Here is a 115,343-nt window from a genome sequence, read left to right as displayed (position 1 = left end):
AATTAGAAATTTAACAACAAACATCTAGCTGAAATGATCTATATGCTTTTTACAAATTCAAGATTTCTTCTAAAATTGTCCAGGGTGCTTTCTCAATGATACTCTTTTGGTAGTTCTGAATACTGTCCTGATACCGTTCAACATGGGTGTTATTCGTATAAAATTTATTTAATTGCTCTTCTAAGGATCGGCGTTCACCTCTCCACCCGTGGAGTGAAATGATTAACCCTGATTTTTCAAGTTTTTCCACATTAATCTCTTCTTGCCCAGGTAATGAATGATAAATGAAAATGGGCTTCCGCTTAAATAGACATTCACTAATTGTAATTCCGCCCGGTTTTGTCACAATCCCGTCCATACGGTCATAAAGTTCATTCATTTTTTCTCTAGATTCTATATAACCCAGTGGAGTAATGTTATTCTTTTTAAGATTTGTAATCCGTTGATATACTTTTTGATTTTTACCGCATAGCACATAAAAGTGAAAATGGGGGTTATCCTCTATTTTCGTAACAATATCATGGATTGCACCTACACCTAGGTTCCCTCCAGTAATCAATATAGATAATGGGGAATTCAGGGTGAAACCTGTTGGGCGTTTGGTCTGTTTTGTGATTTTGTGATGAATCGGAATCCCAGTTAAAAAAATACGATCCTCGTTCAATCCTTTTTCCATTAAAAATTGTTTCATATCAGTTGTCGGAACGAAGTGATAATCTATCTTATGGATCCCCCAGATATTATGAATAAAATAATCAGTATAGACATTGATCACAGGCACGGTTATCTCTCTTTTTTCCTTCAAGTAATTAACCAAATAGGAGGGCAGGCCATGGGTACATACAATGGCAGCTGGTTTCATCTCTGAAAGTAATTTTCTCATGTACGGTAAAAAAAGGAGTTCATACACCTTAAACCGTTTATCCTCATGCGCGTTTTTATAAACACTGCTTCGGTATACATGACTGTACAGACCGGGAAAGGCATGGATCCATTTAAGATATGCATTTGATACCAGTCCCTCTATCTTTCCAAAGCTATAGGAAAGAATATCTACCTTTTCACAATTAACTTTTGGTTGAATGTTTTGTATGCCATCTATCAACGCTTTAGCAACCTGATGGTGCCCGGATGGAATCTGTAGGAAAGGTAAAAAAAGTAGGGTTTTACTTTTTGAATATTGCATCAGTCAGCCACCTCGACAAGAATGGGTTCTTATAATCCTTTTACTAGTTTCTTTATTATGCATGTCCTTATTCTTTTTTCAACTGAGTAAAAAGACCTGTGCCATTAGCGCCAGTAATTACCGTCAGATTTAAGGCTTTTTTCATGTATAATGCTTAGTGGAGGTGAAAGAAATGAAAATCGTATTATTTGCAGTATTACTTTTGCTTTTACTCTATTTAATAAATCGCGCATATAAGAATACTAAGGACATTGTCCTTAACAAAATTAAGATCAATTCCGCTGATGACCAAGGAAACGGTCCAGTTTTAAATATACTGCAGCTATCAGATTTGCATTTGGAAAATATCTCTATTTCCCCGGCTGAGCTTTATGAAAAGTTGAAAAACGAAAAGATCGACTTTATTGCACTTACTGGTGATTTCCTTGACCGTAAACGTACCATTCCGAAGCTTATTCCTTATTTAAAGGTATTAAATGAATTGAATGCTGAACACGGAATGTATGCGGTGCTCGGGAATCACGACTATGTATTGCGCGGTGAAAATCTGACAAAGTTGAAAACGGTGCTAGAGCAGAACGGTGTTACCGTCCTACAGAATGAAAACACAGTGATCGATGTTCATGGACAACCTGTGAATATTATCGGGATCGATGATTTTTCCACCGGACGAAGCAACCTTGCTGCATCATATAAAGACATGCAAAGCGGTACGAATTTAGTGTTAACACACGACCCGAATATTGTCCTTCATATGGACCAATTCCATTTTGACTATTTGTTGGCTGGCCATTTCCATGGCGGGCAGATTTGCTACCCGAAGGCATATCATCTTGTGAAAATGGGTAAGCTTGTTCGGATGAATATGATAAAAGGGCTTCACATGCAAAATGGAAAACCTTTCTATATTAATGAGGGACTCGGCCAAACAGGAGTGAATATCCGAATCGGCAGCCGTCCTGAAATTACGCTGCATCAATTATCAGTATCGACCCTTCAAACACAATCGCTATCTGCAATGTAAGGACTGTTAACAGTGAGGGTTAACAGTCCTTTTTTTATTTATCGTTTATAAAGTCGTGCCAACTTGTCCTTGGACATAAATAAGTAGCCGGGCGGGGAGGGCTTTAATATTGCTCCCAATGAAGGTTTGGAGGTTGAAAGGAACATAATCGGTATGAAGGTTGTCCATTTGAGCCACTTATATACCGGGTGGGAGATTGAAACAACTTCAAAACCGAGACGTTCACAGCATTTGGTTAAAGACGTAATGCCGATAATGCCTTTAATGTCATTGTAATTATGATGATTACTAATGTATGATTGAATCCCGGGCAAAGATCTTTGAACGTTATCGTATATGATTTTCCCCCGTTTTAGTTCACTTTTCACCTGCTTTATTTCATTTAATAGTTTTACGTTGTGTAAATGAATCTTTACCAACGTGTCATTTTTCTTAATATGGGTTCCGTCTGAAAGCGTAACATCCCGGCCTTTATAGCATGTGAGACGCACCCGGAAATAATTGTTCTGTTCACGGTTATCTTGAAGGTAAGTAAGCCGGGTGAATTTGTAATATAGAGGATCAAATAAGCTCCAAATTGATAAAATAATCGCTCTCATTTTTCTCCTTCCTTTTTTAGCGAGTTAAGGTAATGCTATTCGATTTTTAATGTTGCCATCATTGGCAAATGGTCTGACGCCGATTTATCTAAAGTAATCACTTCGGAATGGATAGGTATAATTTCTTTCGTGCTAAAAATATAGTCAAGCCTTCTAAAGGGACGTTTGGAAGGAAACGTATATCCTCTTTGACTTGGATTGTTTTCCGTCCATACATCAGCCAGATGTTGGGTAACCTGTCTCCAGGCTTTAGAAACAGGACTCATATTCCAATCGCCCATGACAAACGCTGGCCCGGTCTTTTTTTTCATCACATCAAGGATAAATGCCGATTGCTTTTTATGCAGAAATGGCGCGAGGCTGAGATGGGTCACAAAAGCCCATACTTTATGCTCTCCAACCTTTAGTTTCACTTCCAGCAATGCCCGGTCTTCCGTTATCCTTGGTAAAAAATCAAATGGATGATTACAGGATTGCAAGATTGGAAAGCGTGTAAGCAATGCGTTTCCAAACTGGCGGTGGGGTTTCGCCCCTGGTGTTTCGATTGTAACTGCAGGACCGTATACATATTCCATCTTAAGCTGATCGGCCAAGAACAGTGCTTGATCCGTAAAATCGCTTCGTTCCGAGAAATATCGATCTACCTCATTAAGACCAATGATATCGGCTTTAGCTTGTCTAATAACATTGCTAATTCGCTTTAAATCAAGTTTTCGATCGATCCCTCTTCCCTGGTGAATGTTAAACGTCATAACCTTTACATGCATGTTGGCACACCCCTATGAATGACCGGCAACAAAATGCCAAAGTACAAATTCTTTTCTATCTTTTCCTGTCGGGAAAACTTTATATGGACTTTGATTGGTTTTTTTAATCCAATTGTTCCCGCGGCTTCCGTGAATTAAAAACAGTTTTACCTTTATGGAAATAAATTAGAAAAAGGATCTTTAGATTGTGTTTTTTAAGAAAATATTATGGATACAACCACAGAATAGAGAAGGGTGATCCGATCTTGGCAAATACAATTAGACAAAATAGGCCACAGGGAAAACCTGTGATCATGCTTGTTATCGATACTCTAATGGATTCACCATTGCAAGAGGCAGTCAAAACCGGTAAGGCGAAGGCATTGAAATTCTTAATGGAACATGGGCAATACTACCACAAATTCGTCGCTCCCTTTCCGACTATGTCCGTAAATGTCGATACGACTCTTCTGACCGGTACTTATTGCAATCAGCACGGAATTCCCGGATTGGTCTGGTTCAGCAAGGAAGAAAAGCGGCTGATTAATTATGGTACGCATTACCGAGAACTATTTAAGCTTGGGATGGGGCAGGCGATAGAGGATTTTCTTTTTAATTTGAATGAAAAGCATATAAGCCATAAAGTGGTAACCATCCATGAGGAGCTGGAGAATAGGGGGAGGGATTCTGCTTCAATAAACGCCCTTGTTTATCGCGGCAATACAGCTCATCCATTAAACTTGCCCAAAATTTTAACGACGTTTACGAACATTGATAAAAACCGATCGGCAAAGGCTTCTAAATTGTTTTCCTTTGGACGGTTTTCGAAATTGCACCCGTCGAACCGTTATCAGTATTTCTGGAAAAAGCTTGGGGTCAATGATGCTTCATCCGTCTTACAACTATCACATCTCATTAACAACAATGCCCTTCCTTGTTTTTCTATTGTATACCTACCTGAACTTGATCAAAGAATCCATAAAAATGGACGGATGGATTTAAAGGGAATAGAAAAGGCCGACAAACAGCTGCAAAAGATTTTTAATTTGTACGACACATGGGAAAAAGCGCTGGAAGAAAATATATGGATCGTCTTAGGAGACAATGGGCAGGCTTGGGTAGGTCCCGAAAGAGGGGAAGCCATTATTGATTTGCGCAATTTACTCGGAAGATATCGAATCATGCAAATTGCCAAGGGGATACAGCCAACAGACGAATTGGTGCTCGCAGTAAATGACAGGATGGCCTATATATATACAATGGATCGAGAAAATCTACCTTTACAAGAAATTGCAAAGATTCTACAGAAAGACGACCGTATTGATGTAATTGCCTGGAAAACAGGCCGGAATATAGAGGTGAGGTCAGGAGGGTTGCGAGGTGAGTTCATGTTCGGGCCAGAAGGCGAGTACCATGATCAATATGGGCAATCTTGGTTTCTTCAAGGAGATCAAAATTTACTTAACCTTTCTGTTTCTGGAAAGGAAATTAAGTATGGTGAATATCCGGATGCACTGGCCAGATTATATAGCTGTTTATTATCCCATAAGGGTGACTTTTTAGTAGTAAGCGCTAGACCAGGACATGAAATAATTGGAGAAGGTTCTCCCGTACATATTGGGGGGGCAGGTCATGGGGGTCTACATGAACAAGATAGCGTTGTGCCAATTATTATTACCGGGACGGACTCAAGTCCTCCATATTTACGAATGGTCGATTTAAAAAAATGGATTTTGTCACTAATCGATTGAAAAATCTTTCTTAGGCATAAGGGCCGCCAATGGCTGAAATCCGGAATAGGTTGCGAAAAATACCGACCCCATCTATTAAAACAGAAATGGCGATTTCTATTATGGGAAACTCCCCATGTAAACGATGAGGTGGAAAAATGAATTTGTCTTCATATTAATCTTGTTTCGCCTCGGCTGCCAGAAGTAGAAAGACATGAAATTTCTAGTGCAAACAAGCTGTACCAAGTACTCTGAGCTTACTAAATAACTCATGGTTATGAAAAAGAAAAAAAGGGGAAAATCGACAAAATTCTCGTTTTTAGGCTGTCAAATAAGTTAATAAAATCCCGGAATGCCGGGATTTTTCTTATTTTTTTAACCCGTTATGTAAACAAAAGTCGATATTTGCGAATATCTTAAATGGTAAATCTAAGGTAATATAATAAGTATCCATGAAAGATAGAAAAACATATAACGCGGTAAAAGACGAATCGGCAAAACTGAGTAAAACAAGCGGGGGGATTTTAAGTGAGTGTAAGCTTGTTCATAGAATTGTCACAAAACAGCGCAATCCAAGAGGATGAGGAATTGGTGGAATTGGTCCGTATGGGAGATCATGAAGCAGCGAATATATTGATTACCAAGTATCGAAATTTTGTCAAGTCAAAAGCCAGCAGATATTTTTTGATCGGTGGAGATAAGGAAGATATTGTCCAAGAAGGGATGATAGGACTCTATAAAGCGATAAGGGATTTTAGAGAGGATAAACTTACCTCTTTTAAGGCATTTGCCGAACTGTGCATAACAAGACAGATTATAACAGCGATCAAAACCGCAACGCGTCAAAAGCATACTCCGCTAAACTCCTATATTTCCTTGGACAAGCCCATATTCGAGGATGATTCTGACCATACGCTTATGGACGTTATATCCTGCACAAAAGTTACGGATCCTATATCTTTGCTTATAAACCAGGAGAATTCCGACTACGTGCAGCTAAAAATGACAGAAATGTTAAGCGATTTAGAAAGAAAAGTCTTGTCTCTCTACATGGATGGCCAGTCCTATGTTGAAATCTCAGAAAAACTCGACAAGCATGTTAAATCGATAGACAATGCCCTTCAACGGGTGAAAAGAAAATTGGAGCGTTACCTCGAAATGCGGGAGATTGTTTACTAGGCAAAAATGTAAAAATTATTCAGATATAGACAAAGTCCAGTTGGCTAGCTGGGCTTTTATTTTTTAAATAAAATCTGTTAATACAATTAGGGAAGCTCGCTGTCCCGTTCTCGTTTAGGAAATTATAAAACCTTTTATCTGCTTAAAATAAGTACCGGGTCACTGTTCATAGGAAGGGATTTAATGTTTTTATATCATTTTAACGGGTAAAGCAGAAGTACAAATTCTTAATCAAGCGTTATAAGATAGGAGGAGTTTCGATGGCTGAAAATAAGCAGAACAATCGTGACAACGAAAACAGTGAACGCGACCAGTATTTCAAAGATCGAGCTGGTACAGACGATGCAAGATTCCATGTTGTACCGCATGATGAGGAAGGATGGGCTGTTAAAATCGAGGGTGAAGACGATCCCGACTATACAACGGATTCAAAGTCTGAAGCGGTAAAAGAAGCAAAACGAATGGCAGAGGAAGCTGGCACAATGGCAATTATCCATGATGAAGATGGGAAGATAGAGGAACAAATTAATTATCAGGAGAATTAAACAAAACCCGGAGGGAATAAGATTCCTTCCGGGTTTCTATGTAAGTATGTACTCTTCGCAAGGAAAATAGGTAGTTACTTATATGGTTACCGCCACTACCAGCATGTCCCTTCCTTCGTAGAATGTAATAATTCCAATGAAGGGGGTAGATTTCATGTGTTGGAAATGTATTGAAAAAGATTACGGCTCTTTCAGAAAGGAATTTCATGACTTCAAGAAGGAGTTCCATGGTTTGAAAGAGGATTTTCACGGGTTCAAAAAGGATTTTGATAACTGTCGCGAAAAGCATAATGATTGCCACATGGAAGATGAAATACATGGCTCTCATGACCATTTCAATAAAGAACATGATGAAAAATGTTGCTGTAAGGAGAGTATGTACTGGCATAAATCAGAAAAAAATATGGTCAAAATAACGAAGAAAGGTTCAGGTTTAACAATGATGGCCATTTAAGACGGCGAGCTATGGTCGAAGATGAACTATTTGAAGACAACCTGTTCGGAGACGACGACCGCTTTAGAAGGAATAACCTTTTGAGAAGAATAAATAATGAGCGTATGCAACATGAGGAAGACCGCCTTAGATTCAGGCGTGAGGTATGCAAAATGTGCAGACGTTTTTGCTGATGAATAGCAAAACAATAGCTAAATAGTACTCGTTCAATAAAGGATACTGCAAAGATGAAGTATCCTTTTTAAGTGCTTAAATTTTCGTTGTCATTTACAAAACGTTTTCAAAAAAAATTACATAATGGCAGATATAAAGTAATACAACTGTTCTATGTTTTTAATGAGGATTGCTTTCCTCTTAAGACTAGATCGTTAATAGGAGGACGGTTTAAGGGATTTATCCATTTTTGATGTACGTAAATTCTGCTAAAAAGGATAGGTGCAGCTAGAATGAAGAATGCTACAAAGGGTGTTTTATTCGATTTAGCATCAGTACTTTTCATCAGTCTGTTGGTATTAGCAAGTATCGTCCATTTATCCCGTTCGACTACCCATTCCATTGATCGGGACATTAAAGTACAGCTATTGGGGGTAAATGACTTTCATGGGCAAATCGATACATCCAAGAAAATGGAAAACCGGCTGACAGGCGGGGCTGATTATGTAGCTGCCTACTTAAAACAATGGGAAAAAAAGAATCCCAATACCATCCTGGTCCATTCAGGTGATGCGGTAGGAGGAAGCTCACCAACATCCGCTTTGCTGCAGGATGAGCCAACGATTACGATGATGAATCAATTAGGATTTGATGTTGGAGCTCTCGGGAATCACGAGTTTGATGATGGCGTGAAAGAAATGAAGCGCCTTATCCATGGAGGCAGGCATCCTAAAACAGAAAAAGAGTACGGGACGTTTCAAGGTGCGAATTTTCCCTATGTTGCTGCAAATGTAGTTGATTCACGTACGAAAAAGCCAATCCTTGAACCTTACGTTATTAAGAGCATAAAAGGATATAAGATTGGGTTTATTGGTGTCACAATTTCGGATACTCCCAGTCTTTTAGATTCAAGCAGGGTAAAGAGCGTGGAGTTTACGGATGAAGTGGCAGCCATTAACAAATATACAAAACAGTTAAAAGGCCAGGGTGTGAAAGCGATTGTCGTGCTTGCACATAGTCCTGGGAAATCCCGTCTAGATGGTTCTAAGCCAACTGGGGATGTTGCCCGGTTTGCAAGTCTTGTAGATGATGAAGTCGATATCATTTTTGGCGGCCATAACCACGCTTATATGAACTCGATCGTTGATGGAAAATTATTGGTCCAGGCATACTCCGCGGGGACTGCCTTTTCAGCTGTAAACGTTGTTATTGATGCTTCCACACAGGATATTATCCAGAAAAAAGCTGAGATTGTCATGACATATCACGATTCAATCAAACCGGATAAAGAGATGACAGAGATGGTCACCGCATACCTAGATGATGTCAGGGATACGATTAATAGGGATATCGGAAATACCGGTATGGAGTTAACAAGAGAATTTAATGAAGCTGGCCAATCTGCTTTAGGTTCTCTAGTTGCTGACAGCATGAGAGAACAAATGGGGACGGACTTTGCTTTTATTGAAGCGGCCGGGATCCGGGCAGATATTAACTCAGGGTTAATCACGTGGGGAGAGCTGTTTACTGCCCTGCCATTCGGAAACCGGCTTGTGAGTATAACCATGACTGGTGACCAAGTGCGCGAAGTGTTGAATCAACAATGGTTACCGGAGAAGAGAATGCTGCAAATTTCCGGGTTGAAATACAACTGGTCCAACGATTTGCCTTCTGGACAGAAAGTAATCGACATTTATATGCCAAGTGGAGAAAAAATCGATCCTAATTTGGTGTATTCCGTGACAGTCAATAGTTTCCTGGCAGATGGAAAAAACTACTTCACTGCTTTTACCAAAGGCAAGAATCTCGGACAGGGACCAAAGGATTTAGAAGCACTCATCAGTTATGTGAAAGAACAATCTAACCCTTTAGTGGCTTCAACTGAACGCCGAATTACCAAAGTATATATTGAAAAGAACGACCATCCGAAGGTTGATCAAATAGGAGCGGAAGTTGTTACTAATTAGAAATAGAAGGGTAACGCTGAAAGGCTTGATTAAAATACTCAAGTATAGAAACCGGCATCGGGATGAACCCCGATGCTTTATTTTGCTTTTTTTGAATTTAGATGCATTTGAAACACTAGAATCATCTTTTTACTTCTGTTTATCTCACATCTTGGGAAAAAATCAGTTCACAATGATTTGTACATTTTTAGATTATGGTTCATCTTTGTAAGGTTTGGGCAGTGCTATAGGCGTCTTGTCAACTAACGAAACAAACCTGGACCATGAAATATTGCGTCCAGTAACTACTATCGCCACTTTACGGCCACTTAGTTCGTCACTGGACTGCTTTAATGACGCAAGCCCTGCAGCTCCAGAAGGTTCGACGATCCTTCCAGAAATGACCATTCATACCTTGGATAAAAGTGTTAAAGCGGTACCATTAATGAGTAACGATTTTAATAGAAGGATCTCTTTATTATGCTACTCTCAACGATTACGTGAACTATTAAAAGAATACGTGTAATAGTATAAGCTGGTAATCTTACATTCACATCATATGCCCTTTCACATGGCAGTCAGTTCATGAGTTGGAAGGGAGAGACATAAAGGTATATAGGACATATAGGCGATCCTTATACATGTTTCACCAATTTAGATCATCCTGTAAGAAAACACCTTTTAAAGCAATGGGTGAAGCGATTGAAGATGGTGTGGAACTAATGGGTTATTCAAGCTGGGGATGCATTGATATGATAAGCATGTCAACAAGAGAATTCTCCAAACGGTATGGCTTCATTTATGTTGATATGCACGATGATGGCAGCGGTACATTAGAACGGAAAAAGAAAAAGTCCTTTTTCTGGTATAAAGACGTAATCGCCACAAATGGGGAAAAATTATAATGGAGTGAAACTTTTTCTAGGGCTACTACGGTAGCTCTTTTTTTAATTGGCAAGCCAGGGTTGATCAAAAACCAGCCCTACTTAATACAACATCTTGATTTTTTAGCTGAAATTTTTATCCCACATGCTACTTTTGCTCCATTCCCTGGTATTTAAAAGGTGAAGGCTGGAACATTCGAAGCTGGTATTCCGGTTACCACATTCGGATGTTGGGCTAATAAATTTTAGGAGGAGCTTATCTATGAGTCAATTAGTAATAAACGACACACCACTTTTAATCAACTCGTCATTAGCAATGAAAATTGGTCTGAACGAAGCAATCATGCTGCAGCTAGTACATTTCTGGCTTTCCAAGAGCCACCAGTGGGTTCGAGGGAGGAAATGGGTCTGTTATACATACCAGGATTGGAACAGGCAATTGCCGTTTTGGTCGGTCAGTACAATTAAGAGGTCAATCAAGGAACTCGAGCGAAAGGGTTACTTAATTTCGGACAGATTCAATCACATACAGATGGACCAGACAAAATGGTATTCGATAAACTATCAAAAACTCGCCGTCTTGGAAGGAGAGCTGGGAGAGGTCCAAATTGGCCCATCTGAGGGTCAGTAACAATTCATGTTTGTTTCGGGGAGAACCTTACAAGAGGTCACTATGGCCAAAGCAATACCATAGATTACTACATAGAATACTACAAAAAAATAATATATTGCCGATTAACGAGCATAATCGGCTATCTAAACCGAACTCAATCTAAATTGTAGGTTTGCTGAAGGATTTCAAAGCGAGATAAAATAGCGTATGATAAACTGTCCAAAAGCAATGAGAGTTTGTGCAGAACACCTGATAATTTGTCAAAAATATATGGGAATTTGTCCGAAACGCCACATAATTTGTCCAATACCCTTTTTGGAAGCAGGTAGCATAATACAATTGTTCGGAAAGATAATTATTCAGAATTTAGGCACTACCTGCTAAAAAAGGGTTACCCTTAGCCCAGTTGCGAATTGCACTATACTCTTTATTCATATTGGTGTTACCACACTTATAGCGTTCCAACCGAAAATCTTTCAATTTCCAGAATTCCGGTTAATTAGCGCTGTTTCAATATCTAATGATGGAAACCGCAATGAAACAAGGAAAGTATTCTGCAAAAAAGCGGAAAACTCTTTTTTAGTGTACGTCCAGAAATTCCAGAAATCATAGAGGAAAGAGAAACTTTCTAGTAAATATAATTTGGAATTTGTGTGTGAATAACTTCTTAATTGTAGTAAGATATGTAGATTAGAATAATTATTAAAGTGTTGTGAAAAACAGGGTTTAAAGGATGCATCTATGAAAAAGATGATTCATTTAACACAATTAAAACCACAGATCTAATTAAACTATTATCAAATCTAATAGACAATGCAATAGAGGCGACAATAGCACTTCCTGAACAAGAACGAAAAATGAACATTGTATGTAAAGTGGTTTCTCAACTAAAAAGGTACGACAGGGAAAAATAAGGGGCCAAGGCCTATTTATCGTTAAAGAAGTAGTAAGTAGGTACGGTGGGAAAATATTAATTGATTCTAATATAAACCAGACGATTGTACATGTGGAAATTCCAATAAATAAGGGGAATATACCACCTTCCAATTAATAAAAGCAACACGAGAGAACCTAGTACGGAATTTAGGGGAGAAGCAATTTGAATAGTTTTATTGTTATGCAAGGGCACACTTACCTGGAAGATAAACAGCTCGGGATCATTTGGTCTCTTCAACAAGATAAAGGTGGCAATGTTCCACATTCATGGCAGCGAATGACAGAAGTAAAAAAAGGAGACATAGTATTTCATTATGTCAAAGGGAATATCGTCGCTATTAGCATTGCCAGCGAAGACTGTAAAGAATCTAGTAAACCAACTATCATGCAAAATCATAATAGACGGAGTAATGAAGGGTATTTAGTCAAATTAACATATCATGAATTAGATATACCAGTTAATGTACGTGATAGGTTTAATGAAATAGTGTCATTATTACCTATTAAGTATTCACCATTCCAGCAAGATGGGAATGGGAATCAGGGCTATTTATATCCATGTAATGAAGAGTTAGCGATGAAATTACTTGAACTAATTAGCGAATTAAATATATATCAAGTAACGGAAGAGCAATTGGAATTATCCATTGACAATGTAAGAAGAACTGAAAATAAAACATTAATTCCTGTTCTCACTGAGACAGAATCAGAAGTAAAAACCAAGATCCGATTAGGCCAGCAAAAGTTCAGAAAGGAACTGTTTCCACTTTGGGATGGTAAGTGCGCATTGTGTGGTATTGCTTTATCAGAGTTACTTAGACCAAGTCATTCGAAGCCTTGGAAAGATAGCACCCATTTAGAACGTTTAGATCCATACAACGGGGTACTGCTTTGTTGTAATCATGATGCCCTTTATGAAAAAGGGTTAATTGCGTTCGATGGACAAGCGCGTCTGCATGTTTCTTCACAAATCCGTAATGAAGATTATCAGTTATATGGTTTAAAACCAATGGCTAAGATAAAAATACATTCCAAAAATAAGATATATTTTAAGTGGCATAAGAAGAAGATTTTTAAAAAGTAATTACTGATAACATATTCCACTCTTCGCATAAAATATTAAATAGTTGGGAATTTGTGTGAAATCTATCAATTGCAAGTAAAAGACAAATAAACCTTCTATTTACCCATTTTAAAAAACATAGGGATGTAACCATAAAACCCTTCTCCAGTGAGAAGGGCTTAATTGTTTAAAGAAAATCGATATTACTGTCTTTATTACTTATCAAAAGGAACCAAGGATGTATTATATCTTGAACTTGGAAATTTCATTTTGCAGTTCTTCAGCAAGGTTATTTAAAGACTCAGCTGAAGTGCCAATTTCCTCCATGGATGCTAACTGTTCTTCTGTGGCTGCAGAGACATTTTGTGTCCCAAACGCAGCTTCCTTTGCAATTTCTGAAATAACCCCCATGGAGGATACCATCTGATCCGTCCCTGCAGCCATTTGCTGCACAGCTGCCGATACTTGTTCAATTTGTTCTGCCGCTTCATTTACAGACTGTTGGATCTCCATAAAGGAAGTTCCCGCTGTTTGTACAACGCTCATTCCTTCTGTTACTTCTTTAGTAACGGATCCCATGGATTGCACCGCTCTCTCCGTTTCGTCTTGGATAGCGGCAATCAATTGCCCAATTTGCTGGGTCGAATTTGCCGATTGTTCCGCTAGCTTTCTTACTTCATCTGCGACAACGGCAAATCCTTTTCCTAATTCACCGGCTCTCGCGGCTTCAATTGCCGCATTTAGGGCTAATAAATTTGTCTGGGCCGCAATGCCCGTGATCACGTCTAAAATATTACTGATCTCTTTTGACCGTTCTCCTAAGTTCTTTACTACCTGTGCTGCTCCGTTTACGGAATCATTAATTGAGTTCATTTGTTTTGCAGCCAATTGAATCGACTGTTCACCGGAAGAAGCCTTCGAAGATGCTTGGTTAGCGGTAACTGAAACTGTTTGTGCGTTCGCAGATATCTGTTGGATACCAGCGGATAGTTCATTAACGATCGTAAAGCTTTCATCTACGCTCTTTGCTTGTTTTTCCGCACCTGATGCAACCTCTTGAATCGTAATTGAAATTTGTTCAGAAGCGCTGCTTGTTTGTTCGGCACTTGCCGTCAGCTCTGCACTAGAAGAAGCTACATGAACTGCGTTGGCGTTAATTTGATTTACAAGCTGCCGGATATTTTGGATCATTTTGTTAAAAGAAATTTCTACTTGTTTCATTTCATCCTTTGTATTTAAAGAGATTTGTGTAGTCAAGTCTCCGCCAGCAACTTCCGCTGAAACAGTTCTAAGCTTCTGTACCATCGTAATAACAGAAAGATAGAACCCAACAAAGCAGTAAATGGTAAGCAGGAATACCAAAGCTATAAGAGAAATAGCGACCATTCGATCCTGTTTTATGTCCTCATATTGTTTGGCCATAATATTTGTTAATTGTGAAGAGTCTTCTTCATATAACTTAAAGTTCATATCGATGGTAGCCGTCGCTAACTTATAGTACTCATCTGACGCAATGTCTATCTTTTCGTTTTGAAGTAATTCGGCCTGCGCAAATTCCAGGAATTTTTTGGTGTCTGCTATAGCTGAATAAGTGATGTCTCCCAAACTCTTTTCTAATGATGGTTCACTCGTAAATGTGACCGTCTTTCCATGTTCAAGCCTCTGTAAAGAAAATTGAACAGAAGAAGATAGAGAGACCAGTTGAGTCCGTTGCGCTTCTGTAACTGCCTTGTTTGCAACGGCATTCATACCGATTGCCCGCATTTGGCCCAGTTCTTCTGTCAGATTTGGCAAACTACGACTGATGGCATCAATCAAATAAAATGCATGTGGTGTTTTAGCAAGAAAAAGGTGGGACTTATCCCCGATATCCACCATAAAGCCAGTGATTCCCTGAATGTATTCAACATGAAGGCGGGTCGCTTCCTGCGGTGTCACATTTTTAATGTTTGACTCTAACGCCTTCCATTTTTCCTTCATTTTTTGCAATGCATCGGATGTGTCGAATGACTGTCCCTGTTCTTGTTCAAATCGTTCAATTGCGGTAAAATCCTTTGTTATTTCTGCCTGTTTTTTAGTCAATTCAGATTCAATAGAAGCCTCGCCGCTTAAAAAACTAACTGATAAGGCACGATGTTGTTGGACATCCTGTAGCAAATGTTTCAATAAATCATTATACTCCGTCCCGTTTATTCGTGTTTCTAAAACCTCAATTTCCTTATTCATATTGTTTACCAAAACAAAGGCCATGATCAAAATTGGGATCCCTAATATTCCGCCAATCAGTCCAAACTTTTGTATGTATTTCAGACGGTCCATAAGCCCAACGGTCGGTTTAAAAAGCTTCAATGTTTTTCCCCCTTCTGTCTTTTCCAGTGTAATATTTCACTGCCTCTATCCCGAACCTGCGTTTAGAGTGATTCGAGTCAATGGGAGCGCACTCACTCTCCATTCCATATTTCGGAGTTTAATAGAACAGATCTATGGAAATTCTCTATTTTTTACACATAAAAAAACTGCAAACCCCTTAAGGAAATGTCCAGCTTACATTTAAAGGCTCACAGTCATTGTTCTGTACTAAGAGAGTTACTTTCACTGAAATGGAAAAATTAATCTTTATGAGCAATAAGAACCATATTATAGCACATAAGTACTAGTCAAAGTAGCGGGATGTAAGTGTTTCCATCATATTTATTTAAAAAGGTAATCTTACGAGCTGCATTTACACCCATTTGGATTCTAGTAAAAAGAGAAACTAGAATGTTTAATTTTCTGTTATAGTTACTTAATTTTGAATTACCTAGGGGACTTCTTTTAATCTTATGGGAGAAAGAAAAAATGGTGATGTTACGAACCGCAGAGGTTTTATCCTAACTATCAGCGTTAAAATTTAACAATCAATACTAGGAAGGGGAAGGTAACATCGTAAAATTGCACATCGACGAACTAGGGATTCTTTATGAAGATGATTTTCTATTTGGATAAGAGTTTATAATCATTACCTTAGGTTGATGCAGGACTAAGATTGTTTTTACCATTTCCTATAATAGTTCAAAAAGTATTTCTGCACTCTAGGTTACTTTTTTCAAAACTATGCACTTGATAATGTTACTTAGTGAAAAGGCAAAGAAGTTGAAACAACTTATAAAACGTTCTAATAATCCAAAAGATCGGTTAGAAACTTTAACTTAAGTATAAGATTTTCAATTCGGGGAGCAAAACCTGTGCTATTCAATAACAAAACATACTAGACTTTTCAAGAGCCATAAACACTAAAAATCCTTTAGTATGATAATATACTAAAACATTTTATTGACATTCTTTTTTGTAGTGTGGTAATTTTATATTAAAATAATTTTAACGCTCTAACATTTTAGCGAATTAAAGCGACGTAGAGTAAAAATAGTAAAAGGTGGATTCTAACAAATGAAACGTATAGCTACTATCATTCTGGCAATAACAGCGGTCATTTCACTGCTTGCAGCTTGCTCTAACCAGCCAGAGGAAAAAGAAGACTCGCTCGTGATTGGTATTGATGACAAATTTGCACCAATGGGGTTCAGGGATGAAAATAATGAAATCGTTGGTTTTGACATTGACTATGCCAAAGCAGCGGCCGAAAAAATGGGAACAACGGTTAAATTCCAACCTATCGACTGGAAAACTAAAGAGTCCGAACTAAGCAGTGGGCGGATCGATTTAATCTGGAACGGTTACACCATAACGGATGAGCGTAAAGAAAAGGTTCTTTTTACAAAGCCTTATTTGAAAAATGCGCAGGTAGTTGTGACTCTTGCTGATTCCAACCTAACCAAGCTTGATGATTTATCAGGTAAAGTAGTGGGGCTTCAATCACTTTCTTCCGCAGCCGATGCTTTGAATGCTCACCCTGTTAAATCAAAAATCAAAACGGTGACAGAGTTTTCTGACAATGTATTAGCTCTTAGCGACCTAAAGGCAGGCCGTCTGGATGCAGTGGTAATCGATGAGGTTGTCATTAAGTATTACATGTCAAAAGAAAAAAATACTTTCAAACTGCTTGATGAATCTCTTGCGCCTGAGGAATACGGTGTGGGTGTAAAGAAAGGTAATGAAGAATTACTAGAGAAGCTTCAAAAGGCGCTTGATGAAATGAATCAAGACGGCATAGCAGCTAAAATTTCAGAAAAATGGTTTGGCGAAGATAAAGTACTAAAGTAAACAAAACGATCAAATATATATTAAAACAGGATTCCCTTGGAAACCTGTTTTATTTTTTGGGGGATGATTTTATGTCTTTAGATTATTTCAACTCGATACTCAAACCCATGCTGGAAGGGGCACAGATGACGGTCCTATTGTTTTTAATCGCCATTGTGGTGTCAATTCCGCTAGGGTTTCTCTTAACGCTAATGGTAAGAAGCAATATAAAGCCGATTGCCTGGTTTGCCCATACTTACATTTATTTAATGCGGGGTACACCGCTTTTGCTCCAGCTCCTGTTTATATGTTTTGGGTTGCCGATGCTGCCAGTAATAGGTGACTACTTGGTTCTGGATCGCTTTGTCGCTGCCTGTTTGGGCTTTATTTTGAACTATGCTGCCTATTTTGCTGAGATCTTCCGCGGAGGTCTTTTATCTATTGATAAAGGCCAATATGAGGCAGCCCAAGTTCTCGGTTTGAATAAATGGAAGACGATGACAAAAGTTATCCTTCCTCAAATGTTCCGTGTTGCACTTCCTGCGGTGGCCAACGAATCCGTGACACTGGTAAAGGATACCGCGCTGCTATACGCTGTTGCCGTACCGGAATTGTTACACTTTGCGCAGACTGCTGTGAACCGTGACTTTACAATCGTGCCATTCGTCTATGCAGGTATCATTTATCTACTCATTACACTCTTATTAACATTATTTTTCAAATGGCTCGAAAAGCGATTTAAATTTGAATAAAAAGGATTGATAACAGTGGCAATCATTGAAGTATCCAATCTAAAAAAATCATATGGCAATTTAGAAGTGCTAAAAAATATTAATTTTAATGTGAATAAAAACGAAGTCGTGGCAGTAATTGGTCCCTCCGGCTCTGGTAAAAGCACGATGCTACGTAGTCTGGTCCATCTAGAAGATATAGAAGGTGGCAGCATTAAAGTAGCTGGCGATAATCTGGTGAAGGAAGGGATTTACGCAAAACCGCAGGAGATAAAACGGATCACATCCAAAATGGGAATGGTTTTCCAACATTTTAATCTTTTTCCGAATCTCACCGTTAAAGAAAATTTGGAACTTGCTCCTAAAATGGTAAAGAAAGAGCAACCTAGTGTCGTTGAAAAACGAAGTGCTGATTTGCTGGAGAAAATCGGTCTCCTAGATAAGGCATCGGCCTATCCGGTAAAGCTATCAGGCGGCCAAAAACAAAGGGTGGCAATTGCGAGGGCGCTCATGATGAACCCTGAAATCTTGCTCTTTGATGAACCTACATCGGCGTTGGATCCAGAACTGACCGGTGAGGTACTACAGGTAATGAAGAAGCTGGCCGAAGAACACATGACTATGATTGTTGTGACACATGAGATGGGCTTCGCTAAGGAGGTTGCAAACCGGGTCATATTCATGGACAACGGTGAAATAATCGAAACCGGTGAACCAGCCGAATTATTTACTAGCCCGCAGTTCGAGCGTACAAAAGCGTTCTTACAGCGAAATTTAAAATAACAAGCTAAGTCAAGGGTTTTAAGATAGCTTCATAAGTATTTAAAGGCGTTTCATTCAATTGAAACGCCTTTAAATTTTTCAAATGAATAACTGAGCTTTAGTTGCTTTTTACACCTCATTACAAATTTTCTCTTACTCTGGTAAACCAATAAGCATGCGAATGTCATTCAGTATTTCTTTTATACAAAGTATGATGGCATTTACAGATTGCATTCCTAATATTGGCTAACATTAGCTAGCTCGTTTTAATTTCCTGATTCTATTGGAAATATGTATGAACGGATTTTCTTGACTTCTCGGCTTGGCGTGAATAAGCCTTATAATCCTCATGAAAAGTAATGGCAATGATCGTTGTTCATAAACCAAATAACGTGACTCCCATTCTGGCTGAAACTTGTTCTTATACTCATAAAGCCCTTTAAAATTATAAAAGAAATTTCCTTTATGAAAAATGAACTTTCCGATCGTCGTTTGAAACCAGTCATTACGATCTGTTTCCCCTGTGTTTGCTAATGGGGATGTTCCCATGCTGCACCAATGATAGTCTTGTTCTTTGCACCAATGGAATATGGAAAGGAAAAGAAAATCCATTGTCGCATGCGGACTATCAGGAATGTATCGCATTAAATCGATTGTAATAGTACGTTCATTTTCTTGATAATTAGAGGCTAATGTAGCAAAGGCGATGATTTTGCCGTGAGGGTTTTTTACAATGCCCACGGGGAAATGGGAAATATAATCTTTACAAAAGAAGCCAACGGAGAAACCCTTTTCTTTTCTTTTCCCTAACCATGAATTCGAGATAGCACTTAGTTCTTCCACAAATTGTTCTGAATAAGGCGGATATAAAACCGCAAATTGATAACCTTCCCGTTCGAATTTATTTTTGCGAGTCCTAAGCTTAGCCCGGTTTTTGCCTGCCATCGAAAAATCGGGCAGATATACTCTGCCTTCTTCACCTAACTTAGTAATCCGATAGCCCTCGTTTTGGAAATAGTTTAAATAACGTGGAGATACATGGTAAAACGCAGCCTTAATTCCTAAATCGCTGCAATGCTGCACAAAATTCATAATGGCCTCTGAAACCAGGTTTTCTTTTCCGAGAGGGTCACCTAACACAACACAGGTGTTTCCAGACAACTGATACGTTATCAAAATCTGTTTATTATTAGTCCAATAGAATCGTTTATCGTTTAACAGGTTCAAATGGGATGTATGGGAGCCGCCATTCCTTTCTATGAAGGAGCAAACATCATTTATATTTTGATCATGTTGAAAAGGCATGTGAAAAAAGTCCCTCCAAATAGTGATGGAAAATTTAATATTTTTGTAAACAGAAATTTATCTACTACTACTGAATCCTAATCCAAAATTCCTATATTGTCTATTACGTATTTAACCGAAAATCAGTGATTTGTACCGTTGTGTTGCAGATAATTCTTCCCGCTTATTTCTTAGCCTACCGTTGTTGCTAAGTAGGATCTATAAATTTCTTGATAAAAACCTCGGTTTTGATGTGCAAGTATGACTAGTAAAAATAGTAATACAAATATAGTTGGATATCTAAATGGAACTAGAGCAATCGTTTTATCCAGTTATACTTTGGTATTTACGGTTGGCTATAATGGTTAGATGGTACGGGGCTTATTTAAAGTAATCATGGAATGGTATAACGAATGATAATCAGTGATTCCATCCTTATATGCTCGAACTTATGATTATTTTTCCCTCCGATTTTCCAGCCATCTGAATGTACTTTCTTGTACGAATGGATGGCGATGAAAAAGCTTTTTGTTTATATTGATCATTTCTTCAAGCTCATTAAGCAGGAATTCAACATCTTCCTTGGAAAAAGAACAGGTATCATGTTTCTGCAGTTTTAGTTTAATTTTTGCCAACCTGCGGGCAGTTGCCTTATTTCTCTCCGGTATCCCCATTGCTACTCTCACGTCCTTTTCATTTCCAAGTAAATGTATTTCTATAAGGTGCGTTTTCTCATTACATACCCTTATATATATTGTAGCAGTCAGAATCCTTTCCTGTATATTTTTAAGGTTACTCTCGTTGTTTTTCATTAAATAAATAGGCCGAATGATGTTTTTATGATACGATATTATTATCGAATTCTTAGAGAATTCTTTAAATTTCGTCTGATTAAAAGGAGTATGAATTTATGGCAGACAAACCAATCACAGTACATGCAATCATTAATGGTGAACAGGTTTCAACGGAAAAACAATACCCTCGTGAAAATCCTGCGAAACCTGAAGAAATAGTTGGCTATGCTCCTATAAACACAAAGGAAGATGCGATTAGTGCAATAGATGCAGCATATACCGCCTTTAAAGGCTGGTCACAAGTAGCAATAGAAGAACGTGTTGAGCGAATGAATCGTGCAATCCAAAAATTGAAAGATGCGGCACCGGAGCTTTCTCGGCTTTTATCACGTGAGCATGGCAAACCGCTTTATGACGCTGAAGGAGAATTTGCCGTGTCCTTCATGTGGATGGAATATGCCTGCAGCATCGTTAAAGATGTGATCAAGGACCAGGTAAAGGAACACGAGAATGGAAAAACCATCATTACATATGATCCTATTGGAGTGGTTTCAGCTATTACACCTTGGAATTATCCAATTTCATTATCAACCATTAAGATTGCCCCGGCTTTATTAACTGGGAATACGATGGTCATAAAGCCAAGTCCGTTTGCTCCACTTGCAGTTAGCAAAGCCATTGACATTATTGCATCAGAATTCCCGCCAGGAGTCCTGAATCTTGTTCACGGTGAATCAGATGTGGGAATAGAACTTACTTCTAACCCAAAAGTAGCCAAAATTGCTTTTACTGGTGGGACAAAAACTGCAAAAAATATTATGAAATCTGCTGCTGATACGTTAAAGAACATGACATTGGAATTAGGCGGCAATGATGCGGCTATTGTTCTTCCTAGTTTTGATGTTAATGACAGCCGGGCAATGCGCCGTATGGTCATATCAAATTTCCTGACAGCAGGACAGATTTGTATGATTGCGAAGCGGGTTTATGTTCATCGCTCCATCTATGATTCGTTTGTAGAAAAATTCACGGAAGCGGCAAATAAATGGATTCGAGTAGGCGACCCTTTCAATCCGGATGTAACGATCGGGGCAGTTAACAATAAGAATCAAGTACAATATGTACAGGGTCTTATTGACGATGCACAAAGCAAAGGGGCGGAAGTGATTAAATTAGGGAAAATCCTTGATCCTGAGATTTTTGAAAAAGGATACTTCTTGCAGCCTACTGTAGTTTTAGGTGCCGACAGCCATGACCCTATCGTCGTTGAAGAACAGTTTGGCCCAACTGTGCCAATCATTCCATTTGATCATGAGGACGAAGTGATTAACTTACACAATGAAAGCATTTATGGTCTAACCAGCTCTGTTTGGGGCGAGGAAGAACATGCTATAAAAGTAGCTCGTCGAATTGAAGCAGGTACAACCATGATTAACACGGCAGCTGTACAGGGTCTTGATGTACGTTTTCCGTTTGGAGGCGTCAAGCAGTCAGGTGTAGGGCGTGAATACGGTGAAGAGGGCTTAAAATCATACGTTGAAACGCATGTGATTAATGTGCCAAAAAATCTTGAATTACCATATATTCCTGAGTAAGCGTAAAAAGTGCAGGATATTTATTAAATGATATAAAAAATCCCATGATGGGAACCTATTTACCTATCAAAAAAGTTTGCGGTATAGTAACAGAATAATAGCTCAGAAAGGCGGCTACCTTGTAAAAGTAGTCGCCTTATTCTATTTGATCATTTGTTGCTTGGTGCTATAACAGCTATCATCTTTAATATAACCTGTATATACAGTACTTAGATTTCCTTGAAGTGTTTATTTAATTTTTTGTAGAAAGCGGAGCAGGAAGCAGCTCAGTTCATTGCGGGATAGAGCCCCTGTGCTTTTGGTTGCATTATTTTTCAAAATAGGTCTAAAATGAGTACTGTATCTAAAAAACATGGATGATAGAAAGAGGATTTTGTCATGATAACGATAAAGAGTGAACGTGAAATCCAGCTTATGCATGAAGCGGGAAAGCTGCTTGCAAGCTGTCATAAAGAAATTGCCAACCTAATTAAACCTGGGATTACTACAAATGAAATTGATGCGTTTGTAGAGGAATATCTTTCAAAGCATGGCGCGACGCCAGAACAGAAAGGTTATCAGGGTTATAAATATGCAACTTGTGCATCTGTTAACGATGAAATCTGCCATGGATTTCCAACGAACAAGCCACTCAAAGAAGGAGATATTGTTACAATTGATATGGTGGTTAACTTAAACGGGGGCTTGGCTGACTCAGCGTGGTCCTATTCGGTTGGCGAAGTGTCTGAAGAAGCAAATCGACTTCTTGAGGTTACAAAAAATGCACTGTATAGAGGGATTGATCAGGCACGCGATGGAAACAGGCTAGGGGATATTGGCCATGCGATTCAATCCTATGTAGAAGTGGAGAAATTTTCAGTTGTCCGTGATTTTACAGGGCATGGTATCGGTAAATCGATGCATGAAGACCCAACTGTACTTCATTACGGAAAGCCAGGGAAAGGCCTTCGTTTAAAGGAAGGAATGGTCATCACGATTGAACCGATGGTGAATGCAGGAACGTGGCATTCCAAAATGGACCCCAACGGTTGGACCGCTAGAACTGTCGACCGACAATTGTCCGCTCAATATGAGCATACAATTGTCATCACGAAGGACCGCCCGCTTATTTTAACAGAGCAGTAAAAATTATGTGCGCACACTATGGATAGAGACTTGTCTCTATCCATTTTTTTGTTAAAAAATAAGCCCTTATAATCATAAAACCCAAAAAAGCGAGTGCATTTCCTCCGAAGAAACGAGCTGCTGAAACCAACAGTCTAGTTTTTAATAGAATTTTTATTCCAGAAAAAACCTCGATAGAATATTCATTGTGCTATTAAATCCTGATCCAGTTTAGACAGCAAATTATTAGGCTTTTAAGCGTAATCTAACAGGGATAACTTAAAATATTTTAATAAAAACCTCGATAGAATATTTATTAAGCTAAGAAACCCAGTAAAGTTTAGACAGTTTAATTACAAGTTTTTAATGAATTATGTTCGCAGCTTTTAAAAAATCAATATTGGTTGCGAATGTAATGTTATCATGTGAAGGGGAAGGGATAATGTGCATCATCCAGCGTTCTTCCACTAAGCCTGTATTACAACATAAAAAAACAAACGCTTTCGAGAAGCGTCTGTTTCATTTGTTTATGGGTCATGGAAGGTTCAAAAACGTTCAGATGCAAAACTTTGTCATACTATTTACTTTCTATCAATTGGAGCAGTTGCCCATTTCTTTGTTCTCTTTCATCCGCAGACACCAAATCATACTTTTTCAACAAATGAAAAACAGCGTTTAACTGTTCTTGATTGGGCTCCGTTTTCAGATAGTCTGTTAAAGCGGAAGACAGATGAGAGGGAAGCAGTTCTTTTTGTGTATCGTATTTCTTTTTTACATCTTCCAAGGTATGGTCTAATTTACATTCTGCCAAAAGAAGATCCTCCTTATTATCGTATCGTGATTAAATTATAGGATTTATCTTTTAATCATACTACTGTGAAGCCTTGCAGCTCTATTTTAATAAGATCCTCTTTGGTAACTTAAACGTTTATTCTTGATCTAGTCTTTTGAACCGTTTATTTCCATTGTGCTACACGATCTATTGGAAGCCGAACGGATGTGTGTCCTGTATCTGCTGCTTTACCGATGGAGATAAGCATAACCGGGACATAACGTTCCTTGTCTAAGCCGAATGCTTCGGCAATTTGGTCCTTTTCATAACCGCCTATAGGGTTTGTATCATAACCATACGCACGGGCAGCAAGCATAAACTGCATGGACACAAGTCCGCCATCTACCAAGACTACATCTTCCATTTCCGCACGGGAAATCGTCTCAAAATAGCCGGCGAAAGACGTATGTATGCCTTCTTTAACTTCAATCTGCATATGGCCTTCTTCAACTGCCTTGCCATAGATTTCTTCGAACCGCTCAAAGTTGTTGATATCTCCGAACACTGCCACCACGGCGGCAGAAGTTTCTACCTGGTTCTGATTAAATCGGGCAAGCGGTGCAAGCTTTGCTTTTGCTTCGGGACTCTCGATCACAAGGAATCTCCATGGCTGCATATTAACGGAAGAGGGTGCAGTAGTTGCGAGTGTAAGGATCTCTTCCATTTCTTCCTTGCTGATTTTCACTGTTGGATCGTAATTCTTAATGGATCGGCGCCCTTTAACAATTTCCATAAAGTCATTCGTTTTTTGTGCAGTAGTCATTGATGTAAAACTCCTTCTCTTGATGAATAAATGTTACTTATTTTAAACTTCCCAGCGGTGTGCTTTTACAGGGTTACAATGGACAAAAATACTCCTTTTTTAGTTATTTGTAAACTGAAAAGGCTTAGGGTTTTTTATCGTTCTCAAGTGTGTTCTTACTTTATCCCGACTGCTGGAAGGAAATACTCGGGAGAGTAAATGGAAAACCTTTTTTTAAGAGATTAATGGCGATACAAATGGCTTGTTAGATCAGCGTGAAACAGTGCAAGTAAAGAGCATGAAAAACAAAATGTGGGGTTAAACACGCATCCGCACAATTTTATTCACATCTTGAATATATAGTAGCTTGCAGATTGCTTAAATCCAGTAATCTGCAAGCTCTTTTTTTGTTCACGACTATTCACTCAAAGGAACGGATTATTATGTATTATATCGAATACCTCGTTAGAATATCTTTACTCAATATAACCCCCCTAGAAACAGTAGAAAGTTTAAAAGAAGTACTATAAGGAAAATAGGCCTAAAAGTCAATAATTCGCCAATAAAAGAGGAAAGTGAGCACCTAGTGGCGAACAAGTATTCTATTGGAGTTCATTTTACAACTGAATTTCTCAACAAGTGAAAGGAGATATATTGTGAAGAAAAGCGTTGAACAGGCAGTTACTATTGAATCAGTCGGAATGAGCCAACGGGAATTTTTGACATTGTATTTGCTGCACACGCTTTTGGAGAAATCAAACTATCCCAAAGCCATTCACCAGGATTTAAAAAATCGGTTCACTGGTAAGACCCATAGCTACGACTATTTATGTAAAATATGCAACCAGCTTGCTGATTCACGGCATCTGGACTTATATACAGATAAAGGACGGAATTATTATAAAATTACGGAAAAAGGAAAAGAGTTATTTACATGGTATAGATCAAATTTCAAGGATCGAATGGCAGAAGTGAAGCTTGTGATCGACCGATTCATGTTCGACCTTACTGGTTCCGGAAACAATCCACCGATGAAGCATGAGTTACCGGAGGAATATCGCTCTTACTTTTCAAAGATTATTTCGGTTAAAGATCTGGTCAGATATATTACCTTACAGACCGCTCAAATGAGAACGAAGATTTATATGGGTGAAGTGGGTGAAATCCTAAAAGCTAATTTTGGATGGATTGCAAGTAATGGATATTTATATGACCTGGCTCATGAAATGGAGGGAAACGGCTTACTGATCGGCTGGTGGGAAGGCGAGAAAAGAACCAAAAGATACTTAAGGATAACGGAGGAAGGCCGGTACCATTATAAACAAATTGCAGATTCTGCCGCTTACCAGGTGCGTGAAATACAAAAATATTTAGATAGTGTGTTATCATTTTTAGAAGAGAAGAACAGCATCACGACTTAAGGAATGGTCATGTATGAAGAAAAAATACGAAAACCTGGACAGCATATCAAACATTAAATCTGTCTCTGATATGCTGAAATGGAATAAAGAGAGACGCACAAAAAAGAAAGATCTAAAAACCCAGATACCTCTAGCGGAAAAAGTTGAACTTGCAGAACTGATGGACAACAAGAAAAAAAGTTCCATCACTTGGATCGGGCATTCGACCTTTCTAATCCAGATGGGGGGCTTGAATATTTTAACTGACCCGGTTTGGGCATCAAGGATGGGGCTCCAAAAAAGATTAACGCCTCCGGGGATACCGATTCATGAACTCCCTGCCATCGACATTGTGTGCATTTCACACGGCCATTATGACCATTTGGATTTTCCCACAATTAAAAAATTAAGCGGAAATCCAGTATACTATGTGCCGGAAGGATTGGGAATGCTGTTTAAACGGAAGGGCTATGACAATGTGATGGAGGCTAGCTGGTGGCAAACGTTAAACCATCAAGATTTGAATCTTTCCTTTGTTCCCGCCCAGCATTGGACAAGAAGGACCTTAAGGGATACCAACACATCCCACTGGGGAGGTTGGGTCATAGAGGATGGACAAGGAGATGACTCCGTTTATTTTATCGGTGATACAGGATATTTCCGTGGATTTAAAGATATATCAGAAAGATTTCGGCTAAAGCATATCCTCATGCCAATCGGGGCATATGAGCCGGAGTGGTTTATGGAGGTCTCCCATATTAATCCTGAAGATTCCATAAAAGCTTTTTTAGAATTAAAAGGCCAGTTTTTTATTCCGATGCATTATGGGGCGTATAGGCTTGCAGATGATACCGGACCTGAAGCTTTGGAGAGATTGAATAAAGAATGGGAGCGACAGCAGCTGCCGGTCGAACAACTCAAGACCTTAAAAATAGGGGAAACATTGTGGATTTAGACATGTAGTACATATATGAACATTTTGAACTAGCGGAATGACCTGAAAGGATGGAATTAGGTGCCTTTTTATCAGACAGAACAACAGAAGGAATATATAAAAGATCTCGGCAAGGCAATTGAACAGTTTTCGGAAAGAGCGGAGGAGCTGGATGAAGCCAGGGCATTTCCGTACCAAAACATTGAGGAATTAAAGCAATTTGGCTATCATACATTAACTTTGCCGAAAGAGCATGGCGGGCAAGGTGGAACACTGTATGATTACCTTCTTGCACAAGAACGGATTGCTCGGGAGGATGGACCGACTGCTCTCTCCATAGGCTGGCATGCAGGTGTCATTCTAGAATTAGCGGAAACTAATATTTGGGATGAAGCGGTATTACATGAGTTTTTCCAGGAAGTTGCAAAAGGCGCACTCGTAAACCGGGCGGCAACTGAACCGCAAACCGGGAGCCCGACAAGAGGAGGGCGTCCGGAAACGACTGCCATTAGGAAAGATGATAAATGGATCATTAATGGCAGAAAAACATTTACGACACTATCCCCTGTGTTAGATATTTTTATTGTTTCTGCCTGGGTTCCAGAGGATGAAACGATCGGTTCATTCCTCATTCATAGAAATACAAGCGGGCTACGTATAGAAGAAACATGGGATATGATTGCGATGCAGGGTACAGGAAGCCATGACCTTGTATTAGAGAATGTAGAAATACCGGAGAAATACTACATTGAAAAACAAGAAGACCGTCCAAAACAGAGGTCAGCATGGCTGCTTCATATTCCGGCCTGTTATCTTGGCATAGCTGTGGCAGCACGTGATTATGCAGTGAACTTTGCAAAATCTTATTCCCCAAACAGCGTAAAAGGGCCAATAAGGGATCTCCCTAATGTACAGAGACTGATCGGAGAAATCGAACTTGAAATCCTAGAGGCAAGGCATTTCTTGTATTCCGTTGCAGAAAAATGGCAAGAAAAACCTGAATTACGTGACGAACTTGCCAAATCACTTGGAGCTGTCAAGTTTCGGGTAACGAATAATGCCATGTCAATTGTTGATAAGGCAATGAGAGTCGTGGGTGCAAGAAGCCTGCAGCGAACAAATCCATTGCAACGATATTATCGCGATGTTCGTGCAGGTCTTCACAATCCACCGATGGATGATGCTACAATCCAAATGCTTGCACAGTCAGTGTTGTATTGACCTAGGAAAAAAGCGATTGCTATTTAGAAATTCATTATGATAATAATTAACATGAACATCATTTAGAAATTAAACAATGTAATATCTATTCACCACTAGGGGTGCTTTAAAGCTGAGAGAGATGCCATGTCCATAGCGTTTTAACCCTTATTATAACCTGAACTGGATAATGCCAGCGTAGGGAAGTGGTACTGTGAAGTATGTATGCTAGTTTGGTTTCCTTAATTTATCCATAAAATAATTAAAATCACAGCCGCTTCCTTCTCGTGGGAAGTGGTTTTTTCATTGTTTTTTATGGAGAAAGGAGCTAGCTAGGAATGTTGATTATTTAAACGAGAGATAGACGAACGTATTCTACTACCACCATTTGATTAATCTGGTAAAGCAAGAAATCTCATTCCATATTCCCGCCTGGCCGGGACCGGCAGACGTGGAACTATCTATAGCCAATTTCTTAAGGCGTTATGGTTTAGAGATATGAATAACCAGTTAAACATGTTGTTGTTCTTGATGAAAGTCCGATCAAAAGGCGCAAGGACCTGGAAGGAAAAACAATTGGTTATCCGGTAATACCATTGAATGGAGCGATTTTGAAAACAATGGTAAGCGAAGAAAAGGCTACTGATTTAAATGAAATAATAATAGAAGAATAAATCAATAATTATATTATGTAAACTTCATGCGTTTTTTCAATATGTTTGAAAGGGTGTGATGAATTTTTTTATTGCTAGCTAAAAGTATGATTTTATAGATCAACATTATTGACCTGAAGAGATTCAATGATGATTAATACAAAACCAAATATATGTTTAGAATGATGTTTTTTGAGTGGCTCCGAAATTTAGAAATAAATTGAGATAAAATTTTTTGAACCCAGATACTGAAATTGGAACTTGCAAATATAAAACAATTTACAGGATAAATTTGAATGTGAAAAATTTTTGTTTCGTCTCATTAATTTAAGTATTCTTTGGTTATGAGATAAAATGCGTTATTATTATTCGACTTCGTATAATATATATTATGTAAACTAATAAAATAAAAAAGAGAGAAAATCCCTCTCCTGTCTATCGACATTAGTTTGTTGACTTTCAGCAACTTCCCGCCATTCCGAAAAGAAACCAACTACCCTCTTGTGGTTGGTACAAAAGCTTTGTTGGATATAGCTTTAATTGTTTTTACAATTTGAATATGCCTGTGCCAGACGGCTGCTTGTAGCTACGGTATGGTAAAATTGTCTCTGATTTCTATCTACGTATCGTGTCTTTATTACAAACCTTATCCATATTAAAAAAATCTAGGTTAATATATCTTCTTGCAAAATTTTACAACTTTTTAAACAGAGGCCTTCAACTGATTTGGACGCCGATGTTAACCACAGTGTTCCCGGAGAAATGTATGCAATCGACGTGTTCTTTCTGTTAAAGCAACGTCAGTCCTTAACAGTAAAATTTTGATTAACAGATAATTGGATGTTTGTTTCTTTAAGAAAGTAGTTCAATTTACCAAAATAACCTGTTTGCTCCATGCCTAGTACAAACCTCTTACCCTAGACCAATGACGGTTTCTAACCTATGAAATACCTCATAATGTAAAAAGAATTAATCCCTATTTTTATATTATAAGGTAGGAGCAGAAAATTCATCAATTTTCATGCGAAGTAAACCATAAGGTTTTTGTCGTAGGTCTACTCCATAATGAAATCTCGCCTGCCGATGTAGTTGGTTCACAATAAAATATAAGTATCGATCCGGACCGATTGAAAAAGTATCCGGCCATAAAATTCTCGGATCATGTGCGATCGTTTCGATTGTGCCATTCGGCAATATCCTTCGAATACTGTTATTTTCATAGTCTCCAGCATAAACGATTCCTTTTGCGTCGGTGATCATGCCATCAGATGCACCTTTTTCACCCCAATACTTTACATGATGCATTAACTCTGCATCCGGTATAGTTCTGTCTCTTAGGGCTTCTGTTGAGATCGAGAACAGTTGACGACTGGTTAGTGGACAAAAAAATAATACCTTGCCGTCGGGAGAAATTGCTATACCATCGGACGCCAATCTAAATGGGAAAGTGGAGCCATCTTTGTTTCGATTCATCAAAATCTTGCCTTCTACTTTCGGAATAAAATAGGGATCGGGTGAAGTTGGATTTGCTCCATTTAACCGTCTAAAGGCGTTTCCAGTTTCTAAGTCTATCACGATGATAGCTCCTGGTCCTCTTGAGGAAGAATCCGTAATATATGCATACCCAGCATTTCCAACACGAAAATCAAAACGGACATCATTCAGATAAGTTGTTGGCAGGACAACATCTTCTGAAAAGGTATATACACTTCTTATTGTATTGGTCTCTAAATCAACTGCGACTAACTTTGCTCCCCCTAATATCGGTTCAGAAAAATTTGGTGCCGCAGTATCTAATACCCAAAGGGTTCCCATTCCATCAGCAACTACACTTTGAACACTGATGAAAGACATTGTAAGATTCCCTGGGTTAACCAGATTGGTTTCTAAATTTGGGTAAGGTTGCAATGTATCTTCAACAATTTCCGCCACCGTAAATTTAACGTCGTCTCCCCATTTCGGAAAGCAAATAAAAATACGACCTGTTTCTGAAACACTAACACCTGTAGGCATCGCTCCATAAAAGGCATGAACTAGTTCTAACTTACCGAAATATTTTTCAAATGGTAACATAGGCTGCATGATATCCTCCTCAACAAATTCGAACGGGATATCATCTATATATGATTAAAAATTTTTCTAGTGCCTGATTCATAATGAGTTTTTCTATCTAAATGTAGTTTTAATTGATTGTTTTCTCAATTGTTTTTTACCATCAAATTAAATCCCTTGTTTAAGTTACTTTTTTATAAATGAATCCAGACTAAAACATCTGTTTGCAAGAAGGTAAAGGTTAACTGGTGGTTCGCCTATGAGAGATTACTTCAATGTTCTTCAATGTTCTTCAATGTTCTTTAAAAATTACCCTGCCCCTTCGTTTTTGAGGTGTATTAACACTCACTTTGTAGTATTTTTAACCTTTTAAATAATTTTATGTCGCGGATTAAACTTCCTTTGAAAGTGAGATAACATAAAATGAGGACGTATGTTCTGTTTGTGGAAAATAAAAAAACAGCAGTTATGCTGTCAGCCCTTTAGTGTGAACTCTAAAAAAGTATAATAAAAAAGAGCAAAGCGCTCTTTTTTTATTCCTCTAACAACACTGACCCGTACTTCCTAACAACACAATTCCTTTCTTATCTCCGCTAAGATCAAGAGTAAGGTCATTTGTAGTTGGTTCAATCATTGGATCAATCGCTACTTGTATTTCGTTAATAGTAATCATTTTATCATTCTCTTCTGGCTCATCCAGAGCCAGTCCAACTTGTGGCTGACCTCAGCCATAGCCAGCAAAAAATATACGAATGTTCTTGGCATTCTGCTCTTCGAACATTTGCTTTAATACATCACGAGCTTGATCTGTGATAATCATCGCTCTTCCCCCTCTATCATAAAATAATTCTACTTACTTATCCTACTTCTTTTCTGTCCAATTTAAAATATATTTGCCCATTATTTCTTTAAACCTATTAAGAAGTACGAAGAACTGTCTGTATCATGATATGATCTATTACTTACCAGTCTCAGCAAAAGTTTTAATGCGATCCGCAATTTCATCACGAACACGTTGGAAGAATGCCCATTTTTCTTCTTCTGTCCCTTCCGCTTTGGCAGGGTCATCAAAACCCCAGTGTTCACGCTTAACATGCGGAGGTGTTACAGGGCAGTGATCTGCTGCGTGGCCGCAAAGTGTGACTACCAAATCAGCGTTGTTAAGTATTTCTGGTTCAATAACATCGGACGTCTGGTTAGAAATATCAATACCCGCTTCTTTCATTGCTTTGACAGCATTTGGGTTTAGCCCGTGCGCCTCAAGACCTGCGCTTTTAACTTCCCACTCGTCGCTGCTTAGATGCTTTTTTGCCCAACCCTCTGCCATTTGGCTGCGGCATGAGTTTCCTGTACACAAAAAATAGATTGTTTTTTTAGCCATGCTTATAGTCTCCTTTGGTTTAATGAATGATAAGTAACCACATATATAATGCCGCTAGCGTGATGAAAAGCGTTGGAATGGTTAAGATGATTCCTGTTTTAAAGTAAGTACCCCAAGAGATCTTCACCCCTTTTTGGGATAAAACATGCAGCCAGAGCAAGGTAGCAAGTGAACCAATCGGCGTGATTTTTGGACCTAGGTCCGAACCGATAACATTGGCATAAATAAGCGCTTCCCTGATCACTCCAGAGATGTCAGTGTCAGCAATCGAAAGTGCGCCAATCATGACAGTCGGCAAGTTATTCATGATGGATGAAAGAACGGCTGCGATGAATCCCATACCAACAGTAGCAGCAAACAACCCTTGGTTTGCCATCAGTTGAATAAGGTCACCCAATATACTTGTCAATCCTACGTTTCTTAGTCCATAAACGACGACATACATGCCAATCGAAAAGAAAACAATTGCCCATGGAGCCCCTTTTAAAACTTTTTTGGTATCTATCGTATTGCTGCGTCTTGCCATCAGCAAAAAGAAAATCGCTACTACTCCAGCAATAAAGGAAACAGGGATATGTAACAACTCGCTAATAAAGTACCCTGCTAGCAACACAGCCAATACAATCCAAGATAAGCGGAACATTTTCTCATCTTTGATCGCTTCAACTGGCTTCTTTAACACATCCATTTCATATTGCTTTGGAATATTCTTTCTAAAATATAAATACAACAATAGGATGCTTGCCGCTAATGAAAACAGGTTTGGTATGATCATCCTGGATGCGAACTCACCAAAACCGATGTCAAAAAAGTCGGCAGACACTATGTTCACAAGATTACTTACGACAAGAGGCAATGAAGTCGTGTCCGCAATAAAGCCGCTAGCGATGATAAACGGAAATACCATTTTCTCTTCCAGCTTCAAATTCCGAACCATCGCCAACACAATCGGCGTCAAGATTAGGGCAGCTCCATCATTTGCAAACAACGCAGCGACCAGAGCGCCAAGAATACCTACATACACAAACATTTTAATACCGTTTCCTCTGGCTGCCCGTGCCATGTGCAAAGCGGCCCATTCAAAGAACCCTATTTCGTCTAATATTAAAGATATAATAATAATCGCAATGAACGCCAATGTAGCATTCCATACTATACCTGTTACAGCCATTACATCGTTAAAGTCAACAACCCCAACTAGTAACGCAAGTACCGCACCACCGCATGCTGACCAGCCGATTGACAATCCCTTTGGTTGCCAGATGACAAGCGTCAGTGTAAGCAAAAAGATGGTACAGGCTAATATAACCGAACCCACTGATTTTCTCCTCCTCGTTAGTCACAACAAACTCTTCTTCCCTGGAATTCTATTTCATCCACTTTAAAACGCTGGCTAGGCAGCTTATGAAGGATGTCTAGAATAAAAGGGTAAAACGGATAATCGGAATTTAATGAGTAATAAATCCATTGACCGCATCTTCGTTCCTTTATAAGTCCGCTGTCTTTTAACTTTCGTACATGCTGGCTGATAGCGGGTTGGCTGATTTCAAACAGATCGACCAACTCACACACACAGCATTCGTGTTCCATCATGATTTTCACCATTGATAACCGCGTTTTATCACCCAAGAGCTTAAGAATGCTGGATGCTGATTCTATCGTTATTACATCTTGTGCCTGCATGTGGCACCCCCTATGTATATTTGTAAATAACTATTTGCTTATATACGGTTAGAGAACTATATCATTGTATAAGCATTTTCTTATGTGTGCAACTGGGTTACTTGTATTTTATATAATAATCCCTATCTTTAAAACTGACGTACAGTTCTTTTCATTACCATAAGGGAAAGAGTCAACATAGTAAAGAAGCACGCCAAATAAATTACCAGCTTGAAAACACCTCATTCTACTTTATGAACTTTCACCCCACCATCGACATAGTGAATAGCCCATTAAAGAGTTTTAAATACCCCAACATGTGTCGCCGTCCTAATCTGTTATTCCTAACATGGTGACTATATTGGTTCATTTCAAGTGGAATGGCGTAGATTTCAGTCAACATCTAAACTGAACCTAACTAATAGAAAGACCGTAATAAATACTGTAAAATCAAATAAACATTATAATGGTTGCTGCATTTTGCAAATCTGAGAGTCAAAAAAGGACTGATCTTGTTATGAGCAAGAATGACCCAACAGAATTTATTACGATTGTACCGAATGGGAAAGATGATACACAAAATATACAGAATACAGTCAATACAGCCAATGGAAAAACAATAGTCCTTAACGGTGAGTATTTTGTAACAGAACCCATTGTCGGCAAGAGCATTAATATTCTAGCTAAAAATGCTATTATTAAATCCAAAAACAAAGGAGAAACATTCTTAGCTAAGGGAATTTTAAGAGGTACATATATAGCTACCGGCGGTTATAACAAAGGCGCAAATTACATCTTATTAAACCATACAGCTGGTATTAAAAAAGGGGACATCATTCGAATTGTAGCATCGAAAGAACTCTATCATCCCTCAAGAGGCTACTACTGGAAAGGCGGGAACTTTGAAATATCGAATGTTGAGGCAGATAGAGTCTGGATACATGGGGCCATGCCCTTTGATATGAAAATGATCGATATAGTTGAGGTACATGATCCAGCTTGCGTGAAAATTGTTGGATCCTTAAGAATTGAAAATACTGCTCCGCTTCCAAATGGATTATTTGGAATCAGAATAGATTTTGGCAAGGATATTTATATAGAAGGAGTAACGGTGGATAACTATGTAACCTGCATTACACCAAGGTTCTGTGTAAACGTTCATATGAAGTTTGTTAAAACGGAACGTGCCTATTACTCTGGTACCGGTACTAGCTATGGTTTGGCTACCATCAGTTCTACGAATATCTTATATGAGAATTGTTCCACTCAATCTGGCCGGCACGGTCATTCTTCGGGTGGATGGGAACCTGTTTATAATCTTCAATTCATAAACTGTATGATATTCAATGAACCACAGGCAGCTAATTCCGCTTCAATGGATACGCATGATAATCTCGTCAATGTTATCATGCAAAACTGTCAGATGGACTCATTCCAGCTTGCAGGCAATGTAACGATGCTTAATTGTACTGTATTCCATAAGGCAAGGAAGCATAGCGGTTTTGTTTCTCAAAATGCATATGACAAAGCAAATTACATTTTCGATGGGATTTACTTTCCTAACGGGGGAACTGTTCAATTGAACGGTTATTCGCAGAGCGGCGGTTCATGGACAATGGATAAGGTTGGTTCAGTTATTGCACGGAATTGGCGCTCGCCTGTATCGATGAATATCATGTTTAGAGCCAAACAAACGAACAGGTCAATGCCTGTACAAAATATCGGCAGTGTTCTGGTAGAGAACTGCCGAAATCTTCAAGTTTTAGTTGAAGATCATATAGAAAATGTAACTGTCAGTAATTCTGTTTATAGCTTGGATGCAGTTTTCATCTATCAGTATGGTGGACATGTGAACAATATAAAAATTGATAGTTGCACCTTCACTGCCAGGTATCACGCAATCCATCTTATTCATTTTACATCTTGCTTGATTACAAATTGCTCCGATCTGGATATCGGGAATCGGGCACCAAGGCTGGTGGTGGCATGCAGAAAAGGCATATTGACCATGATCAATAATAATCTGCCGCATTTCACGCAAGGTTTGGCAGTTCATGTCAACAAGTATGTATTAATCAATACGGATATTCCTTTCTATGGCAGGCCTGTTGGTACAGCTGTTTTAATATAAAGCGTATATACAGTATTAGCTGTCTAAGCGGTGGCAATTGTATCTAAGTTAGTTTCATAAACGCATAAAAAGATGGGTTCGTTTAAAAACATAGTTTTAAATGAGCCCATCTTTGTGTTTTATGAATATTTACAGTTTGCAGTGATAAGTTACTTAGGCTGCATACGAATAGCGCCGTCTAGACGTATGGTTTCCCCGTTTAGCAATGGATTTTCGATAATGCTCTGGGCCAACATTGCATATTCAGAAGAATAACCTAATCTTTTTGGAAACGGCACCATTGCGCCCAAGGCATTACGAACCTTTTCAGGAGCGCCGGCCAATAATGGAGTATCCATTAGTCCTGGAGCGATGGTTATGACGCGAATTCCATGGCTTGCAAGATCACGGGCAATCGGCAATGTCATGCCCACAATGCCGCCCTTAGATGCACTATAGGCGGCTTGGCCCATTTGTCCATCAAATGCAGCTACAGAAGCGGTGTTAATAATGACGCCTCTTTCCCCTTCTTCATTCGGGGAATTACGTATCATTTTCTCCGCAACTAACCTAATAACGTTAAACGTACCAATAAGGTTCACTTGGATAACCCTCGTAAAAGTGCCAAGATCATGCGGCTTTTCTTTGCCGACAGTTTTTTCAGCAGTTCCAATTCCTGCACAATTAATGGCAGCATGAATCACTCCGAACTTTTCGATGGTTTGATTAACAGCTGACTGCACTTCTTCTTCACTTGTAACATTGGTTTTTATATATATGACATTATCGGACCCTAACTTCTCAACTAGGGAAGTTCCTCTATCTTCTTGTAAATCTAGTATTGCTGCATGTCCGCCATTTTCTACAAAACGTGTGACTGTAGCTTCACCGAGTCCAGAAGCTCCGCCCGTTACAAGGGCTACATTCCCTTTAATTTGCATAACTCATCCTCCCTTTATATTAAATTAGAAAAAAAATTACCCTATTCTCTCAATGATCGTGCCGTTTGCCATCCCGCCGCCTTCACAAATCGCCTGAAGTCCGTAACGTCCCCCTGTTCGTTCAAGCTCATGCATCATCGTTACCATCAGTCGAGCCCCTGAACAGCCAAGTGGATGACCTAACGCTATAGCTCCACCATTCGGATTAAGTTTCTGAGGGTCCGCTTTCAATTCATTCCTCCATAATATTGGGACTGGAGCAAAAGCTTCATTTACTTCATAAGTATCCATATCTTCAATCGTAAGGCCTGCTTTTGATAGCGCCTTTCGCGATGCTTCTGCAGGGCCAGTCAGCATAAGAGTAGGATCAGAACCAACTACCGCACGAGATACGATACGAAATCTTGGTTTAAGGCCTAATTCTTCGGCTTTTTCTCTTGACATTAACAGGAGAGCCGCAGCACCATCACTCATTTGGCTAGAATTGCCTGCATGGATTCTACCGCCTTCCATGAAAGCAGGTTGTAAGGAAGATAACTTTTCAAGAGTGGATCCCCTTCGTGGCCCTTCATCTTGTGTTACAACTGTTTTTATTCCGTCGTCTGACGTTACTTCAATAGGCATGATTTCACGCTCGAAACGGCCTTCCTCTTGTGCCCTTAGAGCTCGTTCATGACTTTCAAGTGAAAATTCATCTAATTCACGACGGCTATATCCCCATTTTTCAGCAATCCGCTCGGCAGACAGGCCTTGGTGTATCATTTCATATTTAGAAGTGAGGGTTTCACTCCAGGAGGAATTTTGGCGGGATGCGCCCATTGGGATTCTTGACATGCTTTCTACCCCGCCTGCGATTGCAACATCCATGTCTCCAGCTAAAATAGCTTGCGCAGCAAAATGAATGGCCTGTTGGCCAGAACCGCATTGTCTATCTAGCGTGGTTCCAGGAACATGGATCGGGAAACCGGCCATTAATGCGGCTGAACGGGCAATATTCAATGCTTGTTCTTCAACCTGTATGACACAACCTAAAACCACGTCTTCCACGATTTCAGCTGAAATGCCAGCGCGGCTAACCAATTCCTTTAAAACCTTTGCAGCCAGTTCATCAGGACGAACGGTGCTTAAAGCTCCCTTTCTTTTGCCAACAGGTGTACGAACAGCTTCTACGATCACAACTTCACGCATCAATACTTTTCTCCTCCTTATGGTTCATTGGGATTTTAAAGGCAACTCTACCACCTTAGAATTCTACATCACTGAAAAAACCACCATATAATAGCTATGAAGGAATGTTTATATGTAGAACGTAATAGTACTTTTATTAAAGTTTTCCTCGTTTTCTTCTAGTTACAAAACACTTAAACATTGGAAAGCGATGATAGGCTTTTTCTAATAAACTCTAGCGATTGATTTGCTTCATTAGTAATTTGTTGGAACAAATCCCTAATCGGCAAAACTTCTTTTATAAGTCCTACTGATTGCCCGCATGACCATATGCCGCCGTTTATGTCTCCATCGAAATATACGGATTTCGCCCTTTGCCCTGTAATTAAGGGCAGTAGCTGTTCAATTGTTGCACCCTCCTGCTCAAGACGGTCTACTTCCTTACTTACCTCATTCAAAGCAACACGGGAAGGACTGCCAATGTTTCGCTGAATAATAATGGTGTTTGTTTCATCAGCGCCAACCATCCATTGCTTAATATGATCGTGAATGGGGGCTTCTTCAGTTGCCATAAATCGGGTACCCATGACAACTCCCTCTGCTCCAAAGGCCAATGCACTAACCAAGCCTCTTCCATCAGCATATCCCCCGCCTGCAATGACAGGGATGTTTACTGAATCAACAACTCTCGGCAGCATAACGAGAGAACCTACATCACTCATACCTGGGTGTCCGCCAGTTTCATTTCCAACAACAATAACAGCGTCAACACCAAGTTTTTCAGCAGTAACTGCATATTTCACACCAGCTACCTTGTGTAAAACGATGAATCCATTGTCCTTCAGCATAGGCATTAATTCTTTTGGGCTTCTTCCGCTTGTTTCAACGATTTTTACTCCTTCTTCCATCAAGACGTTTATGAACTCTTCATTAGGAGTAACGGTTTGGCTTGGAAACAAGTTTAAGTTTACAGCAAATGGTTTATTTGTAAGCGCTTTAACTTTATGTACTTCCTTACGAAGTCCCTCTGGGGTCACTTGTGTTTTGGAGGTTATAATTCCTAATCCGCCCGCTTCGGATACTGCAGCCGCTAATTCAGCCCGGCCCACCTGGAACATTCCGCCGCAAATAATTGGGTATTCAATTCCTAAAAGCTCTGTAATCCTTGTTTTCACAGTTTTCTCCTCTCTGCCTTGTGAAGTTGGTAAAATATTAAATTGGGGAGCTCAATACATTTGATTTACCTGCTAATTCAAACAAACAGTACCGGATGACTGGATAATCTCGTCCTCAGTGAGACTCTTCCCTTTCTTTAGCCCAACGCAAGCTTTTTACACTTTCACCCCATTCTTGAGCAGCGACGCCTACAACAGCACCTTCAGGAATGTCATCGTGCTTATAGAGAGCACCTTCTACTTCCGCAGCATAGATGTTTTCCCCGCCGATAATAATCATGTTTTTTTCGATCCACTACATAGATAAAACCCTCCTCATCCATTCGGACTAAATCGCCGCTATGAAACCAACCTTCTTTAAATGACTCTTCTGTGGCTTTTGGATTCGTGTAGTATCCTTTCATTAGTGTAGGCCCACGGTAAACGATTTCTCCTATTTCACATAATGGGACATCATTCATGTTTTCATCTACCACTCTTACTTCGACATTTATTACAGGTTTTCCTACCGAATTTGTCTTTCGAATTGAATCTTGTACGGAAAGCTTATGCCGGATTAAGAATGACATCTTCGTACTCTTCTTCAATAAAGAGAATTTTTGTATCGGAATTGTTGATCATATAAGCATTCCTCAGCCGCTAGCCGAAAATTAATGGCACACTTACCCCGCCGGATAACGCTAGACCAAATAAGACGGCTTCCTTTATAAGCCCATGTTTTTAGCAATAATCGTTTTCATGATTTCATTAGTGCCCGCATAAATGGAGCCTACAGCTACATCTCGGTATCTTCTTGCAATCTCGTACTCTTCCATATAACCATATCCTCCATGAAGCTGCATGCATTCATTGGCGACACTCTTAGCTAAATCAGTGAGCCACCACTTTGCCATGGACACTTCATTGACGACATTCTTTTTCGCCATGTGATCCATTATTAATTTATCTACAAACGTTTCACCAATCTTAATTTTCGTAGCCATTTCAGCGATCTTAAATTGTGTATTTTGGAATTTACTGATCGGTCTACCGAAAGCAGTCCGCTGTTTTACGTAATCAACGGTGATATCCAGCATATGCTTACAGGCTGTAATACTTCCGATTGCAAGCATGAGTCGCTCTTGCTGAAGCTTTTGCATAAGGTAGTAGAATCCTTTGCCTTCCTCTCCAATTAAATTTTCTTGCGGCACCACAGCATCTTCAAAAATTAGCTCAGAAGTATCATTTGCATGCTGTCCCAATTTGCGCAGCTTCTTGCCTTTTCTAAATCCAGGTGTTCCTTCTTCCACTACTATTAAGCTAATCCCAGTGTGTTTAGGAGTGGCATTTGGATTTGTTACACATACAACGATTACAAAATTAGCGGAATAACCATTTGTAATAAAGGTTTTTTCTCCATTTAAAATGTAACGGTCACCGTCTTTTTTTGCGGTTGTTTTGACTCCAGCCAAATCGGAGCCAGTTCCCGGTTCAGTCATCGCGATCGCAGAAATCATATCACCGCTAACAGCCTTTGGAAGCCACCTTTGTTTTTGTTCCTCGGATGCAAACGCATCGATATAGGGGATTACAATATCATTATGAAGGCCTATTCCTAGTCCTCCTCCTACTTTATCTAATTCTTCCGCGATGATAACCGAGTACCCAAAGTCAGCATTAGAGCCTCCATATTTTTCATCCACCCAAGGACATAAGTATCCCTGTTCACCAGCTTTCTTCCAAAATGATTTAGGTACTTGCTTTTGTTCTTCCCACTGTTCAAAATATGGATAGGCTTCTTGTTCCAAAAACTTCCTAAAAGCTTTTCTGAAGATTTCATGCTCTTCTGAAAAATATGGTTTAGTCATTGCGAAAACTCCTTTGTATTTTCTTTGGTAAATAAACGTTTATCCTATCTATTTCTCAATGGCGTTTTTAGAATCTTTCCTGTTGTTGTTTTCGGAAGCTCCTCCATAAAATAAATCTTTCGCGGGACCTTGTAGTGAGCAAGTTTCTCCTTGCAGTATGAAATAATCTCTTCCGGTGTTTTCTCTTGCCTTACAACAAGATAAGCAGCTACCTCCTCGCCAAATGTCGGATCCGATTCACCCACCACTGCACATTCAACTACATCCGGATGACCGTAAAGCACTTCCTCTATTTCACGTGGATACACATTGTATCCGCCGCGTATAATCATGTCTTTCTTCCGGTCAATGATATACAGAAGCCCGCGTTCATCTTGTTTGCCAAGATCTCCGGTAAAGACCCATCCATCTTTAATCGTGGCTGTTGTTTCTTGTTCCTTTTTGTAGTAACCTTTCATCGCATTCGGCCCTTTGAAAATGATTTCTCCAACTTCGCCTGCTGGCACCTCTCTTCCATTTGGATCCACCACTTTTAACTCAAGGCCAGGTAGCGGATAACCAACCGATCCGTGGACCCTTTCTGCATTTGGCGGAAAACAGCTGATCATAACAGTACTTTCTGTTTGTCCATAGCCCTCCCCAATATCTACTCCCATTGCCGTATTCACTTTTTCCAATATTTCTACAGGAAGGGATGCACCGCCACAGCCGGCCACTCTTAGCTGAGAGAAGTCTAATTCATTAATTTGGGGGAGATTCACAAACATCGTATACATCGTTGGTACACCAAGGAAGATTGTAATTTTCTCGTTGGCAATTCGTTCAAGAATCATATTCGGGATGAACCGCTCTTCTAAGTATATGGTTGAGCCTACTAAAATACTGTTAAGCAATCCTTGTAGTTTAGCATAGGCATGGAACAGAGGAAGAACCACAAGAATCCGATCCTCGCTGGTAAGCTCTAACATTTTTGCACCTGTTTCCGTCATCCACTCCAAATTTCCATGAGTGATTAAGGCACCCTTTGGCTTGCCTGTTGTCCCCGATGTGTAAATAATCTGGGCAAGACTATCTCCATTTTTTGGTTCAATAAAATAATCAGCATCATCACCGATGACATCACGCAAAGAAACATAGGAAGCGGCAGGCTGTAAGGAAAAAATGGTTTTAACAGTTGTGAATTTGTTCTCTGCTTTTTGAACCTCAGCCAGTCCGATTTCATCAACGACCAAAGCAAATGCTTCCGAATCATTGAGAATGTGAGTGATCTCATTTTCTTTAAACGTTGGATTGATTGGAATAACGGTTGCGCCAACTGATAATAAAGCAAAATAAGTGACGATATATTCTGGTTTATTTCCCATCATTAATCCCACGTGGAAGTTGTTTTGAATTCCATATTGTCTAAAGCCAACCGCTTTTTGTTTTACTCTCATGAAAAGTTCCTGATAAAAAATTTGTTGGCCCTTAAACACAACCACAGGATGTTCCGGTCTAGCTTTAGCCGAGTTTAATAATAATTGCGAAATATTCATTATATTCCTCCTTTTAAATCACTTTTCATGGAATCTGGAGTTGCAACAACCCTATTGACGTTCACAACAAAAACAGGACTTTCGCAACAAACATACTAAAGTTCGCAACAAAAACTCGAATTTCACAACAAATCCATTGAACTTCGCAAAGGGATCTCACAAAGGTGTGTTAACTCAGCGTAGTTAAAATAAATGCTCTTTTTAAAGCGCTTTCAAATCTTTGGAGCATTCTCATTGATTGAAGAAAAAGGTTAAGAAGAGTGGTAGGAATTAGTTAGAAAGGTATGAATGGAAATTTTATTGACCGCTCCAATTTGGCTTTCGTTTTTCGGCAAATGCGCGTGGACCTTCCTTTGCGTCCTGACTACTAAAAACTTCTGCCGTATATTGGGCGTTAGGCTTCCATGCTTCTGGAGGAAAACTGATTGTTGAATCCAAAGCTCGGTAAACGATCTCCTTACTGGCTTTGATTGCCAATGGAGCATTTTCTGTAATTTCTTCAGCAAGCTTGATTGCTGCCTCGAGAACTTGGTTGTGAGGAACGACTTCGTTGACTAGGCCCCAATGTTTTGCTTCTTCTGCAGAGATACTCTTACCAGTCAAGATGGCATGCATGGCTACTTTAACAGGTATCTGTCTTGGTAGACGCAATAGTCCTCCGGCAGCTGCGATAAGTCCGCGTTTCACCTCGGGCAAACCAAATGACGCTCTATCAGAAGCAACAATAAGGTCGCAAGCTAACGCGATTTCTGTTCCTCCGCCAAGGGCAAAACCATTTACAGCTGCAATAATAGGTTTCGAAATATGATTTCTTACAATCCCGGCAAAGCCCCATTCCTGCATCTCTTTAGTTGTTTTGATTCCGCCGGCAGCTATTTCCTTCAAATCAGCACCTGCTGAGAATGCTTTTTCACCAGAACCGGTAATGATCGCAACCCAAAGATTAGGATTCTCATTAAATTCCTTTAGAGCTGTTCCCGTCTCGTGCCATAGCTGGCTGTTCACGGAGTTCATCGCTTCCGGCCTATTAAAGGTGATAATAGCAATTTTGTCTTTCTTCTCAAATGTAATTGCCTCGTAATTCATCAAATTCCTCCTTGTTAATCAAATGGGTTGATGTGGTGATGTAAAATGAATAATCTCAGGTTGAAATCAATGATTTGTGCCATGTACAAGTTTTTACTAGAAATCACTGAGAACCTAATCTAGTTTCTTACTACACTATTTGGAATGAACATGAGAAAAATACTAGTTACAACAAAAAGATAACGTCTTATGTTAAAACATACAACAGATAATAGGTTATTTCCTGTTCGTTATTAAACATTCTTATGGAATTTTGTAAAAAAAATTCACTTTATTTAACAACAGGTTAAAAGGAAATGACCTTGTTCTTTCCCTGAATTGGCATACATTTTCGTTATAACGTGCAGTTTATTAATCATTTACTCACCACCTCATGCATGTTATTCGCTTAACGTATACATTGAGCCTTTTCCAAAAGTTATTTACAAGTTCACACACGCGTTCATACTTGTCCTAAAATCTTTCCTCATAACAACTTAAAATGAAAATTCATTCTTACATACTTAAAAAGAACTTGGCTAGATTAAAAATGACTCCTTTTTAAATAACTGTAAGGTGGTGTTTGAAACGAGAAAAGAAAGTGTTAAGCTGGAAACTCGACTAGAAAAAGAAGAAAATGAAACACTTGGAAATTCTAACATAGAAAAAACATGGAAAGAAAACGATATAAAAAATTATAGTAGGGCGTGGGAGGATGATCGTCTATAAAGCTGCTCGATCAGTGGCTTTGATAATTGTTAATTGATAGGACAGTATAATAATCAAGTGATGAAAGGAGGAACTAGGATGGATGAACGCCAATCCCGAAATAATCAAGTGCCGCCAATGAAAAATGAAATGGTGGAAGAAACACAAAGACCTGCAACAGAATTTGACCTTTTAGAAGGCTTCGGTGCATCCGGACAGCCTGAAGTGATTGATGATACAGGTGTTGGGCCAGAAAGCCGAACTCGAAAACCGTAGCGTAGGAGCTTTTCTTTGATAAAATTCAATCTTTTTCGTTTATTACCCCTATCTTATAAATGAATCCAATAAGTAGATGAAATCAAAGGAGTGAGTAAGATGAGCCAAAAACGTGATAAAGGATATAGCCAGAATGGGAAACCAAGTAGCAACACAGTTGATCCCGTTATCGCAGCAGAAGACGTCGAAAAAGCCATTTATCCAACTAATAAGCCTCCACGTAATGCAAAATAGTAGTTACATTTTATTAACCCGCCGCTATTTTTAGCGGCTTTCGTATTATGTTTTCCCCTTACTTAACCCCCAATATCAATAGTCTCCCCGTTTCCCTAATTGATTCTCTACCTTACCTTGATGTGTATGCGAACCATAATCGAATGGTACGAACTAGGAGTTAAGTACTTTCTGGCCGGCCGCCTGTTTCATTATTGATCCCATTACTCTGTCGAAAATAGCCTTAAAGCTTATCTAATATATTTTCCTTATCAACTTCTTTATTAAAGGTCAGCACCTCATCGACTGGCTCATAAGCTTCACCATAGAATTGCCGATCCTTATACGTGTGTATCATCTCATATGTCTTTTTCATGGCATTGTAAATCATTTCTTCGGATTCATTGCTTGGTGCCCAGAATAAAATTTCCATTTTATTATTCTCTTGTGTAGCCAGCGATTTTCTCTCGTAGCCGATGGATATGGCATGTTGAAACCCTTCCCGTTTATAGAAATGCAATCGTTTTTCTGAGTCGCTGTCTTCGTAATTCATTGGTTCTACTTCAAGTATGATTGGCTTCCCTTTCCGTTTTAATTTCTCTATTAATTTATGGCCTAGACCCTGCCCACGGGCATCTTTTGATATAAATAAATAATCAACGAATACAAAATTACTTAATTCAACGTATAGCAACACATGATTCGGACTTTCATCTTTTTGATAAATATCTGACCGTTCACGAAGCAAGGTTTCCATGTGTTCTCTAGATTTCATTTCTTCAACGGGAAAGTATTGATTTAACTTTTCATACCAATGCATGAGCATGCTCCTTTTCACATTCTACAATATTTTTCTACCCAAATATAATGTAGATATTTTTTATGTCTAGAGTATTTGTTCATTTTGAGCATTTAATTCTGCTATCTTGAATTAACACAATTTTGGTGATTATAAACTCTGAATTAGCATCTGCCGTAAATAAAGGTAGTTTTGTTTCATACAGAGAGGTTACTACATCATGTATATAATGCCTATTCTACTGTCTTTTTGTTTTTTGGTTACCTTATTACCAGGAGGTGAAAAAATGGATCGTCATATAGAAAAGGTTGAAGAAAAGTTGAATGTTGAGCTTGGAGGCATGGGCTTATATGGTACGACAACCAATGAACCAATTGCCGGGTACGAGGCTTCCGGGGATATTGAAAATGCAGGAAGACTGGATAAAGGCTTTAAAAAGGAAGAAGGCCATAGGGGCGCCACCTCTTCGCTAAAGGGAGAACACCAGAGGGATTAAATTGAGATGCAGATAGCCCTAGTGGAAAAAGCTGCTATTTTTGCAGCTTTTTTCACGTTTTATAGCTTTTTCTGCTTTAAGGTGTGGATTCCCCTTCCAACTGACACCTTTATTGTTTTTATACGAATAAAAATAAGATCTTTAACCAAATATCAAAAAGGAGGAAACAATATACGATGACTGACCTCATTAAAGATACTGTTGGAGGCCTTGCTATTGCGATCTGGTCAGAAATACGTACCAATCTAAAGTTAAAACACGCTTAAACTCAACTCACATGTAAAACATATCCTCCTAATTTGAATGGGGTTTTCAAGTTAAACAAAAGAATGCCCAACCATTAATGGTTAGGCATTCCGTTCATTCCACTACCTTCATGCACGTTCTAATCTTCTTCTTCCAAAATATCGTCAAACGCCACAGAGACTCTCTCAAATTCCGTGTCACTCTCTATTGCTGACAAATCGCCTTCCTCGTCCACCTTTAAAAAGAAAATATCGATATCTCCTTCATTTTCTTCTCGAAGATCTTCAACAAAGCTTACTGCTACGTAATCAGTATTTTCTAGCGTTAACATCGCCAGGACTTCCACTTCCTGCTCTTCGTCATCTGCATCGCTGATCGTAAAAATTTCGCCGACTTCCACTTTTTCCAAGGTACATCCCCCTCTCGAAAACTCATCACTGATATTACTAATTATTATCTTCCCTAATCCAATGAATTTCATGCTCAAAATATGTATTTTTTAATAGGCATCCAGGTAGTCATTTGTTGGCTGTAACAGAGTGTTTATAATCCAAAACTTCATTATTATTCAGAAGCGTCCTTAATTCATCGGGAACGCTAACTTTCATCCTTGTTTCCCGGTCAATGGTGGCAAGAACAACTTCAGCTTGGGCCACAAGTTCTTTTTGCTGGTTGACTATCGTTTGAGTTAGGGTGAAGCTTGTGTTTCCAACTCGATTCATGACTGTCTTGATGTAGAGCTTTTCTTTATCAAATATTTCCTTTTTAAAGTCCATGCTAACATGTACTACGACTGCTGAAACGTCGTGCATCCTGCAAAAATAATACCACTCCTTGCGCGCTTGGTCTAAATAATCAAAAAGTGTCACATTGCTTACGTGGCCATGGCCTGATTCTGACAGGAGTTCATATTCTGTGTACACCATTCGTGCTTTAACCTCTTTTCATTATTAAGCCTTCTTTCATTATTGTAGTTCGTTATATATCGCGCAAATTCCTTCCACAGCGTGTTACTGGGAACCGCAAATATAAAATTTTCTGTTTATTTGTCATATTTAAGGAACATTTGTCAAAAACCTTCCATTCATTGAATATTTTCTGCATAATGTATTTTATGTCCACTATGTTTATTGATATAAATGATTAAAGAAAAAATCGATGATTAGGGGAATTTTTTATGTTGTTCAGATCAAACGAAAAATTAGAGCACAGGATCAAACAGCTTAAAAAGGATTTGATTCGCATTGTGGAAGCAACCGGCTTGAACAGCCATGAAACGCTCAGCTGCAGTCAACAACTAGACCAGCTAATCACGGTTTATCAAAGGAATTGCAGGAATGAAGAAAACAAAAATAGAGAAAGGGTAAGTGTGAACACCATTGAAAAAACGCCTTTTGGTTAGGGAGTAATGAAAGCGTTACTAATTAAAAAGCTTCATTACTCCCTAACTATCAACCTTTCCTATCTTTTCTCCTTTCCCCTCATAATTTTGCTGGTACATAATATTTGACCAGGATGATTTTACCACAGTCAACTTCTCTTCTTTTTTGGTACAATTTGAGATAGATTTTTTACCATTTTGAAAGGGACTCGGCTGATGAAAAAACTTTTTGTCCTCCTGGCATTTTTACTGGCCATCCTATCGTTAGGAATTATTCTCTCCATGAACTCAGGCAATGTAGAAGTTGAGGAATTACACGAGTCAAATAAAGAACTTAAGTTTAAGGAAACGCCCAGGCTTGCAGAAGCAAACTCCAAAGTGTTAATGGCGTATATCCAGGATTTTCGAGATCCTGGGATGGTTGATTATTCGATGGTAACTCATGTGATTTTTTCCTTTGCTCACCCGACAAAGGAAGGAACCCTTATGTTTAATGGCGAAACTGCAATGAATAATTTACGCACAATGGTTTCAAAAGCCCATGAACAGAACACAAAAGCAATTCTCGCAGTAGGTGGTTGGTACCATATTGAAGGCGGAGAATCCTATGAATATTTTAAGGTTGCCATATCCAATCCAAATACCAGAACTAAACTTGTTCGTGAACTCGTTCATGTTGCAAAACAAGAAAAGCTGGATGGTATTGACATTGATTTTGAGCATCCCCGCTCAGATGAAGATGCCCACAACCTGGCAGTTTTCACTGAAATGTTAAGTGATGAAATACACGCCATAAATAAAGAACTGTCGATCGCCGTGTATTCAAAGATTAATAGTGTGACGGGAACCGAAATGAATTATGTAGTATTTGACACCACGATGTTTCAGCATGTCGATCATGTTAATATTATGGCTTATGATGGCCAATGGGATGGAGGCTACAATGCCGCTAATTTGTCTCCCTATCCGTTTACAAAGAAAATTGTGGACTATTGGTCAAAACTATTTGATTCAAATGGGATATCTAAGAAAAAACTCGTATTAGGCGTCCCCTTCTATGCTCAACCAGAAAATCAAGCATCTAAGCAGGTTTCTTATGCCGCGATTGTTGACAATAATCCTAAAAACGCAACACGTGATACAGTTCATATGCACGGAACCACCTATCACTATAACGGCACCTTAACCATGCAAAGAAAAACTAAACTGGCACTTGATAACGGTTTTGGGGGAATGATGCTCTGGGAGGCCGGACATGATGCGCAAGGTAAATATAGTTTGGCACTTGCCATTTCTAATGAACTGCAGAAGCCAGGAAATGAGCAGGAAAAGCAATACACATTAAATACACAAGATAAAAAATAAGTATGGCTGTGTTTTCTTATTTATGTAGAAAATACAGTCTTTTTTTGTTAAACATTCGATTATTCGCATTACATCAACTGTCTGTGTTTACAAAGCCTTTTCTGTTTGAACAACCATTTTTATGTAACCGCTTCCAAATAAAGCTGTCCACTCATATTCTATTATGAAAGGCGGTAAGATTATGGAAGACAATCTTTTTATGTTTATGGTTTACTATTTTTTATTCTTCTATGTGGGTGTTTGGTTGTTCGGCATGGTATGTTTGTCTGGATATGTGGGTATGCATATCTTGAGAAAACTAAGGAGAAAAAATGATAAGAATTGAACATAGGGTCAGACCCCGGTGTTCATGCGCGATGATTCCGTCAGCCTGACCCAAATTGATTCAGAATTATTCATTCAGTTCCCAATGGCGAAGATTTTTATAACCGTTTACTGCCCTCCACTGAGGATTGTATACGCCAAAGTGTAAGTGAGAAACGAATTTTCCTGTGGTGCCCTGTGGTCCGTAACCGCTATCTCCAACCTGGCCGATCAATTGCCCCTTTTTCACTGAAACTCCGAGACCAAGTCCCGATGCATATTTGCTCAGATGGGCAAAATATAAAAGGTATCCTTCTTTCGTTTTAATTGTGATTCTCCAACCGCCAAGTTCGTTCCAGCCATATCTTTCAATGATTCCATCTGTTGGTGAGTAAAGTGGTGTTCCTTTTGCGGCTAAAATATCAGTTCCTTCGTGGGTACGTGTTCCGCCAAATGCTCGTGAGTCGCCCCAAGTGTCACTATATGGTTTATACGTCCCCTTAGCAAGTGGAAAAACCCCGTCTTGTATGTATATCTCAGAGTTTGCAGCCACAGCATTTACCGGTGCTGTAAGCTTCAAAACTTGTCCTATGTTTACAGCATCTGTGTTTAAGTTATTGAAAAGCTTCAAATTTTGTAGTGGAACATTATAATCCCTGGAAATCTTAAATAATGTATCCCCTTTTATTACAGTATGGCTACTATATGTCCCTTTTTGATTAGGAAGGAGCAATTTTTGTCCAGGGCGGATTGTGTCGCTCGTGAGGTTATTTTTTAATTTAATATCTGCTATTAGCAGATTATAATTTTTTGCGATAGTAGGCAGGGTGTTTCCTTGTTTAACAATATATGAAATTTCGTGTGTATGCGGAGCTAACATAGATAATTTTTGCCCAGTAACGATTTGATTGCTTTTCAAGCCGTTCCACTTTTTAATATTTTCAACGGAAACACTGTTTCCTGTCGCTATCTTCCATAACGTATCCCCAGATTTCACAGTGTATGTTTTCTCATGCGCGGAAGTAACGGACCCTCCCCATAGTATTACCGCGGACGTGGTAATGCCTATTAACCATTTCTTCGTATTCATCTTTTATCCCCCGAAATCTTTTTTTGTTTTTTATATCGGAAGATTAAGTGAATAATAGAGAACTTCATCTGTTTTTCCTTCTGGTAAATATTGTTTGTTAGAGTTTAGATTTTTAAGTAATTTAATCAAAATTTTAATGGGAATTAAAAACATAATTGGTTCTAAAGAAGCTTTCATTCTAATTGTTCATGATTTGTTCGAATTTATGTGAAGTTTTTCACAATATGCGGGATATAATAAGTATGGGTCCAACAAAATGGGATTTCTCAACAAAAAGTAGAAATCTCGCTAGAAATCTTAGAATTTGTCATTTATACAATAAACTTACTCGACTAACATTTTACGCAAGAAAGATGCAACAAGATAATACAATCTGCACTACGACATGGTTTATTTCGGTACTTGAGGATCAAACCAATCAATTTCCGCTGAATCGTTACGTATTGAAAAAGTACACACACCATTATGTATAGTGCTAAACCTTGGATTTGTAAGCTTGATATGATTCTAAATGGACATATTGAAGGGAGTTTTTCATTATGAGAAATGAAAAAGTCGATCGCGTTGTATTAATTGGAACAGGTGCTGTAGGCTGCAGTTTTGCTTATTCTATGATCAACCAGGGTGTTGCCGAGGAACTAGTCTTAATCGATGTGAATGAAATGAAAGCTGAAGGTGAAGCGATGGACTTGAACCATGGTATGCCATTTGCGCCCTCCCCTATAAAAGTTTGGAGCGGAAAATACGAAGATTGTGGAACAGCAGATTTAGTTGTGATTACAGCTGGCCTTGCCCAAAAACCTGGCGAAACACGGTTGGATCTTGTGGAAAAAAATGCCGAAATATTTAAGGCCATTGTGAAAAATGTGATGGACAGCGGTTTTCACGGTATCTTTTTAGTTGCTACAAATCCAGTAGATATTTTGACTTATGTGACCTGGAAAGAATCCGGGCTTCCCAAGGAAAGAGTCATCGGTTCAGGAACAACCCTCGATTCAGCAAGGCTCCGCTACATGCTGGGTGATTATTTTAATATCGATACAAGGAATGTCCATGCCTACATCATCGGGGAACACGGAGATACGGAGCTTCCTGTTTGGAGCCAGGCTTCCATAGGGATCGAACCAATTAACCAGGCACTTGCGCGAAAAGGAGCCGACAATGATTGTCTGAATGGAATCTTTGTCAATGTTCGTGATACTGCTTATCATATCATTGAAAGAAAAGGCGCTACCTATTATGGAATCGGGATGTCCCTTGTCAGGGTTACTAAAGCAATTTTAAACAATGAAAACAGTATCCTCACTGTTTCTGCCTATCTAGATGGACAATATGGAGAAGATGATGTTTACATCGGCGTGCCAGCGGTTATCAACCGTCACGGCATCCGTGAAGTCCTAGAGATTCAACTTGATAATGCGGAAAAAGAACAATTTGCCCATTCCGTAAAAGTCTTAAAAGAAACAATGGCACCAGTGCTATAAATAGTAACTGCGAAAAGAACCAATTCTGGATCGAATTGGTTCTTTTTTACGATTAAAGCTACACTTCCCCCTGGTAATCCATTTCGGTGAGGGAATCCATATGGCTGGCAATCATGGCAATAATGGTGCTCGCTTCTTCTTTACTGAAAATAAAGTTTGTTTCATCCTTGATCATGTCTTCATCATCCGTCCAAATCCGGTTCACACGCTTTAAGACTCCATCCCCGGTCTCTTGAACAATCCCGAATTGGTAGGTTACTTCTACATCATTTTCTTGATAATAGGCCGTTACTTCAGGAGTTTCCCAATCTACATCAATTTCCTCAAGCAGCTGTATTTCGCCGCGCCCATCAAGATCGCGTATTTCTTCTTCGTCCAAATATATTCCATCATCCATGTCTTCATCTTCATCGATTAAATCTTCTTGCATGATGTCGCCATTCATATAATCATGAAAACGTTCATGAACAGCATCAACGATATCCTCTATATCGGTTAAAACCACCTTGCTAACCTGGGCAAGATCCGGTTCAAAGGATTCTATATAGAATTCTTCATTATGAGGGTCAAAAAACAACGTACAGAAATACTCCCTGTCAACATCTTCACCCTCTGTGTAAAATTCAATCCGCGGGTGCTTAGCGCCACGTTCAATAGACATCTCACCGTTTTGATCATACTTATCACAGATTGATTCAAGACTATCCTGGAGCTCTCCGCATACTCTGTCAAACCATTCTAACGACATGCTAGCATCCCTTCCTTTCGAGGTTATCGCCCTTATTATTTCCTGTACGCGGAGTTTTTCACCAATCCATATGGTGGGAATGTGTAAGCGACTTTATCATCGAAGGATGCCCGGAACAAGTATTGAATATAGGCATTCTAGAAAAAATTCTTAATTACTTCCTCATGGTTATTACAAATGGTACAACGATATTCTATTTCAAGGGCATCTTCCTGTGCATCATGCACTGTCTCTGTCCGGCAGTGTTCGCAGTATTTCTGAACTTGTGCGTTTACCATTAGAATTCACTCCCAAATTCATTTTCCTTTCTATTACCGTTTTAACTATAGGCAATGGTTTCAAACATGCTGCCATAGTTCATTGTTTATAAATTCGTTTAAATATATACTCATGTATGTATTCATCCTTTTTCAGTTTCACAGTTTGCGTAGCAGCAAGCTCCCAGCCATAGGCCCCCAGTTTATTCATTTCATGCTCGGTTGGTGAAATAGCTTTCATGTATTCCCATTGAATGGGTCTTGAATTCAGTTTCCTTAACCTCATTACTTCCTTTCTATTCCATTCTTCTTGTTGTTTTAATTCTTCAGTTTTTCTTGCCTGTATGGCATCTTCGAAAATAAACCTCTTTGGTTTATGGCAATTTGGGCATGTTTCAGCAGTAAATGTCACTAATTTTTTACAGTAAAAACAAACATTTGTGTTATTTTCCATTTACATCACCTCTTAGGGAAATCATATTCCGGAGGTTAGCAAATGTGACCCGTTCGACCAGGAATTACAGTGCTTTTTGAATGAATGAAAGGATTTCATCAAGGCTTTGATTTTCCTTTTCCAATGTGATGGCAGAAAACAAATCCCCTTTATCGGAAATCCGCTGTTTGATATTTAGGATTGTAAAGTCAGTTGGCATAAAGCCTGTCTGGACTTCTTCCCAGGTAACCGGTGCAGCTACGGTGGCCTTTGGTTTTGCGCGTGCGGAATAAACCGCAGGCATGGTTCTGCCCTTCCATAATTGTAAATAATCAAAATAAAGCTTTTTGCCTCTCTTCGCAACCACACGCTCCAGGGTGATTTTATCAGGCATTTTCTCTAGAAAATAGTTCGCAATGAATGTGTTTATAGTCCTTGTCTGTTCGAATGTGTATATCGGGGCTATCGGCACAAAGATTTGCAGGCCTGTAGAACCGGATGTCCTTGGAACAGCCTGTAGCCCAAGAGACTCCAGCACCCGTTTCAATTCACACGCTACCTCTAACACTAGTCCAAAACTTTCGTCGTCAGGAGGGTCTAAATCAAACACCAGCTCCAAAGGATAATTTTCTTTTCTCACACTGTCGAATGGAACATGAAATTCAACAGTTCCGTATTCGGCAGCCCAAATAAGTGTAGAAGTATCATTTAACAGGATCCGTTGTTTTTCCTTATAAAAACTGCTTGGAACCCATAGCGGCGCCCGTGCGGGTAATGATCTTTTCTCGATTCTCTTCCCTGCTATACCATGGGGATATACCCACATCATCAAAAGACGATCTTTCGAATGACTGATAAGGTATGGTGCTACTTCGGCTAAATATATTAAATAATCTAATTTTGTAATTCCCAAGTCAGGCCAAATGATTTGTTCAGGGTTCGTAATGGGGATCCTCTTTCCCCTCATTACTAATTCTTCTTCCATTGTCCTGCCCCCGTTTATCCTTATTTTCAGTAAAGATTTCAAAAACTATGTAGTATCATTGATATGGTCTTCATCGGGGACATGAAGGACAATATTCCGGAAGCTAGGAAGTAAAATGTCTTTCTTTCGGGAGGCTAATGAAAAAATCATTTAGAATCAGGTATTTATTTCTCTTAACGATTGAATCAGAAATTGGTATTATAGAGGGTAGTCAAAAAACAGGAGTGAACTTGAAGATGAGTGTTCATAAAGATCTAATCAAGCATGCTAATAAACAGCATCGAACTTATAAACAATTTGAAGCTCTCGATGAACAACGCGAGCGCTACATTGATGAAGCAGTTTCTTTGTGCCAGCAAGACAAACCATTTACAACCGATAAAATTAATGAAGTTACTGACAAAATTAATTTACTTGCAACATTAAGGGTAGTGCCTTCAAGAAAACATGTTACCCCTGAAATGATTAAAGAGTATGTAAACAAATTTTCTTCTAAATAATTAGATGAAAAACAAAAAAGGGGAATGCGCCTATCGGCGGTTCCCCTTTTTGGCCAACTTAGAATCTTTCGTATCTATCTTTTCTGCGATGTTAATATTCTCCACATTGGCACTTTCAATGCTTGCTCCAATGTCAATTGATTCAGCCGCTTGCTTGTCAGCGTGAACGTTCTGTATGGAGACATTGTCAGCCCGCTGCTCTCCGCCAAACACTTTGATATAGGCTCCCGCATTTTTAAAACCATGCAATTTTACGTTTTTAATAGCCACGTTTCTGGCCCTGTATTGAATTGCAATGACTGGCTCCCCTTTATAATCATAATCCGGATCGCCTAGTAGCGTAAAATGGTTTACAGCCACATTTTTATAAGCGGAAACCACCATGCCTCGCGGAGTGGAATTCTGATATAAATCGGTGTAAATGGGAGCGATGGAGACGATATTCATGGCTTTTATATTAAAGGCGGTTTTCGACTCCGGATCAAACTGTTTATGGTGGCCGATATGGCGGAAGTTATAGGAACGATTGTCATTTACGGATAAGTGGCCGATAATTACAACGTTCGACGCCGCTGAAGCATTATGATGTGCTTTAATTTCTACCCCGCCAAAGCAACGGGCTGTAGAATTATTCACAAGCCAAACGTTCCGCGACCCATCATCCACTTCAATACCGTTTGAATTGCTGAACCCTTTTTTGTGGGATCTCCCGCTTGGGTCACACATATGAGAATTTGTTATATAAATATAGTCGCTGTGATGTGTGGTGATGCCATCGTCCCCAAAACCATAGCCATTGAGGTTATCAAGCCAGATATATTTGCTGCCGCCCCGGCTGCGTGTTCCATCCCCAAGATACGTGTAAACAGTAGAAGATACGTCAAAACAATGTAGTCCTGGATTAATCGCTTCAACATTTTTTACCCAACCAAAAGTTACATTAGCAAAAGTCAGACAGCTGGACCGATTGTTTCCGGCGGCAGTCGATTCCACGTTGCCCAACCTTTCAACATTCCAGTCCAAACTCATCCCTTCTACATGGATATTACGATCTCCTTTAACATGATGTGCGTTAGTTATGAGCCATTCCTCTTTAGGCGCCGCATCGTGAAGCTTGAGCACGGTTTTCTCTTTTCCAGCGCCCGCCAAAAAAGTGTAAGAAGGAAGCTTTAATCCCTTTACTACAAATGTCCCTTCTGGAATAACCACCTTTACCCTTCCATTTGCAATTGCCTTTTTAAATGCTTCGGTGTTATCAGTTGCCCCATCGCCAACAGCACCGAAGTCGGTTACCGATACTTCCCTTCTGACCTTTCTTAGCAAGTTATCCGATTCCTGGTCCAGTATACTTTTCCAATCTGGAAAAATGTTGCCATTCCTATCTATAGATGTATCACCCATCCAGAATTGGTCTGCTTTAATAGATTTTACCAATAAAAAAATGCTCATTGATTTTATTCCATCTAGCACAGATTTAATAGAAAAAACGGAAGGCACTGGATAATTTCTACTGTGTTTTTTAAAGAGCCGGTCCGTTTCATCCCATGCATTTTTAAGCTTATGACTTCTTACTCCTGTATACGCTTCTATTATTTTTCTGTTGTTCATAGGGTTATGTGTTTTGCTTAAATAAATCATCCCTGTTTTATCACCTCATATTATCCTTATTTGGAATATTCCCCTTTTAAAAGTGATGTAACCAATTATGTGAAAAGCTAAAAAAGCGAATAAAAAAACATATGCTCTAAGCATATGATTGAAATATTCAGTATTTTTCTTTATATTCTACTGAGCATCATTTTGCTAAGTTGATGGTAATATCATTACTTTCGGGTTTTACTTTTTCGTCCGATTGGGGCCAGGATAAGCGGATTTTCTTAATGGATCTGATATTAATATCTTCTTTAAGCTGATATCGAACCGTTCCTTCGCTTACCGCACCGCTCAAAATTTCTCGGCCTATTTTATCGCTTGCATCAGTATTTGCGTTCATTTGAATTTTGCCAATCACTAATTTTCCCTCTTCGGGAGTGGCGTAGATGCTATGTCCTGTTGTGTTTTCAATCTTTACCGAAACTGACAGCTCATTATCGAATCCCTCATCGATGTTTTTCTCCGTCCGGTAAATCTTTACTTGGTCGATTGTCGTTACAATCCCGTTTTTTTCCTCACTCCATGCGGTATTATACACGCTGCGTCCATGATCATCAGTGCTGGAGTGTGCTATAGGAATACCGATAAAAACAAACGCCAAAACGGTAAGCATCACGGTGGTCCCAGTGTGTTTACTTTTCTTTTCTCGTAATTCCCCCATCCCTTATCCCCCACTCTCTCTCCTAATTGCTTACAAAAAAACCTCCAAATGAAATCCTAATGATTAAATACGATTTCAGGAGGCATTTTTCCTCTTTACAAATTATTTTTATGCTGTTTTTTTGTTTGTTAGGTCAAATAATCTAGACTGTTAAATTATATCTAAAGGTACTTTCTGTGGTGGTTTTGGAAAGGCGACATCTAATCGATCCAGTTCTTCTTGGGTAAAGAGTATGGTGGCCGCTTTTGCGTTCTCAAAAATATGCGGCTCCTTCACTGCTTTCGGAATGGATATGACTCCTTCCGTACGTATCGTCCATGCTAATACAATTTGAAGAGGCTTCACGTGAGGAGCTTCCGCAATATCGTTCAATTGGGGAGATAACCTGGGTTAGCTAGCATTTCTTATTTAGCCAATATTTACAAAGTATCAATAATCGAGAAACAAGGGACATTAATATTACAAACAGCAAAGGAGGTGAAAAACATGTCAAGACGTGGTGGAAATCGTGACAAGCTAGTGCCAGGAGCACAACAAGCTATCGATGCAATGAAATACGAAATCGCTACTGAATTCGGTGTCCAGCTTGGAGCTGAAACAGTATCTCGCGCTAACGGTTCTGTTGGTGGAGAAATCACTAAGCGTTTAGTTGCTACAGCTCAATCTCAATTAGCAGGCCAATTTGGACAACAAATGGGCGGTACTACTCGCTAATTAAGTAATTGAATCAAGTAAACAAATTGTATCTCCAATTTATAAAATTAAATATTATGGCTTAGGCTGCCTGTTTCTAACAGGCAGCCTTCAATTTTTTCTTCCCTGAAAAGCTAAAGCAGTCCAAACGCGTTAGCTAAAGCATTAATTAGTCACTTAAATCAGATGACACAATCGGAGAACCAGTGGACGTATGGTTGTTTACCCATTGCCGGGCAGCATCCGAAACACCGTCCCAATTTGGTATGTTCCCGCTGTGCTCCTCCACCCAGCTCATACAATACTGTGGATCAATGCCTTGTTCTTCACATTTCAATAAAAGTTCTTGGATGTTGCTTTCAGAACAATTCTTCCAGGTGCCACATGTTGTACGCCAAATGTCTTCAACCTTCTCTTGTACAAAAGGATCCGGTGAGAATAGATTTTCTTCAGGCATGTTGTCTCCTCCTTTAATTAGTTTCCAAATAATTTCCTCCACATTATGCCCAGTTTTCATTACCAATCAACCATCCAATAAAAACCAATTCCTTTATAAACTTCCGCTACTGTAACTTATTTCAAGGAACACCCTTTGGCTGATTTTTTATTCGATTCACAAACAGAAGTTGTACGTTAGTAAAGCAATTTTAAACAGATTTATTGACTAAGTTCGATAACCAGGTTATTTGGGATGGAATATATACGATAGCCCCTTTGACTTCATATGAAAAAAGGACAGTACCAACACATTGGGTTCTGTCCTTTCCTCCTATAACATCGCTTTTTATATTGATGTGTGTACCTCAAGTTGAATTAAGTTGCCCGCAGGATCCTTTGTAAACACTTCGTTATTTTCCTCTGTTACCTGTGCACCTAAGGCGCGTAATTGATTTATAGCTGTACTTCTTGCTTCTTCTGTCGGCAGCACCACAGAGAACGATTTTAGACCCACGCTGTTTGGCTCAGCGGCCTGAGCTCCTTTGCTGTGCCAAGTATTCAACCCGATATGGTGATGGTATCCGCCTGACGATACAAATCGAGCGCTTTGACCATATTTGCTGTTTACAAGATCAAAACCGAGTCCTCTGCAGTAAAATTGCTCTGCCAAATCGAGATCGGATACCTGCAAATGAATATGTCCCATGATCGTTCCGCTAGGCAATCCGTTCCATTCCTTTCCTAATCCTTCAGCCAATAAATCTTGGCCCTGCAATGGTTCGGTTGTCATTACAACCTCACTGCCGTCCCATTCCCATTCATCAGAAGGGCGGTCACGGTAAATTTCAATTCCATTGCCATCCGGATCTGCTAAATAGATGGCTTCGCTCACAAGATGATCGGAAGCGCCCTGCAGGGGATATCGTGTCTCGAGCAGGTGGCGAAGTACTACGGACAAGTCGACCCTATTTGGAACAAGCAAGGCCAAATGGTATAATCCAGTGCGGTTAGGTTGAACAGGAGTTACGTTTTCCGGTTGTTCAATGGTGATGAGAGTCGTCTTGCCATCAGCGGTGAGCGCCGCTTTTTTTTCGGATTGTTGCAGTATGCGTAGTCCAATTATTTCCTTATAAAACGTAATCGATCGATCTAAGTCCGCAACCTTTAAGTCTACATGCTTAACATAGGTATAAGGCGGTTTATGAAAATTCATTTTGCGACCCCTCTTCATAAATGGTTCGTTTATTTTTAGTTACTTTATGTAAGTAAGTATAATTTTGAAATTGGGGAACTGTCAAGAATATGTTTTTCGTTGTTACCAATATGATATAAAAAGAAGTAATTCGAGGATTTTACCAACTGTACGGTCCACCATTTATTTTGTGAGGTTCACGAATTAGGATGGAACCGGAAAACAATGCATTTATAGCATCTTCGTAAGTTGTTACCTCCATTATTTTGCCGTCGTGATACAATACTGTAAATTTCCATCGGTGCAGTTTTGTAACTGGTTTTACAATGGATTCGTTTACGCGATCCATACAATCAATGTTCTTATATAAACAAGGTTGGCCACTGAATGTTGTGAAATTTGAATTTCATTTATTTCGGCATTCCCCTTAGGGAGTCTATTGATAATTCGGGAACAGCCGTATGTTCATGTTTTTGCTTTTGTTGCCGCTTCTTCCAAAACAATTGGAATGCCCCCTAAAGTTATAATGCGTAAAAAATGGATAATTGTTGTCTCTATATTTTGTTCATCTTCCTTTTATTTACTCATCAAAGAAAATTTGAGGTAAAGACAATTTCTCCTTTTATATATGACACACTTAAAAAGACAGCCTGTTAAATGAAACACAGACTGCCTTTTTAGAAGACTTTATAAAATTTTATAGCAATTCTTCTGCTATTAACTGATAGGAACGCATGCGGTCTTTGTACGTTGGCGTAATGGTGACGATCATGAGCTCGTCGACACAGTATTGTTCTTGCAACTCAGTAAGCTTCTGCTTCACAACTCTTGGGCTGCCGACAATAAGGTTAGAACTTGCCTCCTTCTCCCGTCTTATTTCTTCATTGGCACTGAAATAATGTTTAGCTTCGTCCAGGGAAGGAATTCGGCCGGATCCACCACCTAGTTCTGACTGAATGCCCCATAAGCGGGTGCTCAACGCCAGCTCCTCGGCTTTTTCTGTGGTTTCAGCACAAATGGCGGCTACGGAAAGAATTACTGAAGGGGTATCTAACGCCCCTTTCTTCTTAAACTGATTTCTATAGTTTTCAACTATTTCTGATCCGTCATGATCACTCATGAATTGTCCAAACGCATAAGCCATTCCGTTTTCTGCAGCCAGAACGGCACTTTTCCCGCTTGTCCCGAGAAGCCAAGGTTCGGGAGGCACAATGGGAACCGGGGAAGCAGAGACCTTCGAAAACATATGCTCTTTCGGAAAATCGTTATACAAGAATTTCAGAAGCTCCTCAACAGACCCAGGCATTTTTCGGACACCTTCGAGAAAATTGTCCGACAAAGCCATGGTTGCCTCCGCAGATCCGCCGGGTGCCCGGCCAATTCCTACATCAATACGATTTGGAAATAGCGTCGCTAACATATTGTAAAGTTCTGCGATTTTATATGGTTTATAATGCGGCAATAGGACGGCTCCTGAGCCAATCCGTATTTTTTCAGTATGGGCGCCAAGGTATGGAATCATCACCTCTGGTGCGGAGCATGCTAGACCTGCCAGGTCATGATGTTCAGCAATCCAGTACCGTGTGAACCCAAGATCCTCGGCCATTTGTACAAGCTTAACTGATTCCTGCAAGGCATCTGCTGGTGTGGCGCCTTGCAGAATCGGGGACTGATCTAAAATACTAAGCTTCAATATAGCTTCCTTCTTTCTCATTTCTTTTAATCGGACTAAGATTGTATGTTTTCTAATAATCTTAGTAACTTCGGGCTGTTTTTGCAATTTTTTGGCCCGCTGTATCTTCCGTTGTAAAAATAAACCGCCACTTTTAACAATCCATTCTTTATGTCACATGAATTGTTCATTTCCTCCCCATACTAAATAAGGGAGGTGACCTCGTACAATGAAATTCTTCAGCATCTTAGCCATTTTATTAGCAATCAATCCTTACAACTCGAATCATTATATCTCGCTCACTTATAACGGAAGCCTGCTTTCTGAAGTGGAACGCACTGAGTTTCTTTTGCCCTTGCCTGGAATTGAATTGATTGATACTGCAAAGTTCAATAAGCTGATTGATAAAACGGAGCAGCTGGTGTTTCGTGCACCCGTAAATGCAGCTCTCGATGATCATGGAAACATTTTGCCGGAGAAAGTCGGGTATAGGCTGGATCGGGCAACCTTTATCAATCAGTCAGCAGACTCTTTTGTTTATGGCATTCCTTCTAAACTGGAGGTTCCTGTTCAAACCATTCATCCTAAAGTGGATAGCGAACTGCTTGCTATAATCCGGGAAAAACGCATCGGCCATTATGTGACTTACTTTAACAATAATAATAAGCCCCGTACTCATAACCTGCAGCTTGCTTCTAAAGCAATTAACAACTATGTAGTCATGCCAGGAGAAACATTTTCCTTTAACCAGGTGGTCGGAAAAAGAACTGCTGAAAAAGGGTATTTACCAGCACCGATTATCGTGAAAGGGGAATTGGCTGAGGGAATTGGAGGAGGGATCTGCCAGGTATCCTCCACCTTGTTTAATGCAGTTGACCATGCAGGAGTACGGATCATCCAGCGATTTTCCCACAGTAAAAGCGTTCCTTACGTTCCATCCGGCCGGGATGCAACCGTAAGCTGGTATGGACCTGATTTCAGATTCCAAAATATATATAATGAGCCTATTCTAATTCGTTCAAAAGCCGGTTACGGCAGCCTGGCCGTTACCCTTTATTCGTCGGAAACGATCCACTATAAACCTAAAATTATTCCATGAGCAATGCGGAGCCCTCCATTACAAGAAATCAAGATAAGAAAAAAATAAATTCCCCCAGCACATATGAAAAAGTGATGCTGGAGGAATATAATTCCTGGCTTACAACAATATTCTATTCCCGGGTTTGCCCCTGGCCGTAGATAAAATACTTCGTAGATGTAAGTGCGTTCAGTCCCATTGGCCCTCTTGCATGGAGCTTCTGGGTACTGATGCCGATTTCTGCCCCATATCCAAATTCAAAGCCATCGGTAAAGCGCGTTGAAGCATTATGGTAAACAGCCGCCGCATCAACATTTGTCAAAAACATAGCAGCGTTTTGTTCATTTTCAGTGATAATCGCTTCGGAATGCTTGGTTCCATATTGATTAATATGGTTAACAGCTTCTTCTACAGTGCCCACCGCTTTTACGCTAATTGAAAGGGCTAAGTATTCGGCTGCCCAATCATCTTCTGTTGCTTGTTTCGCTAAAGGAAATGCATCTCGGACAATGGAGTCTCCAAATATCTCGACATGTTTTTCATGGAGGGCTTCCATTAATTGATTGCCGTGCTCTTGAAACCATTTTTCGTGAATTAGTAGGGATTCGATGGCATTACAAACACTAGGCCTCTGGGTTTTGGCGTTTAATACAATTTGTTCTGCCATAACAGGGTTGGCTGTTTCATCTATATAAATATGGCAGTTGCCTGCTCCCGTTTCAAGCACAGGTACGGTCGATTCCCTAACAACCGTATCAATTAGGTTTTTACCGCCTCTTGGTATCAAGACATCCAAATACTGGTTTAGAGTGAATAGTTCTTTTGCCGTTTCCCTGCTTGTGTCCTCAATAAGCAGGACAGCGTCAACAGGGATTGATGTTTGTTTTAAGGCATTATGTACGCATTGTACAAGCGCTTGATTTGAATATTTAGCCGATGAACTGCCCCGTAAAATAACTGCATTTCCCGTTTTTAAGGATAAAGTGGCAGCATCGATGGTCACATTAGGCCTTGCTTCATAAATCATCCCGATGACGCCGATTGGAACCCTTCTCTTTTCAATCAGCAATCCGTTTTCTTTGTTTATCGTTTCTAGCTTTTCGCCTATTGGATCGCCCATTTCAACCAATAGCCAGATGGCATCAGCCATTGCTTGGATGCGGTCCTCATTTAACAGAATCCTGTCAAGTACGGAATCTGAAAGGCCGGCTTGTTTCCCCTGTTCAATATCCTTTTTATTCTCATTAATCAAGTGGCTTTGCTCATCGATAAGCTGCTCCGCAATTTTTCCCAGTGCTATATTTTTTTCTTCCGTTGTTATTCCGGCCATTGAATAGCTTGCCAATTTTGCCGCCTTGCCTTTTTCTATAACCTCGCTCATTTCCCTTCCCCCTTTGTGCTAGATCCGTACCCACTGGTCACGGTGAATGACTTCAATAGTAATTTTTTTATCAAACTTCAGGTCCTTACTTCTCTTGCCGATCATCTTTTGGAGAGCTTCAGAAGAGTAAAGAACCTCTCCTTTTCCAGCCAGCCCATGTGCGCCAATGACCTCGACAACATCTCCTTTTTCAAATGTTCCACTAACTTTATAAATCCCAGCAGGCAATAGACTTTTCCCCTTATGAACTAGAGCTTCCTCAGCACCTTCATCAATGTATATTTGGCCCATTACTGAAGAATGAAGAGCGATCCATTGCTTGCTTCCTTTTACCTGCGCAAGTTCATGCCCTCCGATATAGGTGCCATCGCCATGGCCTTCAAGGATTTCAAGGATCTTGCCGCGTCCCTGGCCATGTCCAATGAAGGTAGGTACACCAAGTGAAAGGGCGGTCTTGGCTGCCATTAATTTTGATAACATACCCCCTGTACCGACCATGGAACCGGCACCATCTGCTCCCTTCAGCATCTCTTCCGTAACCTCTGGCATTCTGTCGATTCGTTTGGCAGATGGATTCTTTTTCGGATTGGAATCATATAAACCGTTAATATCGGTTAAGATGATTAACTGCCCGGCATGGACCATTCCGCTCACAAGTGCAGATAACATATCATTATCCCCAAAGGTCAGCTCCTCTACAGAAACCGTGTCGTTTTCATTGATTATCGGTAAAATCCCTCGTTCTAACAGCTCTGTAATAGTTGCATAGGCATTTCTATATCGTTCTTTTTTTGAAAAATCGTTTCTTGTCAGCAAAATCTGGGCCGGCACAATTCCGAATTGTCCCAGCTTTTCCATATAAGATTGAATCAACAAGCTTTGGCCCACTGCTGCAGCTGCCTGTTTTCCTTTCAGCGTAACAGGCCTTGACGGATAGCCTAAACGGGTGAACCCGGCAGCAACCGCCCCTGATGAAACTAACAGAACTTCATACCCCGCACTCTTAAGAGCCGCTATGGCCTCAATATGGTCCATAAACTTTTCCTGATCAATTTCCCCTTTTGGATTTGTTAAGGAACTGCTGCCGATCTTGACTACAATCCGTTTTCTTTCCATTTTTCTGACCTCCATTGACCTTCTATCCCTTTACAAAGGTTTGTGAACACGAACCTTCTGACCAATGTAAAAAAGCCCTTTTCATCCTATCAATAAGGACGAAAAGGGCTTGGTTTCCGTGGTACCACCTTAATTGGATGCATGACAGCATCCCACTTTGCCTGATAACGCCTGGTTGAGGCGCCCATGGTTTGCATGGGACTCGGGAAGCAGGTTCTACGGGCTTATTGTGGCGGGGCCTTCCAGCTAATAAACCCCGCTCTCTGTCACATAAGGATCTGTATACTATTCTTCCTTTAACGTTCATTATTTTTTAATATTATCCTAGGCATTCGCAAAAATGTCAACATGGAAATTGCAGAAAATTAGGACATTACTTTCCAACGAGCTGCTTTTGGGCTAGGATATTTTGATAAAGTGTTTTATATTTTTGGGCGGAAGCATCCCAGCTATAATCTAGATTCATCGCTCTTGAAACAAGCTTTTGCCACTTTTTAGGCTGGAACCTGTATAGCCAGACAGCTTTTTCAATCGTATATAACATATCGTGCGCATTATAATTTGTGAAACTAAAACCAAATCCGTCCCCGGTAAATTCATTATAAGGAGTGACTGTATCCTTTAAACCACCGGTTTCTCTTACGAGTGGAATGGTGCCATACCGTAAGGCAAGCAGCTGTCCGATTCCACAAGGCTCAAATTGGGATGGCATGAGAAAAATATCTGATCCTGCATAAATTTTGCGGGCCAGCGATTCATTGAAATAATTAGCAAATCGGATATTGTCAGGGTATTGGGCGGCCAAGTCCCTGAATGCCTGCTCATAGTTACAATCTCCAGTTCCTAGAACGACTAATTGTACACCCTGGTTCATGATTTCGTGAATCACATGAAGAATCAAATCAATGCCTTTTTGTTCAACAAGCCTTGTAACCAAAGATAGGACGGGAATATGTTTCCTTTCTGGCAGATTCAAATGCTCCTGTAACTTTTGCTTGTTTTTCAGCTTGCCTTCCCAATCTTCGTAGGGAGCGAATATGGCTTCATCAGATGCCGGATTGTAATCATCCGTATCAATTCCGTTTAAAATGCCATCCAGCTGGCCGCTTCGTTTTCTTAAGAATCCGTGAAGTTGTTCCCCATAATATGGCATTTGAATTTCTGCTGCATATGACGGGCTGACAGTCGTCAAGTGGTCGGAAAAGGCAAGGCCCGCTTTCATATAACTTACATTTCCATGAAACTCAAGTGCATCGATATGGAAATAAAGTTCACTTAAATCCAATAGTTCAGCTAAAACGTTTTTGGGATAGATCCCTTGATATCGCAAGTTATGGATGGTGAAAACCGTCTTAATTCCTTTATAAAAGGGGTGGTTATTATAATGTGCTCTTAATAGGACGCTGACAGGTCCCGTTTGCCAATCATGGCAGTGGATGATATCCGGCTTTTCCTCTAAGTGTGGCAATGCTTCAAGAACCGCTCTTGAGAAGAAGGCGAACCGTTCACCATCATCAAAAAATCCATAGCTGCCGTGGCGTTTAAAGTAGTATTCATTATCTAGAAAATAATATGTAATTCCCTGGTATTCCAGTTTTTCAATTCCGCAATATTGTCTTCTCCAGCCGACAGGAACTTCTATACTTGTGAGGAAAGATAATTGCGTTTTATATTGTGGAGGCAGGTCGCCGTACTTTGGCAAGATTACACTAACTTCAATACCCTGGTTTTTTAGTGCCTTGGGCAAACTGCCGATTACATCCCCTAGGCCGCCTGTTTTTATGAATGGGGCACATTCGGAAGCGGCAAATAATACTTTCATGTTTGTTCCTCCGTCAGACGATTTCTTCTTTTTTAATGACTACTGGCTGCAAGCCGCCCACAATTGTGGCATTTTCCTTAATCCGTGCTTGTTTATCCATTATGACATTTTCGATGTAAGCTCCAGGGCCGATTTCCCCTTTTTGCATGATAATACTGTTTTTCACAACTGCCCCAGGGTGAATTTTTACGCCGCGAGATATAATGCTATTCTCGACAACCCCCTCTATTTGACAGCCATTTGCGATCAATGAGTTGCTTGTTTTTGAAGAAGCTCCATAGTATGCTGGTGCTTCATGCTTTACTTTTGTATATAAATCCCAAGAGTCATAGAAATAGGAATGGATAATTTGTGGATTTAGAAATTCCATATTGCCGGAATGGAAGGTATCAACAGAATGGATAAATGGCATTTCCCCCGTAAAGTTGTAAGATTTCACCCGCAGCCTATGGAGGTTAGCTTTGACTGCATCTTTAATGAAATCATATTCGCCGTTTTCCACACATTTGGTAATCAGTTCAATCAATAGGTCCTTACTGATGACGAATGTTTCCAGGCATACAGCTTCCCCCGGGACAGGATAGGTATAGAGCTGAATATCAGTAACTGTTCCCGTGTCGTCAAGTGAACAAGTATGGTAAACCGGTTTCTCTACTGGATCTCCATAATAGTTTTTATATACCACGGTAATATCTGCTTGTTCTGCGTTATGATAGGCTATGACTTCATTGTAATCAATTTTGTTCACATGCAAGCCGGGGGATATAACCACGGTGTCAGCGTGCGAGCGTTCAAAAAACTCGAGGTGATTATGAAAATGTTCAAGATCCCCTTTCATTCTTTCATCCGGATGGATCGGAGGCAGTATAAATAATCCGCCATTTCTCCTGTCAAGATCCCACTCTTTTCCAGATCCCAAATGGTCCATTACCGACCGGTATTTGTCCTTTGTAAAAACGGCTACCTTTGTGATGGAAGCATTGATGAAATTCGATAATGTAAAGTCGATAAGGCGATATCGACCTGCGAATGGAACGGACGCCATGCAACGATGCTGTGTCAATTCTTTTAGAAATGGTTTTTCATTAGTCAGGTTTATTACTCCCAATACGCTTCCCATAACCATCACCCCTATGTATCTACTGTTTTTTACAGTGTTTTATATATGAGACGAAATTCTTTGGCTATCGCCGTAAAGAATGACATCACTGGAATCTTCGGATGGCCGTATAACGGCACCATCTTCAATAACGGTATTATTTGATATAATGGCTTTTTCAATGGATACATTTTCCCCGATCGTAACGTTGGGCATGATGACTGAATCAATAATTGTCGAACCGGCTCCTACTTGAACATTGTATGAAAGAACGGAATGCTGGATGTTCCCGTAAACATTACAACCTTCGTTTACAAGGGATTGCTTCACTTGGGCTTCAGGTGCAATGTATTGAGGTGGATGGTTTGGGTTCCCAGCGTATATCTGCCAATTTGGATCATTGAGAGTTAGCGTGGAATTTTGGTCCAACAGATCCATATGTGCTTCCCACAAGCTTTGAATGGTCCCCACATCCTTCCAATAGCCGTCGAACCTGTAAGCATACATACTGCTCCCGCCTGAAAGCATTTTCGGTATGATATCCTTTCCGAAATCATTGGACGACACAGGATTTTGTTGGTCCTGAATCAAATAGCTTCTTAGGACCTTCCAATTGAAGAGATAAACTCCCATCGAAGCAAGATTGCTTTTAGGATTGGCTGGCTTTTCCTCGAACTCTATGATTTTATCTTCGTCATCGGTGTTCATGATGCCGAATCTGCTTGCCTCATGCCAAGGCACTTGAATGACCGCAATGGTGGCGTGTGCTGCCTGCTTTATGTGATACTGCAGCAGTTTGTTATAATCCATTTTATAGATGTGGTCACCTGAAATGACTAATACATGTTCTGGGTCATATTGGTCAATAAATTGAAGGTTTTGGAAAACAGCGTCAGCCGTTCCTTCATACCAATGCCCGCCTGTTTTTCCCTGATAAGGAGGGAGCACTGATACTCCTCCGCAATTGCGGTCCAGGTCCCAAGCCCTGCCATTTCCCACATAGGCATTTAATAAATGCGGCTGGTATTGTGTTAATACACCGACTGTATCAATGCCGGAGTGTGTGCAATTGCTTAAAGCGAAATCAATAATCCTGTACTTTCCCCCAAATGATACAGCTGGTTTTGCCAGTTCATGCGTGAGCTCCCCGAGGCGCGACCCTTGCCCGCCAGCCAATAACATTGCAATCCACTTTTTATTTGCCATTACGATTATCTCTCCCCCGCCGTTTTTTTGTTTGTTTCATAAAGATTGAGACTGCTAAAGGAGGAACGGTGATTTCTATGCTGTACCGTTGATTGTGGTAAGGCAGCTTTTCAGCCAACATTGCACCTTCATTCAATTGTCCGGAGCCTCCGTACAATTCCGCATCACTATTAAAAACCTCTATAAAACTTCCAGGCGATGGAATTCCAATGCGGTAATCCGTATAGACATTCCCGGAAAAATTGCAGACAACGATACAGTAATCCCCTTTTCGCTTTCCTTTTCTGGAAAACACCAACACATTTTCCTTGTGGCTGTGGTCAATCCATCCAAAGCCATCTTGTTCATGGTCAAGCCTCCATAAACTGGATGTTTCTTGATAAAACTTGTTTAATGATTTTACGTAATGATTGAGTTTTTGATGGGATGGGTAATCGAGCAAGTGCCAATCCAGCTGCTCCTTATCTTTCCACTCAGCAAATGGGCCTAGCTCACTTCCCATGAATAGAAGCTTTTTTCCGGGATGTGCCATGAAATAACCGTAAAGAAGCCTAAGGTTTGCGAATTTTTGCCAATAATCACCGGGCATCTTGTTCAATAAGGAAAGTTTCCCGTGTACCACATCATCATGGGAAAAGGGCAAAACAAAGTTTTCGGAGAAGGCATAGAAAAATGAAAAGGTTAAAAGATTAGGGTGATGGATCCTTTCATAGGGATCCAGTTTCATATATTTAAGAACATCGTTTACCCAGCCCATGTTCCATTTATAATTAAACCCTAGGCCTCCCCTATCGGTTGGCGCTGTTACGAGGGGCCAATCCGTTGCTTCTTCGGCAACCATTAGTGCCCCAGGGTATTTCATAAATATGGTTTCATTAAGCTTCTTTAAAAAAGCGATGGCACCTTCGTTTTCTTCCCTGCCATATTGGTTTGTGAGCCTCTCGGGCTGTGGGTTATCATGGTTTAATAAAATCATGGAGGATACGGCGTCAACGCGGAATCCATCAATATGATAATAGTCCATCCAAAACAGGGCATTGGAGATAAGGAAACTTACGACTTCAGGCTTTTCAAAATCAAAGCTATAGGTGCCCCAGATTGGACGTTCTCCTTTTCGGGGGTCAGCATGCTCGTATAAAGAGCCGCCATCGAATCGGCCCAGGCCGTGAATATCTTTACAGAAGTGGGCCGGTACCCAGTCTAGGATTACACCAATCCCATTTTGGTGGCACTGGTCCACGAAATACATAAAATCTTCAGGACTGCCAAAACGGCTCGTCACTGAGAAGAACCCTGTGATTTGATAACCCCAGGACCCGTCGAATGGGTGCTCCATAACCGGCATGATTTCAATATGGGTGAAGCCGTTTTCCAGTACGTGGGGAATCAGTTCAGCTGCTAGTTCCAGGTAGTTATAAGGTTCCCCATCTTCTTTTAACTTCCATGAACCAAGATGGACTTCATAGATTAGCATGGGTTTATGGTATGGGTCTGATTTTGGCCTCAGCGACATCCACTTTTGGTCCTGCCATTCATATTTTCCAAACTGGTGGACAACGGATGCTGTGTTAGGCCTTACTTCTGAAAAGAAGGCATAGGGATCAGCCTTTAACACAATATTATTCCACTGGGTGAGGATTTCGAACTTATATAGTTCACCCTCCTTGAGGCCGGGGATGAAAAGCACCCATATTCCAGTGCTGTTGATGCGGGCCATTATGTGCTGTGAACCGTTCCAATTGTTGAAATTGCCGACAACAGACACTTTTCTGGCATTCGGGGCCCAAACCGTAAATTTCACACCATCAATTCCGTTTACTGTCACAGGATGGGCGCCAAACGTTTTATAGCTTTCAAATAATGTACCTTCATGAAAAAGATATAAATCAAATTCACTTGGGCTTATTTCCTGCCTTGTTTCGAGGGTTCGGTCCAAGTTAGCAGTCACATCCTTCCATATCTATGCTGATGTTTTACAAAGATGTTATATTTAATTCGATGCGAAAATTGCGAATCCTTTAAAAATAACTGTCTTTTATTGTCGAATCAAAAAAACGATACTTTAGTAGCATAAAAAAAGGGGTAACCCCCATGGCCTTCTCGCCGTTAAGGATTACCCCTTGTATCTTTTACGCTTCATGTCTGATTTCCTCCTGCTCGCTCCCTTCCAAAAACAAGTAGGAAAGTGCAACTGCCCATGCAAGCGGAGTATTTTTATTCGGAACGTTTTTCCCTCCGATATATAATTCCGGAACCTCCCAATTATCTGGAACGATTCTTTTCGTCTTCATCCTATATTCCTGTACCTTATCGAGCTTTCCTAGCTCACGATAACATAGACCAAGCCAAGGGAGACCGAAGCACCATTCCGCTTCGCTTCCTTCGTTGTAATACTGATCGTGTTCATATCGGATCACACCGTTTTTGCGCTCTAGCCTCCCGGATACATTGTTAACGATTTGAAGTGCCATATTCCTGTCAACAATCCTATAAGGATAAACCAGGGATAGAAGAGCCAAATCGGTTTCCTTTGTTTCACTTTCGCGGGGCAGCATAAAGCGGAGTGTTTCTTCCCCTTTATGGATGAGGTCCTCATTTACCTCAACGAGCATTTTGACAGAGTGCAAACCGGCTACACACGCCCCTACACTTGAAGCATGAACTTCCATGTTTTCTTCCCACATGCCATTATCTTTTGCTTGCCAGTATTGTAAGCATTCTAGATATTGCACAAGCTTTCGGATTATCTGTAAATCCTTATCATCTCTTATTACCTTTTTACCGTGGCGTACTCCCTCACCCACGCCCCATAGAAAGGCACCGATTGCATCGTTTTGAGCATGGCCCCATTCGACAGGAATCTCTGTTAAATCGGTGGCGTAGCGAGAGTGGATAAACTCAAAAAGATACTGAGGCTTCTTTTTGGTGTGTATGTCGATTTTCCACTCATAGTTCCTGAATAGATCAAACATACTGTGAAAAGCTTGTTCATACCTTTCGCAAGAAGATTGCAAAAAAGGGAGAACTGTATATACTACATCACGAATCCAAACATAGCTGTAATCATCAGAAACACTTGCCGTATAGGCCCCGTTCGGCAGCCTCATTGTATCAAGAACAGAAATGGCCTTTTGTCCATTCATGAATATACCCTCCTTAATGAAATGGATTATATTTTCATTTTTCCGAAAAACACCGAGTATAAACAAAAGAACAGAAATAATGTATTCAAGAGTTCCATATTCTTGAATAAAATAAAGCGCTTACACTTCTAGCCCCCAAAAAAACGGCCTTCCATTATTTTCTTCTATATCAATTAGTTTATTCAATTTGTCGGTTTTTGACAACATAAATCGTAAAGTAATATACTAAAATATTTTTTGTGTGAAAAATAAGCGGCTTTCTGTTATAAAAGCCGCATGGGTTATTTTGAAAATACGATAAATTTTTGCCCAGTGAAGTTGGACACGGTATAAATGCATGTTCCAAGGGCGACGGCCAGATGTTGCTGACTGATAGGCAACATTTGACTGTGAATATTACTGCTAATCCACTCGCTGATTGCATAAGAGGAAAAATAGCAGCTTATGATTACCATAAAAAATAATGGCCCCCCTTTTTTGAAAGAAACCCCGCTTTGGAAGGTGAACGCCCTATTTAAAAGAAAACTGACAATGGCGCCTGTCCCATTGCCAATAAATGTAGCCGCCCAATAGTTAAACCCGGCCAAATTCAGGAGTATAAAAATCAGTGATAGGCCAACCAATGTATTCAAAACACCAACTAACAGAAACCGCGTAAAGGAATTAGTTCGTTTCAGGCAGTTTTCTAAGATCAAGTTCAAATGTGTCATATTGTTCTCTTTCCTGTTTCTTTAATTGCAGGGACATGGGAAGTGAATAAGAATCCCTGTCAATGATGTATTTTGGCCTGCGCTTTGATTCTTTGTATATTTTTCCGATATATTCCCCGACAAGGCCGATGGCGATCAGTTGTAATCCTCCGATCAACCAGATGGAAGTGATTAAAGAAGTCCAGCCGGTTGTGGTGTTCCCGGTTATTTTTAAAGCAAAAAAGTAGCAGCCGACTAGGAAGCTAATGAAAAATGACAGGACACCCACCAGTAAAACAAAACGGATCGGGGTTACGGAAAATGATGTAATCCCGTCAAAGGCAAAGGCAAGCATTTTCTTAAGCGGATACTTCGTCTCTCCAGCCGTTCTTTCCTTCCGGTCATAAAAGACAGAAGTAGAGCGCATTCCGATCAATGGAACGATTCCTCTAAGGAACATATTTACTTCTTCAAAACGCTCCAATTCCTGCAAGGCACGCTTTGACATTAACCGGAAGTCGGCATGGTTAAAAACAAGGTCCACTCCCATTTTGCGCATTAATTTATAAAAGCCTTCAGCGGTCCATCGTTTAAAAAACGAATCCGTTTCCCTTTTTTCGCGAACTCCATAGACAATGTCATTGCCTTCCCGGAATTTTATAATGAATTCACGGATCACTGAAATGTCATCCTGAAGGTCAGCGTCAATGGAGACAACACAATCAGACTTATCCTTTGCCGTAAAGAGGCCGGCGAGCAGCGCATTCTGGTGCCCGGCATTCCTAGAAAGCTTCAAACCTGTTACCCACTCATTTTTCAGGCTCTCCTTATGGATAATCTGCCAGGTAAGATCCATGCTCCCATCATCAACGAATAGAATCTTGCTTTTGATAGAAACCAGCTGTTCCCTTGCAAGTGACCGTAACAATGCACTTAATTGGCTGATCGTTTCAGGCAGGACCTCCTGTTCATTAAAACAAGGTACAACAATTGTAAGAATCGGTTCTAACATATGTGCGACCTCCCAGGTGTTAAATAGCTTTATATAAGTAGATTTTCCAGGCTGCATGCTTTGAGGTAAATACTTTCTCCAGCATCAAACGGTTCTTTGCGGCGTTGTCGATCGGAATGGCAGAAAAAATATAGCTTCCTCCCATTTCTTTAAAAACGGATGTATTTAATTCCAGGTTTTTCAGCCGTTTTTTTGTATTCTTTTTAAACATGTAATGCTTGCCGAGCTCAGCCGAGAAAAGGTAACAGCGCCCTCCCCACTCGTCAAAGTAAGCCCGGATGGTCTTATTTTTTGCCAGTTCTGCTTCAATTATTTTCCGGAATTGATATTTATACCGCAACGGATAAAAGTTGTTATAGGTATCTAGCGTATAGAAACCGTTATACTGAGCTATTGCAGGATGCAGCCCAATGCTTGCTACCCGGTAATCCTCTTGTGGCAGATCAATATGCTCTTTAATATCTCGAAATAATTCTTGAGCGTAAAATTCCTTTACGGTAGGTTTGTTGTGGTAGATGATTTCATCATTAAAGGCAAAGAGAACCACGATTTGAGCTATAATCACCGCCATGATCGACTGTTTGTTTTTGGTACAAGTCCAGATGATCCTTAAAGCGAGGGCAAAACCAGCATAAATAATAAGTGGACGCAAAAAATGGTATCTCGCAAAATTAAAGGTATCTAAAAAATGGAAGCGCTCGGTCAACGGAAGCCAGCCTCTATAGAACCAGAATGCATACCAGACTGAAAGAGCAAAATTAAGGCCAAGCAGGAGCATGAAGGCTTTTTCTTTCCGCCAGATTTTATGTTTTATAACAAGGTAAAAAGCAAACAACAGGATCGGAAGGATCACCACGCCATGCACTGTCATGACATGGGTATGACCAAGCACAAAATTGTGCATAGCCAACTTTACTGAGTGAAAAAAAGAGAGTCTGGCATGAAAATACTCATCCCGGCTGTTCGGTTCGTTTGAAAATAAAAACGAATGCACGAGCCTGTACTCAACAAGTAAATACACCAAGGTCATCAAGGCGATGGAACCGATGAATTTGAGATTCCATCCTTTTCCCCTTACCACGTCAATGAGCCAGAACATCCCCATGGCGGAAAGGAAGAAGAAAAATCCGAGAACAAAGCTGGAATACAACGGAAGTAAAATAAGAACAAGATAATGTCTCACCGACAACTGCCCATTCCTTATATGCAGGAGTGCCCATAGTGCGAGCGGCATACCTAGGGTGCTAAGCATCCCGGAAGGCCAAAACGGGGTAAGGGCAAAAGCCAATGCGGTGCCTACCCTAATGACTCCCCATTCCTTGTTGGTTATGAAATGGTCCTTTAATAACAAATACATGCCGAGAAAAGCAACAAACCTTGTAACTGCCTGGCTGCAGGCATACGCCAACATTGGCGGAAACAAGGCATGCAGCCAGACAATGCCGCTCCACTCAGTCCCAAATGCATTTCTGGACACGCCATTTATGATTTGGGGTATAACCGAAACGACAGGGCCAAACATCTGTCCGCTTTCGGACAATACCTTATACCAAGCAATATTCGAATCTAAATTATCATGCACCCTGATATGTGCATCATCCCCAAGAATGAATAATGGACTTAAATAAAGGCTGATCAGCGCAAGCGCAAAGAGGATCATCCGTTTCTCTGTTTTCTGAACTTTTGAAAACAATTCATACACCCCATTATGAAAAACCTAAGTGCACATATACAGTGGTTTTAATGTGTGCTTAACCCCTGTAAAATATTCCTGTTTTTCCTTTCGGGATAATTGAAAGCGAAAAAAAGCTGCCCCCTTTAATGGGTTGGCAGCATGCATTTATTCCTTCTCAAATAACTTCTGTTTATTCCATTTGCCGTACTGGTAGTAAAGAAAGGCAAAGACGCTACTGATAACAAAGCTGGTTCCCATACCGTAAGCAATGCCTTCTTCCCCAATCATATGGGAGAACAAATAGGTCAACGGATAACGCAGTACCCAAAAAGATATGATGTTTAGGACAAGGACTTGGAACATCGCCCCAGAAGCGCGGACAATTCCGTTTAAAATAAAATTAAATCCTAGGAACGCGTAAAAAAAGGCAATAATCTGTAGGTATTCAGTGCCGAAATTTACAGCCTCTTCCTCTTGGATAAACAAAGTGATACCGAGTTTGGCGAACAAAACAATAAAAACAGCAATCACAAGCATGATCAGCAAGTTGTACAAAACTCCGTATTTGGCAATTTGGTGGACACGGTTCCACTTTCCTGCCCCTATATTCTGCCCGGCCATACTGTTTACAGCCGTACCCAATGCCATTGCTGGTAGCATGATGATGCTATCTATGCGCTGGGCGGCGCTAAATCCGGCTACAACATCACCGCCGAATGAGTTCACGACACTCATGATGGCCATAACCCCAGCTGAAATGACGGTCATCTGTAAGCCCGAAGGAATGCCCAATTTGAATATTAGTGCTGCCTCTTCCCTATTAGGAATGGCAGGGCGCGAGAATGGCGCCAATTTGCGGCGGGATATCGAGTAGATTCCAACCAAAAAAGCAATGCCTTGAGACAGGACCGTCGCATATGCTGCACCTTCAATACCGAGCCCTAATCCACTGATAAGGACCGGATCAAGTACAGCGTTTAGGATCACGGCAATAAGGACGAATCGCAAAGGCGATCTACTATCACCGAGCGACCTCAGCACCGTGCTGATAAAGTTATACCCAAATAAAAATAGGATACCGAGAAAGTTAATCTGAAGATAAGTTTCAGCGTTATCTACCATTCCCGGCGGCGTATCCATCAGCAGTAAAATTTGTTCCGAAAATATGAAGCCGGCTGCACCAAGCGCCACAGACATCAATGTCAAAATTACGACAAAGGCATTTAAGTACCTTTTTAAACCATCTTCATCATTCTCCCCTTTTTGCTGGGAAAGGATTGTGAGCGCAGCATTATTAACCCCGATAATAAAAGAAAGAACGGTAAAAATAACTGTCCCGGAAACGGAAACCGACCCTAAGGCGTTTGCTCCAATAAGATTTCCGACCCACAAGCTGTTTATGAATTGGCTCGACACTTGAAGAAGATTGGCAAACAAAATTGGTGTTGAAAAAACAAACAATTGCTTCATGATATTTCCTTGAGTAAAATCCTGAGCGGCCATAACCAACACCTTTTCTCTTTATTTAAACGACGATGTATTCATTTATTATTAGACTTTCAGCTGAAATCTTCAAGTCCGGGGTCAGTCCCCCAGCGCGGTGAAGCGTTAAACCGGCGGGGGACTGACCCCTAAAATTATCTTGATAGTTCTATATCTACTGTAGTAAAATTGTAAGGTTGCAATAAATGAAAGTGATCAAAATTTTATAGATTGGAATTTCATGGTTTATTCAACACAACAAGTGAATACGATATGAATTGGGCTTTCATGAAAGAGAGGTTAAAATACACATGTCATCTTTAAAAGACAATCGTGGGCCATTGGTTATTTTGATGGTCAATATGTTTATAGCGATGGTTGGAATCGGGTTAATTATTCCCGTATTGCCAATGTTCCTGAAGGAATTTGGTGCTAGCGGCCAGGCGATGGGCTATCTGGTGGCAGTTTTTGCGCTCACTCAATTTATTTTTTCGCCTTTAGCTGGAGAAATTTCGGATAAATACGGCAGAAAGATTCCGATCGTTGTCGGGCTGGCGGCCTTTACAATATCACAGTTGATATTTGCTGTCGGTACGGAAATGTGGATGCTTTATGTATCCAGGCTGTTCGGAGGTGTTGGCGCGGCATTTATGATACCGCCAATGATGGCTTATGTCGCCGATATTTCTACAGAAGAGGAACGCGGTAAAGGAATGGGCCTCCTTGGAGCATGTATGTCCCTCGGCTTTGTTATTGGTCCTGGAATCGGAGGATTTCTTGCAGAACTTGGCATAAGAGTCCCTTTCTACAGTGCAACAGCAATTGCAGCTATTGCGACTATAATATCACTGCTCCTATTGCCGGAAACTCTCTCCGCGGAAGCAAGGATGAAGGCTCAGGCAGCGACCAAACAAAAAGAAGGCATTATGGTTCAAATGAAAAAATCCTTTAAAGCCCCTTACTTTATGCTTTTGGTACTTGTCTTTACAATGACATTTGGATTGGCGAACTTTGAAGCCATTTTTGGCCTGTACGTGGACGAAAAATTCGGGTTTACACCAAAGGATATTTCCATCATTATCACAATTGGAGCCCTGATTGGTGTTATCATCCAGTCTGTTGTTGTCGATAAATTGCTGACGCGCTTCGGAGAGAAGAAAGTGATGGTTTGGACCTTCCTGATTTCGGCTGTTTCCATGCTGGTTATGCTGTTGGCTGGAGATTTTTGGTCGACTTTACTCATTACTGTTGTTTTCTTTACGGCAACGTCATTGGTACGCCCGGCGTTGAATACCTTGCTTTCCAAGATGGCCGGCAATGAACAAGGATTTGTTGCGGGTATGAACAATATGTACATGAGCATTGGAAACATGTTCGGTCCTGCACTCGCAGGTATCCTTTACGATATCAATATAGGTTTCCCGTATGTGTTAGGTGCGCTTGTCCTACTCGTCAGTTATGGCATGGCGATCACATGGAAAAGCAATGCGGTAGTTTCAGCTCAACCCAGCCCCGTAGGAAAATAAATTAAATAACTATTAAAATGACTCCGGGATGCAGGAGTCATTTTTCATTTCTGCTTATCTCCCCCAGGTTTTCTGCAATTGGGCAATCTCTTCTTTATGGCTGATCCCTTCTTTGGATGGGGTCTCCAATACGAAGGGAATATTTTTTACAAATTCTGACTTTAAAAGCTCAGCAAATTGGTTCTCCTTAATGTAACCGCCTTTAAAAATATTGGCGTGGCGGTCGATTCCTTCACCTGTTGGGTATTTGCAGTTATTGAAATGAATGGCGTACAAGTGCTCGAAGTAATGAAGGGAAACACCCTTTCTAGCTACTTCCTCCCAATTATCGCCATTCCATAGCCCGCTAGCGAAAGCGTGGCAGGTATCCAAACAGAATCCTATTTTTTCAGGTTCATTACACAGGCTGCGAACCTGGGCAAGTTCCTCAAAAGTTGTTCCTATGGTTCCGGGTGTCCCCGCATTGTTTTCCAATAGGATTTTACAATTTCCATCCCAATCTACCAGTACAGCGTTAAGCATCTCGATCATCAGCTGATAGCTCGCTAATGGATCGCTTTGGCTAATATGGTTTCCAAAATGGACGACTACTCCTAAAGCTCCGCATGCATCAGCAATCTCCAAATCATTTATAAGAGATGTAATCACGGCTTCCTTTTTATCTTCAGAAGGAGTCAGACTTGTCGGATAGGGTGTATGGGCAATAGAAACCAGGCTATGCTCCCTGCAAAATTCTTTGCAATGCTCAGCATCATCCTTATCAAATTCTTTGACAGTTAGGCTTCGTGGATTTTTCGGGAAAAATTGATAGGCATCAGCGTTCATGGAGGCAGCCCGCTTGGCAGCTCCAAGGTACCCTTCCCTTATACTGACATGGCTACCGAATTTCATATATCTCCGTCCTGTTCCTATTGAATATCTCTTATTACTTCTGGCACGATCCGCAATAAAACACTTTGCGGGAAGAAATGATTTCCTTTATGATAATAGCTCCGCATTGGCTGCACACTTCCCCTTCCCTGTCATACACCTTGCATAATGAATCATAACCACCTGTGATCGTATCCCCGTTGAAAACAGGGTTTTCCATATATCCCCCATGCTTAATCGCATCTTGCAGAATAAATCGCATGGAATGAAAAAGCTTGGTTATTTCAGGCTCTGCCAGTTTATTGATATCCCTTGTCGGTAACACCTTAGCATGAAAACAAATTTCGTCGCTGTAGCAGTTGCCTATACCCGCAATAAAATGTTGGTCAACAAGCTTCATCTTTAGACGGCCTCGTTTTCCAGCTGTTAAGTTAAAAAAATCATCCAACGTAAAGTTAAAATGTAATGGCTCCGGCCCTAAATCGGCCAGCTTTTGCCTTGCCGTTTCTCCAGCATATAAATACAAATACCCTAGACGTAAGCCAATAAAATAAAGCTGGTCGCCCCCGAAGCTTAATTGGACTTGAATGGTCCTATCTGGCTTATCCTCTTCCCTTCCAAAATACATCCAGCCACCAAGCATTAAATGCAATAAAAGTACACTGCCGTTGTTCAGATGGAACAACAAATGCTTCGCCCTTCTTTCAATGCTGGAAACCGCTTGACTCATAACTTTGGCCTGGAATTCTTCTGGACTTACATTTATAGACTTGACACGGTTAATTTGTATTCCAGTAATAGCTCGTCCGGTTAGTTTTTCGGAAAGCAACAACCTGTAGTTTTCCATTTCGGGAAGCTCTGGCATACCTTGTCCCTCCATAGATGAAGTTTTAATTACTATTTCCTTAAGTAACCTAATGAATACGAAGAAATAGCCTTTCTATATTCATAAAAAAACCAGCTTTGCAGTTGAAAGCAAAGCTGGAATGTCAATTATTCGTTTTTAAGCAGCCCTTCTGATACTAAATATTCTTTGGCAACTGCTGTCGGGCTTTTTCCGTTTACATTTACCTCGTAATTCATTTCACGCATCTGATCATCAGTAATTTTTCCTGCGAGCTTGTTCAATGTATCCTCTAGTTCAGGATAAGTGTCCAATGTTTCCTTACGCAGTAACGGAGCCCCTTGATATGGAGGGAAAAGATGCTTATCATCTTCAAGCACTTTCAGCTTGTATTGCCTCAATTCGCTGTCGGTTGAATAAGCGTCCACCAGATTTATATCGCCGGATTGAATAGCTTGATAGCGAAGCTTGGGTTCCATTGTTTTTACGTTGTCAAAAGTTAAGCCATACAGCTTTTGAATTCCCCTGTAACCATCCTCTCTATCGGAATATTCCAAAGTGAAACCGGCATTCAATTGGTTGCGAATTTTGCCAAGATCGGAGATCGTTTCGAGCTGATTTTTTTCTGCGAAAGCCTGAGGTACGGCAAGTGCATAGGTATTGTTATATTCCATTGGTTCAAGCATTTCTAAATCAAATTTTTCAAGCATACCTTCCCTTGCCTGTTCATAGACTTCATTACTGTCCGTACTGACCGCGGTTTCCTTCAGGAATTCGGAAATGGCAGTACCAGTGAATTCGGGATAAATATCGATTTCTCCAGTCCTTAATGCATTGAAAACGAAAGAAGTTTTACCGAAGCCACCCTTTAACTCAACATGTAAATCGGTATTTTCCTCGATAAGCAGCTTATACATGTTGATTAATATTTCAGGCTCGGACCCCAGCTTGCCTGCAATAACAATATCCTTTTCTTTCCCGCCGGAGAACATAGGCAGAAAGACCAGCAATAATCCTAATGCAGTAAGTGTGCCAAAAGTTATGATTGTCCTTTTAAAGGAGATCCGTTCAAATTGACGGAGCATTAAATCAAACAAGATCGCCAAAAGGGCTGCTGGTATGGCTCCAAGAACGATCAGAGATGTGTTATGTCTGTCTATACCAAGTAAAATTAAATCCCCAAGCCCTCCAGCACCAATGAGAGCAGCTAGTGTAGCAGTTCCAACAATTAATACCATCGCCGTACGAATACCTGCCATGATTACAGGCATTGCAAGGGGAAGTTCTACCTTCGTTAATAGCCTGCTGCGGTTCATTCCCATTGCCCTGCCGGCTTCTTTTAGAGAAGGATCCACTTCGTTTATACCTGTGTATGTATTTCTCAGAATTGGCAATAAAGCATAAATGACAAGGGCAATAATGGCAGGTACGGCACCGATTCCAAATAATGGAATCAGAAGCCCTAACAGCGCTAAGGAAGGAATTGTCTGCAGAACTGCAGTTACGCCAATAATCCCCTCAGCGGCCCGTTTATGCCTTGTCAAATAAATGCCAAGCGGGATGGCGATAATGACTGCAAAAAAGAGTGCTATAAAGGATATTTGGATATGTTCAAGCAACGCATTTGCCAGATCTCCCTTTCTTTCATTGAAAACATCTAGTAAATTAGCCATTTTGTTCCCCTCTTTCCGGCGAACTTTCAGCTAAATACTGAATAACGGATTGCCTGCTGACTACCCCGACGAAATTCCCTTCTTTTTCTACAGCCAATACATCATGTTGCGAGAGTTCTTTAAGCACTTGTTCTATCGTCAACGATGCTGGGATGGTAACTTGCGGATTCAAGGAAGCGGCTTCTTCGGGCAACTGCGTCAAGACGTTTTCAACAGAACTATTCAGTGGAAGAACCGGTTTTTGCTCACCAATGAATTCTTTTACAAAATTGTTCGCTGGATTCATCGTGATTTCTCTTGGCGTGCCAATTTGGACAATCTTCCCTGCCTGCATCACACAAATACGATCACCCAGCTTTAATGCTTCCTGGATATCATGTGTGACAAAAACAATGGTTTTCTTTATCGTTTTTTTTAGCTGAAGCAAATCATCCTGCAGCTTTTCCCTGCTGATGGGATCGAGTGCGCTAAACGGCTCGTCCATCAAAATTATGTTTGGATCTGCAGCGAGGGCGCGGATCACGCCTATACGCTGTTGTTGACCGCCAGACAATTCCTTTGGCTTCCTGCTTCGATATGTATCCGGCTCAAGCCCAACCATTTCGAGGAGCTCATAAACGCGTTTACGGATTGTATCCTTACCCCAATTTTTCAACTCGGGAACAACAGCGATGTTTTCTTCAATCGTCATATGTGGAAAAAGAGCAATTTGCTGCAGAACGTATCCAATATTCCATCTCAGCTCATGAATATCATACTCACTTATTTTCTTTCCATTTATGTATATATAACCGGACGATAACTCATGCAACCGGTTGATTAATTTTAACGTAGTGGTCTTTCCACACCCGCTAGGCCCAATCAGTACAAAGAATTCCCCTTCACGAATCTCAAAGTTCAGGTTTTTCACAGCATGGGTGCCATCAGGATACTGCTTTAAAACATTTTCAAACTTAATCATATAGGTCCCCCAGATTGTTTTAATACAAATAATTAAAACATTCTTTTGGTAGATTTCCTAATGATATACAATGCTTAGTCATGCTGAAATGAAAAAAAGCCCCCTAGCTGGGAGCTGGAATGTATATCTATCTTCGTCTCAATTATGTATTACAGGAGAATTTATATTTAAGTTATATTTTGGCATTTAACAGAACCTTGTTCAACAGCTCTTTATTTGGATAATCCGATTCCAGCAGTTCGTTAATAACATTCTCCACGTCATACCCTACCCTAACGATAGAAGTCTGAAAACTGTCCCCGTCAATATCAACCAAGGCATACGATGATTTCCTTACTCCATCAAAAGGCAACCCTACGCTCCCAATATTAATGATACATTTTCCGTTAATATACCTTATGAATGGTTTATGGATATGGGCGTAAAGGTAGATACCCGCTTCAACACCCATTTGTTTAGCAATCATTGTTTCATCACTTTCAAACGGGTGAACAACGTTAAACAAATTATCCGGTGTAGCATGAAAAGCATGAATCTTAACATTGCCAAATTCTAATTTTAATTCCTCCGGCAGATCTTTAAGGTATTGGATACTTTCATCATCTAATTTTGAGTAAGTCCAGTCCCTTTCCTGATTCATAATCTCTATGGCAGAATCAGGAACTTCTCCTTCTCTAACTCCACGGATTACCCACTCATCCGCATTTCCTTTTATAACTTGAGTGTCCAATGATCTTACTAAATCGAGTGAACGCTGTGGTTCAAGGCCTCTATAGCATATGTCGCCAAGCACAAAAATCTTATCCACGCTTCTTTGATTAATATCCTTTAACACGGACTCTAAAGCGGTAGCATTCCCATGAATATCTGAGATAAAAGCAATTTTCATTCTAAATACCTCCTTTTCCGCCCATTATATACAAACGTATCTATAAATAAAATAATAAAGGTTATTCGTGACGGTGTGGCCTTCTCTGTTTTATGGAAATGGTAAAAAATCACTATCAATATTTTTCGAAAATTCCTATCTAAGAAAATGGGAAACCGCGGTTGAGTCAGAGATGAAAAAGGCGAAAAAATACGGGGAACCCTTAAGAAAACCGAGTATTATCCGAAATGAGGCGGCTAGGCTTTGAATTCCTAGATGATTGGCGGTTACCGGCTGTGACTGTCATTTGATTCGATTTTTTTCTCCATAAAAAAACACAATGAACACTTAGTCCATCCTGTGTGAAGGAATATTGAGTTAAGCTCTATTGAAAAAAATCTATTATGATTATTATTTTTCTACGCCGTAAATCCTGGGTAATAGCATGACCAACAAATCATGAGCCTATTTAGACCTTTGTCTCTTGCAACCTGTTCCTTTTAAGTTTTATAGATGTCAGTAATGTAATCACAATAAAATAGGATAGATAAATAATGATAGAAAGCCATTTATTATTCTCGAATATTGTCCCGGCAGCCGTAAATACGAATACTGCGGGAGCCTTTCCCAAAATGGTGGCCGCCACAAATGTATACCAGGAAACCCTGCTGAGTCCTGATAGGATATTAACGAGTGGGGAAGGTATGACGGGGATCAGCCTGGCGATCAGTATACTGAAAAAGGCATTAGACTCAAATAAACACTCATATTCCTTCACTTTTGGATACTTGTCCAATTTCTTCTGGACCCACGATTGGTAACCATACCTTGCCAAGAAAAACATCATTAAGGTTCCTATAAAAATCCCAGCCAGAGATAACCCGATTCCTTTAGCCAACCCGAAGACAGCCCCTATCATCCCGGCCAGCACAGGGTATGGCAACACCGGGAAAAATACGAGCAAGGCCACCAAAAGGATACTGACAGGGTACGCAATAAATCCGCCAGATTCTATCAATTGCAGGAGAGGTTCTTTCTGTGTAAATCCGATGACTATAATTATAATGGCTGTAATAAGAGTCAAAAGCTGTTTCATGGCATTACCTCGAAATCTTTTTATTTGAAGGGACTATAGTTGATCGCATCCTCGAATTTCGTCCCTTCAACAGTTCATCTCTTCATTACCAGTGTTACGGAGCATTGGAACGGTTTCCTTTTTTCAAGACAGTAAACGGTTTTTGACAGACGACCTGTGATCCTACATATACTTTAGCCGTATAGGTCATATCATTGGTTACGTGATAATCCCAGGTGGAAAATCGGGCATGGTAATGTGGCTCATCCACTTGATCATGGTGATCAAGAGTCCCATCTGTTACCCGAAAGTTATAAATTGCGTCAGGTCCTGAAACCTCAAGGCGCACATTATCCCTTTCGATTGACTCCAGATTCCCCATGCCATCCCTTAGGTGAAACTTAATAGGAACAGTAGATTTTTGGTGCAGCGTAAAATTCCGGTTGCTAAAAGGCGGTTCAAAGCATCCATCTGTCGGAATCTGCTCCTCATGTCCGACCGCGGAAAAATTAAAAGCCACCGATGTTGATTTTCCCTGCGCATCATTTCCGGTTTCAAGCGGCAGTTCAGCGGTAAAAGTAAGATCCCTATTCCCCCCGTTAATGATGGTACCTAAAGGAAAGTCTTTTAATCCATTGAGCGGCCCTTGATATATATGCCCCTGGTTGTCATTCACCGTTAAAATAATTCGATCGTATAGTGCTTGATCCCCTGATTCCTGGCTGGAACTAACTGTATAATTGAAATCCAGATTGCCATTATTGTTTACTTTTAAAATAGAAGTCTTCATATCTCCTGGGGCGAAGTTTTCGGCGATTAGGAAACCGTTGGCTGGGTTGGTAGAGATGTCGACGTTGTAGGTGGTTTGGTCGGCTTGGGTTCCCCTTGGCGGCATAAAGATTACTAATAAAATGATAATGGTAAAAATAGATTGGCCTATATATAGCAGATATTTCTTTTTCATACAATCCCCTCGTACCACCTAGACCGCGGATAAATTTAACCGCGGTCACGTATTTATTGATTATTTACATCGAATCCAGCACTATGTTTATCTTGAACAGCAGTGAATTCAAAATCAAAAATGAAATTTTTACCTGCTACAATATTACCAGCAGTTTTTGACAGTTCGGCTCTAAACTTTAAGTTCAAAGGACCAGATGGTGAACCCGCAATAAGCAATTCTTCCATAGGTTTTTTCCATTTGTCACCAGTGATTAATTCGCTTAGTTTACCATCAAACAATACAGTTTCGGCGTTGGTAATTCTAATGTTCATTTTATCAACGAATTCCGTATATGCTGCATTATTTGATGTGGATGTAACACCATTGTTTATAGTATTTGTAGCAGTGTTTCCATTAGTAGTTGTAGTCTGTGTGTATGACTCTCTCATCTTTGCTCTGATTCCTACCAACCTAGCGGTTAGGGAGCCCGAATTTCCTAGAAACATATCCCTTACAACGGTGTCACCCGGTGCCCAACCCCCAATTGATTCTCCACTTGGTTTTTTATCTTGTGCATCGTAGGGATGATAAGCCAGCGGATCAAGTGAATCCGGGTAAAACATCGGCCCAGGTACCGGATCTCCATTATCTCTCATGACATTAATATTTACAGTACCTGCAGTAGCACTATTACCATCATTTGTTGCGCTGCTTGTAAATAATGCAAATGTCGCTCCACCTACCGATAAACCTAAACCTATTAATCCGGTGAATGTATACATCATGATTTTGTTTTTAATTAACAAGAATAACCCTCCTTTCTATCGAAAAAAGGTGGTGGTATAATTACCACCACCTCATTTATCTTAAGGTTGTGCGTTTTCATTCCAAGATGTTGGTGTTTCACCTGCATCTGCTACACCATTACCATTTGTATCACCGTTATTTTTAGATTGAACTGCCTTAAATACTACGTCTAAATCTGCATTATCACCTTGATAATCATTACCTGTGCCTATTGGTAAATCGTAGTTTACAGTGAAGTCAGCGGATTCGCCTGCCTTAATAATTACTGGAGCTGTGTTAGTAGTAGTAACATTCAGTGCTGGAGCTAAATCTCCGGTATCAGCAATTGAATCAATTTTTACCCAAGCATCCAAACTACCAGTATTTTGAATTGTTACTGTTCCTGATCCACTATCCCCGGGGGCCATATCCGTTACAGTAAATGCTGCTGCATCTCCATCTGTAATATCTTCAATAGTTAATGTTCCTGCTTCAGCAGTATTACCAGCATTCGTAGCAGAACTTATGAATAATGCAAACGTTCCTCCACCGATCAATGCTGCACCAAGTGCTGTTCCCAACAAAGCTCCACCAATTTTCTTTTTAACGCTCATCTAATAATCCTCCCTTGATTTCCCTACATATGTATAGGGTTTGTTAATTTTTTTATTTTGAACTCCAATATGGAGTATCAAACTACTGTTAGGCTGCTGTATTTTCTTTTGGTGGCTCAATTTCCCTAATGGCTCTCCAAATACTGAAGAGGGACCATAAGATCATTAATACCCCCGGTACGATTAATGCATAAATAGCTCCTGTTTTGGATTGAATAAAACTCATAATGTTTCCAACATGAGGAATTGTGAAACCCGTGTATTCACCTACCACGTTTGTAGCTAAGACTGGATCAGGATCTTTTGAATCGTTGTTATCACCTTTAGTAATGTACTGAACAGTTGAATTAACTTTCTCTACTTTAATAATCCTGTGTGTGATTAATGTATTTGGATCATCACCTGCTTTAAAAGTGATGACATCACCCTTTTTGAATTTTGCGGGATCTTCAACCGGTTTGATTGCGATGATTGAACCTGTTTGGATTCCCGGTTCCATTGATCCTGAGAGGACGGTCATGATTTCGTGGCCAAAAACTTTGGGTGTGCCCCCGGCCATTTTTGAGGAAATCACGAGATATATAACACATATCAGAAAGCCGTAAATAATGAAGGAAGCGATATTGCCAACCCATTTTAATAGTTTCTTATTTTTCATTTTTATGGATTACCTCCGGATTCAGAGTTTGCGTTTTGTTCATTGGCTTGACTTCGATATCTTTTTCATTTCTTTCTGGAGTTTCTGATTCTTTTACTAGATTCTCTTTTGGCTCAGGCTTAGGTTCTTTCTCTGTTTCAGGTTGTTTTTCTGCTGGTTGTTCTTTTTCTTCTTCCTTATTGTTTTCCGGTTTATCGGAAGGTTTATTTTCTTGCTTTTCCTCAGTTACAGGTTTATTTTCTTCTTCCTTTACTGCTTCTTTTTTCTTGTCATCTTCTTCACGGTTGGCTTCCTTTTTATCTTTATCATCTTTTTCGTTGTGTTCCTCTTTTTTGTCTTCCTCATTACTGTTACGGCATTCTTTAAATACGATTGGCGTGCTGATCGCTACCGGTATTTCGTCAATTTTTATTTCATAGGGACTGTGGATCGGTTTTTTCGGGTGTTGATAGGCAACAAAGATGTATACTCCGGAGTTTTCAGGTTCAAATGATAGTTTTTGTTTTGGGTCATTTGCGTCCATCTTCTCTATAACGCCGGTATGGACTTTCTCGATGATCTTTGAATCTATTTTTTCGACTACATCATCATGCAGTTTGAAATGGCCATCATCTTTCATGGTATAAAAACCGTGGGAGGAAAACTGATAGACTTCAAACTTGGACTCTTTAATCATGTCGCCTTCACCAATATTCTCCATGTAGGCATTTATAGATTTGCAATCACAGTCATCGTATGGTTTGACAAACTTCAGCTTGCTTTTATCCCACCATGTTCCGGCTTTAAAAGAGTTCTCATTGATGGCCTGATCGATGAATAAAGCATTTGTTGGAATCGCCATATGTAAAACAACGATAAGGGCATACTAGAGAGCTGCTATTTTCATGCCAATCATCAGGCCTTTATTTTTGTGCCGAAACTTATGGATTCTGGTGTATCTAATTGTTCTCCCTCCTCGCGCCGTTCTTTTTATGATCGGAAGATTTTAAGAACAACTATTTGGTTTTCTTCTTGCTGTTCTTTTTTTTGTTCTTTTTATCGAACTCACAAGTTGAGTATAGGTCATATGGATTGTTTTGAAAAACCCCATATTCGGCCTTTTATTCTTTATAAAGAACAAATATCGTTCGTTTTTTAGAAATATCTCTTATTTTCTCTCTTTTTTGTATTTTATAAAGAACTTTGTGTGTTTTCTATAGAACGAAAGTTGTCTTGCAAAAGAAATAAGGTAAAATATAGTTGAAAACATCGGTAAAGTAAAAAAACAGCTCCCCGTTGTGGGGAACTGTCTATAATATTTCTTGTTGTATTATTTAAGGTAAGCATTCAACTTAAGGGTATGTTATTAGAAATTTCAGCTAATTCCCTCTACATACATTACCGACCTTTCAAAGGATCAAACCAACGTAATCCCCGAGTAAATTCCGTTCCAAACCGATTATCCGCAACCACATCTGGATTCAGCACATCATCCCCCTTAGGCTTCTCTCCATTTTCCACCCAATTCACAAGGTCCGCAAAAGCTTCTCCCTCTTCTTGAGGATTAAAATCGCAATGGCCTACCCCCCTGATTACCCTTGTTACTAGTAAACCTGAATTTCCATTTGCTTTCGCTTTTTTGGCGTGCATCTGCTGCATGGAGAACGGAACAAACAAATCTCCTACATCATGCAGCGAAACCATAGGAATTTTTTGTGTCCCATTTACTTTTGGAACACCTGTTAAGCCTTGTTGTTTTGATTGAGGGTCTGCAGTTACTCGGAGTACTGCGTTATTTAGTTGTTTTTCTTCATGTGAGAGGGTATTCATGTCCTGGTCAAATTGATAGACTGAATCTGTTGTGTTGACGACATTGCCAGCTGCAACACCGTAGGTTGGATTGGTCGGCATCATACCTAATAAGAAGTTTTTATAGGACTGGAATGCGGCATCAAATAAAGGGCGCTTTCCTCCAGATAAATTCATTGTTACCGCCTTGAACCTTTGTCCTTCTGAGGTTAAAGTAGCCAACTCCTTGGCTGCATTTAGTCCCAATTTAGTTTCAATGAGTGGTACTGTTTCGGAAAAATACTTGTCATCTGCAACAGCTTTTTGTTTAGGTTTTTCAATTCCGCTTAGTGATTGAGCCACGAGTCCGTAATCAGTGAAGAAATCAAAAAGTTCTGTATCGCCTGTTACACCGCACATTGGAAGCGCACCATCGTAAGATTTGCTATATTGTTCTGCTAAAACAGCAGTAATATGTCCTCCCATGGAATGGCCTGTTACATATGTCCGTTTGGGGTTGCCGATTTTGCCATTAAATAAAGCGCCAAGTGCATGTGTATCTTTGACTCCTTGCGCAACATCATATCCGTTTGTACTGTAGCTAGATGCGGCCCATGCATATCCATTTTCTAGTAAATAGGGTCTAATTATTTCTGGATTATCTATCCATAGTTCCAAACCGATGTCATGGTATCCATGAGCATACAGAACTAATTCACCATTCCAATTTTTCGGAACTTCTATTCGGTATCCTGCCCCTTTATGGATTCCCCAATATCGTTTGGATTCGTAACCTGGCAGTGCGTCAAATGGCAGCTTTGATTCATCTACATAATACGGTGTTGTGGCTTGGTTTTGTGGTGTTTTGCTGCTTGGTGAGGGAGCAGTAGCCCAGCCTTCTGTCGCTGTAAATAGCAAAGTTGCACCTAAAGTTAAAGATAGAAGTTTTTTAGCCTTCAATATTTTTCCTCTCCTTATCTGGCACTAAGATTATTAGAATCCAAATTTACTGATAAAAATAGATGACCCTGGTAAAACCAGAGTCATCCTGTTCGTCCAATAGTTGTTTATAAATTTAGCAGTAAAAATTACTTCACTTCAATCGGTTTAATCTTACCTTGTTCAACTGCTCCGACAATCAGGTCAGATTCGAATCCGCCGTGCTCATCGATTCCAGGGATTAGGTATACCTTTTTCTCTTCAGGAATGTTCTTTAAGCCTTCAGCCATTTTTTCGCGGATTTTCTTTGGATCGTCTACAGAGCCTGCTGCTTTCATGGCCTCTACGAAAGCATTCATTCCCATGTAGTTAAGTCCTGCTTCTGAACCTGGGTCTTCCTTATGTTTTGCTTTGTAATTCTTTACGAATTCGGCTGTACCTGGGTTTTGTGTATCAACCAAAGGTAACACGCCAATTGATCCTTCAAGAGGCTCATATGTGCCTGTTACTTTTTTCATTTCATCAAGCTTTGCTTGGTCCATGATGATGAATCCGCCCTTGAAGCCAAGCTCTCTTGCTTGCTTAGCTACTTTCGCAGTCGGCTCGGAAGCACCACCGATGAAAAGAACGTCTGGTTTCTTTTTCAAAGCATTCGTTACGATTGTAAAGAAGTCAGTATCTTTTGTGAAATCGATAGCGGAGTTATAAACAACCTTGCCGCCAGCTTTTTCCCATGCGGGTAAAAGTGTTTCTGTCCAGTCTTTTCCATACTGTGAAGCAGTTGGCAGAGCAGCAATCTTATTGCCGAATCTCTTCATTGCATACTCACTGAATGGCTTAATGTAGCCATCGTAACGAGGCGGGATCCGGACTGTAAGCTTGTTGCCGTTCTCTGTTACTTTTGGTTCACTTGTGTAAGCACCAATGATGAAATTATCAACTTGGTTAAACACCTGCAAAGCAAGCACTCCACCGCTGTGAGGGGTAAAGATAATAGGTGTCTTATGCTCCTGGATCAATCTTTTCGCATTCGCACCTGTTTCATTTGGCAGATATTTGTCATCTAAGGAAACGATATTTAATTTGTATTTCTTGCCGTTTACCTCAAAGCCGCCAGCATTGTTAATTTCCTCAGCTGCCATTTTAACTCCGTTTAATGTACGCTCACCGTAGAAAGCAGCTGGTCCGCTTAGAGGTCCGCTAAAACCGATGTTAACCGTACCTTCTCCCTCGCTGCCGCCCCCGCCGCTGCCACCGGATGCTGTCTTCGACGAATTAGAGCTATTACAAGCTGTTAAACTAAAAATCAATGTCAACATAAGACTAACAATAAAAAGAAATTTTACTTTTTTCATAATCTTCCCCCTCTACTATTTAAATTCCATTTTTATTCGTTATAACAGGATATTGAACGTGTACCACCCCCTTTAATGGAATCTATCATTGCCGGTTGGTTATGCCCCAATGTACGCTTTTCGGACTTCCTCATTGGAGAACAGCTCATCGGCACTGCCTTCTACGACAATCGAGCCATTTTCAAATACATAGCCCTTAGTGGCAATTTTCAAGGCTGCATTGGCGTTTTGTTCGGCGAGTAGGATGGTCGTCCCCTCTTTGTTGATTTGCTGGATTACTTCAAACATTTGTTCAACAATCAACGGTGCCAGTCCGACTGATGGCTCGTCCAGCAGCATTACCTTTGGCTTGGCCATTAACGCTCTGCCGATTGCGACCATTTGCTGCTGCCCTCCGCTTAGGGAACCAGCTGGGTCATTCCGTTTTTCTTTCAATATTGGGAATAGCTCATAAACATGCTCGAGAGATTGCTTAATTTGATCCTTTTTCGCACGGTGGACATAAGCGCCCATTCGCAAGTTTTCCTGAACACTCATTTCAGAGAAAAGCTTCCTGCCTTCCGGGCATTGCACGACACCGGATTGTACGATCTTGTCAGGAGACCGTCCCTTAATCGACTTCCCTTCAAATTCAATGTCACCTTCAAAAGGCTTGTTTAGCCCGCTGATTGTCCGGAAGGTTGTACTCTTTCCAGCTCCATTTGATCCAAGCAACACGACAATGTCTCCCTGGGTAACATCAATATTCACCCGCTGAATGGCAGTGAAGCTGCCATATTTAACTGAAATACCGTTTAACTTAAGCAATGGCACTCCCTCCCAGATATGCTTTAATAACTGCTTCGTTGCTTTGGATCTCGCTAGGTGTTCCTTCTGCAATTTTTTCTCCATAGTTTAGAACCATGATTTTATGGGCAATCCTCATGATCATCGACATTTTGTGCTCAATCAGGCAAACGGTAATTCCTTTAGCGACCATTTTCTCCATTAAGAGTGCGAGGCCTTCCGTTTCATCCGGATTGACACCGGCTGCCGGTTCGTCAAGGAAGACAATTTCCGGGTCTGTGGCAAGCGCTAACGCAAAGGCGACCCTTTTCTTCTCCTCTTGGGAAATGTCGGCCGCTTGTCTATGCGCAGCATGTGTCAGACCGACAAAGTCCAAAACCTCCATTGCCTTGTCCCTGCACTGCTGTTCTTCCGTTTTTAGGCGCTTAGTCCTAAGCACTGCATCAAGCAGGTTCGATTTGGTTCGTAAGCGGTGGCCCACTATGACATTATCTAAAACAGATGATTGTTCAAATAGATTCGTTGTCTGGAAGGTTCTCGCTACACCAAGCTCAGCTATTTTGTTGGAAGGTAAAGTAGTAATATCCTTCCCTTTAAAAATGACTTGGCCAGAAGTAGGACGGTGAAAGCCGCTGATCAAGTTAAAAAAGGTTGATTTACCGGCGCCATTCGGTCCGATGATGGCATTGATTTTGCCCTTTTCAATAGAGAAATCGACGGAATTTACGGCCCGATTTCCCCCAAATTGTTTGGTAAGGTTCTTAGTTTCTAAGTACATTTGGTTAGCCCTCCCCAACTTGCTTTTCCGGTTTTACAAGTGTATTGACTGCAACTTGCTTCTTGTTCTTTTTTTCCTTGGATTTATGTCTCCAATCCACGATCCCGCCAACAATTCCCCTTGGGTAAAAGATGATCAAAAGGGTCAGTACAGGTCCGAAAATCAGCATCCGATAATCCTGCAAGAATTGGAGCTGCTGGGATATCCACACAATAATAATGGTTCCAACAATAGGTCCGGAAAGGGTTCCAATTCCACCAACAAGCAGGTATGTCAACAAATCAAAGGTAATAGCAGTTGAACCGATATCCGGCCCAATGAAACGGACAAAGCCTGCATACAACGCGCCAGATAATCCGGCAAAGAAAGTGGAAAGAACAAAAACCGTCAATTTGTTTTTCATTGTTGAAATCCCAATCGTCTGGGCAAGATCTTCACTATTGCGAATGGCAATATACGTTCTTCCATTTAAAGAATGGACAATCCGATACATCACTAAAATGGAAAGAAGCAGAATTGCCAAAACTAGATAATACTGTGAAAGTGGCGTATCAAATGTGATCGGGCCAATATTCCCAGGGGCTGGGATACCGATTAGTCCCCTTACACCCTCTGTTAAGCTCTCCCATTTATCAATTACGAGATAAATGATATAACCAACACACAAGGTATAGATGGCAAAAAAGTGTTCCTTTGTACGTAAGGCAATCAATCCAACGAAGAAGCCTATAATGCTTGTAATGATGCAGGCTAGAATGAATGCAAGCCAGAAATTCATCTGTGCCTTAACTGTCAATAGTCCAAGAGAGTAGGCGCCAATTGCGAAGAATCCCGCATGTGCCAGAGATAAATAGCCGGTATATCCCGCTAGTAAATTTAACCCGTATACTCCTATGATCCAGATGAAAGAAAGCGTCATGATGTGGAGAAAATAATCATTTTGTGTGACAAAAGGAAAAACAAGGGCAAAAAAGATGAGTGCTGCAACAATCGTTCTTTGCTTTGTAGATGCAACCATTTAGCGTCCCTCCTTTGCAAACAGTCCTGTTGGCTTCACTGACAGGATAATTACTAATAACACGAACGCAATGATGTCTTTGTAGTCATTTGAAACGTAAGTAGCTCCAAGGCTTTCGCTAAAGCCTAAAATATATCCGCCTAATATAGCTCCAGGTATACTTCCCATTCCTCCGAGTATGATGATGACGAAGGCTTTTAGAATGACCAAATGGCCCATTCCTGGAAAAACGAGATTGATCGGTGCGGCAAGGGAACAAGCGATTGCTGCCAATGCTCCGGAAATCATAAATGTCAGCATGGCAACTTTGTTGGTGTTAATTCCAACAAGATTTGCTCCTTCGCGATTTTGTGCCATGGCAATAATGGTAGAACCAATAAATGTTTTCTTTAGGAACAGGTACAACAAAATCATGACGGCAATGGCTGCTACAATGATCAATAATCTTTGTAATGTGAAGGTGATTCCAAACAAGTTGATGACTTTGTCATAAGGTGTTGGCATTGAACGGTAATCTGCACCCCAAACAAATTGGGCAAATGCTTCGAGGAATAAAAGGATACCAATGGCGGCAATTTTGTCATGGATCGGCGGCGCGTGTCTAAGAGGGTGAAAAACCAATCGTTCCATTAGGACACCGACCAAGCCAACTACAAGGATGGATACAAAAATGGCAACCCAATAATGAACTCCTGATGAGGTCATCATCGTTAATGTGATGTACCCGCCTAACATATATAGGGCCCCATGGGCAAAGTTCGGAATATGAAGAATTCCATATACTAATGTCAATCCTAATGCAACCAAGCTGTAAACGCTTCCAATGGTTAAACCGTTAAACAACTGCTGGATGAGAATCTCCATCTGTTAATCCCCCTTTTGATTCTTTTGTTTTTGTATTTCCTTTTGGGTTTACTGCGTGTGCTCATCCTGCTTCCAATTCCTATATGGAGGAAGCTTCTGTTTTTTTAAAATGATTTCGCAATGCATAAGCTGCTTCTTTAATTGCCCGTTTGCTATCATCCAGTGGCTCAGTCATTGTCAGAAAACCGTGGATCATTCCGGCGTAACATACATAAGTACTTTCAACACCTGCTTTTTCTAGTTTCTGTGAATACATTTCTCCTCCGTCGCATAAAGGGTCATATCCTGCGGTCATAATATAAGCTGGCGGCAATTTGCTTGTTTGAGAGTCTGGAATGTTCATCGGGGCAGCTAAAGGGTTATTTCTGTCTTCGATCGAGTTCAAGTAATGCATTTGAAACCAGTTCATCGTTGCTTTTGTCAAATGGTATCCTTCTCCATATTTTTCATAGGAAGAGGTTCTGGCGTAGCCGGTCGAAGGATAAAATAGCATTTGATACTTGATGGAAGGGCCTTTCCTTTGGTTGGCTAGGTAACAAACAACGGCTGCAAGGTTACCTCCTGCACTATCTCCTCCAACTGCAATTGCTGTTTTATCAATCCCTAATTGTTCGGCATGATCTGATGTCCATTGGACAGCCAGATAGGCATCCTCTACTGCAACAGGAAATTTTTCTTCAGGTGAAAGGCTATAATCCACAGATATTACCTTACATCCTGATTCATTAGCTAACGCCCGGCAAAGAGCATCATGGGTTTCTAAATTTCCGATCACCCAGCCCCCGCCATGAAAATAAACAAGTGCAGGGAGTATATTTTCTTCTTTCGGGGTATATATTCTAATGGAAATATCATCCTGGTACCCTTTTATTCTCATATCTTCTACTTTATAAATCTCTTGGGGCTTGTTTAAAAGCTTGCACATTTTGGCATATGCAGCTCTTGCTTCCGGGACAGACAGCTGATCAAGTGATGGAGCAGAACTGTTTTCAAACATGTCGAGCAATGCTCTTGCTTGAGGATGCAGAGTCATTATTTTCTTCCTCCTTTCGTAAACGGAGCTACACTTATGCGTTAACTAAATGGTTTTCCAATACAGACAATAAGGCTCCAGGAATTGGTATCGTCTCTTGCTTTTCAAAGTCAAAGCACACAATTACGGCTTCACCCTCAGCAATCGCGATACCCGATTCTCCATCTTCCATTTGGTGTGATAGTTGAAAGCTTTTCTTTCCAATTCGCGATACTGTCGATCTGATTTTAAGAGACTGATTAAATTTGGCAGCCCCCTTAAATCTGCATGATGTGGAAGCCAATATAAAGCCAACGTCCCGCTTGTCGGGGCTATATCCAATTGCATTAAAAAATTTGGAACGAGCTTCTTCAAAGTAGATCATAAAGCTTGTACTATTTGCATAACCTGTTAGATCTGTTTCACAAATCCTCACATACACATTGACTATGTATTCTGTAGTCATGTAGGGTCCCCTTTCCCGAAAGTGTAAGGTGTTTTTTGCCTAAGGCCAATTGGAGTGTACAAGCATGGCCCTAGGCTTTGTTAGGGGTATCTCTACTCTCTTTCTAGAATGGTTGCGATTCCTTGGCCGCCACCGATACAAGCAGTGATCAGGGAATACTTTCCTCCCGACCGCTTCATTTCATATACAGCTTTGGTAGCAAGAATGGCTCCGGTTGCGCCGAGTGGATGTCCATGAGCAATGGCACCGCCATTAACATTCACTTTGTCTAAATCCATCTCAAGCTCTCTGTTGCAAGCCAGTACCTGACCGGCAAATGCTTCATTTATTTCAATTACATCTATATCTGCCATAGTCAATCCTGCTTTTTCCAACACTTTTCGCGTAGCTGGAACAGGACCAATTCCCATGATATTAGGGTCCACTCCAGATACAGCATACGAACGGACAGTTGCCAGTGGAGTAAGCCCCAATTCTTCTGCCTTTTCCCTCGACATAATCACAAGTGCAGATGCTGCATCATTTAAGCCTGAGCTGTTGCCCGCTGTCACTGTGCCGCCTTTAAGGAAGGCTGGCTGCAGTTTGGAAAGTGCTTCGATTGTAGTCTGGGGGCGAGGATGTTCATCCGCTTTAAAAACGATTGGATCCCCTTTTCTTACTGGAATGCTGATTGGAACGATTTGCTCATCAAAACGTCCCTCTTCCATTGCCCTTGCCATGTTGTGCTGGCTCTTTAGTGCAAATTCATCCTGTTCTTCCCTGCTAATGCTATACTTCTCAACGAGATTTTCCGCTGTGATCCCCATCGGTGGATCCCCAATTTCCTTCGGGGAAAGCTGGGATTTTCTAAATGAAGGCGGAGCAGAGTTATAGGCTTTTTCTGGACGGTCCATTAAGTAAGGGGCACGGCTCATGCTTTCTGTTCCGCCGACGACATAGATGTCACCGTCGCCTGCCTTGATTGCCTGCGCTGCCAGGTTTATGGCATTCAGTCCGGAGCCGCATTGCCGGTCTACAGTCAACCCAGGAATATTAATGGACAAGCCTGTTTGGAGTGCTGTCAATCTTGCAATATTTCCTCCACCGCTGAGAACGTTTCCAAATATCACATCATCAATGGATTCAGGATCGATCTTTGCCCTTTTTACCGCTTCTTTTATTGTTTCGGCACCAAAAACATGGGCCGGAATGCCCGCAAGTGCACTGCCTTGCCTGCCAATTGCAGTTCTTACTGCTGATACGATTACTGCATCTCTGTTCATGCTCTCCCAACTCCTTCTGGAATCCTTCTCGATTAGTGCGCATACTAACTAGTTGGTATGTACCTTAAGTCGATAGTAAATGATAAATTCAGAATATTCAAGAAAAGATTTTGTCGTTTTTTGACTAAGTGTAAAACCTTTTGCAACTTTTTCATTCTTGCTGTTATTTCATCTTCATACTGACATAGAATATTTTTAAAAATAATGTTTAGGCTGCTATGCCTATGAATCTCTGAGAATTTTAAAGGTTCCCATTCCCTTTGCGATTACATTGTTTCGGTTGTCTTTAATCTCCGATTCAAGTGTAGCGATTTTATATCCAAGCTGGAGGATTTTTGCTTCTGCAAATACTTCTCCTTCGGAAATGCTAGACAGAAAATGGGTGTTTAGGCTGATCGTAACACATCTTGTTTTTGTCACAGAGCGCAGCAGCATCCCTTGGATAAAATCCATCATGCTTGCAAGGACGCCGCCATGCAAGGTTCCGTTCGCATTCAAAAGGTTTTCCTGTATTCTAAGCTTAATTTTTACATCATTATCTTCAAAATGAATGATTTCAAGGCCTAAATGGTTATAAAAAGGACTGTTGAGAAAACTGTCCTTTACCAATTCAATTCCTTCCAACAGTTTTCTCACCCTCTCACAGGAAGCTCGCGTAATTTTTTTGTTAATTTTCGAGTAGAATTCTAACAGGCAAAACAGTGATCATGGTGCTTACTTAAAATTTTAAAATAATAAAATCAAGCTGGATTATTTGTTGGACAGGTTCTCAATCAGGATGGCCATCCCCTGTCCGCCTCCAACACAAAGGGTTGCAATTCCGAATTGATTGTTTCTGCGTTTCATTTCATAAATCAGCGAAGTTACAATTCTAGCTCCCGTAGAACCAACCGGATGCCCTAGAGCGATTGCTCCGCCATTTACATTTACTTTGTTCTGGTCGATGCCCAATTCTCGTATCACAGCCAAAGCCTGGGAAGCAAATGCTTCGTTAAGCTCAAACAATTCTATTTCCTCCAGGTTCTTGCCTGTACGTTCCAATAATTTCTTAACAGCCGGTACCGGGCCGATACCCATAATTTCCGGTGATACACCTACTGCCGCCCAATCCACTACCTTGGCTAATGGCTGCAGATTTAATTCGTTGGCTTTCGCGGCGCTCATGAGCACTAATGCTGATGCTCCATCATTGCGTCCACACGCATTTCCTGCTGTAACAGTACCATCCTTTTTAAATGCGGGCTTTAAGGATGATAACTTCTCATATGTTGTTTCAGGCCGAGGATGTTCATCTGTATCAAATAGAAAAGAATTTTTCTTTTCCTTTACTTCAATAGGAACGATTTCTTCTTGAAATTTTCCCTCGGCAATCGCTTGCCCAGCTCTCTTCTGGCTTTCAATTGCAAAAGCATCCTGATCCTCACGGGATATGTTGTACCGTTCAGCAACGTTTTCTGCTGTTATGCCCATCCCCAGATTATTGCCATATAATTCTTTCGGCTGTTGGCCGGCCTCTGTATTTGAATCAACCAGATGCGCACCGTCTCCTCCGAAACGGGAACCCCTCAAATAAACGGGAGAACAGCTCATGCTCTCTGTTCCTCCTGCAACCACGATGTCAGCCTGGCCGGATTGTATTTGTTGGACCCCAGAAGCGATTGCTTGCATACCAGATGCACAAAGCCGGTTTACAGTAAATGCCGGAGTTGTTTCGGGAAGACCGGCACGCAACGCAGCTACCCTGGCCACGTTTGAGGATTCCGTGCTTTGCCTCACTTCGCCCATGATTACTTCATCAACCTGATCTGGATTAACGTTTGCCCGGTTGATTGCTTCTTTAATAACATGGCTAGCCAAAAAGCCGGAGTTTAGGTTTTTTAATGACCCTCCGTATCGGCCAATTGGTGTCCGCACTGCGCTGACAATCACAATCTCTTCATTATTCATAAACATGTTCCCCTTTCTTATCTCAGCTGTATTCCTTTTTCAATTGGCCTGCAATAATGTTTTTCTGGATTTCCGATGTTCCCTCATAAATTCTGGTGATACGTGCATCACGGAAGAATCGTTCAATTGGATAATCAGAAATATAGCCGATGCCGCCATGTACTTGAACGGCCTTGTCGGCAACACGGTTATATACCTCGGATCCGAATAGCTTTAGCATCGCTGCTTCCTTGATTACCTTCATGCCTTCATCAACCATCCACGCTACTCGATAAGTGAACGAGCGCAACGCTTCAATATCCATAGCCATCTCCGATATCATGTGGGCCACTGCCTGATGTTCAATGATTGGTACGTTAAATTGCACCCGTTCATTGGCATACGCCATAGATAAATCAAGGAGTTTCTGGCAGGAACCCAGATTGCGGGCTGCCAGACCAGCCCGTCCGTTGGCCAAAATCTTCAATGCATTTACATACCCCTGTCCCTCAGTTCCCAGAACATTTTCTGTCGGGACCTCGCAGTCTTCCATAATCACTTCAGCAGAGTGAGAACCTCTTAAGCCCATCTTTTTTTCCACTGCTCCTACCTGGAACCCGGGAAAATCCTTTTCTACTATAAATGATGTGATTCCTTTTGCGCCTTTTGTTGAATCCGTCACGGCCATTACAGTAAAAACGTCGGCTTCCGTAGCATTGGTAATATAATGCTTTGTTCCGTTAAGAATATATTTGTCGCCTTTTTTTACGGCTGTCGTCTTCAAGTTGGTCGCATTTGATCCTGCACTAGGCTCTGTCAGGGCAAAAGCGCCAATTTTTTCGCCGCGTGCCATACTTGGCAAGTATTTCTGCTTTTGTTCTTCATTGCCCATTTCAACAATGCCTACTGTCCCTATTCCGGTATGGGCTCCAATCAATGTAGTATAGCCGTTATGTGTTGCACCAATCTCTTCATAAAGGGCGCATTTTCCAACCATTCCTATGCCAAGGCCGCCATAATCTTCAGGTATGCTCAAACCGAACAGACCCAGCTCTTTTGACATCTCGATGATCTTAGAAGGAATTTTATTCTCTTCCTCAATTTGCATCGCAACTGCTTCTACTTCTGTTTGAACAAAGTCGCGTACATTTCTTTTTAAAAATTCAATGTCTTCACTTACACGAAAATCCATACTCCCACCTCGTTGTATAAATTATTCTGAAATAAACTTAATTGGTTCTTTCTTGTTCGCCTTTTTCCATTTCTTCTTTAATCAGCAATCGTTTCAACAATTTTCCAACTGTATTTCTTGGCAATGTTTCTCTTACATCGAATCTCTTCGGTACCTTATATGGTGTTAATTTGGTATAACAAAAGCCTCTTAGTTCCTCTAAATCTATTTCTCTTCCATCCTTTGGCACCACATAGGCTTTAACTATTTCGCCCTCTTCTTCATGAGGGATGCCTACCACAGCGGCTTCCTTTACATCAGGGTGGGAATACAATACATCTTCCACTTCCTGGGGATATATATTGAAACCGCCTACAATAATCATTTCTTTTTTGCGGCCAACGATATAGAAGTATCCTTCATCATCCATAGTGGCAAGGTCACCTGTATACAGCCAGCCATTTTGGAGGGCTTTAGCTGTTTCAGCTTCGTTATTCCAATAACCCTTCATAATTTGCGGACCCCTGATAAGCAATTCTCCAACACTGTTGGGGCCAAGCTCGTTATCGTTTTCATCAACGATAATGCAATCCGTTTGCGGAACGGGTATGCCAATGCTGCCAATCTTCTTTTTCCCGAATGCGGGATTGCGATGTGTTGAAGGGGAAGATTCAGACAACCCAAATCCTTCTGCAATCCTGGTCCCTGTCAGATCTTCAAAACGCTTAATTATTTCTATGGGAAGCGGTGCAGAACCGCATGAACACATCTTTAGGCACTCGAGTCCATATTGATCCGCTTTAGGATGATTCACAAAAGCGTTATACATCTTCGGTACACCAGGAAAAAATGTAGGTTTATACTTTTTAATATTTTCTAATACATTTTCTATCTCGAATTTCCTGAACAACAGCAGATCTGCCCCAATGTAAATTCCCAGGTTCATTCCGCTAGTCATGGCATAAACATGGTACAAAGGAGTGGCGACCAAAACAGTTTCGTTTCCAGGAACCATTGCTGAGCCATACATCTGAAAGCTTTGGACAACATTCGAGGTTAAATTAAAGTGGGTCAGCATCGCCCCTTTCATTTTACCTGTCGTTCCGCCGGTATATTGAATGACTGCAACATCATCACGGGCATTTATCTGTTCAGGAGTATCCAGGCGGATACCTTCTCCAATCAGTCTTTCGATATCAATGAACTCTTTCCCTTCTTCTTCAGCTAATTCCGATCCAAATAAATAGGAAAAAGAATGAACATTTTCCACCTGTTTGATTGCTTTGCATGCTAGCGTGTCTGCCACAATGAAATTGATTTGCGAGTCATTTACGATTTGAAGCAATTCCCTTGTGGTATACATTGGGTTTACTTGTACAACAACTAAGCCTAGTGCCTGGGCCGCATAATAGGAAATAATATAGTGGGGATGGTTGGCAAGCATGAGTCCGATACGCTCCCCTTTTTTAAATCCCATTTCCTTCCACTTTCCTGCCAGGCAATCTACCTGGTCCTTTAATTCCTTGTATGTAATCCTGTTGTCTTCAAAAATAATTGCTGTTTTGTCCCCATATTTCATTACTGTTTGTTCTAATAAGGAATAAACAGATATCTCAGGCAGTTGAAATAAATCAATACTTTGATAGAACTTATACCATGGACGGTGTGTGAGTTGCTGCAAAGAAAACCCTCCTCCTTTATTTATTCAAAACTATGCATCCATTCTCCTGCCCGAATCATTTGCAGCCGCCATGTTGGTTCGATCCGGATTTACATACACAGAAAACAGTACGGAAAATAACAAAATCATTACACCCATGAATAATATGGACTGGTTAAAGCCAAGTGCCGTATTATCCCCCGCCAGATCGATAACGAACCCGGTCAGCATTGGCCCAATAATTCCGGCAATATTGCCTGAGGAGGTTAAAATGCTTGTCATCAAACTGCCCCGTTCCGGCATTAAATGAATGACGATGGTCGGACCGATCGGTAAAATAGCGTAAGTCAAACCCTTCGCTAGGCACATAGCCGTTACCACCCAAACAGGATTAGGGAAAATGATTACTGAAGCCATTATTAAAGCTCCCGCTATCATGGATCCGCCAACTACATAAACTCTTGAAATTCTCCAGTTCTGATTGCGCTTGAATAGGCGGTCTGAAATCATGGAAATACCAACGTATACCGCTACTGATGCAATTCCGATACCGGCAATGGCATATCCCATCTGTACGGAAGACATCTTAATTACTTTTACTAAATAAACGGGCAGCCAAACGGAAATCCACACTACAAAAATGTAAGTGGAAAAATAGGCTAGTGTTGTAAAAAGAGCCGAAGGAGAAGAAAGCAAAATGAGAAAAGACTTGAGATTAAGCTTCTCCAGCTTTTTCTTAGACGCTGACTGCTTTTCTTCTAGATCCTTGGGTATCTCCGGCGTAATTTGAATCAACGCGAACCAAACGATGCTCGCAATTCCTAGAAATGCAAAAGCCCAACGCCAACCAAATATACTTATCGCTGCCACAAGCAGGGGTGCAACTACCATTGCTCCAACTGTCGCACCAGAAACAACAACAGAATTGGCAAAGGCTCTCAGCTTCGGCGGAAACCAGTTGTTTGCATGGCTATAAGCGATTGGACTGAATGGTCCTTCAAACGCACCCAGAAACACTCGATAGACAACCAAAAGTGCCAGCCCTGTAATCCCCAGGACTCCAAACTGCAATACTGCCCAAGTAAGCATAAGGAGCCCCAACATTTTTTTAGCGCCAATCCGGTCAGCCCACGCAGCCCCGACAATCCCCGTCACGGGATACAACCAGTAGTAACTGCTGCCAACAAGGCCCCATTGCACATTCGAAAGGCCAAATTCCTTCATGATGGGAACAGCTGCAAGCCCGATAATGGATTTATCTGCAAAGTTTATAATCATGCCTAAAAATAAGAGTACCAGGATGGCCCAACGCATGAAGAATCCCTCCTATTTTTTGTTGATTTATCAATCTAGTATCAAAGGGATTAATTTTCCTCCAAGACATTTCGCGCAATGATTAGGCGTTGGATTTCATTTGTGCCTTCATAGATTTTGGTAATCCTTGCATCACGGTAAAAACGTTCAACCGGGTATTCAGCCATGTATCCCATGCCGCCATGAATTTGAACAGCCTTGTCTGCTACCCTATTAAATACATCGGAAGCAAACAATTTGGCCATTGATGCTTCTTTTATGACTTTCTTACCTTCATCGATCATTTTTGCTGCTTCCATCGTAAGGGCCCTTGCAGCAGCGGTTTCCGTTGCCATGTCTGCCAGCATCCATTGAATGGCCTGGTTTGAGGCAATCGGTTTACCAAATTGGATCCTTTCTTTTGCATAAGAAGCAGAGAGCTCAATTAGTTTCTCGCTGGAACCAACAGAGCGGGCAGCCAGGCCTACTCGCCCTTCAGCTAATATTTTCAAGGCGGACATATAACCCATGCCTACTTCCCCGATGACGTTGGAGTCGGGAACGATACAATCTTCAAAGATTATCTGGCTTGTATAAGAACCGCGCAGACCCATTTTTTTATCTTTTTTGCCGACAATCAATCCAGGGAAGTCCTTTTCAATCAAGAAGGCTGTAATCCCGCCTTTTGCGCCCTTCTCTTTATCTGTTACGGCAAAGACCGTAAACACATCGGCAACCGGCCCATTGGTAATAAAATGCTTGGTACCGTTTACAATCCATTGATCGCCTTTTTTCTCAGCAACAGTTGATAGATTCGTGGCGTCAGAGCCGGCACCAGGTTCAGATAAAGCAAAAGCTGCGATTTTGTTCCCGGCCGCCATGTCGGGCAAATATTTTCTCTTCAAGGATTCTGAAGCCAGCTTTACTAAACCGGTACTTCCGATACCTGTGTGGGCACTTATGAGGGATACGTATCCATTATGTGTCCGGCCTAATTGCTCCAATACAACCGCTTTTCCGACTGCCCCGAGGCCGATTCCACCGTATTCCTCAGGAATACTCATTCCAAAAAGTCCGAGTTCTTTTGCCTTTTCAACAAGATGCTGCGGAATCGCATCCTCTTCTTCGATTTGGGCCGCATACGGTTCAACCTCGTTGTCTACAAAATTGCGGATCATCCATTTCATTTGGTCTAATTCATTTGAAAGTTCTACTGCCATTTTTCTATCTCCTTTTCTATGTATTTACGACAATTTATTATGCAAGTTTCGTGCCAATGATAATATCTATAATTGAATGGGTTTTCACACAGAAATAATTCATTATTGAATTAATTTTGTCGAAATCCCCATTATATCGTGATTCATTTTTGAATTGGTTAATTTACTTTTTGATTTTTTTCTAATTTAGCAGAGTCAGAGAACTTTAAAAGAGAATAGATGGTTTCTAGTACTGGTGTCGAAACGTCTAACTCCTGCCCTTTTTTAACGATGTAGCCACAAATTGATTCATACTCCATCTGTTTTCCACTCAGCTTATCCTGAAGCATAGAGGTTTTATGATTTCTCGCGATTTTTCCTTGTTCCATAATGGTTTCATAAAAATTTACGTCGAAATCATTTTCCATCCGGTTAGCGACTGAGATAGCTTCTTTACATATGCTTTCGGCGGTGACTCGTAAGCCCGCATCGTCCAATATTTCTCCAACTTGGGTCCCAGCAACCGCGGACAATGGATTGAATGTGACATTCCAAAGTAATTTCTTCCACTTTTGATTCATGATATTGCTAGATTGATATGTTTCGATTCCTGCGTTTTGAAAAAGGGTGGCTACTTTTTCGGCATGGTTTAGTCCATTACTTTCCAAAGAACCGATCACCAAGCGAGGAATCATCCCAATATGTTCGACGACTCCTGGCTCTTTGATAGAGCTCTGAATATAGGTAGCAGCTGACAATATTCGTTCCTTTCCAAAAATCTCACTTAAGGTTTCCTCATTATCTACTCCATTTTGGAGCGTCAAAATGAGGGTGTCTTCCTTCAAATAGGGAAGCAGCTTCCTGGCAGTTTCTTGCGTATCTATGGATTTTACAGAGAATAAAACCAAATCTACTCCCTCAAAGTCCTCATACTGATCAGTAAACGTCCCGTCCACGTGAAAATTCTCTGTTTCGCTTTTAATCTGAAGCCCCTTTTCATGCATTTTTTCATAGTGCCTACCCCTGGCTAAAAAAACAACAGAATGTCCTGCATTAGCCAATTTAGCTCCGAAATAACCTCCCACGGCTCCTGCCCCTGCAACTCCAATTTTCAAACCGATCCCTCCATTTTTAATATCTTCAACATTTTTAAATGCAATTTTCGTGCCAGATACTAAGAAAATCAAAAATTCGAAAAAATAAGAAAATAACAGGAGGGTTTTAGTAGGGTTATGGAAAATAAATAGAAATGTAGAACATAAAATGCTTATCGCAGGTTCGATAAGCTTTAGAGAAAGGAATGAGAAAATGGCTTCAAATTTGTTGGTGAGCATGCACCCGCCTGTTTTTTCTTCAGCGGAAGAGGAAAGGCAGCACTTGAAACAAAAGCTGGCTGCGGCATTTCGTTTATTTTCTAAGTTTGGTTTTGATGAAGGGGTTGCCGGACATATCACTGCAAGAGATCCTGAAAAAAAGGATCACTTCTGGGTTAACCCGTTTGGTGTGCATTTTAGCCTGATTAAGGCATCGGATTTGATCCTTTGTAATCATGAAGGAGAGGTTGTGGAAGGAAACATGCCTGTTAACCGTGCGGCTTTCGCAATCCACTCACAGGTGCATGCCGCCCGTCCGGATGTAATAGCTGCAGCCCATGCCCATTCAGTTTATGGGAAGTCTTGGTCTTCCCTCGGCCGCTTGCTTGATCCGATCACGCAGGATGCCTGTGCTTTTTACGATGATCACTCCTTATTCGATGATTATACAGGTGTTGTTCACGACATTGAAGAGGGGCGGCGAATCGGGAAAGCGCTCTCAAATAATAAAGCGTGCATATTAAGGAACCATGGCTTGCTGACAGTCGGGAAAACGGTCGATGAAGCTGCCTGGTGGTTTATTACGATGGAACGTTCATGCCAGGCGCAGCTGCTTGCCGAATCAGCGGGCACTCCTGTGTTAATTGACCCTGAAAATGCTGAGGTTACCAGAGGCCAAGTCGGGACTACCCAGGCCGGCTGGTTTCAATTCCAGCCATTGTGGAACCGTATTGTGAAGGAACAGCCTGATTTACTGAATTAAATGATTACTAACTGAATATCTGAGATTAGACTGATGTCTCCGGGATTTTTCGATATATTTTGTATTTGGCTGATATATTTTAGTTTTGGCCGGTATATTTGAAATTCAGCTGATATAATTTGAATTTAGCCGATATCTCTGCGATTTAGGATATCACCGGGATGTGCCGGTAAATCAGAGTTTGCCTGGAGAAATGCATGATTTGTAATGAAAAAGACGAAGGCTCTTACAGCTTCGTCTTTTCTTTCACCTCAATATTGTATTTCTTCAACTTCCTCACAATTGTAGCTTGACTTGAATCTAAGGCTTCCGCGATTTCGTATGTAGTGTGGTATCTTTGTGCGGCTGAGACCAAAACGTTTCTTTCAGCTTGTTCAACCGCTTCTTTCAATGACAACGTATCTAATGATTGGCCGCTTTCTATTTCATACGCTTCCTTATAATCTTCAGGAAGGCTGTCAACCGTAATGGTGTTATCCGGCGTGGTTAGTACAAGACGTTCAATTAAGTTTTGCAGCTCCCTTACATTCCCCGGCCAATCAAAGTGGTTAAAGAAATCACGCAGGTGGGGATGAAAGTTTTTTTGGTAATGATAGCGTTGGTTCATCGTCTGCAAAAATAAATCCGCCAATGGCAAAATGTCATCCTTTCTTTCCCGCAAAGGAGGGATTGTAATCGGAATGACATGGAGGCGGTAGTATAAATCTTCACGGAATTCTCCATTTTGTACCATTTCTTTTAAATTGCGGTTAGTTGCTGAAACGATCCGGACATCAACCTTTTTAGGCGTTGTCCCGCCTATCCGTTGTATCTCCCTTTCTTGTAGGACGCGTAGCAATTTAACTTGTAATGATAGTGGAAGCTCTCCTATTTCATCGAGAAATAGAATCCCGCCGTCGGCCATTTCAAACATTCCAGGTTTACCTTTACGGTTAGCGCCTGTAAAAGCACCGGTTTCATAACCAAACAATTCAGACTCTAAAAGATCAGGCGGAATTGCCCCGCAATTAATCTTGATGAATTCCCCTTTTGAAGAACGATTACTCCTGGTGTAAAGATTGCGCGCAATCACATCTTTCCCTACCCCTGTTTCACCCAGCAGCAAAACAGTTGCATCCACATCTGAAATCCTTCCAATCATATGGTAGATATCTCTCATTTTATCACTGACAAAGATAATGCCGTCCTTGGGGGCAGCCGTTTTCAGCTTTTCGATTTCTTTCTTGTATTTATTATTTAGATCATTCGCCTTTTTTAACTCGCGCATCAGGTCATTCAGGTCGGATAAATCGCGGATATTGGTAACGATCCTCTCGATTTCGCCTTCCTCATTAAACACTGGGCTACCGGTAATGAGCGTCTCTTTACCAGCATAATTGGGCTGGACAAGGGAAACGGTCCTCCTTTGCTTTACAACCTTATGGGTAACACTTGAAGACAAAATTCCCCTTTTTATTAACTGGTCCACGGATTTTCCGACATAATATTCTTTCGGGATGCCGGTTATTCTTTCAATCGCGGAATTTGTCCGGATGGTGATCCCTTCCCGGTCGGTAATATAGATCCCGTCATATGAATTTTCAATAATAGCATCGTATGCACGTTTTTGTTTTTCCAGTGACCTGACATGCTTGGCCAAATCATCTAAAAATTCCGTCTCAACTCCAATATATATGGTAGAATGAGCAGCTTCATTCTTCCCTTTGTTCTTAAAAAATGCAAATTTTCTAGTTCCGATAGTTACTATGGCGGCTTTATCTTTGTTCAAGTATTTCCACTCTGAGACCACATGCTGAATTTTTGAATGCGGCAGAGGTTGATGATCCAATAGATTCCTAAAACCTTGATTGGAATCAATTAAGCTATCGTCATCGCTTAAAACAATTGCGGGAATTGTAAATTCTTCTAATATGGAAGAAACCATGGAAAACACCACTTTTATGCTTAATATTATGTAAAACAAATAAAACCCAGCGACAAAGGATGTTCCTTTATGTCATTGGGTTTTATTTCGTGTGATACAGCTTTAGCTACAAAAACAAACATATGGAAAACGCTTGCATTTTGCCGTTTATTATTAATACTGGTGGTAAACTACCTTGCCTTTAATGACTTCCTTGCCTGCCTGATTGACCGCCGCAACGTCGAAATTCAGTTGGTTTTCTGTTTTTTCACTTAGTGAGGCCCTGAGGGTGATCACATCATTTAGAAAAACCATCCCTTTAAATCGGATTGAGTAATCCTGGATGAAGCCTTCTTCATAATGAGCTGTAAATAGCTTTGCCAAATTTCCCATCGTCCACATTCCATGGGCGATGATCCCTGGCAAACCGGCTTTTGCAGCTTCGTCATCGATTGTATGGATGGGATTATAATCTCCGGAAGCCCCTGCGTACTTGATTAAATCCAATCTTGACACAGGCTCAAGCTGAACTTCTTTAAGAGATTCACCAACCTGCAATTCAGCTAGCTTTGTCATACCTTCAGCCCCTTCCTGACAGCTTCAGTTATGATTACGGCAGAGGTTGAAGTGAAAATGGTATTTCCAGCCAGGTCTACACCGTTATTTTCTAACACTAAAAATCCCATGCTGCCGTTACTTCCTTGTTTTTCATAGTAATCCTTGACAGTTGCATAACAATAGATCTCTTCACCTACAAATAGAGGTCTTTCGTAGTGATAGTTCTGTTCTCCGTGTATTAGCCCCTTATTAGGCAATTTTAAGCCATCAATCACCCCGTAATCAAAAACCCGCGGGAAAGTGGGAGGTGCGATATTCCGTTTGTATCTTGATTTTTCTCCTGTCTCCTCATCAAGATAAATGGGATGCATGTCGCCGATCGATTCTGCAAACTTTCGCACTGCGCCTCTTTCGACGGTATTTTTTACTTTGTTTGACTTCTTTCCAATTGCATCAGTAAACATAGTATTCCACCTCTCTTTATCTATTAAGCTTTTGGTCCGCCAGCTACATAGATGACCTGGCCGTTAACGAAAGAGGACTTTTCATCAGCGAAAAAGGCTACGGCATTCGCGATATCGGCAGGCTTCCCGCTGCGGCCAACTGGAATATTGCTTACGCTTGCATTAATTAAATCATCGAAAGAAATTCCGATTCTTGCAGCTGTTTCTTTCGTCATGTCTGTTTCAATAAAGCCGGGAGCAACTGCATTTGCAGTAATTCCATATCTTCCAAGCTCAATAGCCAGAGTCTTGGTAAACCCTTGAAGGCCTGCTTTGGCGGTTGCATAGTTTGCCTGGCCTCTATTGCCTAGTGCTGATGTAGAAGAAATGTTGATAATCCGGCCGTACTTTTTCTCTACCATGTATTTTTGGGCAGCGCGTGCTGCATTAAATGAACCTTTTAAATGAACATCCATAACCATCTGCCAGTCTGAATCCGTCATTTTGAACAATAGATTGTCACGGATAACACCGGCATTGTTTACTAGGATATCCACTGAACCGAATGTTTCATATGCTTCCTTGATCGCTGCTTCAACCTGATCGGCTTCCGTTACACTAGCTACCTTTGAATATACTTCATATCCTTTTTCTTTTAGCTCGCTTGTTGTTTGAGCTAGTGCTTCTTCATTCATATCGATGAAAGCCACCTTCGCTCCCTCTTGTGCGAAGTATTCCACGATTCCTTTCCCGATTCCCCGGCTTCCTCCTGTTACAAAAGCAACTCTGCCATCAAAACGTCCAGCCATTGTGATTTCCTCCCAACAATTTTTTATAGTTTACTAGGTAGTGATCTTTTAACTGTCAAATAGGTTATCAACCAATTTGGCCTACTTTAACATGTCCTTTGATCAGGTTTCTTGCGATGATCATTCTTTGGATTTCATCTGTACCGTCATAAATTCTCCAAAGTCTTGCTTCCCGGTACCAGCGTTCGATCGGCAGCTCTCTTGTATAGCCCATTCCACCATGGATTTGCATTACTCGGTCTACTACATTATTACCCATGTTAGCTCCATACAGCTTTGCAATCGATGCTAAATGACGGTTATCTTCGCCATTGTCTAGGGCAAATGCAGCATTGAGAACTAACCAGCGCGCCGCTTCGATTTCAACAGCGGAATCAGCGATTTGCCACTGGATGGCTTGTCTTTCTGCGATTGGCTTGCCGAAAGTCACGCGTTCTTTCGCATAATCAATGGCCATTTGCAGAAGGCGCTCAGCCGAACCGATAGCACGCGCACCCACAATCCATCTGGCAAAGCCGATCCACTCGAGCCCGAGCTGATAGCCCTTATTTACCTCACCCAAAATGTTTTCTTCCGGCACGCGGACGTTTTCGAATACCAGCCCTGCAGGTCCCCATTCACCCATCGTGTCAATATATTCTGATCTCCAGCCCATATCCCTGTCGACAATAAAGCATGTTACCCCGTCACGGCCTGTAGCCTGATGCTGTTCTTTGTCGGTAATAGCGATAACCATAACGAAATCAGCTTCGTTTCCGCCGGTAATAAACGTCTTTTCCCCATTCAATACCCACTCATTGCCATCTTTTACTGCCGTCATTTTGATATTTCTTGTATCGGAGCCTGCCCCTGGTTCTGTCATCGCAAAGCAGGATTTCTTTTCCCCGTTAATAGTAGGGATCAGATATTTTTTCTTTTGGTCTTCATTTGCATAATAGAGGATGTTATCAGCAGATCCCCCAAATTGGAAAGGAACGAATGTTTTTGAAACCTCCATGTATACAAGTGCCAGCATCATCTGTCCAAGGTTTGCCCCGCCGTATTCCTCAGGTGTATTGATGCCCCAGAAGCCAGCTTCCTTGGCTTTTAATTGGAGTTCCTTTAATTTTCCTGGCGGAAGGCTTGGTTTTCCTTCTCTCTCATTTCTCAAAACATCGTTTTCAAGTGGCATTAACTCTTTTTCTACGAATCTTCTGATCGTTTTTTGAACCATTTTTTGTTCATCTGTAAGGCGTAAATACATACACTCAACTCCATCCCTTAATTTGTTAAAAAATGTAGGTATTTCTTGTTTCTGTCATTATACCAACCAGTTAGTATGTACAATACTAGTTTATTTAGAATGTTCGGAAAAAACAAGTTTTTTTTACTTTATATATATTTTTTATTGACCAATCCAGCGGTGTACAGTGGACTATTGTCTTGAAGTACAACCGCTGAGCTGGCTACTTCACCAATCCTTTTGTCAATTCGAACTGGGCGTATAAATCTTTAAGTGCTGCAATTAATGCATTTGTTGCCTTGCCCCGATAATGGGTCTGAACGAGCTGCATTGGAGCCTCGATTCCATCACGCAAGCTGTGTCCCCTAAGAAGGCTGCGGACAAAATTCCGCCCATGCTCGGTTGCAAGAGTGCAGGAAGCTTCAAGTATCACTCCATATTTGCAATCCACCTCAACAGTGATTGTCAACGATTCAAAGACACTTTTTGCTGCCATTCCCTGTGGGAGCCTGGCATGTCCAGCGATGAATAAAGTGTTATTTGGCACAGAAAATCCCCCATATACTAGATTCTTTTCTTTAATAGTATATGGAGTTTTCTAAATAATCAATTATCTATTCGCAGTCGATACCTTTTCATTCCAGGCCGGTAGGTTTTTATTCAATGGCTTATCTTCCCGGTAGCCAAGCACATATTCAGCTTGCATGACTGTGTGGATTTCCCTTGTGCCCTCATAAATTACAGGCGCTTTTGAGTTACGAAGGTATCTTTCTACCGGGTACTCATCAGAGTAGCCATATGCACCATGGATTTGAACAGCATCGTTTGCTGCTTCATTGGCATAATCACAGGCTTGCCATTTTGCAAGTGATGTTTCCCGTGAATTACGTTTACCCTCATTTTTCAGGCAGCCAGCTTTAAAAACAAGGAGCCTGGAAATTTGTAGACCTGCCTCCATTTTGGCAATCATTTGCTGAACTAGCTGATGTTTACCGATTTCTTTTCCGAAGGTGCTGCGCTCATGGCAATACTTTACGCTTGCTTCCAAGCAAGCCATGATTTGGCCGCAAGCACCTGCTGCAACAGTGAACCGGCCATTATCCAGCGCGGACATTGCGATTTTGAAGCCTTCTCCCTCTTCACCCAAAAGATTTTCTTTTGGAACTCTTACATTGTCAAAAAATAATTCGCCTGTATTTCCTGCACGGATACCAAGCTTTCCTTTGATTGCTTTTGAGGAGAAGCCTGGCATCGTACGTTCAACGATAAATGCAGAAATGCCTTTATGCTTTAAGCTTGTATCAGTGTAAGCAAAAACGATGAAATGGTCGGCAGCATCGCAAAGAGAAATCCATGTTTTTTGACCGTTAATGATGTAATCGTCCCCATCCCGTACGGCAGTCGTTTTTAAGGCAGCCACATCCGACCCGGCATTAGGCTCAGTCAGCCCGAAGGCTCCGATTTTTACACCTTTTGCCTGTGGAACTAAATACTTTTGCTTCTGTTCTTCGTTCCCCCATTGTAGTAAAGTCATGCTATTCAAGCCGGTATGTACGGAAACCGCTGTCCGGAATGCTGTGTCCCCGCGCTCCAGCTCTTCACAAACGATAGCCAGTGTATTATAGTCCATCCCGCTTCCGCCATACTCTTCAGGAATACAAACACCCATTAAGTCCAGTTCAGCCAGCCGTTTCATAATGTTAGATTCAAAGTGGCCCTTTCTGTCCCATTCGGCTATGTATGGCATAATTTCCTTATCGACGAAGCTCCTGACAACCTTGCGCACCATTTCTTGTTCTTCAGATAAATGAAAATCCATGAGTTTTTCCTCCTTAAATTATTTTCGCTTTTTTGTATTCGTTGATTTGTTCTTCGCTGTAGTCCAATTCCCTTAGAATATCCACTGTATGTTCACCGGCAGTTGGCGGATGCTTGCTTAGTTCTGTAGGTGTTCTGGAAAACTTTAATGGGCTGCCAACCAAACTTACATCTCCTGCAGTTGGATGCTTACAGTTCCATACAAGATTTCTTTCCTTGATCTGTGGATCCTGAAAGACTTGTTTTAAATTATTGATTGGGCCGCATGGAATACCTTGATCATTCAAAAGTCCAACCCATTCGACTGCCGGTTTTTCTTTTATTGCATCGGAGAGTATGTTGATTAATAGCTCCTTATTTTTTACTCTCTGTGAGTTAGTGGCAAACCTTTCGTCACTTGCTAGCTGTTCTTTGCCTAGCACAAGGCAGAGATTTTTGAATTGGCGGTCGTTTCCGACAGCGATTGCCAGCTGCCTATCACTGGCTTGGAAAGTTTGATAGGGTACAATATTAGGGTGTTCATTCCCCAGAGGTTCAGGAATTAATTCCGACACTAGAAAATTGCTCGCTACATTCACCAAAGCGCTTAGCTGAGAATCGAAGAGAGAAATATCAATGCTCTGCCCCACACCGGATGTTTGCCTCTCATTTAAGGCAGCTAGTATTCCAACCGCCGCATATAAACCGGTAATTACGTC

110 protein-coding genes, 3 pseudogenes, 1 riboswitch and 1 other annotated feature (1 of these 115 only partly in view) are annotated in these 115,343 nt (G+C 40.6%); of the genes and pseudogenes, 31 read left to right on the top strand and 82 right to left on the bottom strand.

Annotated features, from left to right (window positions below):
- Positions 1 to 49 precede the first annotated feature (49 nt).
- Positions 50 to 1,189: an MGDG synthase family glycosyltransferase gene (locus CUU64_RS03330; protein WP_483861833.1), complete on the bottom strand. Its 1,140-nt coding sequence runs from the start codon at positions 1,187 to 1,189 to the stop codon at positions 50 to 52.
- Positions 1,190 to 1,358: 169 nt separating this feature from the next.
- Between CUU64_RS03330 and CUU64_RS03325 the strand changes: the two genes are divergently transcribed.
- Positions 1,359 to 2,210, top strand: coding sequence for a metallophosphoesterase (locus tag CUU64_RS03325; RefSeq protein WP_101631848.1), 852 nt, complete (start codon positions 1,359 to 1,361; stop codon positions 2,208 to 2,210).
- A gap of 38 nt (positions 2,211 to 2,248) precedes the next feature.
- Here CUU64_RS03325 and CUU64_RS03320 read toward each other — a convergent pair whose 3' ends face one another.
- Entirely contained in the window at positions 2,249 to 2,809 is a 561-nt protein-coding gene (locus tag CUU64_RS03320; protein WP_101631847.1) for a YkoP family protein, read from the bottom strand.
- 35 nt (positions 2,810 to 2,844) lie between these two features.
- A complete protein-coding gene (locus CUU64_RS03315) occupies positions 2,845 to 3,576 on the bottom strand; it encodes an endonuclease/exonuclease/phosphatase family protein (protein WP_101631846.1) in 732 nt (243 codons plus the stop codon).
- 293 nt (positions 3,577 to 3,869) lie between these two features.
- Between CUU64_RS03315 and CUU64_RS03310 the strand changes: the two genes are divergently transcribed.
- From CUU64_RS03310 to CUU64_RS03290, 5 genes are all read left to right on the top strand, one after another.
- Positions 3,870 to 5,306 carry an alkaline phosphatase family protein gene (locus CUU64_RS03310; protein ID WP_101631900.1) on the top strand — a complete coding sequence of 479 codons (1,437 nt, stop codon included), beginning with the start codon at positions 3,870 to 3,872 and terminating at the stop codon, positions 5,304 to 5,306.
- Positions 5,307 to 5,813: 507 nt separating this feature from the next.
- Positions 5,814 to 6,464, top strand: coding sequence for an RNA polymerase sporulation sigma factor SigH (gene sigH, locus CUU64_RS03305; protein WP_101631845.1), 651 nt, complete (start codon positions 5,814 to 5,816; stop codon positions 6,462 to 6,464).
- Between the two features lie 260 nt (positions 6,465 to 6,724).
- Positions 6,725 to 7,009: a DUF2188 domain-containing protein gene (locus CUU64_RS03300; RefSeq protein WP_101631844.1), complete on the top strand. Its 285-nt coding sequence runs from the start codon at positions 6,725 to 6,727 to the stop codon at positions 7,007 to 7,009.
- 136 nt (positions 7,010 to 7,145) lie between these two features.
- A complete protein-coding gene (locus CUU64_RS03295; RefSeq protein ID WP_142383590.1) occupies positions 7,146 to 7,463 on the top strand; it encodes a hypothetical protein in 318 nt (105 codons plus the stop codon).
- 446 nt (positions 7,464 to 7,909) lie between these two features.
- Positions 7,910 to 9,583, top strand: a complete 1,674-nt coding sequence (locus CUU64_RS03290; RefSeq protein ID WP_101631842.1) for a bifunctional metallophosphatase/5'-nucleotidase — start codon at positions 7,910 to 7,912, stop codon at positions 9,581 to 9,583.
- Between the two features lie 192 nt (positions 9,584 to 9,775).
- On the opposite strand, the gene CUU64_RS21650 is transcribed toward CUU64_RS03290, so the two are convergent.
- Positions 9,776 to 9,970, bottom strand: coding sequence for a hypothetical protein (locus tag CUU64_RS21650; RefSeq protein ID WP_142383589.1), 195 nt, complete (start codon positions 9,968 to 9,970; stop codon positions 9,776 to 9,778).
- Between the two features lie 278 nt (positions 9,971 to 10,248).
- Here CUU64_RS21650 and CUU64_RS03285 point away from each other — a divergent pair.
- The 4 genes and pseudogenes from CUU64_RS03285 to CUU64_RS03270 form a co-directional block, all read left to right on the top strand.
- Positions 10,249 to 10,467 (top strand): annotated as a pseudogene (locus CUU64_RS03285) (family 1 glycosylhydrolase); the annotation flags it as partial.
- Between the two features lie 241 nt (positions 10,468 to 10,708).
- A complete protein-coding gene (locus tag CUU64_RS03280) occupies positions 10,709 to 11,077 on the top strand; it encodes a hypothetical protein (RefSeq protein ID WP_101631841.1) in 369 nt (122 codons plus the stop codon).
- Between the two features lie 719 nt (positions 11,078 to 11,796).
- Positions 11,797 to 11,973, top strand: a complete 177-nt coding sequence (locus tag CUU64_RS22890; RefSeq protein WP_308302327.1) for a GHKL domain-containing protein — start codon at positions 11,797 to 11,799, stop codon at positions 11,971 to 11,973.
- 185 nt (positions 11,974 to 12,158) lie between these two features.
- Positions 12,159 to 13,079 carry an HNH endonuclease gene (locus CUU64_RS03270; RefSeq protein ID WP_101631840.1) on the top strand — a complete coding sequence of 307 codons (921 nt, stop codon included), beginning with the start codon at positions 12,159 to 12,161 and terminating at the stop codon, positions 13,077 to 13,079.
- Positions 13,080 to 13,301: 222 nt separating this feature from the next.
- On the opposite strand, the gene CUU64_RS23050 is transcribed toward CUU64_RS03270, so the two are convergent.
- Together CUU64_RS23050 and CUU64_RS23045 are read right to left on the bottom strand one after the other, a co-directional pair.
- Positions 13,302 to 14,249: a methyl-accepting chemotaxis protein gene (locus CUU64_RS23050; RefSeq protein WP_374702697.1), complete on the bottom strand. Its 948-nt coding sequence runs from the start codon at positions 14,247 to 14,249 to the stop codon at positions 13,302 to 13,304.
- A pseudogene (locus CUU64_RS23045) lies at positions 14,241 to 14,363 on the bottom strand (HAMP domain-containing protein); the annotation flags it as partial. The gene CUU64_RS23050 and the pseudogene CUU64_RS23045, both read right to left, overlap by 9 nt.
- Positions 14,364 to 16,484: 2,121 nt before the next feature.
- Here CUU64_RS23045 and CUU64_RS03260 point away from each other — a divergent pair.
- The 3 genes from CUU64_RS03260 (at position 16,485) to CUU64_RS03250 (ending at position 18,751) form a co-directional block, all read left to right on the top strand.
- Positions 16,485 to 17,258 carry an amino acid ABC transporter substrate-binding protein gene (locus CUU64_RS03260; RefSeq protein WP_101631838.1) on the top strand — a complete coding sequence of 258 codons (774 nt, stop codon included), beginning with the start codon at positions 16,485 to 16,487 and terminating at the stop codon, positions 17,256 to 17,258.
- 71 nt (positions 17,259 to 17,329) lie between these two features.
- On the top strand, positions 17,330 to 17,989 hold the full coding sequence (locus CUU64_RS03255) for an amino acid ABC transporter permease (protein WP_101631837.1): 660 nt from the start codon (positions 17,330 to 17,332) through the stop codon (positions 17,987 to 17,989).
- 15 nt (positions 17,990 to 18,004) lie between these two features.
- Entirely contained in the window at positions 18,005 to 18,751 is a 747-nt protein-coding gene (locus CUU64_RS03250) for an amino acid ABC transporter ATP-binding protein (RefSeq protein WP_101631836.1), read from the top strand.
- A 231-nt stretch (positions 18,752 to 18,982) separates the two neighbouring features.
- On the opposite strand, the gene CUU64_RS03245 is transcribed toward CUU64_RS03250, so the two are convergent.
- Positions 18,983 to 20,035 carry a phosphatidylglycerol lysyltransferase domain-containing protein gene (locus CUU64_RS03245; protein WP_101631835.1) on the bottom strand — a complete coding sequence of 351 codons (1,053 nt, stop codon included), beginning with the start codon at positions 20,033 to 20,035 and terminating at the stop codon, positions 18,983 to 18,985.
- A 434-nt stretch (positions 20,036 to 20,469) separates the two neighbouring features.
- A complete protein-coding gene (locus CUU64_RS03240; RefSeq protein WP_142383588.1) occupies positions 20,470 to 20,700 on the bottom strand; it encodes a hypothetical protein in 231 nt (76 codons plus the stop codon).
- 224 nt (positions 20,701 to 20,924) lie between these two features.
- On the opposite strand from CUU64_RS03240, the gene CUU64_RS03235 reads away from it, so the two are divergent.
- Both CUU64_RS03235 and map read left to right on the top strand, forming a co-directional pair.
- Positions 20,925 to 22,403, top strand: a complete 1,479-nt coding sequence (locus tag CUU64_RS03235; RefSeq protein ID WP_101631833.1) for an aldehyde dehydrogenase family protein — start codon at positions 20,925 to 20,927, stop codon at positions 22,401 to 22,403.
- Between the two features lie 378 nt (positions 22,404 to 22,781).
- Positions 22,782 to 23,528, top strand: coding sequence for a type I methionyl aminopeptidase (map, locus tag CUU64_RS03230; protein WP_101631832.1), 747 nt, complete (start codon positions 22,782 to 22,784; stop codon positions 23,526 to 23,528).
- 556 nt (positions 23,529 to 24,084) lie between these two features.
- Here map and CUU64_RS03225 read toward each other — a convergent pair.
- Positions 24,085 to 24,318 (bottom strand): group-specific protein, encoded by a 234-nt coding sequence (locus CUU64_RS03225; RefSeq protein ID WP_101631831.1) that lies wholly within the window; start codon positions 24,316 to 24,318, stop codon positions 24,085 to 24,087.
- Positions 24,319 to 24,463: 145 nt separating this feature from the next.
- Positions 24,464 to 25,102 carry a nitroreductase family protein gene (locus CUU64_RS03220; protein WP_101631830.1) on the bottom strand — a complete coding sequence of 213 codons (639 nt, stop codon included), beginning with the start codon at positions 25,100 to 25,102 and terminating at the stop codon, positions 24,464 to 24,466.
- Positions 25,103 to 25,737: 635 nt separating this feature from the next.
- On the opposite strand from CUU64_RS03220, the gene CUU64_RS03215 reads away from it, so the two are divergent.
- The 4 genes and pseudogenes from CUU64_RS03215 to CUU64_RS03200 all read left to right on the top strand — a co-directional run.
- Positions 25,738 to 26,502, top strand: a complete 765-nt coding sequence (locus tag CUU64_RS03215; protein WP_101631829.1) for a helix-turn-helix domain-containing protein — start codon at positions 25,738 to 25,740, stop codon at positions 26,500 to 26,502.
- Positions 26,503 to 26,515: 13 nt separating this feature from the next.
- A complete protein-coding gene (locus CUU64_RS03210; protein ID WP_101631828.1) occupies positions 26,516 to 27,436 on the top strand; it encodes an MBL fold metallo-hydrolase in 921 nt (306 codons plus the stop codon).
- 60 nt (positions 27,437 to 27,496) lie between these two features.
- Entirely contained in the window at positions 27,497 to 28,636 is a 1,140-nt protein-coding gene (locus CUU64_RS03205; protein ID WP_101631827.1) for an acyl-CoA dehydrogenase family protein, read from the top strand.
- 87 nt (positions 28,637 to 28,723) lie between these two features.
- Positions 28,724 to 28,837: riboswitch (TPP riboswitch) on the top strand.
- Positions 28,838 to 29,136: 299 nt separating this feature from the next.
- Positions 29,137 to 29,289, top strand: a pseudogene (locus tag CUU64_RS03200) (ABC transporter substrate-binding protein); the annotation flags it as partial.
- 966 nt (positions 29,290 to 30,255) lie between these two features.
- Here the strand turns inward: CUU64_RS03200 and CUU64_RS03195 are convergent.
- From CUU64_RS03195 to CUU64_RS03180, 4 genes are all read right to left on the bottom strand, one after another.
- A complete protein-coding gene (locus CUU64_RS03195) occupies positions 30,256 to 31,350 on the bottom strand; it encodes an L-dopachrome tautomerase-related protein (RefSeq protein ID WP_101631826.1) in 1,095 nt (364 codons plus the stop codon).
- A 928-nt stretch (positions 31,351 to 32,278) separates the two neighbouring features.
- Positions 32,279 to 32,701 (bottom strand): arsenate reductase (thioredoxin), encoded by a 423-nt coding sequence (arsC, locus tag CUU64_RS03190; RefSeq protein WP_101631825.1) that lies wholly within the window; start codon positions 32,699 to 32,701, stop codon positions 32,279 to 32,281.
- A 19-nt stretch (positions 32,702 to 32,720) separates the two neighbouring features.
- Positions 32,721 to 34,019 (bottom strand): arsenic transporter, encoded by a 1,299-nt coding sequence (locus tag CUU64_RS03185; RefSeq protein WP_101631824.1) that lies wholly within the window; start codon positions 34,017 to 34,019, stop codon positions 32,721 to 32,723.
- Positions 34,020 to 34,036: 17 nt separating this feature from the next.
- The gene (locus tag CUU64_RS03180) at positions 34,037 to 34,384 is read right to left on the bottom strand and encodes an ArsR/SmtB family transcription factor (protein ID WP_101631823.1); all 348 of its coding nucleotides are present in this window, start codon (positions 34,382 to 34,384) and stop codon (positions 34,037 to 34,039) included.
- A 496-nt stretch (positions 34,385 to 34,880) separates the two neighbouring features.
- Between CUU64_RS03180 and CUU64_RS03175 the strand changes: the two genes are divergently transcribed.
- Positions 34,881 to 36,494, top strand: a complete 1,614-nt coding sequence (locus CUU64_RS03175; protein WP_101631822.1) for a hypothetical protein — start codon at positions 34,881 to 34,883, stop codon at positions 36,492 to 36,494.
- A 149-nt stretch (positions 36,495 to 36,643) separates the two neighbouring features.
- On the opposite strand, the gene CUU64_RS03170 is transcribed toward CUU64_RS03175, so the two are convergent.
- From CUU64_RS03170 to CUU64_RS03140, 8 genes are all read right to left on the bottom strand, one after another.
- The gene (locus CUU64_RS03170) at positions 36,644 to 37,414 is read right to left on the bottom strand and encodes a 3-hydroxyacyl-CoA dehydrogenase (RefSeq protein ID WP_101631821.1); all 771 of its coding nucleotides are present in this window, start codon (positions 37,412 to 37,414) and stop codon (positions 36,644 to 36,646) included.
- Between the two features lie 36 nt (positions 37,415 to 37,450).
- Positions 37,451 to 38,602 carry a thiolase family protein gene (locus CUU64_RS03165; protein ID WP_101631820.1) on the bottom strand — a complete coding sequence of 384 codons (1,152 nt, stop codon included), beginning with the start codon at positions 38,600 to 38,602 and terminating at the stop codon, positions 37,451 to 37,453.
- Positions 38,603 to 38,775: 173 nt separating this feature from the next.
- Entirely contained in the window at positions 38,776 to 39,756 is a 981-nt protein-coding gene (locus CUU64_RS03160; RefSeq protein ID WP_101631819.1) for an NAD(P)H-dependent flavin oxidoreductase, read from the bottom strand.
- Between the two features lie 115 nt (positions 39,757 to 39,871).
- A complete protein-coding gene (locus tag CUU64_RS22885; RefSeq protein WP_308302328.1) occupies positions 39,872 to 40,036 on the bottom strand; it encodes a hypothetical protein in 165 nt (54 codons plus the stop codon).
- Positions 39,978 to 40,325, bottom strand: coding sequence for an AMP-binding protein (locus CUU64_RS03155; RefSeq protein WP_308302326.1), 348 nt, complete (start codon positions 40,323 to 40,325; stop codon positions 39,978 to 39,980). The genes CUU64_RS22885 and CUU64_RS03155 overlap by 59 nt, the downstream gene beginning before the upstream one ends.
- 135 nt (positions 40,326 to 40,460) lie before the next feature.
- The gene (locus CUU64_RS03150; protein WP_101631818.1) at positions 40,461 to 41,603 is read right to left on the bottom strand and encodes an acyl-CoA dehydrogenase family protein; all 1,143 of its coding nucleotides are present in this window, start codon (positions 41,601 to 41,603) and stop codon (positions 40,461 to 40,463) included.
- A 44-nt stretch (positions 41,604 to 41,647) separates the two neighbouring features.
- Complete coding sequence (locus tag CUU64_RS03145; protein WP_101631817.1) at positions 41,648 to 43,138, bottom strand: long-chain-fatty-acid--CoA ligase; 1,491 nt, start codon at positions 43,136 to 43,138, stop codon at positions 41,648 to 41,650.
- A gap of 297 nt (positions 43,139 to 43,435) precedes the next feature.
- Entirely contained in the window at positions 43,436 to 44,224 is a 789-nt protein-coding gene (locus tag CUU64_RS03140) for a crotonase/enoyl-CoA hydratase family protein (protein WP_101631816.1), read from the bottom strand.
- 786 nt (positions 44,225 to 45,010) lie between these two features.
- Here CUU64_RS03140 and CUU64_RS21825 point away from each other — a divergent pair.
- Positions 45,011 to 45,187, top strand: a complete 177-nt coding sequence (locus CUU64_RS21825; RefSeq protein WP_180954445.1) for a hypothetical protein — start codon at positions 45,011 to 45,013, stop codon at positions 45,185 to 45,187.
- Between the two features lie 99 nt (positions 45,188 to 45,286).
- Positions 45,287 to 45,421 (top strand): hypothetical protein, encoded by a 135-nt coding sequence (locus CUU64_RS22450; RefSeq protein ID WP_257985393.1) that lies wholly within the window; start codon positions 45,287 to 45,289, stop codon positions 45,419 to 45,421.
- Between the two features lie 223 nt (positions 45,422 to 45,644).
- On the opposite strand, the gene CUU64_RS03135 is transcribed toward CUU64_RS22450, so the two are convergent.
- On the bottom strand, positions 45,645 to 46,220 hold the full coding sequence (locus CUU64_RS03135; protein WP_101631815.1) for a GNAT family N-acetyltransferase: 576 nt from the start codon (positions 46,218 to 46,220) through the stop codon (positions 45,645 to 45,647).
- Between the two features lie 265 nt (positions 46,221 to 46,485).
- Between CUU64_RS03135 and CUU64_RS03130 the strand changes: the two genes are divergently transcribed.
- Entirely contained in the window at positions 46,486 to 46,695 is a 210-nt protein-coding gene (locus CUU64_RS03130) for a hypothetical protein (protein ID WP_101631814.1), read from the top strand.
- A gap of 385 nt (positions 46,696 to 47,080) precedes the next feature.
- Here the strand turns inward: CUU64_RS03130 and CUU64_RS03125 are convergent, their stop codons facing one another.
- Positions 47,081 to 47,350: a DUF1292 domain-containing protein gene (locus CUU64_RS03125; RefSeq protein ID WP_101631813.1), complete on the bottom strand. Its 270-nt coding sequence runs from the start codon at positions 47,348 to 47,350 to the stop codon at positions 47,081 to 47,083.
- 109 nt (positions 47,351 to 47,459) lie between these two features.
- The gene (locus tag CUU64_RS03120; protein ID WP_101631812.1) at positions 47,460 to 47,867 is read right to left on the bottom strand and encodes an acyl-CoA thioesterase; all 408 of its coding nucleotides are present in this window, start codon (positions 47,865 to 47,867) and stop codon (positions 47,460 to 47,462) included.
- Positions 47,868 to 48,118: 251 nt separating this feature from the next.
- Here CUU64_RS03120 and CUU64_RS03115 point away from each other — a divergent pair, with 251 nt between their 5' ends.
- Together CUU64_RS03115 and CUU64_RS03110 are read left to right on the top strand one after the other, a co-directional pair.
- Entirely contained in the window at positions 48,119 to 48,343 is a 225-nt protein-coding gene (locus CUU64_RS03115; RefSeq protein ID WP_101631811.1) for an aspartyl-phosphate phosphatase Spo0E family protein, read from the top strand.
- A gap of 195 nt (positions 48,344 to 48,538) precedes the next feature.
- Positions 48,539 to 49,687: a glycoside hydrolase family 18 protein gene (locus tag CUU64_RS03110; protein WP_101631810.1), complete on the top strand. Its 1,149-nt coding sequence runs from the start codon at positions 48,539 to 48,541 to the stop codon at positions 49,685 to 49,687.
- Positions 49,688 to 50,078: 391 nt separating this feature from the next.
- Here the strand turns inward: CUU64_RS03110 and CUU64_RS03105 are convergent, their stop codons facing one another.
- The gene (locus CUU64_RS03105) at positions 50,079 to 51,080 is read right to left on the bottom strand and encodes a LysM peptidoglycan-binding domain-containing protein (protein WP_101631809.1); all 1,002 of its coding nucleotides are present in this window, start codon (positions 51,078 to 51,080) and stop codon (positions 50,079 to 50,081) included.
- A gap of 539 nt (positions 51,081 to 51,619) precedes the next feature.
- On the opposite strand from CUU64_RS03105, the gene CUU64_RS03100 reads away from it, so the two are divergent.
- On the top strand, positions 51,620 to 52,564 hold the full coding sequence (locus CUU64_RS03100; protein WP_101631808.1) for an L-lactate dehydrogenase: 945 nt from the start codon (positions 51,620 to 51,622) through the stop codon (positions 52,562 to 52,564).
- Positions 52,565 to 52,622: 58 nt separating this feature from the next.
- Here CUU64_RS03100 and CUU64_RS03095 read toward each other — a convergent pair whose 3' ends face one another.
- The 4 genes from CUU64_RS03095 to ligD form a co-directional block, all read right to left on the bottom strand.
- The gene (locus tag CUU64_RS03095) at positions 52,623 to 53,312 is read right to left on the bottom strand and encodes a hypothetical protein (protein ID WP_101631807.1); all 690 of its coding nucleotides are present in this window, start codon (positions 53,310 to 53,312) and stop codon (positions 52,623 to 52,625) included.
- A gap of 137 nt (positions 53,313 to 53,449) precedes the next feature.
- Positions 53,450 to 53,590, bottom strand: coding sequence for a hypothetical protein (locus CUU64_RS21820; RefSeq protein ID WP_180954444.1), 141 nt, complete (start codon positions 53,588 to 53,590; stop codon positions 53,450 to 53,452).
- A 79-nt stretch (positions 53,591 to 53,669) separates the two neighbouring features.
- Complete coding sequence (locus CUU64_RS03090; RefSeq protein ID WP_101631806.1) at positions 53,670 to 54,023, bottom strand: P-loop NTPase family protein; 354 nt, start codon at positions 54,021 to 54,023, stop codon at positions 53,670 to 53,672.
- 64 nt (positions 54,024 to 54,087) lie between these two features.
- Positions 54,088 to 54,987, bottom strand: coding sequence for a non-homologous end-joining DNA ligase (gene ligD, locus CUU64_RS03085; RefSeq protein ID WP_101631805.1), 900 nt, complete (start codon positions 54,985 to 54,987; stop codon positions 54,088 to 54,090).
- A 137-nt stretch (positions 54,988 to 55,124) separates the two neighbouring features.
- On the opposite strand from ligD, the gene CUU64_RS03080 reads away from it, so the two are divergent.
- Positions 55,125 to 55,487: a YpbS family protein gene (locus tag CUU64_RS03080; protein ID WP_308302325.1), complete on the top strand. Its 363-nt coding sequence runs from the start codon at positions 55,125 to 55,127 to the stop codon at positions 55,485 to 55,487.
- A 30-nt stretch (positions 55,488 to 55,517) separates the two neighbouring features.
- Here CUU64_RS03080 and CUU64_RS03075 read toward each other — a convergent pair whose 3' ends face one another.
- From CUU64_RS03075 to CUU64_RS03065, 3 genes are all read right to left on the bottom strand, one after another.
- The gene (locus tag CUU64_RS03075) at positions 55,518 to 57,125 is read right to left on the bottom strand and encodes a glycosyl hydrolase family 28-related protein (protein WP_101631804.1); all 1,608 of its coding nucleotides are present in this window, start codon (positions 57,123 to 57,125) and stop codon (positions 55,518 to 55,520) included.
- A gap of 157 nt (positions 57,126 to 57,282) precedes the next feature.
- Positions 57,283 to 57,801: a hypothetical protein gene (locus CUU64_RS03070; protein WP_101631803.1), complete on the bottom strand. Its 519-nt coding sequence runs from the start codon at positions 57,799 to 57,801 to the stop codon at positions 57,283 to 57,285.
- Between the two features lie 150 nt (positions 57,802 to 57,951).
- Positions 57,952 to 58,173, bottom strand: a complete 222-nt coding sequence (locus tag CUU64_RS03065; RefSeq protein WP_142383587.1) for an aldo/keto reductase — start codon at positions 58,171 to 58,173, stop codon at positions 57,952 to 57,954.
- A gap of 114 nt (positions 58,174 to 58,287) precedes the next feature.
- On the opposite strand from CUU64_RS03065, the gene CUU64_RS03060 reads away from it, so the two are divergent.
- A complete protein-coding gene (locus tag CUU64_RS03060; RefSeq protein ID WP_101631802.1) occupies positions 58,288 to 58,515 on the top strand; it encodes an alpha/beta-type small acid-soluble spore protein in 228 nt (75 codons plus the stop codon).
- Positions 58,516 to 58,663: 148 nt separating this feature from the next.
- Here the strand turns inward: CUU64_RS03060 and CUU64_RS03055 are convergent, their stop codons facing one another.
- From CUU64_RS03055 to CUU64_RS03045, 3 genes are all read right to left on the bottom strand, one after another.
- Positions 58,664 to 58,951: a hypothetical protein gene (locus CUU64_RS03055; RefSeq protein WP_101631801.1), complete on the bottom strand. Its 288-nt coding sequence runs from the start codon at positions 58,949 to 58,951 to the stop codon at positions 58,664 to 58,666.
- 327 nt (positions 58,952 to 59,278) lie between these two features.
- Entirely contained in the window at positions 59,279 to 60,145 is an 867-nt protein-coding gene (locus CUU64_RS03050; protein WP_101631800.1) for a VOC family protein, read from the bottom strand.
- Between the two features lie 676 nt (positions 60,146 to 60,821).
- Positions 60,822 to 61,817 (bottom strand): LLM class flavin-dependent oxidoreductase, encoded by a 996-nt coding sequence (locus CUU64_RS03045; protein ID WP_101631897.1) that lies wholly within the window; start codon positions 61,815 to 61,817, stop codon positions 60,822 to 60,824.
- 208 nt (positions 61,818 to 62,025) lie between these two features.
- Between CUU64_RS03045 and CUU64_RS03040 the strand changes: the two genes are divergently transcribed.
- Positions 62,026 to 62,895, top strand: a complete 870-nt coding sequence (locus CUU64_RS03040; protein WP_101631799.1) for a VanW family protein — start codon at positions 62,026 to 62,028, stop codon at positions 62,893 to 62,895.
- Between the two features lie 112 nt (positions 62,896 to 63,007).
- Here the strand turns inward: CUU64_RS03040 and CUU64_RS03035 are convergent, their stop codons facing one another.
- The 11 genes from CUU64_RS03035 to CUU64_RS02985 form a co-directional block, all read right to left on the bottom strand.
- Positions 63,008 to 64,255 carry a glutamate-5-semialdehyde dehydrogenase gene (locus CUU64_RS03035; protein ID WP_101631798.1) on the bottom strand — a complete coding sequence of 416 codons (1,248 nt, stop codon included), beginning with the start codon at positions 64,253 to 64,255 and terminating at the stop codon, positions 63,008 to 63,010.
- 18 nt (positions 64,256 to 64,273) lie between these two features.
- Positions 64,274 to 65,371, bottom strand: coding sequence for a glutamate 5-kinase (gene proB, locus CUU64_RS03030; protein ID WP_101631797.1), 1,098 nt, complete (start codon positions 65,369 to 65,371; stop codon positions 64,274 to 64,276).
- A gap of 91 nt (positions 65,372 to 65,462) precedes the next feature.
- Positions 65,463 to 65,680: a binding site (T-box leader), on the bottom strand.
- Between the two features lie 64 nt (positions 65,681 to 65,744).
- Complete coding sequence (gene glgA / locus CUU64_RS03025; RefSeq protein ID WP_101631796.1) at positions 65,745 to 67,193, bottom strand: glycogen synthase GlgA; 1,449 nt, start codon at positions 67,191 to 67,193, stop codon at positions 65,745 to 65,747.
- A 13-nt stretch (positions 67,194 to 67,206) separates the two neighbouring features.
- Positions 67,207 to 68,313, bottom strand: a complete 1,107-nt coding sequence (gene glgD, locus CUU64_RS03020; protein ID WP_101631795.1) for a glucose-1-phosphate adenylyltransferase subunit GlgD — start codon at positions 68,311 to 68,313, stop codon at positions 67,207 to 67,209.
- A 39-nt stretch (positions 68,314 to 68,352) separates the two neighbouring features.
- Positions 68,353 to 69,498 carry a glucose-1-phosphate adenylyltransferase gene (locus CUU64_RS03015; RefSeq protein ID WP_101631794.1) on the bottom strand — a complete coding sequence of 382 codons (1,146 nt, stop codon included), beginning with the start codon at positions 69,496 to 69,498 and terminating at the stop codon, positions 68,353 to 68,355.
- Positions 69,488 to 71,434, bottom strand: a complete 1,947-nt coding sequence (gene glgB / locus CUU64_RS03010; protein ID WP_101631793.1) for a 1,4-alpha-glucan branching protein GlgB — start codon at positions 71,432 to 71,434, stop codon at positions 69,488 to 69,490. Before glgB ends, CUU64_RS03015 begins: the two co-directional genes overlap by 11 nt.
- A gap of 193 nt (positions 71,435 to 71,627) precedes the next feature.
- On the bottom strand, positions 71,628 to 72,641 hold the full coding sequence (locus CUU64_RS03005; protein ID WP_101631792.1) for a glycoside hydrolase family 15 protein: 1,014 nt from the start codon (positions 72,639 to 72,641) through the stop codon (positions 71,628 to 71,630).
- Positions 72,642 to 72,922: 281 nt separating this feature from the next.
- Positions 72,923 to 73,351 (bottom strand): GtrA family protein, encoded by a 429-nt coding sequence (locus CUU64_RS03000; protein WP_101631791.1) that lies wholly within the window; start codon positions 73,349 to 73,351, stop codon positions 72,923 to 72,925.
- Positions 73,305 to 74,342, bottom strand: a complete 1,038-nt coding sequence (locus CUU64_RS02995) for a glycosyltransferase (protein ID WP_101631790.1) — start codon at positions 74,340 to 74,342, stop codon at positions 73,305 to 73,307. The genes CUU64_RS03000 and CUU64_RS02995 overlap by 47 nt, the downstream gene beginning before the upstream one ends.
- Positions 74,343 to 74,361: 19 nt before the next feature.
- Positions 74,362 to 76,035 carry a DUF6044 family protein gene (locus CUU64_RS02990; RefSeq protein ID WP_101631789.1) on the bottom strand — a complete coding sequence of 558 codons (1,674 nt, stop codon included), beginning with the start codon at positions 76,033 to 76,035 and terminating at the stop codon, positions 74,362 to 74,364.
- A gap of 147 nt (positions 76,036 to 76,182) precedes the next feature.
- Entirely contained in the window at positions 76,183 to 77,520 is a 1,338-nt protein-coding gene (locus tag CUU64_RS02985) for an MATE family efflux transporter (RefSeq protein ID WP_101631896.1), read from the bottom strand.
- A gap of 290 nt (positions 77,521 to 77,810) precedes the next feature.
- Here CUU64_RS02985 and CUU64_RS02980 point away from each other — a divergent pair, with 290 nt between their 5' ends.
- Positions 77,811 to 79,025 carry an MFS transporter gene (locus tag CUU64_RS02980; RefSeq protein WP_101631788.1) on the top strand — a complete coding sequence of 405 codons (1,215 nt, stop codon included), beginning with the start codon at positions 77,811 to 77,813 and terminating at the stop codon, positions 79,023 to 79,025.
- A 54-nt stretch (positions 79,026 to 79,079) separates the two neighbouring features.
- Here CUU64_RS02980 and CUU64_RS02975 read toward each other — a convergent pair whose 3' ends face one another.
- The 27 genes from CUU64_RS02975 to CUU64_RS02845 form a co-directional block, all read right to left on the bottom strand.
- Positions 79,080 to 79,916, bottom strand: a complete 837-nt coding sequence (locus CUU64_RS02975) for a deoxyribonuclease IV (protein WP_101631787.1) — start codon at positions 79,914 to 79,916, stop codon at positions 79,080 to 79,082.
- Positions 79,917 to 79,950: 34 nt separating this feature from the next.
- On the bottom strand, positions 79,951 to 80,760 hold the full coding sequence (locus CUU64_RS02970; RefSeq protein ID WP_101631786.1) for an Fpg/Nei family DNA glycosylase: 810 nt from the start codon (positions 80,758 to 80,760) through the stop codon (positions 79,951 to 79,953).
- A 128-nt stretch (positions 80,761 to 80,888) separates the two neighbouring features.
- The gene (opuFB, locus tag CUU64_RS02965; RefSeq protein WP_101631785.1) at positions 80,889 to 82,412 is read right to left on the bottom strand and encodes an osmoprotectant update ABC transporter permease/substrate-binding subunit OpuFB; all 1,524 of its coding nucleotides are present in this window, start codon (positions 82,410 to 82,412) and stop codon (positions 80,889 to 80,891) included.
- On the bottom strand, positions 82,405 to 83,373 hold the full coding sequence (locus CUU64_RS02960; RefSeq protein ID WP_101631784.1) for an ABC transporter ATP-binding protein: 969 nt from the start codon (positions 83,371 to 83,373) through the stop codon (positions 82,405 to 82,407). The genes opuFB and CUU64_RS02960 overlap by 8 nt, the downstream gene beginning before the upstream one ends.
- A gap of 172 nt (positions 83,374 to 83,545) precedes the next feature.
- On the bottom strand, positions 83,546 to 84,262 hold the full coding sequence (locus CUU64_RS02955) for a metallophosphoesterase family protein (protein WP_101631783.1): 717 nt from the start codon (positions 84,260 to 84,262) through the stop codon (positions 83,546 to 83,548).
- 448 nt (positions 84,263 to 84,710) lie between these two features.
- Positions 84,711 to 85,337 (bottom strand): TVP38/TMEM64 family protein, encoded by a 627-nt coding sequence (locus tag CUU64_RS02950; RefSeq protein ID WP_101631782.1) that lies wholly within the window; start codon positions 85,335 to 85,337, stop codon positions 84,711 to 84,713.
- Between the two features lie 94 nt (positions 85,338 to 85,431).
- A complete protein-coding gene (locus CUU64_RS02945) occupies positions 85,432 to 86,280 on the bottom strand; it encodes a hypothetical protein (protein ID WP_101631781.1) in 849 nt (282 codons plus the stop codon).
- Between the two features lie 53 nt (positions 86,281 to 86,333).
- Positions 86,334 to 87,068 carry a M73 family metallopeptidase gene (locus tag CUU64_RS02940; protein WP_101631780.1) on the bottom strand — a complete coding sequence of 245 codons (735 nt, stop codon included), beginning with the start codon at positions 87,066 to 87,068 and terminating at the stop codon, positions 86,334 to 86,336.
- Positions 87,069 to 87,128: 60 nt separating this feature from the next.
- Positions 87,129 to 87,662, bottom strand: coding sequence for a TasA family protein (locus CUU64_RS02935; protein WP_101631779.1), 534 nt, complete (start codon positions 87,660 to 87,662; stop codon positions 87,129 to 87,131).
- Positions 87,663 to 87,750: 88 nt separating this feature from the next.
- Positions 87,751 to 88,320: a signal peptidase I SipW gene (sipW, locus tag CUU64_RS02930; RefSeq protein WP_101631778.1), complete on the bottom strand. Its 570-nt coding sequence runs from the start codon at positions 88,318 to 88,320 to the stop codon at positions 87,751 to 87,753.
- Positions 88,310 to 89,161: a hypothetical protein gene (locus CUU64_RS02925; RefSeq protein WP_101631777.1), complete on the bottom strand. Its 852-nt coding sequence runs from the start codon at positions 89,159 to 89,161 to the stop codon at positions 88,310 to 88,312. Before CUU64_RS02925 ends, sipW begins: the two co-directional genes overlap by 11 nt.
- Positions 89,162 to 89,697: 536 nt before the next feature.
- Positions 89,698 to 91,047 (bottom strand): alpha/beta hydrolase family protein, encoded by a 1,350-nt coding sequence (locus CUU64_RS02920; protein WP_101631776.1) that lies wholly within the window; start codon positions 91,045 to 91,047, stop codon positions 89,698 to 89,700.
- 128 nt (positions 91,048 to 91,175) lie between these two features.
- Entirely contained in the window at positions 91,176 to 92,381 is a 1,206-nt protein-coding gene (locus CUU64_RS02915; RefSeq protein ID WP_101631775.1) for an ABC transporter substrate-binding protein, read from the bottom strand.
- A 99-nt stretch (positions 92,382 to 92,480) separates the two neighbouring features.
- Positions 92,481 to 93,188 carry an ABC transporter ATP-binding protein gene (locus CUU64_RS02910; RefSeq protein ID WP_101631774.1) on the bottom strand — a complete coding sequence of 236 codons (708 nt, stop codon included), beginning with the start codon at positions 93,186 to 93,188 and terminating at the stop codon, positions 92,481 to 92,483.
- Positions 93,181 to 93,945 (bottom strand): ABC transporter ATP-binding protein, encoded by a 765-nt coding sequence (locus tag CUU64_RS02905; protein WP_101631773.1) that lies wholly within the window; start codon positions 93,943 to 93,945, stop codon positions 93,181 to 93,183. The genes CUU64_RS02910 and CUU64_RS02905 overlap by 8 nt, the downstream gene beginning before the upstream one ends.
- 4 nt (positions 93,946 to 93,949) lie before the next feature.
- Positions 93,950 to 94,963 carry a branched-chain amino acid ABC transporter permease gene (locus tag CUU64_RS02900; RefSeq protein WP_101631772.1) on the bottom strand — a complete coding sequence of 338 codons (1,014 nt, stop codon included), beginning with the start codon at positions 94,961 to 94,963 and terminating at the stop codon, positions 93,950 to 93,952.
- Positions 94,964 to 95,827 carry a branched-chain amino acid ABC transporter permease gene (locus CUU64_RS02895; protein ID WP_101631771.1) on the bottom strand — a complete coding sequence of 288 codons (864 nt, stop codon included), beginning with the start codon at positions 95,825 to 95,827 and terminating at the stop codon, positions 94,964 to 94,966. It abuts the gene before it with no gap.
- A gap of 79 nt (positions 95,828 to 95,906) precedes the next feature.
- Positions 95,907 to 96,860: an alpha/beta hydrolase gene (locus CUU64_RS02890; RefSeq protein ID WP_101631770.1), complete on the bottom strand. Its 954-nt coding sequence runs from the start codon at positions 96,858 to 96,860 to the stop codon at positions 95,907 to 95,909.
- 34 nt (positions 96,861 to 96,894) lie between these two features.
- Complete coding sequence (locus tag CUU64_RS02885; protein ID WP_101631769.1) at positions 96,895 to 97,305, bottom strand: acyl-CoA thioesterase; 411 nt, start codon at positions 97,303 to 97,305, stop codon at positions 96,895 to 96,897.
- A 92-nt stretch (positions 97,306 to 97,397) separates the two neighbouring features.
- Positions 97,398 to 98,567: a thiolase family protein gene (locus CUU64_RS02880; RefSeq protein WP_101631768.1), complete on the bottom strand. Its 1,170-nt coding sequence runs from the start codon at positions 98,565 to 98,567 to the stop codon at positions 97,398 to 97,400.
- A gap of 222 nt (positions 98,568 to 98,789) precedes the next feature.
- Entirely contained in the window at positions 98,790 to 99,191 is a 402-nt protein-coding gene (locus CUU64_RS02875) for a PaaI family thioesterase (protein WP_257985387.1), read from the bottom strand.
- A gap of 126 nt (positions 99,192 to 99,317) precedes the next feature.
- Positions 99,318 to 100,514, bottom strand: a complete 1,197-nt coding sequence (locus CUU64_RS02870; RefSeq protein WP_101631767.1) for a thiolase family protein — start codon at positions 100,512 to 100,514, stop codon at positions 99,318 to 99,320.
- A gap of 22 nt (positions 100,515 to 100,536) precedes the next feature.
- On the bottom strand, positions 100,537 to 101,685 hold the full coding sequence (locus CUU64_RS02865; protein WP_101631766.1) for an acyl-CoA dehydrogenase family protein: 1,149 nt from the start codon (positions 101,683 to 101,685) through the stop codon (positions 100,537 to 100,539).
- A gap of 37 nt (positions 101,686 to 101,722) precedes the next feature.
- A complete protein-coding gene (locus CUU64_RS02860) occupies positions 101,723 to 103,345 on the bottom strand; it encodes a long-chain-fatty-acid--CoA ligase (protein ID WP_257985386.1) in 1,623 nt (540 codons plus the stop codon).
- Between the two features lie 30 nt (positions 103,346 to 103,375).
- On the bottom strand, positions 103,376 to 104,638 hold the full coding sequence (locus tag CUU64_RS02855; protein WP_101631765.1) for an MFS transporter: 1,263 nt from the start codon (positions 104,636 to 104,638) through the stop codon (positions 103,376 to 103,378).
- Between the two features lie 50 nt (positions 104,639 to 104,688).
- Complete coding sequence (locus CUU64_RS02850; RefSeq protein WP_101631764.1) at positions 104,689 to 105,837, bottom strand: acyl-CoA dehydrogenase family protein; 1,149 nt, start codon at positions 105,835 to 105,837, stop codon at positions 104,689 to 104,691.
- 158 nt (positions 105,838 to 105,995) lie between these two features.
- Positions 105,996 to 106,931, bottom strand: a complete 936-nt coding sequence (locus CUU64_RS02845) for a ketopantoate reductase family protein (RefSeq protein WP_180954443.1) — start codon at positions 106,929 to 106,931, stop codon at positions 105,996 to 105,998.
- 193 nt (positions 106,932 to 107,124) lie between these two features.
- Here CUU64_RS02845 and CUU64_RS02840 point away from each other — a divergent pair, with 193 nt between their 5' ends.
- Entirely contained in the window at positions 107,125 to 107,892 is a 768-nt protein-coding gene (locus tag CUU64_RS02840; RefSeq protein ID WP_101631762.1) for a class II aldolase/adducin family protein, read from the top strand.
- Between the two features lie 226 nt (positions 107,893 to 108,118).
- On the opposite strand, the gene CUU64_RS02835 is transcribed toward CUU64_RS02840, so the two are convergent.
- From CUU64_RS02835 to CUU64_RS02800, 8 genes are all read right to left on the bottom strand, one after another.
- A complete protein-coding gene (locus CUU64_RS02835; RefSeq protein ID WP_101631761.1) occupies positions 108,119 to 109,816 on the bottom strand; it encodes a sigma-54 interaction domain-containing protein in 1,698 nt (565 codons plus the stop codon).
- Between the two features lie 153 nt (positions 109,817 to 109,969).
- The gene (locus CUU64_RS02830; protein WP_101631760.1) at positions 109,970 to 110,371 is read right to left on the bottom strand and encodes a MaoC/PaaZ C-terminal domain-containing protein; all 402 of its coding nucleotides are present in this window, start codon (positions 110,369 to 110,371) and stop codon (positions 109,970 to 109,972) included.
- Positions 110,368 to 110,817 (bottom strand): MaoC family dehydratase N-terminal domain-containing protein, encoded by a 450-nt coding sequence (locus CUU64_RS02825; RefSeq protein WP_101631759.1) that lies wholly within the window; start codon positions 110,815 to 110,817, stop codon positions 110,368 to 110,370. Before CUU64_RS02825 ends, CUU64_RS02830 begins: the two co-directional genes overlap by 4 nt.
- Before the next feature lie 23 nt (positions 110,818 to 110,840).
- A complete protein-coding gene (fabG, locus tag CUU64_RS02820) occupies positions 110,841 to 111,605 on the bottom strand; it encodes a 3-oxoacyl-ACP reductase FabG (RefSeq protein ID WP_101631758.1) in 765 nt (254 codons plus the stop codon).
- A gap of 67 nt (positions 111,606 to 111,672) precedes the next feature.
- Entirely contained in the window at positions 111,673 to 112,848 is a 1,176-nt protein-coding gene (locus tag CUU64_RS02815) for an acyl-CoA dehydrogenase family protein (RefSeq protein ID WP_101631757.1), read from the bottom strand.
- Between the two features lie 202 nt (positions 112,849 to 113,050).
- On the bottom strand, positions 113,051 to 113,374 hold the full coding sequence (locus tag CUU64_RS02810; RefSeq protein ID WP_257985385.1) for a DUF3870 domain-containing protein: 324 nt from the start codon (positions 113,372 to 113,374) through the stop codon (positions 113,051 to 113,053).
- A gap of 63 nt (positions 113,375 to 113,437) precedes the next feature.
- Positions 113,438 to 114,646, bottom strand: coding sequence for an acyl-CoA dehydrogenase family protein (locus CUU64_RS02805; protein WP_101631756.1), 1,209 nt, complete (start codon positions 114,644 to 114,646; stop codon positions 113,438 to 113,440).
- Positions 114,647 to 114,659: 13 nt separating this feature from the next.
- Positions 114,660 to 115,343 carry the 3' portion of a CaiB/BaiF CoA transferase family protein gene (locus CUU64_RS02800; protein ID WP_101631892.1) on the bottom strand. 501 nt of this gene lie beyond the right edge of the window, so the window shows 684 of its 1,185 coding nt (coding positions 502-1,185); the start codon falls outside the window, past its right edge; the stop codon is at positions 114,660 to 114,662.

Source organism: Bacillus sp. V5-8f (assembly GCF_002863565.1).
Taxonomy (GTDB): domain Bacteria; phylum Bacillota; class Bacilli; order Bacillales; family DSM-1321; genus Peribacillus.
Note: the sequence above shows the minus strand (reverse complement) of the source record. Positions and strands in the feature narration are given on the sequence as shown.

Bases quoted from the DNA above. Each gene is read 5' to 3' on its own strand.
- CUU64_RS03035 (WP_101631798.1), bottom strand. From the start codon at position 64,255: ATGAGCGAGGTTATAGAAAAAGGCAAGGCGGCAAAATTGGCAAGCTAT.
- CUU64_RS03040 (WP_101631799.1), top strand. From the start codon at position 62,026: ATGAAATTCTTCAGCATCTTAGCCATTTTATTAGCAATCAATCCTTAC.
- CUU64_RS21820 (WP_180954444.1), bottom strand. From the start codon at position 53,590: ATGGTAAACGCACAAGTTCAGAAATACTGCGAACACTGCCGGACAGAG.
- glgA (WP_101631796.1), bottom strand. From the start codon at position 67,193: ATGAAAGTATTATTTGCCGCTTCCGAATGTGCCCCATTCATAAAAACA.
- CUU64_RS03170 (WP_101631821.1), bottom strand. From the start codon at position 37,414: ATGCAAATTAAAGGGAATGTAGCCCTTGTAACGGGCGGAGCTTCTGGA.
- CUU64_RS03325 (WP_101631848.1), top strand. From the start codon at position 1,359: ATGAAAATCGTATTATTTGCAGTATTACTTTTGCTTTTACTCTATTTA.
- CUU64_RS03195 (WP_101631826.1), bottom strand. From the start codon at position 31,350: ATGCAGCCTATGTTACCATTTGAAAAATATTTCGGTAAGTTAGAACTA.
- CUU64_RS02955 (WP_101631783.1), bottom strand. From the start codon at position 84,262: ATGAAAATTGCTTTTATCTCAGATATTCATGGGAATGCTACCGCTTTA.
- CUU64_RS03100 (WP_101631808.1), top strand. From the start codon at position 51,620: ATGAGAAATGAAAAAGTCGATCGCGTTGTATTAATTGGAACAGGTGCT.
- CUU64_RS03090 (WP_101631806.1), bottom strand. From the start codon at position 54,023: ATGGAAAATAACACAAATGTTTGTTTTTACTGTAAAAAATTAGTGACA.
- CUU64_RS03290 (WP_101631842.1), top strand. From the start codon at position 7,910: ATGAAGAATGCTACAAAGGGTGTTTTATTCGATTTAGCATCAGTACTT.
- CUU64_RS03175 (WP_101631822.1), top strand. From the start codon at position 34,881: ATGAGCAAGAATGACCCAACAGAATTTATTACGATTGTACCGAATGGG.
- CUU64_RS03165 (WP_101631820.1), bottom strand. From the start codon at position 38,602: ATGCGTGAAGTTGTGATCGTAGAAGCTGTTCGTACACCTGTTGGCAAA.
- CUU64_RS03315 (WP_101631846.1), bottom strand. From the start codon at position 3,576: ATGCATGTAAAGGTTATGACGTTTAACATTCACCAGGGAAGAGGGATC.
- CUU64_RS21825 (WP_180954445.1), top strand. From the start codon at position 45,011: ATGGATGAACGCCAATCCCGAAATAATCAAGTGCCGCCAATGAAAAAT.
- CUU64_RS03300 (WP_101631844.1), top strand. From the start codon at position 6,725: ATGGCTGAAAATAAGCAGAACAATCGTGACAACGAAAACAGTGAACGC.
- CUU64_RS02890 (WP_101631770.1), bottom strand. From the start codon at position 96,860: ATGACTCTGCATCCTCAAGCAAGAGCATTGCTCGACATGTTTGAAAAC.
- CUU64_RS02975 (WP_101631787.1), bottom strand. From the start codon at position 79,916: ATGAAATTCGGTAGCCATGTCAGTATAAGGGAAGGGTACCTTGGAGCT.
- CUU64_RS02900 (WP_101631772.1), bottom strand. From the start codon at position 94,963: ATGGTTGCATCTACAAAGCAAAGAACGATTGTTGCAGCACTCATCTTT.
- CUU64_RS03060 (WP_101631802.1), top strand. From the start codon at position 58,288: ATGTCAAGACGTGGTGGAAATCGTGACAAGCTAGTGCCAGGAGCACAA.
- CUU64_RS02830 (WP_101631760.1), bottom strand. From the start codon at position 110,371: ATGACAAAGCTAGCTGAATTGCAGGTTGGTGAATCTCTTAAAGAAGTT.
- CUU64_RS22885 (WP_308302328.1), bottom strand. From the start codon at position 40,036: ATGATTATTATCGGCGGGGAAAACATCTATGCTGCGGAAGTAGAAGGT.
- CUU64_RS02905 (WP_101631773.1), bottom strand. From the start codon at position 93,945: ATGTACTTAGAAACTAAGAACCTTACCAAACAATTTGGGGGAAATCGG.
- CUU64_RS03145 (WP_101631817.1), bottom strand. From the start codon at position 43,138: ATGAATATTTCGCAATTATTATTAAACTCGGCTAAAGCTAGACCGGAA.
- CUU64_RS03220 (WP_101631830.1), bottom strand. From the start codon at position 25,102: ATGACTACTGCACAAAAAACGAATGACTTTATGGAAATTGTTAAAGGG.
- CUU64_RS03130 (WP_101631814.1), top strand. From the start codon at position 46,486: ATGGATCGTCATATAGAAAAGGTTGAAGAAAAGTTGAATGTTGAGCTT.
- CUU64_RS03000 (WP_101631791.1), bottom strand. From the start codon at position 73,351: ATGACACATTTGAACTTGATCTTAGAAAACTGCCTGAAACGAACTAAT.
- CUU64_RS03015 (WP_101631794.1), bottom strand. From the start codon at position 69,498: ATGGCAAATAAAAAGTGGATTGCAATGTTATTGGCTGGCGGGCAAGGG.
- CUU64_RS02815 (WP_101631757.1), bottom strand. From the start codon at position 112,848: ATGTATTTACGCCTTACAGATGAACAAAAAATGGTTCAAAAAACGATC.
- CUU64_RS02970 (WP_101631786.1), bottom strand. From the start codon at position 80,760: ATGCCAGAGCTTCCCGAAATGGAAAACTACAGGTTGTTGCTTTCCGAA.
- CUU64_RS02980 (WP_101631788.1), top strand. From the start codon at position 77,811: ATGTCATCTTTAAAAGACAATCGTGGGCCATTGGTTATTTTGATGGTC.
- CUU64_RS02950 (WP_101631782.1), bottom strand. From the start codon at position 85,337: ATGAAACAGCTTTTGACTCTTATTACAGCCATTATAATTATAGTCATC.
- CUU64_RS02885 (WP_101631769.1), bottom strand. From the start codon at position 97,305: ATGACTACAGAATACATAGTCAATGTGTATGTGAGGATTTGTGAAACA.
- CUU64_RS03115 (WP_101631811.1), top strand. From the start codon at position 48,119: ATGTTGTTCAGATCAAACGAAAAATTAGAGCACAGGATCAAACAGCTT.
- CUU64_RS22450 (WP_257985393.1), top strand. From the start codon at position 45,287: ATGAGCCAAAAACGTGATAAAGGATATAGCCAGAATGGGAAACCAAGT.
- CUU64_RS02865 (WP_101631766.1), bottom strand. From the start codon at position 101,685: ATGGATTTTCGTGTAAGTGAAGACATTGAATTTTTAAAAAGAAATGTA.
- CUU64_RS02915 (WP_101631775.1), bottom strand. From the start codon at position 92,381: ATGAAAAAAGTAAAATTTCTTTTTATTGTTAGTCTTATGTTGACATTG.
- CUU64_RS03260 (WP_101631838.1), top strand. From the start codon at position 16,485: ATGAAACGTATAGCTACTATCATTCTGGCAATAACAGCGGTCATTTCA.
- CUU64_RS03310 (WP_101631900.1), top strand. From the start codon at position 3,870: ATGCTTGTTATCGATACTCTAATGGATTCACCATTGCAAGAGGCAGTC.
- CUU64_RS03055 (WP_101631801.1), bottom strand. From the start codon at position 58,951: ATGCCTGAAGAAAATCTATTCTCACCGGATCCTTTTGTACAAGAGAAG.
- CUU64_RS21650 (WP_142383589.1), bottom strand. From the start codon at position 9,970: ATGGTCATTTCTGGAAGGATCGTCGAACCTTCTGGAGCTGCAGGGCTT.
- CUU64_RS03295 (WP_142383590.1), top strand. From the start codon at position 7,146: ATGAAGGGGGTAGATTTCATGTGTTGGAAATGTATTGAAAAAGATTAC.
- arsC (WP_101631825.1), bottom strand. From the start codon at position 32,701: ATGGCTAAAAAAACAATCTATTTTTTGTGTACAGGAAACTCATGCCGC.
- ligD (WP_101631805.1), bottom strand. From the start codon at position 54,987: ATGGAAGAAGAATTAGTAATGAGGGGAAAGAGGATCCCCATTACGAAC.
- CUU64_RS02855 (WP_101631765.1), bottom strand. From the start codon at position 104,638: ATGCGTTGGGCCATCCTGGTACTCTTATTTTTAGGCATGATTATAAAC.
- map (WP_101631832.1), top strand. From the start codon at position 22,782: ATGATAACGATAAAGAGTGAACGTGAAATCCAGCTTATGCATGAAGCG.
- CUU64_RS03150 (WP_101631818.1), bottom strand. From the start codon at position 41,603: ATGACTAAACCATATTTTTCAGAAGAGCATGAAATCTTCAGAAAAGCT.
- CUU64_RS03120 (WP_101631812.1), bottom strand. From the start codon at position 47,867: ATGGTGTACACAGAATATGAACTCCTGTCAGAATCAGGCCATGGCCAC.
- CUU64_RS02925 (WP_101631777.1), bottom strand. From the start codon at position 89,161: ATGGCGATTCCAACAAATGCTTTATTCATCGATCAGGCCATCAATGAG.
- CUU64_RS02895 (WP_101631771.1), bottom strand. From the start codon at position 95,827: ATGGAGATTCTCATCCAGCAGTTGTTTAACGGTTTAACCATTGGAAGC.
- CUU64_RS02985 (WP_101631896.1), bottom strand. From the start codon at position 77,520: ATGGCCGCTCAGGATTTTACTCAAGGAAATATCATGAAGCAATTGTTT.
- CUU64_RS02995 (WP_101631790.1), bottom strand. From the start codon at position 74,342: ATGTTAGAACCGATTCTTACAATTGTTGTACCTTGTTTTAATGAACAG.
- CUU64_RS02870 (WP_101631767.1), bottom strand. From the start codon at position 100,514: ATGAATAATGAAGAGATTGTGATTGTCAGCGCAGTGCGGACACCAATT.
- fabG (WP_101631758.1), bottom strand. From the start codon at position 111,605: ATGGCTGGACGTTTTGATGGCAGAGTTGCTTTTGTAACAGGAGGAAGC.
- sipW (WP_101631778.1), bottom strand. From the start codon at position 88,320: ATGAAAAATAAGAAACTATTAAAATGGGTTGGCAATATCGCTTCCTTC.
- opuFB (WP_101631785.1), bottom strand. From the start codon at position 82,412: ATGGCTAATTTACTAGATGTTTTCAATGAAAGAAAGGGAGATCTGGCA.
- CUU64_RS03105 (WP_101631809.1), bottom strand. From the start codon at position 51,080: ATGAATACGAAGAAATGGTTAATAGGCATTACCACGTCCGCGGTAATA.
- CUU64_RS02850 (WP_101631764.1), bottom strand. From the start codon at position 105,837: ATGGCAGTAGAACTTTCAAATGAATTAGACCAAATGAAATGGATGATC.
- CUU64_RS02840 (WP_101631762.1), top strand. From the start codon at position 107,125: ATGGCTTCAAATTTGTTGGTGAGCATGCACCCGCCTGTTTTTTCTTCA.
- CUU64_RS03095 (WP_101631807.1), bottom strand. From the start codon at position 53,312: ATGTCGTTAGAATGGTTTGACAGAGTATGCGGAGAGCTCCAGGATAGT.
- CUU64_RS03080 (WP_308302325.1), top strand. From the start codon at position 55,125: ATGAAAAAATCATTTAGAATCAGGTATTTATTTCTCTTAACGATTGAA.
- CUU64_RS03155 (WP_308302326.1), bottom strand. From the start codon at position 40,325: ATGTCATTCTTAATCCGGCATAAGCTTTCCGTACAAGATTCAATTCGA.
- CUU64_RS03320 (WP_101631847.1), bottom strand. From the start codon at position 2,809: ATGAGAGCGATTATTTTATCAATTTGGAGCTTATTTGATCCTCTATAT.
- CUU64_RS02825 (WP_101631759.1), bottom strand. From the start codon at position 110,817: ATGTTTACTGATGCAATTGGAAAGAAGTCAAACAAAGTAAAAAATACC.
- CUU64_RS03140 (WP_101631816.1), bottom strand. From the start codon at position 44,224: ATGAATTACGAGGCAATTACATTTGAGAAGAAAGACAAAATTGCTATT.
- CUU64_RS02805 (WP_101631756.1), bottom strand. From the start codon at position 114,646: ATGGATTTTCATTTATCTGAAGAACAAGAAATGGTGCGCAAGGTTGTC.
- CUU64_RS03235 (WP_101631833.1), top strand. From the start codon at position 20,925: ATGGCAGACAAACCAATCACAGTACATGCAATCATTAATGGTGAACAG.
- CUU64_RS03280 (WP_101631841.1), top strand. From the start codon at position 10,709: ATGAGTCAATTAGTAATAAACGACACACCACTTTTAATCAACTCGTCA.
- CUU64_RS03110 (WP_101631810.1), top strand. From the start codon at position 48,539: ATGAAAAAACTTTTTGTCCTCCTGGCATTTTTACTGGCCATCCTATCG.
- CUU64_RS03210 (WP_101631828.1), top strand. From the start codon at position 26,516: ATGAAGAAAAAATACGAAAACCTGGACAGCATATCAAACATTAAATCT.
- CUU64_RS03255 (WP_101631837.1), top strand. From the start codon at position 17,330: ATGTCTTTAGATTATTTCAACTCGATACTCAAACCCATGCTGGAAGGG.
- CUU64_RS03135 (WP_101631815.1), bottom strand. From the start codon at position 46,220: ATGCATTGGTATGAAAAGTTAAATCAATACTTTCCCGTTGAAGAAATG.
- CUU64_RS03005 (WP_101631792.1), bottom strand. From the start codon at position 72,641: ATGAATGGACAAAAGGCCATTTCTGTTCTTGATACAATGAGGCTGCCG.
- CUU64_RS02935 (WP_101631779.1), bottom strand. From the start codon at position 87,662: ATGAGCGTTAAAAAGAAAATTGGTGGAGCTTTGTTGGGAACAGCACTT.
- CUU64_RS02835 (WP_101631761.1), bottom strand. From the start codon at position 109,816: ATGGTTTCTTCCATATTAGAAGAATTTACAATTCCCGCAATTGTTTTA.
- CUU64_RS03180 (WP_101631823.1), bottom strand. From the start codon at position 34,384: ATGCAGGCACAAGATGTAATAACGATAGAATCAGCATCCAGCATTCTT.
- proB (WP_101631797.1), bottom strand. From the start codon at position 65,371: ATGGAAAGAAAACGGATTGTAGTCAAGATCGGCAGCAGTTCCTTAACA.
- CUU64_RS03245 (WP_101631835.1), bottom strand. From the start codon at position 20,035: ATGCCTTTTCAACATGATCAAAATATAAATGATGTTTGCTCCTTCATA.
- glgD (WP_101631795.1), bottom strand. From the start codon at position 68,313: ATGGGAAGCGTATTGGGAGTAATAAACCTGACTAATGAAAAACCATTT.
- CUU64_RS03070 (WP_101631803.1), bottom strand. From the start codon at position 57,801: ATGGGGGAATTACGAGAAAAGAAAAGTAAACACACTGGGACCACCGTG.
- CUU64_RS02960 (WP_101631784.1), bottom strand. From the start codon at position 83,373: ATGATTAAGTTTGAAAATGTTTTAAAGCAGTATCCTGATGGCACCCAT.
- CUU64_RS23050 (WP_374702697.1), bottom strand. From the start codon at position 14,249: ATGATCCAAAATATCCGGCAGCTTGTAAATCAAATTAACGCCAACGCA.
- CUU64_RS02945 (WP_101631781.1), bottom strand. From the start codon at position 86,280: ATGAAAAAGAAATATCTGCTATATATAGGCCAATCTATTTTTACCATT.
- CUU64_RS02880 (WP_101631768.1), bottom strand. From the start codon at position 98,567: ATGAACAGAGATGCAGTAATCGTATCAGCAGTAAGAACTGCAATTGGC.
- CUU64_RS03050 (WP_101631800.1), bottom strand. From the start codon at position 60,145: ATGAATTTTCATAAACCGCCTTATACCTATGTTAAGCATGTAGACTTA.
- CUU64_RS03075 (WP_101631804.1), bottom strand. From the start codon at position 57,125: ATGATTTATTTAAGCAAAACACATAACCCTATGAACAACAGAAAAATA.